Genomic DNA, 115,343 nt, shown 5'->3' with positions numbered 1-115,343 from the left:
CATTGGAAGTTGTCCAAAGGGTGCTATAACAATTGTGCAGAGAGAGGCAAAGCCTTTTGATGAAGAGGCAACCAAAAAGCATCTTGAATTGCTAAGGAAAGTTGAAGCACCTGTTTGCGAGTGCTTGACATTTGCTAAAAATCATAAATTGAACAACTGGCCCATTCAATTGAAGCTTGTCTCTGTGAATGCTCCTTTTTTAAAGGGAGCTGATCTTGTCATTGCTGCAGACTGCACGGCTTTTTCATACAGTGGATTTCACGAAAATTTATTGAAAAACAGAAAGTTGCTTATTGCATGTCCCAAGCTTGATGATGCCAGTTTATATATTGAAAAACTTGCAGAGGTTTTCAGGCTCAATGATATTAAATCCTTAACTGTTTTAAGAATGATAGTTCCATGTTGTGGAGGATTAAGCTGGATTGTAAAGGAGGCAATGAAAAGGGCTCAGGTAGAAGTTCCAATGGAAGAGAAAATAGTGGACATAGATGGGGTTTTAAGGATTTCCAAATAACTGTTTTTTATTGTAAAATTTAGTCTATGCTTTCTTACATACTCAAGCGATTTTTTCTGATGATTCCAATTCTTTTTGGTATCACTCTTATATGTTTTATTGTGATAAATCTTGCACCGGGTTCACCTGCAAGCTTTACTGAAGAGCTCTCACCAAAGGCATCTCCTGAAGCAATGGAGTCTTTAAAAAAGCTTTACGGACTTGACAAACCCCTTCACGAAAGATATTTAAACTGGCTGAGGATGGTTATTACACTGGATTTGGGAAAGAGTTTTGTTGATGGAAGGCCTGTTAAAGAAAAAATAAAAGAGAGACTTCCAATCACTGTGACTCTTAATCTGCTTTCCCTTCTTCTTATTCTTGTTGTCTCTATTCCAATTGGAGTTTTTTCAGCTTTGAAACCAGGAAGTGTCTTTGACAGAGTTCTTACAGTTTTTGTTTTTACAGGCTTTTCTGTTCCAACTTTCTGGATTGCTTTGCTTGCCATGATTGTTTTTGGCGTAAATCTTGGATGGCTTCCCATTTCCGGAATTCAGAGTATTGGAGCTGAAACAATGCCTTTTCATGAAAGAGTAGTTGACTGGATAAAACATCTTATTTTGCCAGTTACAATTATGTCCTTTGCAGGACTTGCTGGAATGTCCAGATATACCCGTTCAAGTATGCTTGAGGTTCTGAGACAGGATTTTATAAGGACAGCAAGAGCAAAGGGATTGCCTGAAAGAGTTGTTATTGTCAGACATGCCTTAAGGAATGCTTTGCTGCCAGTTGTAACGCTTTTAGGACTTGCAATTCCAGGACTTATCGGTGGAAGCGTGATATTTGAAAGTATTTTTTCCATTCCAGGAATGGGACAGCTTTTTTATTCTTCTGCCATGGCAAGGGATTATCCAACAATAATGGGAATATTGCTGTTCGGTGCATTATTGACATTGATTGGCAATCTTCTCGCAGACATTGCATATTTTGTTGTTGACCCAAGAATAAGGGTAAAACGGGATGTTTAAGCTTATACTGAAAAGAGTTTTAAGAAATAAACTGGCAGTTGTAGGTTTGGTATTTATTCTTTTTGTATTTTTTATTGCAATTTTTGCTTCTTATTTTGCTCCATATGATCCATACAAAATTAATGTTTATCATGTTCTTGAACCACCATCAAAGCAGCATCCCTTTGGCACTGATGAGCTTGGACGGGATGTTTTCTCAAGAATAATTTACGGTGCAAGGGTGTCTCTTAGAGTAGGATTTCTTGCAATGGGAATTGCTGTTTTTACTGGAACAATACTCGGTGCAATTGCAGGATATTACGGAGGATGGATTGATTCGTTGATAATGAGAGTTGTTGATGTGATGCTTGCTTTTCCAACATTGTTTTTAATTCTGGCTGTTGTTGCTGTGCTTGAGCCAAGCATTTACATAATTATGTTAGTAATAGGGCTTACAGGATGGATGGATGTGGCAAGACTTGTGAGAGCAGAGGTTTTATCATTGAAGGAAAGAGAGTTTGTTCTTGCTGCAAGAGCAATTGGTGCAAGTTCTGGTAGAATCATTTTTAAGCATATTCTTCCTAATGCAATTTATCCTGTTATAGTTGCCGCAACGTTTTCTGTTGGCGGAGCTATATTAATTGAGAGTGGATTAAGCTTTCTTGGACTTGGAATCCAGCCGCCTGAGCCAAGCTGGGGAGGAATTTTAAGCGTTGGTAAAGACTACATTACTGTTGCATGGTGGATGAGTCTATTTCCTGGTTTAGCCATATTTTTAACAGTGTTGTCCTTTAATCTTCTTGGTGAAGCATTAAGAGATGCTCTTGATCCGAAGCACTGGACTGAGGATTAAACAGCCTGTGCTGATAGTTGAAAATTAAAGTAAGGTTCTTCTTCTAATTCGTAACAGCCTGATTCAATAAGATGTTTTAAGAAGTTTATATGAGCAGTATGCCCGCCCTTTTCAATTATAAAGTGTCCCTGCAGAGGGAAACCCAATAAAGATAAATCACCGATTGCATCAAGGATTTTATGTCTTACAAATTCATCTTTGAATCTGAGTTTTCCTCCTACAACTCCTTTTTCGTCAAGAACAAGAGCATTTTCCAATGAACCTCCACGAGCAAAACCGTTTTGAAGAAGATACTGTATGTCCTTTAAAAATCCGAAAGTCCTCGCAGGTGCGATTTCTTTAAGAAAGTTTTGTTCATTGATTTCAATTGATAGAGATTGTTCTAAAATTAAGGGATGTTCATAAAAAATTTTATAGGTTATCCTAAAGCCTTTGTGTGGTTTGGCAACAATTCGTGAACGTGATTCTTCGTAAATACATGGCTTTGTTATTTTTAATATAGGTATTGTTTTACCCTGTTTTGAAGTTCCTGTTTTCATAATAATTTTTGCAAAATCAATAGCACTTCCATCCATCACAGGGATTTCTGAACCGTCTATTTCAATAATGACATTTGTTATTCCAAAAACATGCAAAGTAGCAAGAAGATGTTCAACTGTTCTAACTTTTATTCCATCAATCCCTATTGTTGTTGCAAGAGATGTATCAATAACAAAAGGAAGTTTTGCCTTAATTGACAATCCTTTATCTGTTCTATAAAAGATTATACCCGTATCCCTCTGGGCAGGAATAAGTCTTATATTAATTCTTTTACCTGTGTGTATTCCCACACCGGACAGTGCAATTTCTGATCTTATAGTTTTCTGAAAAGGCATCAAGAAGTGATATACAAAAAGAATGCCAGAACAGAATTGCTGAAATTATTAGTTCATCCAGGATATTAATGTGGTAAAAATGATACATTCATGGAAAAAATAAAACATTTAGTTTGCTTGTCCTCCAACAACTATCTCAGGAATTCTTACCGTTGGCATTCCATCTGTAACAGGAACTCCCTGAGAGTTTTTTCCACATGTGCCGATGGAAAATCCCAGATCATTGCCAACCATATCAATGTTTCTTAAAATTTCCTGTCCTGTGCCAATCAGCAACGCGCCCCTTACAGGCTCTCCAATCATACCTTTTTCTATAAGATAACCCTCTTGAACTTCAAAAACAAACTCTCCAGTAACAGTGTTAACTTGCCCACCACCCATTTTTTTAACAAAGAGTCCTTTATCAACTGAGCGAACTATTTCTTCTGGAGAGTGTTCTCCAGGTGCAATAAAAGTATTACTCATTCTTGGAATTGGATAATGCTCATAAGACTGCCTTCTTCCATTTCCTGTTGATTTTTTCCCTTCTTTTATTGCTGTGTATTTATCATAAAGATAATTAACGAGAATCCCTTTTTCAACTAAAACTGTCCTCTGTGAAGGCGTCCCTTCGTCATCAAAAACGTAGGATCCTCTCATATTAGGGAGAGTTGGATCGTCAATTACAGTGATTAATTCTGAAGCTATTTTTTGTCCAATTTTTCCACTGTAAACTGAAAGTCCTTCCTGAACGAGGTCTGCTTCAAGTCCGTGTCCCACTGCTTCATGTATCATTGTTCCACCGGCTTCAGAGGAAATCACAACAGGCATTCTTCCTCCCTGAATCCGTCTTGCCTTGAGCATCATTAAAGCTCTCTTTGTCGTTTTAAGTGAAATCTCTTCAGGCAGAAATTCCTCAAAAAGCTCAATTCCTTTAAATCCTCCTACTGCTTCATATCCTGTTTGAATAACTCCATCTTCATGGGCTACAACATGAATCAGAAAAAGCGTGTGAATTCTTTTTTCTTCCGTAAAATTTCCTTGTGAATTAGCTATTTTAACTTTCTGAACAGAATCAGCGTATAGAACTTTTACTTGTTTGATTTTTGGACTTTCTTTCCATGCCACTTCATTGGCTCTTTTTATAAAATTTATTTTATGTGATATTTCAACATCTTCTGGATTGTTTTTTATAAAAAATTGCTTTGCAGGCTCGATCTTTTTCAGATTGAGATGCTTACCATTGTCCTTGCTTTTTAAAGAGGAGATTAACTCTTCAATCCCTTTTTTTGTTAAATCATTTGTGTAGGCATAAAAGGTTTTTCCTTCTTTGATTACTCTTACTCCCAGTCCTTTATCAAAAACTGAAGAGCATTTTTGAACTTTATTTTCTTCTATCTGAAGCTGATTTGTTATTTTTTCCTCAAGGAAAATATCAACATACTCTCCTTTTAATTTCCTTAATATGTCACTTACTAAATCCATCAATGCCTCCATAGAGTTTGTTTATTTTTTATAATATCACATGAAGGTTTGAATTTTCATAAAATATTGTGGTATTCTTTAATTTATGTCGCAGGATTACAAAAACACTCTTAATTTACCGCAGACAGGATTCCCTATGAAGGCGAATCTTGCTGAAAGAGAGCCTGAAATTTTAAAATTCTGGAAAGAAAATAGGATATACGAGAAACTTCAGGACAAAAACAGAGCTTCTGGAGTAAGATGTTTCATTCTTCATGATGGTCCTCCTTATGCCAACGGTCATATTCACATCGGGCATGCTTTGAACAAAATTCTTAAAGACATAATTGTTAAATATCATTCCATGCTTGGACAATACTGTCCCTTTGTTCCAGGATGGGATTGTCATGGACTGCCAATTGAGCTACAGGTAGATAAATCACTGGGAAAAGCAAAGGAAAATATTGATATTTTTAAAAAACGTCAGCTCTGTAGAGAATATGCTGAGAAATTTATAAACATTCAAAGGGATGAGTTTATTCGTCTTGGAGTTTTTGGTTACTGGGAAACACCTTACATAACTATGTCAAATGACTATGAAGCTACAATTGTAAGAGAGTTTCTCACTTTTGTTAAAAATGGCTATGTTTACAGGGGTAAAAAGCCTGTTTACTGGTGTCCTTCCTGTATCACTGCACTGGCTGATGCAGAAGTTGAGTATGCTGAGAAAGAGTCTCCTTCAGTGTTTGTAATCTTTGAAGTGATTGATAAAGAGAAATTACCAGTTAAAGATTTGCCAATATACATTGTTATATGGACAACAACTCCTTGGACCCTTCCTGCAAATTTTGCTCTGGCAGTTCATCCAGATTTTGATTATGTGGGAGTAAAAAGCTCAAAAGGTGTGCTTATAATTGTTAAAGAAGCAATCAGGAATTTAAAAGACAAAATTGAAATAGATGAAACACCTCTGTTTGAGATTAAGGGTAAAGAGCTTGAAGGAATAAAAGCAAAACATCCCTTTATAGATAGAGTCTCAAAGGTTGTGGTTGCTGATTTTGTTGAAACAGCAGAAGGCACAGGAGTGGTTCACATTGCACCAGGACATGGTGAAGAGGACTATGAAGTTGGCTTAAAATATGGGCTTGAAATTTATGCTCCTGTTGATGATAGAGGAAGATTCACAGAGGATGTGCCTTACTTTGCTGGGGAGAATGTTTTTAAAGCGAATAAAGCAATAATAGAACACATGAAGGAAACTGGCTCATTACTCTGGCATGGTAGTATAAAGCATTCTTATCCCCATTGCTGGAGATGTAAAAAACCAATTATTTTCAGGGCAACAACTCAGTGGTTTATTTCAATGAGTCATGGAGAGCTTCGTAAGCGGGCTCTTGCTGAGGTAGACAAAGTAAGATGGATTCCTTCATGGGGAAGAGATAGAATATTTTCAATGATTGAGAGAAGACCAGACTGGTGTCTTTCTCGCCAGAGAACATGGGGTGTTCCGATTACATTATTTGTCTGTAAAAAATGCGGATATATAGTAAATGATGAAAATTTATTTAATAAAATCTGTAGTCTTGTTGAAGCAGAAGGCTCTGATGTGTGGTTTAAGCTCAATCTTGAAGATTTAATTCCCGGGTATAGCTGTCCAGAATGTGGCTCAAAGGATTTTCAAAAAGAAAAAGACATTCTTGATGTATGGTTTGACTCCGGAGTAAGTCATGCAGCAGTGCTTGAGAGAGACCCGAGGCTAAGCTGGCCTGCTGACATGTATCTTGAAGGAAGTGATCAACACAGGGGATGGTTTCAGAGCTCGTTAATTGCTTCACTGGGCAACAAAGGAAGAGCGCCGTATAAGATTGTTCTTACTCATGGATTTACAGTTGATGGACAGGGAAGAAAGATGTCCAAATCTCTGGGAAATGTAATAGCTCCACAGGAAATTATAAAGAGTAACGGAGCTGATATTGTAAGATTATGGGTTTCAGCAGAAGATTATAGAGATGACATAAAGCTTTCTCAGGAAATTCTTTCAAGACTTACAGAGGCTTACAGAAAAATAAGAAACACATTGAGATATCTTTTAGGAAATATCTATGACTACGATGGTAAAGACTATTCAGACTGTCTTCTTGAGATAGACAGATGGGCAATGATGAGGCTTCAAAAACTGATTACAAAGGTAAAGGCTGCTTATGAAAATTTTGAGTTTCATCAGGTTTTCCATGCAGTTTATAACTTCTGCGTTACTGACATGAGCGCCTTTTATCTTGACATTTTAAAGGACAGGCTCTATACATTTAAATCTGACTCACAGGAAAGAAGAGCTGCACAATGGGTCTTATACAACATTGCTGACTCTTTAATTAAATTAATTGCTCCAATTCTTTCATTTACAGCAGAAGAGGCATGGCAACATCTTCCTTACAGGAAAACAGAAAGTGTATTTTTAGAAAAAATGCCTGATGTTCAGGAAAATTTCATAGATGAAGAGCTTCAATTTAAGTGGGAAAAACTGATTGAGATAAGGGATGAGGTTAATAGAGCACTGGAGATAAAAAGACAGGAAAAATTAATAGGAAACTCTCTTGAGGCAAAGGTAGTGCTATCTGTTAATGAAAAATTAAAGAGTTTTTTAGAACCTTACTATGAGTTTTTACCAGCTTTATTTATTGTCTCCCAGGTACAACTCGTAGAGTCTCAGGACACTGAATTTACCGTTACGATAGAGAAAGCTGAAGGAGCTAAATGTCAGCGTTGCTGGAATTATTCTGCTATGGTTGGAAAACTTGAAATTCCTGATGTATGTCCAAGATGTTATCATGTCCTTAAAATTTCATAAATCATTGATTTTGATTTTTCTTGTTGTTTTCTTTGATCAGCTTACAAAGTATCTTGCTATTGAGTTTTTAGCTCCCCATGGAGTAATCAAGCTTTTACCTTTTTTTAATCTTGTTTATGTTGAAAACACAGGCACAGCCTTTGGAATGTTCAAATTTTTAGGTGCAGGATTTTTTATCGTAATTGCTTTATTTGCTACATTATTTCTTATTTATATGTATTTCAAGGATCCTCAGAACTGGTTGATTTATTCACTTATAATTGCAGGCGCCTTAGGAAATATTATTGACAGGCTTATTTATGGTTATGTTATAGACTTCATAGATCTTCATCTGAAAAATCTTCACTGGCCAGCTTTTAATGTGGCGGATTCAGCTATAAGCATAGGAATTGTGCTTTTTGTCTACAAGAGCCTGAAAAAATGAGGATTTTTACATACTCAGAGGAAGAAACAAAAATCCTGGGTAAAATGCTCGGAAGTTTTGCGCAGAAACAGGGAATAAAAGTCATAGCTCTTTATGGAGAGATGGGAGCAGGTAAAACTATTTTGACAAAAGGGATTGCTTCATCATTTGGAATAGAGGAAAAAGATATAGCAAGCTCAAGTTTTGTAATAGTGTCACACTATCCTGAAGCAGACTTCTGTCATATTGACCTTTACAGGCTTGACAATGTCAAAAATGAAGATATTGATTTATGGGAGTATTTTGAAGTTTGCACCTGTGTGATAGAGTGGGCTCAGAGACTCAGTGATTTGCCTGAAAATGCTTTAAAGATTAAAATAGATTTAGTTGATGAGACAACAAGAGTTTTTGAGATGGAGATTTAAATGTTTAAAAAGCTTTCAATTCTTTACAAAGAAAATGATAATTCAGCCATTGAAACAGCTATTAAAGTTCAGGATTGGCTGAAAAATAGAAGTGCTGAATGTATAGTTTTCCATTCTATTGGATTTTTTTCCAGTTTTAATCATTCCGAGATAATGGCAATTCAAAGCTCTGATGCAGTTGTTGTTCTTGGTGGAGATGGAACAATGCTCAGTGCTTCCAGACTTATTGGAGGGAAAAAAATTCCAATAATTGGAATAAACATGGGAAAGCTTGGATTTATAACAGAGATTCCAAGAGCTGATTTATTTAATTGCCTGGAGCAGATATTTTCAGGAGATTATGAGATAGAAGAAAGAAGCATGATAAATGCTCAGGTTCTGAGAGATGAAAAGATAGTTAATGAGTATCTTGGACTTAATGACATTGTCATTGGTAAAGGTATAATGGCAAAGATTTCAGACTTTGATTTAATTATAAACAATGTATATGTTTCCACAATAAAGGCTGATGGAATAATAATTTCTACACCAACAGGTTCAACAGCCTATAATCTCTCAGCAGGAGGTCCTATTCTGTATCCCACATTAAAAGGTTTAGTATTCACCACAATATGTCCCCATACACTGACTGTTAGACCTATTGTTCTGCCAGATGATTTTGTAATTGATGTGGTGATTTCTTCGCACGCGAGAGACATATTTTTAACAGTGGATGGACAGATTGGTTTTCCTTTGCAGAAAAATGATAAAGTTAGATGCAGGATAGCTGATGAAAAAACCTATCTTATTGCACCTTCTGGTAGAGATTACTTCAGAGTTTTAAGAGAGAAGCTGAGATGGGGCGAAAGATAGACAATATAGTTGATATCCTGAATTTTTGTAAAAGTCTTGGTTTTAAAGATCTGCCAGGGCAGTTTGTTCAATCGTTGCTGGAGCAGTTTTCTGAAGGAGCATTTCCCGCAAACTATGATGAATCTTCAGAATATGCGCAGTTATCCATCGAGAAATTGAATGAAGAAATAAGACAATGTAAAAAATGTCCTTTGAGCAATTCAAGAAAAAATCCTGTATGTGGGGAAGGTAGTATTAATGCAAAACTAATGTTTGTTGGTGAAGCACCAGGTGTGGAGGAGGATTTGCAGGGCAGTCCTTTTGTTGGTGAGGCAGGTAAAGTTTTAACAAGCCTTATAGAAAAAATGGGATTTAACAGAAAAGATGTTTATATAACCAATACTGTAAAATGTCATCCTCCAATGAATAGAGATCCTTTAGAAAGTGAAGTTTTCGAGTGTTTTGATTATTTAAGAAGAGAGATAGAGATAGTTTCTCCTCAAGTAATTATGTGTCTTGGCAGAGTAGCAACCTATACATTAATGGGGATGCATGGGAAACTAAAGGATTTGCATATATCCAGAATAAGAGGGAGAGTTTTCTTTTATAATCAAATTCCTGTTATACCTACATTTCATCCAGCTTATTTACTTAGAAACAGAAAAGATAAATGGCTAACATGGCAGGATGCACAGGAAGCTCTAAGGAGGATTAGATGAAAGTTTTATGGGCACCATGGAGAATTGAATACATACTTGGACAGAAAGAAAAGGGATGCATATTCTGTGACAAACCAAAAGAAGACAGAGACAGAGATAACCTGATTCTTTACAGAGGCAAGCTTTCTTTTATTATTATGAATAAATACCCCTACAGCTCAGGACATCTTATGGTTGTTCCGTACAGACATGTGCACAGTCTTGAAGAACTGAACACAGAGGAACTCACAGAGTGCATGATTCTTACAGTTAAGTGTTTGAAATGTCTTAAAAAGGTAATGCATCCTGATGGATTTAATATAGGACTCAATATAGGAGTTGTTGCCTCTGCAAGCATTGATGAGCATCTTCACTGGCACATCGTTCCCAGATGGGCAGGAGATGTGGGATTTATGACTATACTTGAGGATGTGCGGGTCGTTCCAGAGCATATCCTCGTAACCTATGACAAACTCTATCCATGTTTTAAGGAGGAAGAATAAATGCAGATAGAAGACAAAATCAGAAAAGCCTATGAAGATTCAATCAGGGTTAAGGAGCAGTTTTTCAGAGAAAATATAAATCTGATTAAAGAAGTTGCTGAAATTATCGCAAAAACTCTTAATGAAGGCAGTAAAATTTTAATCTTTGGCAATGGTGGAAGTGCTACAGATGCCTCCCACATTGCTGCAGAGTTTGTTAACAGATTTAAAAGAGAAAGGCCAGGACTTCCAGCAATTGCTTTAAACACAGACATGGCTGTAATTACAGCAATAGCTAATGATTATGATTACTCTGAGATTTTTGCAAAGCAGATTAAAGCATTGGGAAACTCCGGGGATATAGCAATCGGAATAAGCACATCTGGCTCATCAAGGAATGTTATTAAAGCAGTTGAGATAGCTAAAAAAAGAGGGCTTAAGACGATTGCCTTTACAAGCATAAGAGGTGAAAAACTGATTTCAAAAGTTGATTACGCTTTTGCTGTTCCGTCAGAGGATACTCCAAGAATTCAGGAAACCCATATCACACTTGGTCACATTCTGTGCGAACTTGTAGAAGATATACTATTTGAGCTTCCAGCAACTAAAAAAAAGATGAAATAATGGTAGTTATAGGTATTGACCCTGGTAGCAGACATTTTGGCTATGGAATAGTGGATACTTCAACCACCTTCGGTGATTCAAAGTTCAAAGTTCAAAGTTCAAAGTTTAGTCAGATAAGATTAATTCATGCTGACACCATAAATATTTCTCACAATTTAAGCCTACCAGACAGGCTTAAGTTTATCTATGAATCCTTATTACAGGTGATTGAAAAATACAGTCCCTATGAGATGGCTGTAGAGAAAATATTTGCAGGGAAAAAAATTCCTTCTTCCTTTATTCTCGGATATACAAGGGCAATAGCTTTTTTAGTGGCAGCGCAAAAAAATATATCTGTTTATGAATACGGCTCTACAGAAATAAAAAAAGCTCTTACCGGATATGGAAGGGCTCATAAAATCCAGGTTAAAAGCATGGTTTATAATTTATTAAATATTGATAAAAAAATTTCCTATGACTGTGCTGATGCTCTGGCTGTAGCAATATGCCATATTCACTCAAGAAAGCTTTTAAAAGTGTTAAAATAAATAAATGCTTGACTTTATAAAAGGTAAAGCCGTTACTGTTAAACCTGACAGAGTTGTTATTCAAACAGGCGGTCTTGGTTATTCAGTAAAAATACCGGTTAGAATTGCCAGATACATCAACACAGGCGAGGAAATTCAGATTTACACTTCTTTGATTTTAAAGGAAGAGCTTATAGAGGTTTACGGATTTTTAGATAGCTCTGAAAGGGATCTCTTTGAAGAATTGATAAAAATTTCTGGTATTGGTCCAAAAATGGCAATAAACATTCTTTCAACTTATGATAAAGAAACTCTCTATAAAACCATTGAGCAGGAAGACATAAAATCACTGAGCAAGATTCCAGGAGTTGGTAAAAAAACCGCTCAGCGAATTTTTCTTGAATTGAAAGGAGTCTTGCCTTCTTTAAAATATGAAAAAGATCAGAAATATGAAGATGTTTTATCAGCTCTGGTAAATCTTGGATACAGGAGGCTACAGGCAAAGGAAGTTCTTGATAAAATTTATGATAGTGAAAAAGACGAAGCAACAATAATCAGAGAGTCCTTGAGCATCTTAGCAGGAAAAGATGGAAAATAATGAAATTTTAGATATAACACTCAGACCAAGAACATTAAAAGAATTCATAGGTCAGAAAAAAATCAAAGACAATATTGAAGTTTTTATTAAAGCAGCTCTTATAAGGCAGGAACCTCTTGATCATGTTCTTTTCTGCGGTCCTCCAGGACTTGGAAAAACAACTCTTGCAACAGTGATAGCAAATGAACTGGGTGTTAACATTAAAAGCACATCCGGTCCTGTTCTTGAAAGAGCAGGGGATGTTGCGGCAATTCTTACAAATCTCTCTGACAGAGACATTTTATTTATTGACGAGATTCACAGACTTCCAAGAGTTGTTGAGGAAATACTGTATCCTGCAATGGAAGACTTCACCCTTGATATAATTGTTGGTCAGGGGCCTTCTGCTCGTTCAATAAAGATAAATCTTCCAAGATTCACACTTATTGGAGCTACGACAAGGACAGGCTTGATTACATCTCCTTTGAGAGACAGATTTGGTGTTGTATTCAGACTTGAGTTTTATACTCCTGAGGAGCTTAAAGAGATTGTAAAAAGATCAGCAAGAATTCTGGGAATTTCCATAAATGAAGATGCTGCAATGGAGATTGCAAGAAGGTCTCGTGGAACTCCGAGAGTGGCGAACAGACTACTTAAAAGAATAAGAGATTTTGCACAGGTTCAGGATAAAGAAATAATAGATTTAAATATAGCAAAAGAGGCTCTTACGGCAATGGATGTTGATAATTACGGACTTGACGAGATGGATAGAAAGATTCTGTTAACAATAATTGAAAAATTCAATGGTGGTCCTGCTGGTATTGAATCAATCGCAGCTTCCCTCAGAGAAGACAAGGATACAATTGAAGATGTTTATGAGCCCTATTTAATGCAGGAAGGCTTTATTGAGAGAACAGCAAGAGGTAGAGTGGCTACTCGCCTTGCCTATGAGGTTTTGCAAAAAAACCCTCCTGAGAGGTTGTTTTAATGAAAATATTACTTCATACATGCTGTAGCAATTGTGCTATTTATCCAGTAGAAGTTCTTACAAACAAGGGATTTGATATAACTCTATTCTGGTATAATCCCAATATTCATCCATACACTGAATACAGAGCAAGAATGGATTCTTTAAAAAAACTTGAACAACTCTGGAATCTTAAAGTAATTTATGATGACAGTTACAAAGAATTTTACAAGTTCTTAAGGGCTGTGGTAGGAAAAGAAAAAGAAAGATGCGAAATATGTTACAGAATGAGGCTTGAAAGAGCTGCTCAAAAAGCCAGGGAGACAGGAATTGATAAATTTACAACCACTTTGCTGGTAAGTCCTTATCAAAAATTTGATAAAATAATAAAAGTTGGAGATGAAATAGGTAAGAAACTCGGCGTTAATTTTATTTCTGAGGACTTTAGAGAAGGATTTAAAAAGGCAATGAAAACTGCAGTAGCTCTTGAACTTTACAGGCAAAAATATTGTGGATGCATATATTCCGAGGCTGAAAGATATTTAAAAAGGATAGATTATGAATGAAATTGGAAAGTTTTTAATTCTTGTTGGAATAATAACAGCTGTAATAGGTTTAATTCTGATGCTGGCTGGGAAAATTCCTTTTATTGGTAGACTTCCTGGTGATATTGTAATTGAGAAAAGAAACTTTGTATTTTATTTTCCTTTAGGTACATCAATACTTTTAAGCATCATCCTAAGTCTGATATTTTACCTTTTAAGTAAAAGATGAGCATGAGGAGAGTAATTTTATCAATTCTGATTACTTTGCTTATTAGTGTGCAGGTCTATGGAATGGACAAAAATGACAATTCCTTTATAAGAGTGCTTATAGGAGATAGAAGACCTACTTCGAATGATTTAAAAAAAATAAAAAAGGTTGCCGCAAAAACAATTATAGATGGTTCAACTTATTCTGGAGAAATTGAGATATGGAAGGGCTCGGAAGGATATTTTCTGATAAATGTTGTTCAGCTTGAAGATTATGTAAAGGGAGTTGTTTCATCAGAAGTGGGGATTGACTGGCCAGAGGAGGCTCTTAAAGCTCAGGCTGTTCTGGCAAGAACCTATGCTGTGGCACACATTATTAGAAACAGAACGAGAAATTTTTACGATGTTACATCTTCAGTGTTTCATCAGGTTTACAGAGAAGATGAAAGAAAAGAAAAAGTGGAAAAAGCTGTTAATGAGACAAGGGGACAGATACTTACCTATCAGGGCGAACCTATAATGGCATTTTATCATGCCTGTAGTGTAGGACGCACTGAAGAGCCAGAAGAAGTTTTTGGGAAAAAATATCCATATTTAGCCTCTGTAGAAGTTCCATCAACACCATCACCCTATACTATATGGGAAAAAGAGATTTCTTTTGATGTTCTAAAAAAAGCCTTATCAATGGAGAAAATATCAGACGTTAAAATATTGAGTTACACTATTACTGGAAGGGTAAAGGAACTTGAGTTCAGTGATGGAAAAAATAAAAAAACAATAAAAGCAACTGAGTTAAGACGACTTCTTCACTGGACAGCACTTCCGAGCACAATGATTAAATCTATAAGAGTTCAGGAGGACGGGGTGATTTTTGAAGGAAGCGGATACGGTCATGGAGTTGGGATGTGTCAGTGGTGTGCTTTTCAGATGGCACAGGAAGGAAAAAATTATAAAGAAATACTTCAGTATTTCTATCCTGGAACAGAGATAACCAAAATTAATGAAAATAACTGAGCTTGACTATCCATTGCCCCAAGATTTAATTGCTCAGAAACCTCTATCAGAAAGAGACAGAGCTCGCATGCTTGTCCTCAATAAACAAACAGGACAGATAGAGCATAAAATTTTTTCTGAAATCGTAGATTATTTTTATGAAGGTGATATGCTGATTGTTAACAATACAAAGGTTATTCCAGCAAGACTTATCGGTAAAAAAACAACAGGAGGAAAGATTGAAATCCTTCTCATCAGACAAAAGGAAGCCTCATCTAAGAATGTTGTATGGGAAGTAATGACAAAGGGAAGATATGAAGGAGAAGTTTTCATTGATGAAATTAAAGCCGAAATCAGAACTAATTGTGATGGAAAACAGATTATTTTCAGGATGACTCCTCAGGAGGTAAAAAAACTTATAGATGAAAAAGGTTTTATGCCTTTACCACCATACATTAAAAGAAAACCTGAGGAGTCTGACAGAAAACATTATCAAACAGTCTATGCAAAGGCGAATGGTTCTATAGCTGCACCTACTGCAGGGCTTCACTTTACAGAGGAACTTCTTGAAAATATAGCAAAAAAAGGAGTTAAATTAAGGGAGATAACTCTTCATGTGGGTGTGGGAACTTTTAAACCGATTAAAGTGGAAAATTTAAAGGAACATACGATGGAGTCTGAATATTTTGAAATAGAAAGAGCTTTATTAGAAGAAATATATGAAGTTAAAAAAAAAGGGAAAAAAATCTTTTCCGTTGGCACCACAACAACGAGAGCACTGGAAGGTTATGCTTCAGAGAGGTATGAAGATATGGGTTCTGATGAGCAAAAAGTAAGAGGCAGGACTGATATTTTTATTTATCCGGGATATAGTTTTAAGATTGTGGATGCACTAATTACAAACTTTCATTTACCAAAGTCAACTCCTCTTGCATTGGTTTGTGCTTTTTGCGGTCTTGAGATGGTTAAAAAAGCATACATGGAAGCCATAGAAAAAGGGTATAGATTTTTTTCATATGGTGATGCTATGTTAATCATATGAAACAAAAAGGTGAGGAGCTTTTAGTGATAAACAAAAAAATCTTTTTCTTGATATTATTCGGAATTGCTCTGGCAGGAATTGCAGTGGGTTATACCATTGGATATATTACAACTCCTGTAAAGGAGGTATATGTTAGCAGAACTGAAGATTCTGAAAAAACTGTGTTATCAACAACTGTAGGAACAGCTTTTGCAAAAAAACAAGAATCTTCTACCCCAAAACCTGAAATTAAGCAAGAACAAGCTCAGCAAAGTGATGAAAAAAATAAAGTTGAACCAGAGATTGAAATAGCACAAAATACAGTGAAGAATAAAGTGCAAAATACAGTGCAGACTAAACAGGCTGAGACAAAGACTCAAACGCAAGCTTCAGAACAAAAGCTTAAAAAGCAGGATTTTGAAAAACCTGTAAAGCCAATTAAATATAAAACTCATAAACAGATTTTTTATACAATTCAGCTTGGCGCTTTCTCAGATATGGTAAATGTTCAAACTTTACAGAAAAGACTTAAAGAAGCAGGTTATGATAGCTTTCTTGTAAAAGAGGATTTGTATAAATTGAGAATAGGTAAATACAAAAAATTTTCTCAGGCTAAAAAGGTTTCACAGGAATTGCATTCCAAAGGATTTGAAAATTTTATACTTAAAATAGGTTATAAAGGAGGCAAACCATAGCACGCATATTAGAGCTTGATGAAGAAAGAGAATATCCCTTCATTCATGGAGGTCTGGATAAAATATTCACACTTATAGAAGAGGCATTGAACGTTACTTTAAGCATCAGAGGAAATAAACTTATTATTCAGGGTGAGAATGAAGGGGATATTGAAAGAGCTGAAAAAATAATAGACGATATAAGAGCTGTTAATAGAGAAGGTTATATAATTAAACCAGAAGACATCATGCATTCTCTTCAGGGGCTTAAAGAAGGTAAGCCTGTCTCTATAGTAAGTCTTTTCAAAGGCGGAATTCCTGTTCCCTCCAAAAAAAGAGTTATTATTCCAAAAACACCAACTCAAAAAGAATATATGGAAGCAATGCTAAAGTATGATATTGTCTTTGGAATAGGACCTGCTGGAACAGGAAAAACCTATCTTGCCATGGCAATGGCAATTCATTTTTTGCTTACAAGGCAAGTATCAAGAATAGTGCTTGTAAGACCAGCTGTTGAAGCAGGAGAAAAACTGGGATTTCTACCAGGAGCAATTGAGGAAAAGGTAAGCCCTTATCTAAGACCCTTGTATGATGCTCTTTATGACATGCTTGATCTTGACAGAGCATCAAAACTCATTGAAAAAGGTGCTATTGAAATAGCACCTCTTGCTTTTATGAGAGGAAGAACTCTTAATGATTCTTTTATTATTCTTGACGAAGCTCAGAATACAACAACAGAGCAGATGAAGATGTATCTTACAAGACTTGGCTTTGGTTCAAAAACCGTGATAACAGGAGATATTACCCAGATAGACCTTCCACCTCAGAAAGTATCAGGATTGGTAGAAGCATTAAAGATTCTGAAAGACATAGAAGGAATTAAGATTATATATTTCACTGAAAAAGATGTGGTAAGACATAAACTTGTTCAGGAAATCATAAAAGCCTATGAAAAACATGAAAGACACTCCTCAGCTTAAGCCTGTTACTCCAGATAGGTCTTACTTGAGAAAATTTATTGAAAAATTTAAAACTTCCCAGAATGGGAAAGAGAGAAAAAAATTTATTGAAAAAGATTTATTGCCTTTCCTTATTGTTCTGTCAGCTTTAAATGCCTTTTTACTTCATGATTTTCAATCAGGAACTACTCTTTTTGGAAGTTTTATTGTTATTTTCCTTCTCATTGTTTTTTTCTATAGAGACCTTCTCAGGTACAAACCTGCTTATCTTAAGAAAAAGAAGATGAAAGCTTTGCTTGTAAGTCTTATGATTTTTACATTAATTTCTGCAAGAATATTTGACCATATATTTTCAGTATTTTCCAGAGGGCTGGGAGTTGATGGTATGGTTATTCACACCTTCGGGATACCCTTTGCAATAGGACCTGCACTGGTAGTTTTAATATTTGACTTTCATACTGCTATAACTTTTTCTTTGATTCTTAGCCTTATGTCTGGAATATGGTTGAAAACTTCTTTAATACCTCTTTATGTTTTTATTGGTTGTCTTATTGGAGCATTCAGCCTTCTTAGATGTAAAAAAAGAACTGACATAATAAATGCAGGAATATACATAGCAATGGCTAATATAGTTAGTTCAATTGCTGTTCTTCTTATAATGGGAGATTTTAGTTTTCCTTCAGTTTATTTTTCCTCAGTTTTTTCAGTTATTAATGGATTAACTGTATCAGCGCTGTGTTTTCTCTGCCTGCCTGTTATAGAAAGATTTTTTAATGTAACCACTCCTTTAAGTCTTATTGAGTTGCTTGATATTGACCATCCATTGATGAAACAACTTTCAGTTGAAGCACCTGGAACTTATCATCACAGTATGATAGTTGGTTCTCTTGCAGAGGCTGCAAGTGAAGTTGTGGGAGTTAATCCTCTGCTGGCAAAAGTTGCTTCTTATTACCATGATATAGGCAAAATAAGAATGCCAGAGTATTTTGTGGAGAATCAGACAGGATGTATAAGCAAACATGAAAAACTCAATCCTCATTTAAGTAGCATGATCATAATTTCCCATGTAAAGGACGGAGTTGAGCTTGCAGAAGAGTATAATCTACCTGAAATTATAAAAGATGTAATCCAGCAACATCATGGAACTGCTCTTGTTACTTATTTTTATCAAAAAGCTTTAAAAGAGATGGAAAATCCTCCCCAAGAACAGGATTATAGATATCCAGGACCAAAACCACAAACAAAACTGGCAGCTTTAGTAATGCTTGCAGATGCAGTTGAGGCAGCTTCAAGAACTCTTGATGATCCAACTCCGGCGAGAATTTCAGGACTTGTAGATAAAATCATAAAAAACATATTTCTTGATGGGCAGCTTGATGAATGTGAAATCACTTTAAAAGACTTAAGTGAGATAAAAAAGAAGTTTGAATACATCCTTACAGGAATATTCCACAGAAGAATTTCCTATCCAGAACCTCTGAGAGCAAAGAATGTATGAGAGTTATTGTTGAAGTTATTAACAGGCAAAGAAAATTTAGAGTTTCAACGAAAAAGCTGAAGCAGAGCACTCAAAAAGTTCTTAAATTTCTATATGAAAATAAAAATAAAAACCTGCTAAAAATAGTAGGAAAAAATTCAGCTTCTCTTACAGTTTCAATAGTAGTTGTTGGAAACAGAAAAATGAAGGAGCTTAATTTTAAATACAGGGGTAAAAATTCTACCACTGATGTTCTTTCTTTCCCTTATTTAGTCAAAGAGCCTTCAGACAGTCTATTCCTCGGAGAAATCATAGTTGATCCTGAAAAAGTTTCATCTCAGGCAAAACAATACAGTGTTAAATTTTCACAGGAACTTGAGAGAATTTTGGTTCATGGCATCCTTCATCTCATAGGCTATGACCATGAACGCTCAGCCTATGAAGCAAGAAGAATGCGTAAACTTGAAGAAAAAATTTTAATATATCTACAATCCTAACTCTTCTGGTGTTCCAATTCTTCCAAGCACACCACTTGCCGCAGCCACTGCTGGAGAGCTTAAATAAACCTCACTTTCTGGATGTCCCATTCTTCCCACAAAGTTTCTGTTCGTGGTAGCTATTGCTCTTTCTCCCTTTGCAAGAATTCCCATGTGCCCTCCAAGACAGGGTCCACATGTGGGAGGAGAAACAACAGCCTGAGCTTCTATGAATATTTCTATTAATCCCTCCTTCAGGGCTTCCATATAGATCCTTTGAGTTGCTGGTATTATTATCATTCTTACTTCAGGATGCAGTTTTCTTCCTCTGAGTACAGTTGCAGCTTCCCTTAAGTCTTCAAGCCGTCCATTGGTGCAGGAGCCAATTACAACCTGATCAATTTTTATGTGGGTTAGTTCCTGTGCTGGTTTTACATTTGATGGAAGATGAGGGCAGGCAACCATTGGTGGAATCTTTGAGCAATCATACTCTTTTATGTCTGCATACATAGCATCTGGGTCTGAAGTGTAAAATTTATAAGATCTTTTTGCTCTCTCTTTTACATATTCTTCTGTAATTCTATCAGGCACGATAATTCCAGCCTTTGCACCTGCTTCAATTGCCATATTGCACATTGTAAATCTTCCAGCCATTGGCAGTCTATCAATTACTTCTCCAGTGAATTCCATTGCCATGTAAGATGCTCCATCAACTCCAATGTCTCCAATTGTATAAAGAATTAAATCTTTTCCACCTACCCATCTTTGTAGATTTCCATAGTATATGAATTTTATTGTTTCTGGCACTTTAAACCAGCATTCACCTGTTGCCATAGCTATGGCTGCATCTGTGGAGCCAACACCTGTTGCAAAAGCACCCAGAGCTCCATATGTGCAGGTGTGGCTGTCTGCTCCAATTACAAGGTCTCCAGGAAGCACGATTCCTTCTTCAGGTAAAAGGGCGTGCTCAATTCCAACTCTTCCAATTTCAAAGTAATGTTTTATTCTGTATTTATATGCAAAATCTCTTAACATTTTGCACTGCTCTGCAGCCTTTATGTCTTTCTGCGGAGTAAAATGATCTGGCACCAGAGCAATTTTTTCTCTATCAAATACATCTTTTACACCAAGTTTTTCAAACTCTTTTATGGCAATTGGCGCTGTGATATCATTGGCAAGGACAAGGTCAACCTTTGCATTAATTATCTCACCTGCAGAGACCTCTTTTTTTCCTGCATGCTCAGCAAGAATTTTTTCTGAAATTGTCATTCCCATGGAAAACCTCCTTATCAAATAAGGTTAAGTTAAAATTTATTATTGCATAAAGGCTTCAAAATAATCAAAAATATGAAATGGACAAAATAAGAGATACTCTTGAACGATTATACCACACCTTTAATTTTGAAACTGCTATACAGAAAGACCCTATAAGATTCCCAAAAAGATACAGAGAACCATTAGACATAGAAACAGCAGGGATTATTTCATCTTCCTTTGCCTACGGAAGCATAAAATGTTTTTGCAGTTTTCTTGAAGGACTCTTTAATATTATGGGATCACATCCCTCAGAATTCATACTTAATTTTAAACCATCTTATCTCCTTAAAAAACTGTCAATTAAGTATAGATTCAGTAATGTGGATGATATAGTTGCTTATCTATTTATTATTCAAAAGTTAATCCAGCAGTCTCCGTCAAACTCTTTGGAATACTATTTTCATGGAGAAAACACCATTCTAAAAATTTCAAATTTTGTTCAATGGGCATTCAAAGTTAATTTAACTTCTGTTTATGGAAAAAATACTAAAACTAAGGGTTTAATTCATCTTTTACCAGATCCTCTCAAAGGCAGTCCCTGTAAAAGAATCAATCTTTTTCTCCGATGGATGATTAGAAACCATGACATTGATTTTGGATTGTGGAAAACCATAAAACCTTCAGAACTAATTATTCCTCTTGATGTTCATGTATTGAGAGTTTCAAAAAGAATAGGATTAACTAAAAAAAGCTCTCAGAGTATGAAAACTGCTCTGGAAATTACAGAAAAATTAAGAAAAATCAATCCATCAGACCCGTTGAAATACGATTTTGTCCTCTGCCATGGAGATATTAATAGGTTGATTTAATTAAAGCCTTTAAAAGAGAGATTGACCACGAAATCTGCTCAATTAGTTCTTCCTCTTTTGGCATTCTTTTGTCTTCTTTATAACAATGATTGGCAATTTTTATCGCCGAGTTTGCAATTCTTGAGATTTCATTTTTTAAATCCTCAGTATTTGTGATATTTATTGTCTTTAATGCCTTATTGATCTTTTCTTCTGTTTCAGGTTTTCCTATGTATGAATCAAAGGCTTCGTCAAACTTTATGTGAAATTCCCTGTTAAAGTTTCCTTCGTCAATATATATTTTTCCATCGCTTGCAACAGATTCTCCGTAAGGAAAGTTATGCAAAGGTTGAGAGAGGTCTCCTATGTAATGGGCAGTTGTAACAAGATAGTATTCGTAGGCAAGGAGATTGTCAGGCTTGGTTTTATCAAGAGATTTCATCTTTTCGTAAAGATTCACAATTTTCCAGTAAAGCACTCCTGACTGATGGGGTAGTAAAATTTTAACAGCTCTTCCATCGGCATTCACTATCACTTCTTTGACAGAGTATTTATCAATGTATTCTGGTGTAACCACTGTGTCAGGAGCAGCGTTATGATAATGCATAGGAGCAAGGAGTTCATAGTTTTCATCACGGATTATATCAGGCATACATGCAGCTTCTGGAATTTTTATCCCCGCTTTTTTAGCAATGTATGCATGGGTTTTGCAGTCCCATGCATAGGAGTGTGAAAAGAAAATGAGGATGAGAAGCATTGAAAATATTTTGAATTTTATTACTCTCATCCTCATTTCTCCTTCTAACTATAGTTTATACTGAAGTTGCCACCTTATGAATGTGGCATTTCTTGCATTTTTGTAAAAGTCTCCAGGCTCAAAATACTCAATCTGAAGCATTCCATCAAGATTTTTGTTAAATTTGTAGTTTCCAATAATCGCCCAGAGATCACCTCTATTTTTACCATCATTGGAAAACATGTTCTTGTAAGTGCCAGAGGTTATATTTGTTTTTTCATCTGCCCAGAAATGTTGATAAGAAAGGGTTATTGCAAGGTCCTTTATGGGATTTAATTTAAGTTTTGTGACCAGGGCTTTTATATTTGTCCAGTAACCGGGAATTGGTCCGCCTTTAGTTGCTGTTTCAGGGATTAAAGTGTAAATTAAAAGCTCATTCCACTGGGGAGCTCTTGAAAACAAAGGATCAAAGCCTTCATCTTTTGAAGTATCTTTTTTGTCTCCAGACAGATAAACATATCCAGCTTCTAAATATGGTTTTACTGGACAGTTTTTAAACTCATATCCTGCAAAGGCATATCCACCAAGACCACTTCTTTTTGTTCCATCCTGATATTTTCCATACTGCTTTGCAAGCTCACCTCTTAATGAGAAATCACTTATTTTAAAAACTGCTCTCATTCCAAAGGTATTGATATGACTTTCTTTTATAACATCATAGGAGTCTTCTTTTTTGTAAACATAGTATGGCTCTATATTTAGCCAATCAACTATTTTGTGTCTACCATAAATCCAGAATCCCTGTTCATTTGAACCATTAAGTCTTTTTTTGTGATCAATATATGCACCACCAGAAGCTCTGTCATAGTAAGCAGGATGCAGGCTCGGAAGATATTGATCTGTTTTGGGGTCTGATACATAAACTAAATCCACTGAATGTCCCTGGTCAATTTCTATTTTTGCTTTGATTGCATTAAAGTAAAATGTTCTTGAACCATCCCCTGGAGTTCCGTCAAGAATTAAAAATCCTTCTCCATACATATCAGGTCCTAAGAAATCCTGTCTGCCTATGCGGAAGCTTAAAGGTAAGTCAAAGGGTTTTTTAATGTCAATGTAGAGATTGTCAACTACAACCTCATCCTGATCAAATCTTTTTCTGTTTGTTTGATTGTCAAGGGTTAGTCTGTAAGGACCTGAGTAGTATTTTGGCTCTGTTGCAATTCTTATGTATCCACTCAGATTTTCATTAAAATTAACCTTATCCCAGAGCTGAATTCTTAGCCTAAAAAAGTTTCTATCAGGCTGTGCTGCAGGTGTTGTTCCAAGGTCAACAACATTGTCCCAGATTTCCTGTCTTAATCTCACAGATGCACCAGGCTCATTTTCAATGGCAAAAGACAGAGAAAAGAAATTAAGGAGAAAAGCAAAACATAATAAAAACCTCAAAAGCTGCTTCATATCCACCTCCAAGATTTTAAAAAATGAAAAAAATTATAACATATTTTTTATTATTTGTTGTAAAATTTAAAAAAACATTCCTTAGGAGGTGTTCCATGAGAGAAGAAGAGATCATTGAAGTTCTCAAAAGAGAAAACGAAGAGTTTCGCAAACTCTATGAGGAACACAGACACCTTGATAGCATTCTTGATGAGATGAACAAAAAACCTTATTTAACTCCTGAAGAAGAGGTTGAGAAAAAAAGGATGCAGAAGGAAAAACTTTACAAGAAAGATAAAATGGCTGAGATGATAAGGCAATACAAAGCCAGAGTAGCAAAGGAGGCAACTCAGTGAGAAGTGACAGCATTAAAAAAGGTCTTGAAAGAACTCCTCACAGAGCGCTTCTTTATGCAACCGGGATTCCAAAGTCTGAGATGAATAAACCATTTATTGGCGTTGCAACAAGCTTTACCGACATAATACCCGGACATATATCAATGAATGAATTGGAAAGATTTATAGAAAAAGGTATTCATACTGCAGGGGGCTATCCATTTTTCTTTGGCATTCCTGGTATATGTGATGGAATAGCAATGGGACATAAAGGAATGAAGTATTCTTTACCGTCCAGAGAGTTAATCGCAGACATAATTGAATGCATAGTTGAAGCGCATCAGTTTGATGGAATAGTGCTTCTTACAAACTGTGATAAAATTACACCGGGAATGCTTATGGCAGCTGCAAGGCTTGATATTCCAGCAATACTGCTTACAGCAGGACCAATGCTTGCAGGATATTACAAAGGTCAGAGGAGAAATCTTACCTCTGATACCTTTGAAGCTGTTGGAAAGTTTAAAAAAGGAATTTTAACAGAGGAAGACCTTCAAGCTTTAGAACTCTGTGCATGTCCCACTGCAGGTTCCTGTCAGGGAATGTATACAGCAAATACTATGGCTTGTGTGACAGAGGCACTTGGAATGAGTCTCCCGGGAGTTGCAGCAACTCCTGCTGTCATGTCTGAAAAGCGAAGACTTGCCTTTGAAACAGGTGTAAAAATTGTAGAGCTTGTTAGAAAGAAGGTTAACGCAAGAAAAATACTCACAAAAGAGGCATTTTACAATGCCATCACAGTTGATATGGCACTTGGAGGTTCTACAAATACAGTATTACATATAAAAGCCATTGCTAATGAAGCAGGAGTTGAACTTCCTCTTGAAGTCTTTGATGAGATAAGTAGAAAAACTCCACACATTGTAAATATAATTCCTTCAGGGGAGCATTACATGGAAGACCTTTACAGAGCTGGAGGGATTCCCGCTGTTCTTCAGAGACTTAAAGATAAAATCTTTCCAAATCCTACGGTTTCAGGTTCTAACATAAAAGAGATTGCAGAGAAAGCTCAGATTTATGATGAGGAAGTAATTCGTCCAATTAAAAAAGCCTATCATAAAGAAGGAGGAGTTGCGATTCTTAAAGGAAATCTTGCACCTGATGGTGCGGTGATTAAGCAAACTGCTGTTTCTCCAAAGATGCTTAAATTTGAAGGCACTGCTCGTTGTTTTGATTCTGAAGAAGAGGCAATGAGAGCAATTCTTGATGGAAAAATCAAAGAAGGAGATGTAATTGTAATAAGATATGAAGGACCATCTGGTGGTCCTGGAATGAGGGAGATGCTTTCTCCAACAAGTGCAATCACTGGAATGGGGCTTAATGAGTCTGTTGCATTGATTACCGATGGAAGATTCTCAGGTGGCACTCGTGGACCATGCATTGGACATGTATCTCCTGAAGCAGCTCAGGGAGGACCCATTGCCTTAGTTAGAGATGGTGATAGAATTTTGATTGATATTCCGAAGAGAAAGCTTGAAGTTAAGGTTTCAGAAAGAGAACTTAAAAAGAGGCTTAAAGAGTGGAAGCCTCCGAAGCCAAAAATACAAAAAGGATATCTTTCAAGATATGCCCGTATGGTAAGTTCAGCTGATAAGGGTGCCATAATGGGATAAGACACTTGAATAAAGTTTAAATTTTTTTGTATTTTAAATATAGCCGGAGTGGCGGAACTGGTAGACGCAAGGGACTTAAAATCCCTCGGAGGGCGACCTCCGTACGAGTTCGAGTCTCGTCTCCGGCATTATTTTTATTTTGGAGGACATAATGGTTAAAAAAGCTGTCCTTCCTGTAGCAGGACTGGGAACGAGATTTCTTCCAGCGACAAAGGCTTCACCAAAAGAAATGCTCCCCATAATAGATAAACCTCTTATTCAATATGCTGTGGAAGAAGCAATAAAAGCAGGAATTGAAGAATTTTTATTCATCACCGGGAAGCACAAAAGAGCTATTGAAGACCACTTTGATAAAGCTTATGAGTTAGAAGAAAGGCTTAAGTCTGCAGGTAAATATGAGCTTCTTGAAAAAATCAACTGTTTTGAAAATCATAATTTTGTCTTTATAAGACAGAAAGAACCCAAGGGTCTTGGAGATGCAATTTTGTGTGCCAAATCATTTGTGAAAGATGAGCCATTTGTTGTAATTCTCAGCGATGATCTGATTGATCCTGAATATCCTGTTTTAAAGGAAATGCTTCAGATTTACGAAGAAAAAAAAGCTCCGGTAATAGCTCTTGAAGAAGTTCCTGTGAGCGAGATTTCAAGATATGGTATAGTTTCAGGTAAAGAAATTGACGGATTTTATGTTATTGATGATCTGGTTGAAAAACCTGAGCCAGAGGATGCTCCTTCCAATCTTGCAATAATTGGCAGATATATTCTTACTCCTAAAATATTCAAACATCTTGAGAGTGTAAAGCCCGGTAAAAGCGGAGAAATCCAGTTAACTGATGCTTTAAAAACACTTTTAGAAGAAACGGAAATATATGGTTTTATAATTAAAGGCAAAAGATATGATGCAGGAGAAAAACTTGGATATTTAAAAACAATAGTGGAGTTTGCTTTAAAAGATCCTGAAATTTCTTCTCAATTTATAGCGTTTCTAAAAGAAAAACTTTCAACTTTTTAGGTTATTGAAAAAATTTTTTTAAAAAATATCAAAAATCTCTCAAAAACTGTTAAAATTAAAATAAAGACTTTAAAATTTTTTTCTCAGGAGGCAAAAAATGGATGAAATAAAGAAAGAAAACAAAGAGCAAAACAGTGAAAAGCAGGAAAATAAAGAGATAGAAATTCCTGAACAACTTCCGATTCTGGCTGTAAGAGATATAGTAATTTTCCCATATATGATAATTCCCCTTTTTGTTGGAAGAGATATTTCTGTAAAAGCTGTAGAGCATGCGTTGAATACCAACAGACTTATTCTTTTACTCACTCAGAAAGACTTCAATGTTGAAATCCCGGAACCTTCAGACCTTTATGATATTGGAACAGTGTGCATGATTATGAGAATGCTGAGATTGCCAGATGGAAGACTTAAGATTCTTGTTCAGGGACTTTCAAAGGCAAAGGCAATAGAGTTTTCACAGTTTGAAGGTTTTTATCTTGCAAAAATAGAAAAGATTGAGGATATCCAGCTAAGAGAGTTTACACTGGAACATGAAGCACTGGTAAGAACAGTAAAAGAACAGCTTGAAAAAGCTATCTCACTTGGTAAAAACATACCACCTGATGCAATGGTAATAATTGAAAACATTGATGAACCCGGAAGGCTTGCTGACCTTATTGCTTCAAATTTAGGATTAAAAAGCTCTGAAGCGCAGCAAATACTTGAAATTACCGATCCTTTTGAAAGATTGAATAAGATAAGAGAAATCCTTAACAGAGAGATTCAGTTGCTTACAATTCAGCAAAAAATCAAAAAAGAAGCAAGGGATGAAATAGACAAAACTCAGAGAGAGTATTTTTTAAGAGAACAACTAAAGGCAATTCAGAAAGAGCTTGGAGATATTGATGACAAGGCAGAGGAGATAAATGAATTTAGAAAAAAGATTGAAGAAGCAAAAATGCCTGAAAAAGTTAAAGAAGAGGCTGAAAAACAGCTTAAAAGACTTGAAAGAATGCATCCTGAAGCTGCTGAATCAGCAGTGGTGCGCACATATCTTGAATGGCTTACAGAATTGCCATGGTCTCGTTCAACAGAAGACAGGCTTGATATAAAAGCTGCAAAGGAAGTTCTTGATAAAGACCACTATGATCTTGAAAAGGTCAAAGAAAGAATTCTTGAATATTTAAGCGTAAGAAAACTAAAAGAAAAAATGAAGGGACCAATCCTCTGCTTCATTGGTCCTCCTGGAGTTGGCAAAACTTCTTTAGGCCGTTCCATTGCAAGAGCTCTTGGCAGAGAGTTTGTAAGAATTTCTCTTGGTGGAGTAAGAGATGAGGCGGAAATAAGAGGACATAGAAGAACCTATGTAGGTGCACTTCCTGGTAGAATAATCCAGGGTATAAGGCAGGCAGGAACAAATAATCCTGTTTTTATGCTTGATGAGATAGACAAACTGGGAATGGACTTCAGAGGAGATCCTTCCTCAGCACTTCTGGAAGTCCTTGATCCTGAACAAAATAACAGCTTTGTTGACCACTATCTTGCTGTTCCCTTTGATTTAAGCAATGTTATGTTTATCTGCACAGGCAATATAGCTGATACTATTCCCTCTGCATTAAGAGACAGAATGGAGATAATATATCTTTCAGGATACACTGAGGAAGAAAAACTTCAGATTGCTAAAAAATATCTCATTCCAAAACAGCTTGAAGAACATGGACTTAACTCTTCAATTTTTAAAATCAGCGATAAAGCTGTAAGATACATTATTACTCACTATACAAGAGAAGCCGGAGTAAGAAATCTTGAAAGAGAAATAGCAAATCTTTGTAGAAAAGTGGCTAAATTTATTGCAGAAGGTAAAAAGAAGAAGTTTTACATAACACCTCAGAAGGTATCAAAGTTTCTTGGTGCACCCAAGTATCTTCCTGAGGAGGAACTCAAAAAAGAAGAAGTTGGAGTTGCAACAGGTCTTGCATGGACAGAAGCAGGTGGAGATGTCATTTATGTTGAGGCAACAATTATGAAAGGAAAGGGTAATCTTATTCTTACAGGACAGCTTGGAGATGTGATGAAAGAGTCTGCACAGGCTGCATTGAGCTATGTTAAATCAAAGGCAAAGGAATTAAATATAGATGAAAAGCTTTTCAGCACAATGGATTTACATATACATGTTCCAGCAGGTGCTATCCCAAAGGATGGTCCTTCAGCAGGAATTACAATGGCTTCAGCAATTGCCTCAGTTTTTACCGGAAAACCTTTAAGGAAGGATGTTGCAATGACAGGTGAAATTACCTTAAGGGGTAGGGTTCTTCCAATTGGTGGACTTAAGGAAAAGGTGCTTGCAGCAAAGAGAATGGGTATAAAAACAGTTATCATACCAAAGAGAAACAAAAAAGACCTTGAAGAACTGCCAAAATATGTGAAAGAAGGCATGAAGTTCATTCTTGCTGAATCAATGGATGAAGTTTTAAAACATGTTTTTTCAAAGGTTAGACCAAAGGCTAAAACTCAGAAATTAGCAGCTAAAGCTAAATGAAAAAAGATGAACTTACACTCGTAAGACAGATAAGGGATAGGTTTTCATTTTCTGAAGGAGTTGGAATTGGTGATGATGCTGCGGTTTTGAATTTTAAACAGCCTGTATTGCTTACAACGGATTTAATGATTGAGGATGTTCATTTTGACCTGAGTTATACTTCCTTTTATCATCTTGGATTTAAAATAGTCTCTGTTAATGTGAGTGACATTTATGCGATGGGTGGAGATTTTAAGGCTTTTTTATTTTCTGCAGGAATTCCAGAAACTGTATCTGAAGAGGATTTTAAAGAGCTATTTGATGGAATAGAGAATGCATTAAAGCATTACAGGGGTTTTTTAATCGGTGGTGATCTCTCAAAGAGTGAAAAGGTTGTTCTTTCAGGCTTTGCAGTGGGAGAGGCTTCAGAGCCTGTCTTAAGAAAAGGTGCTGAGCCAGGGGATCTGATTTTAATCACATCCTTTCTTGGGCTTTCATCGGCAGGTTTAAATCTTTTAAAAAGCCTTCCTGATGATAAAAGGAAAGTTATAAAATCAATTAAAGACTTCAAAAAATATCCTCCCATTATTGAAATTGATGGCATAAATGAGCTTTTACAGAGACATTTAATGCCTGTTGCAAGAAATCCTGAAAGATTCAAACATATTGCAAAGGCAATGATGGACATAAGTGATGGCTTGCTCATTGACTTACACAGACTCTGCGAAGAAAACAATGTAGGAGCTGAGATATATCTTGAAGACATTCCAAAGCATCCAGCTGTAATAGAGGTTGCAGAGTATTTAAATATAGATGCAATGAAGTTCATTTTATCTGGTGGTGAGGACTATGAACTTTTGGTTATCTCTGAGAGAAATGCTCAGGAGTTTGGTTTAACTGCAGTAGGAAGAATAGTTGAAGAAAAAGGCATTTATCTCGTACACCCTGATAAAGGTAAAATCCCCGTAAAACCAGAAGGCTGGCAGCATTTCTGAAATGAAAAATTTTACAGTAATTACACTGGGATGCCCAAAAAACACTGTTGATTCAAGGCATTTGATAAATGAACTCACAGCAGAGGGATTTTTATATGTGGAGGAGTTCAAAAAAGCAGATTTTGTCTTTATCAACACGTGCTGTTTTATAAATGATGCAAAGGAAGAATCCATTGATGAGATTCTTACAGCAGCAAAGTTTAAAACTGACAGATTGCTCATTGTTTTTGGCTGTCTTTCGAAAAGATATGGAGATGAATTGAAAAAAGAGATACCTGAAATTGATGCCCTTTTTGGTGTTGATGAAACAGGTAAAATATTAAATTACATGAAACAGTTCAAAGAATACTCAGGCAAAAAACTTCAAGAGTTTCAATATACAGCAGAGCCACCAACTTACAGATATATAAAAATAGCTGAAGGATGTAGCAGAAGATGCAGTTTCTGCATAATTCCAGAGGTAAGAGGTCCTTTTAGAAGCATAGAGCCTGAAAAAATACTTAAAGAAGCTGAAAAATTTATTTCCTCAGGAATAAAGGAATTAATTCTCGTTGCTCAGGATATCACCCAGTATGGAAAAGATTTAAAGGGATATGGACTGCCAGAGCTTCTTAAAGATTTATGCTCCATAAGTGGTGATTTCTGGGTGAGACTTCTTTATCTTTATCCAACTGAGATTGATGAGGCTATTATTCAAACAGTGGCAGAAAATGATAAAATTGTTAAATATCTTGACATACCAATGCAACACAGTGAAGAAAGGATACTGAGGCTCATGGGAAGAAGGGGAACACGGAAGGATTATCTTAAAAAGATAAGGCAAATCAGAGAAGCAATACCGGGAGTAACATTGAGAAGCACCTTTATTGTTGGCTTTCCTACTGAAACAGAAGATGAGTTTCAGAGACTCGTTGATTTTATTGAAGAGCTTCAGTTTGACAGACTTGGAGTTTTTAAATACTCAAGAGAAGAAGGCACAAAAGCTTACAGTCTAAAAGGGCAGATTCCTGAAAGTGTTAAAAATAGAAGATTTGATGAGATAATGAAAAGACAGGCTTTAATATCCCTTGAAAAAAATAGAGCACTCGTTGGCAAAAATTTTGATGCCCTAATAGATTATGTTGATGCTGATATGGCAATGGCAAGACTTTACTGTCATGCACCAGAGATTGATGGCGTGGTAATACTGGAAAATGTATCAAACTTAAAAGCAGGAGAAAAACTAAAACTGCTCATAACTGAAGCCTATGAATATGATCTTAAAGGAGTTATTGTTTCGTGAAAAGGAATCTCATACCTTTAATTCTTTTTATTGCCACAGTTTTTACAACTCTTTTTGCAGGAGCAGTTCAACAGGGGATAAATTTATTTAAAGAACCACTGAGGCTATGGGAAGGATATCCTTTTTCATTAAGCATAATGACAATCTTACTTGGACATGAGATGGGACATTACTTTGCATCAAAGGCTCACAGAACAAAGGCAACACTGCCATATTTCATTCCTGCACCTTCAATAATCGGCACATTCGGAGCTTTTATAAAGATGAAATCCTCCATTCTTACAAGAAGGGCACTCATAGACATAGGCGCAACAGGTCCGCTGGTTGGCTTTGTTTTATCCCTTGTTGCTTGCATAGTTGGGCTAAAAATGTCAAAGATTGTTACTTTAACGGCAGGAGAAGATTTTTTTATGCTTGGAGACTCAATTCTTTTTTCACTGCTCGTGAAGCTTACACTGGGAAGTGTTCCTCAGGGTCATGATGTTCTTTTACACTCTGTTGCCTTTGCTGGATGGATAGGACTTTTTGTAACTTCCATGAATCTTTTGCCTGTTGGACAGCTTGATGGAGGCCATATTGCCTATGCATTGTTTGGAAGATGGCATTTTTATATCTCACGAATTATGCTATTTATAGTTGCCGTGTTAGGAATTTTTTACTGGTATGGATGGCTTGTATGGGCAATGCTTCTTCTCTTTTTAGGTTTAGATCACCCTCCTATACTGGTCTGGGAAACCGAACTACCATTAACCAGAAGAATAACAGGAGCATTATCTTTTGTAATTTTTATTTTGACATTTACCCCAGCGCCTTTTAAGTTTTAGGTTTAAAAAGTTTGTAAAAATCTCTCATAGAAAGAAGGGATTGTCCAAAAAAATATTTGAATTAAGGAGCGACTTTTTTTAAAATTTTGATAAATTCTAAACAAAACAAAAGGAGAGTTGCGATGGGAAACAAAGTTAAAACGAAAGCCTTTTTTTTGTTGCCAGTTTTTCTGTTTCAAGTTTTTTTCTCTGCATCTGTTTACTCCGCAGAGGTCAAAGGGCTGGTAATTGACTCATCTGAAACATCTGTAACAGTTAACAACAACATTAATGTATCTGACAATGCTGGCGGACCTGTCTATGGGATTTATCTCAACAACTCGTCTACTTTATTGGACAATCTGACAATAAACGCAGATGTAAATGTTAGTGTTAATAATGTTAACGATAGTGGATCTGCTTTTTTAATATATTTTAAAGATAGGGACATAAATAACTTAGAAATAAAACCGTCTAAAAATTTAATTTTAAACGCAACAACAGACCAGAATAATTATTACTCTATTTATGGATTTTATGGTGATATAAAAACCTCTTTTGTCAATTATGGAAATATATTAATTAACACGCAGGGGATAGATAGTACTTATGGCTTTTATATTAGTAATAAACTTGAAAGTTTTGAAAATAGGGGCGTTTTTAATATAAATGCAGAAGGCGCAATTGTTAGCGCTTATGGTTTTTCAGGCATACATTCAAGTTTTGGCACATTAAGAAATTATGGAAACTTTTTGATAAATGCAAAGGGTATAACAGATGCAAAGGCTGCAGGATTTGAAAGAGGAGACCATGGTTTAAGTAATTTCTATAACTACGGAAAGTTTATCATAAATGCAGAATCTGGTGATAATTCAGTTGTTTATGGAATTGATAATTTATTTAGAGAACCTCCTTCGGAAAATATAAACTATGGTGAGATTACAGTCAAAGCAATAGCAACTAACCCTGACAGTAATGCAGAAGCTTATGGTATAAATACATGGATAGTAGGCTTGTATGAATCTCCTGCAAATATCAATTTTATCAACAATGGAGATATTAATGTTACAGCAATATCAGGAGGCAATACAACTGCTTACGGTTTAAATTATTTAGTGCTTGAAGATACAAATTTAGACTTTACAAACAATAAAAACATATTGATTAAAGCACAATCAAGTTCTAAAAATTCTTCCCACGAGATTTACGGTTTAGCATTAACTAAAGAAGATGGCTTTTTTAATGCAAATATTGTAAACAATGGGAATATAAAACTTTCTGTTAATCTGCCAGATGGTGCAGACACATCAAACTTAAAGGGTTATGTATTTTATGTAAACAACTCAAATGTGGTCTTGTCTAACTATGGCAATGCTTGGGTAGAAAGCAATATTAGTGGTGGAGATTTAAGAACTCTTTATATGGAAAACAACGCAGATGTAAAACTACAAGATAAATTTGCAATTACCTTTGGCACACCTGGAGTTACACCTGATAAAAGACCTATATATGTAGCAAGTGGATCAACCTTAGACTTAAATGGAACAGTATTGATAGCAAGAGCAGACATTAGAAACTTAAAACTTAACACTCCATATTTTCTTATAGAAAATGATGGTGGAACAGTTACAGGGCAGTGGGGAGGTCTTGAAAGAGGTTATGTCAATCCTAATATTGAGGTAAGCTGGGTAGATCCTCTGACGCTTGGAGAGAATTCAGCGGTAATTTTTAAATACAATCCTGCCGGAGATAAAAACAGCGCAATTATGCCATCCGTAAACGGATTTTTTTCTGGATTACTTTTAACAGGGCAGTTTCATCAGGTCCTTGCACAACAGATGCCATATACATCACCTTACATACTGCTAACAAATAAAACTAATGATATGCCTGTTATGCTTGCTTCACTGGCAACTGATGTTGATTATGGCTTAAAAAACTCAAAAAATACGCCCAATTATGGTATATGGTTAATGCCAGTTTATACAAGAGTTGAAGATGGTGGAATAGGCTTTAATGCTGATCTGTATGGAACTGCATTGGGTATTGGTGGATATATTACAGATAAATTAAGCGTAGATGCCTATGCAGGATATGTAAAAAGCAATCTTTATTATAAAGTTGATGGAGCTGACAGTGGAGAAATAAAAACACTCATAGGCGGGTTTGCTTTAATGTATCGTTTACCTGATAAATACCATCTTAGGCTTAATGGAGAAGTTCATAAATCAAGCAACAGATACAATGGCTGGACAGGGTTAAACTATGATTTAAAAGAAACTGCTGATTATGACAGCTGGGGAGTATATGGTGAAATACTTGCAGGAAAAGTCTTTGTGAAGGATAACATCAGACTTATTCCTGAAATAGGTTTCAGTTATAGTCACTACGAAAGCGATAGTTTTTGGACAGAAGTCAAAGATAACCCATCATTTGAAAGGTATTATGATCCTGATAGCTTAGATATATGGAAAGCTATTGTTTCAATGGGAGCTTTTGCTAAATTAAGCAAGGCGGTAGAGGCTTATGGTTTAATAAGGCTTGAACAAGCAATAACAGACAACGATATAAGCGTTGCAAACTGGATAAAAGGAGATACGACAAGTTACAAACTTCAAAAAGATATTGCAGATACAACACTATCTTTTGATACAGGGACAAAAATAACTATTTCTGATAGTCTGGATTTAAATCTTGGAATAAAGGCAGATTTTAACTCTGATTACAAAGCTTACAGTGGTAGAGCTCAGTTAAAGTATAAATTTTAATAAATGAGTTTTGTTTGCGTGATGCAGAAAGCAGATTTGATACCAATAGAGATTTAAACAGAGAAAGTGGAGAATTAAGACAAACTAACTCTTAATCCAAAACATAAGAAAGGTTAAGAATGGAATATTGTGCTACTTTCTGGGGTTTTTATCGCTTTTAGGAGGAAGTGTTCTTGAAGAAAAATCATCTGAGATTGGAGGGTTGCTGCGGGCTTTCACCTTTGCTACTTTTTTGCATACTTTTTGATTGGAAGAAAGCATCAGTTTTTATTTTTACATTCGGCATACTTTTGAATAATGCCTATTCTGTTCCTCTTCCATCAGTTGATAAATATGATATAACAGGGACAATCTCTGAAATAGAATGGTATCCGAAAAAGTTTATAAAAGGAATTTCAGGGATGTCTGGTTCAGCAGGAAAAGACCGGATTATGCCTCCACACTATATCTTAAAATTAACAGATTACGAAGGTATCAGTTCTGAAGATGCTTTGAAAATAACAAGATACATAAAATGGGATACTTTGAATAATAATGAAAAAAGAGAGCCTCCATTTATACTTGTAAAAGTCAATCACAAAAACAGGTATTTCTTAAAAAAAGGAATGCGGATAAAAATTAAAGGTTATACAGTCCGCGGAGATGAAAGCGGAACATATACTTATTATGAAAAAATTGAAGTTTTGGGATATAGTAAAAACACCCCAAATTAATCTTAAAGCTTCTTTTAATTATACCAGTTGACACTTATCTTTCAAAAATATATAATTTACCTAAAAATATCTATGGAGGTAAATTATGTTCCGAAGAGTAATTTCACCAGCATTATATGGTCTTATTGTTATATGTTTTTTTCTTCCCTGGGTAAATGTATCATGTCAGAACTACAAAATTGCAAGTATAAGTGGAATTCAATTTGTCACAGGAAAAACTCTTGAAGAACCCCAGATGTTTAAAAGCCAGTTTGGAATGGGGCAATATGGAATGCAAAATGTTCCTTCTAAATCACCAAAGGAGGGAAAAATTGACCCTCAACTATATGTTATCCTTGCACTTGTTTGTGTTATTACGGGTCTTGTTTTAAGTTTTGTAAAAGGCAGAATAGGCTCACTTACTACAAGCATATCAGCAGTAGCAGGTTTTATATTTGTAATACTTCAAAAATTTAAACTTGAAAATGAGTTGGTGCAGAAATCACAGGGACTTATTCAGCTTGATTTTTTACTTGGTTTTTATCTTACCTTGCTTCTTTTGCTTGCTGCAGTTGCTGTAAATGTTTACTCTCTTACACAGAGTGAAGCTTCTGTAACTACCTCTGTTAAGAAACCACCGGAATCAGCATTTAAATTCTGCCCTGAGTGTGGAGCAAAAAATGAAGCAGGCAATGTCTTTTGTAAAGAATGCGGGACAAAATTTCCTGAATAAGGAGATTAAGCATGGTAGAGTTTTTTGACAAACTCAAGGAAGGCATAGATAAGGTAAGCATCAAAGCAAAAGAAACACTTGAAATAACAAAAATAAAAGGACAGATAAGTAAAATTCAGGAACAAAAAAGAAAAGCCTTTGAAGAATTGGGTAGTATTGTTTATGAAATGATTAATTCTGAGACTATTGATATAGATAAGCTTAAAGAAAAAGCAGAAGCAATTAAAGAATTTGAGAGGCAGATTAAAGAAAAAGAACAGGAAATCCTTGAGATTCAAGCAAAAACGCAGCAGGAAATTGAAGGATTGAAGGCAGAATCAAAAGCTACAAATTTATGTGAATGTGGAGCTATAATTCCTGAAGGTTCTAAATTTTGTGTTAAGTGTGGGAAGAAAGTTGAGATAAAAGAAGAGGAAGCTCAAACAGAAAAAAAGCCTTCAACAGCCCAACATTGTGAGTGCGGAGCTGTCATTCCCCCGGGAGCAAAGTTTTGCGTAAAATGCGGGAGGCAAGTTATGCCTCAATAAATCCTTCAAAGAAAGAAGTTATTCTAAAATGTAGAGGCTGCTGATAGTTTAGATTACATGAAAGAAGCCTCATAGGCAATTGCCTATGAGGCTTATATTTTTTAATTCCCTACATTAACGACCACTTCATGCCATCTGAATGGTCCATAATGTCCGTTAATATGATAGGCAGGCCAGAACCTCCATACACCAGGACGGTCAACAATTTTTGTTGCTTCAAAATTAATAAATTTTTGATTCAGTGACCATGAGTAGTTTCTGTATTGATGCCCAAAATCTCTGTTATTGGCGTCGTTGGTTGAATTCAATCTTGCCCCTACAAACACTCCATTTGAGTCAAACTTAATAACTTTGTTTGAATTGTGCATTAAATTAAATCTCACACATATCACATCTCCTACTTTTACATTTTTTGCGCGACCATATACACCTCCCATTCCAAGAATAAAACCATCAGGAGATTGAGCCTCAGGAAATCCGCCAAGCAATACATTGCCACAGCGTAGAGGAACAAGAGCCTGAGTTTGTGATGCAAACAAGACAAGAAAAGCAATTGCTAAAAATACTAATAATACTTTCTTATCCATTCTGCTTCCTCCTGTTTTATATTTTATTCTTATTCCAACTGTATAATTTTTAAATTCAAACTGCAAGATTAACGATTATAAAAATTTTTTATAAATTCATAAACACTATTGAAACAAAAACTATTAAATGGTATTTTTTATTGTTGCTGGAAATTTAAAGCAGGAGGGTATTTTTATGAAAAATTTTAAAATTTACTTGATAATAATCGCTGTAGTTTTAGTAATAGTCTTTATGGGTATTTTCTTGCTGAAAGAGAAAGGCACCATCAGCAAACAAGAGACAATTAAAGAAACCTATGCACCTACTGAAGCTAAAGAAAAATCTGTTGAGCAACCATTCCAGAAAATAGATTATCAATCTGTATTTAAGGGGTCTTTAAATCCATGCGAGATATTCCCGAAGGAAAAGATAGAAGATATTTCAGGTAAAAAATTTATTAAAGCTGAATTTAAAAGAGTCCCTGCTTCAACTTTTACTCAATATATTTGTTATTATTACCAGGAACCAACAAAGTACGACAAATACGGAGTTAATATTACCAAAAATGTCAGCATAAGTCTCTTTAAAGGAGACTTTAGAAGGTTTAAAAATTATGACTTAATAAACTTCAAAGTTAAACAGGACAAGGAAATTCCTTTTAATCATAAATTAGTTTATGACCAGAATGGAAAGTTTCATCATCTTGATATTGACTTAGAAAATGATCTTCAGCTAAGCGTTGATACATGGTGGTCTATATTAACAGAGGAAGAAGCATTAAAATTTGTTAAGGATTTCGTTTCCTATTTTAAAACTCTTGTTAGAACTTGAGAATAAATTTATGGATTAGTGCTTAGAACCATCTTTGCCTGAAACTAAATATTTTGAAACAAGTTCAGGCAAATCTGAATAGTTGAAAAATTGTTTTTTTAATGATAGAATTCTATCAAAGGATTAATTATGTTGAAAAAAATTTTTTTAACTTTTATCCTTCTATTTCTCTTTTCAAGTTCAAGCCTGGGTATACGATTTTGGTAAGGATCTGGCAGCAGGCATAAAGTGCGAGTTTACAGTAAAGCCTGAACTTAAAACTCTTTCTGGTAAACCAATAACAGGCAGTCAAAAGTTTTTCTTTTCAACAGGAGGACCTGCAATAACTGCGTCTTTGGCACTTGTCAAGAGTTTTGTGTCTGGCCATAGAATTTTCTGTTAAAAATCTGTCTGAGTTCATAGGCATTAGCCTTGAGTATAGGGACGGGTTTTTTCCATCTGCCCTGTAATAATCGCTCCCTCTGCAAAAACAGATTCATCTCAAGTATTTCAACTGATTGAAAGTATCCTCCAAGCCTGAGCCTTATCTCCTCTATCCTCCGGTTAAAGTTCTCTACTGCATTGGTTGTGTATATGTGTCTTCTTATATTTTCAGGATATCTAAGGAAATTAAAATACTTCTCTGCCTTCTCCTTAAGTTCTTTCATAAAATAAGGATAACTTCTCTGGTATCTATCGCAGAGGGCTTTAAACCTCTCTACAGCCTCCTCAAGACCTGCACTGAATTGTTTTATCTGATGAAGCTTTTTGAGAAACTCCTTGGATGCCTCCTTTCCCATATTCCTCCTTATGTTTCTCTTTAAATGCACAAAACACAACTGATGCTCTCAGCCTTCCTTACTCTCTGAGCCAAAAAACTCATAAAATCCATAGATATCCTTCTGCCCCTGAAGGTCTATCCCCATTCATTATGGTTGAGATTTACCTTGGTCTTAGCCCCTTACTTCAGGGATTCCTGTTTGGACCTTAGGGTTGTCATTCCGAGGGTGGCATCCCACCCGAGGAATCTCTGAGTCTTTCAATGCCAAAAAAAACAAAGGAGATTCCTCGCTTCGCTCGGAATGACAAATTATGGGCAGGCTCGGAATGACAAAGTATGGGCAGGCTCGGAATGACAAATTATGGGCAGGCTCGGAATGACAAACAAAGAGCCCCTGACGTCAGGGATTCCTGTTTGGACTTAAGGTCAAGGCAGAAGGAGCCTTCAGAGAGCTGACGAGGGTAATAGCCATTGGCCTTGTTCCCAGGGTTATTTTTTAGAAATATCTGCCTTTCGGATTTCATTATCTGGTTAATCGTTTCCTCAAGAAGCCTTTTTATACCTGGATGCTTACCCATTAAAGTATCTCCAAACACCTTCTCAACTGCCTGCCTGAATATTTCTTCCTTTGCTGCTTCATAGAGTTCCTTGTGGTTTTCCATGTCCCTTTTCCTCATTCAGGTTATTTTATTTTCAAAACCATATATTTTATACACAGACACAAGATTATTTTAACTTCCTTGTCCCTGAACAAAGAATAAAAAGATACAGGCAAGTTATGAAGGAAGAATCAGCTTTTATTGTTTCCAGTATAATTTCAGACAGAGAGGCAAGAAGTGAAACTTTCGGGCTTGAAAACCCTCTTTCAACGAGATTCTGGACAGCAGTCAAAACAGGCACGAGTAAAGATATGAGAGATAACTGGTGTGTGGGCAAAAGTTATATTTAAAGACAGAATTGAACCTGACAGAACAGAGTGGTTTGTTAAAGGGACAGAGATGGACTCTTCCATAGTTGTAGAAGATTTTTCAGAAAAACCTCGCATAGTCTATCCTGTGGATGGAGCAGTAATTGCCATTGACCCTGATATCCCTGAAGATAATCAAATTGTAACATTTCAGTTTAAGCCTAAAAGCAATAAATATGAAAGGGTTTTAAATGATGAAAAAACAGGCATAAAAAATTCGTTTTTTTTGTGGAAACCTGAAAAGGGTGTTCATAAAATTGCAATTATAAATAGTGAAAACACAATAGTTGATTCTGTTGAGTTTGTAGTAAAATAAAAGGTGTTCAAAATCAAAATAAAGCAAGTCAGTAAATTTTTTATTTATGCAAAACTATATCGATTATCGTAAGACTCAGAAACCTCTTGAGTTTGAAAATCTTGTAGTTGAAATTGGTTTTGGTTCAGGAGATTTTTTAATTAAGCTTGCAAAGGAAAACAGAAATGAGATATTTTTTGGCATTGAAAAATCATGGATTCCAGTAAATAAGCTTTTGAAAAAGTGTGGGCTCAAGAAAATCAATAATATCTATTGTATTCGTCTTGATGCATACTGGGCATTCCAGCTTTTATTCAGGGACAATAGCGTTAAAAAAATAATAATGAACTATCCTGACCCATGGTTTAAAAAGTCCCATGCTGAACGAAGACTTACAAGAAGGGAAAATCTTTATGTTTATGCAAAAAAATTAATTAATGATGGTGAAGTTAAAATAAGAACTGATGATTACTCCTTTGTTGAGTTCACACTGCAAGAAGCCAGTTTTTTAAACTGTTTTTCCATAAATGTTTCAAATCCCACAATAAATGAGCCTTTAACAAAATATGAAAAAAGATGGCTATCAATGGGCAAAAATATATGGGATATTGTTCTTAAAAAAGAAAAAGAGCCCATTACATTGAAAATCAATGAAATAAAGGAGGTGTCTGAGTTGTATCCTGTAAGAATTTCAGCAGACAGAGTAGATGTAGAACTCGTAGCCTACAAGGAATTTAAAATTGAAGAGGCTCTTTATATAAAATGTTTTTCTATATGGAAAAAGGGACAGGATTATGCTGTGGAAGTTTTACTCAGCGAGAATGGTTTTTTACAGAGTTTTATGGTAACTGTGAAGAAAAAGAATGATTATTTTATAATAGATGTGTCTAAGTTTAGTGAAGTCTTGAAAACTGAAGGCATCCAGAAGGCTTTAAATTTTTTAGCTAAAATAATTGGAAAGGAGAGATCATGAAAAAGAAGATTCTTGTATGTGTTCAAAAGGATATTAAAAACACTATTAACTGGGCTTTGAAGGATCTTTCAGAAGTCTCACTGCAATATTTTGATCATGTTTATCAAATTGAAAAGCTTTTTGAATCAGACGTAAATTTTTGTGGAATGATAATTGACTCTCAGATTGATGGTGAAAGCACAATTCCTTTTTTACAGAAAATTAGGGATAAATCAAAGATTAAAATTCTTTTGATAATCTCAGCTGATACTGCCAAACAGGAAATAGTAAAGCTTATTCAGGATAAAATGGTTGACAATATTATTGTAAGACCTTTTAATGCTAATCAAATAGTTGATGCAGTGGCAAAATTATGTGGCATTCATAGAGCTACGGAAAAACCATGGTATATGTATACAAAACCTCAGTAGATTTGATATAATTTTTCTTATGGAAAAGCAGGATTTTGAAACAAGATTTGAAGAAGCAAACTTAATGCTCAGATATAAAGAGTTTGATGAAGCTTGCAAAATTTATAGAGAGCTAATTCAGGAAAACTCTAATTTAGCGGAACTTCATAACAATTACGGGCTTGCTCTTTTTTATCTCAGTAAATTTGAAGAAGCAATAGAAGAGTTTAAAAAAGCCATTGAAATTAAAGAAGATTTTGCCTTGCCATATGCAAATATAGGGCTTGTCTATCTAAATAAAGAAGAGTATGAAAAAGCTGTGGGATTTTTTCTAAAAGCCCTTGAACTTGACCCTGAAAATCCTGAAACAAATTACAATCTTGCGGTAACTTACTATAGAATGAATAAAAAGTCTGATGCTTTAAAACATTATGAAGCTTTTATAAAGTATTCTGGAGAGAATTATCCAAATTTAAAAAACAGCGTGACAAAAATTATTGAAGAGATTAAAGAGACTCTTCAAATAGTGTAAGATTTTCAATAATAAATTTTTGAACAATCAAAGATTTCTCTGCCACTTCCTTTAAACTTAAAAGTTCTGCTCTGTCAGTAACCATATTACTGATACTTCTTATTTCAATACATGGAATATTATAAATTTTAGATACTCTTCCAACTGCTGCACCTTCCATGTTTTCACACAGAGCATTGAACTTTTTTTCAAGGAGTCTGGCTCTTTCAAGATTTCCTGTGCAGGATGAAACAGTGAGAAATGTTCCTTTAGGAAGATTTTTCAAAAAATCTGGTACATAAAGAGATATTTGTTCAAGATTGAAAAAAATAAAAGAATCTGAAGCATCATGACAGTTTCTTAACAGTCCTTCGTCAGCAAAGATTTCCTTTTCCGCTACTGCAATACTTCCTATCTCAAGCCCAGAGGAAGGATAGGCACCTCCTATGCCTGATACAATAGCCCCTTTTATAGAGAAATTTTCAAAACAGATTACAGAGGATAAGGTTGCTGAAGTTTTTCCAATACCTGAGATACATAAAACTAAATCAACATCTTTTATTTTGCCTTTTATAAATGATACAGTTTTTATGGAAAAAAACTGCTTATTGTTTAAGCTTTTAATGATTAATTCACATTCTTTTTTAGTAGCAAAAAATAGAGCTATCAATTTATGCTACTTCAAGAGCTTTTAGCCTGCTTTCAAAGTCTTTCATTCTCTGCGATAAAGCTTTTCTTTCTTCAAGTAAATCCTTTAAAACTCCTGCAAGATGATCATTTTGTTTAAGCAAAAAGTCAAAGTCATACATTTTTAACTTAACCTTTATGTCTTCTAAATCACTATGAACTTCTAACATGGAAAACCTGAGTGCTTCTCTTAGTTTTTCAAGTGAGGCAGTGAATCTTTGCTCCATACTCATTAATTCAGCTTTTGTAGCCATCTCTTTCTTGATTTCTTCCACATCATTTTTCAGCATAGCCACATCATTTTTCAGCATAGCCACATCATTAACGAGTCCTTTGATTTCCTCTTTAACGATTGCTTTAACTTCTTCTCTAATAATTTCGGTTAGTTCTTCTTTAACAATGGCTCTGACTTCTTCTCTGATGATTGTTCTTATTAATTCTGCTAATTTTTTTTCTTCCACTTGATTCCTCCAGGCTAAAAACTTTGCTGTCTATAATATCAGATTAAAGTTGTTCACATCAAGTTTTAATTTTTGTAATTCCTCTCTTGAATATCCAGCAAAAATCTCTGAAAAAATTGAATTATTTGTCAAAAGAGGATCTAAATCTTCGGAAATAACGCCGGTCCTTACAAGCCTTTGCCAGTAATAGGTTCCTTTAATTGGTGAAAACTCTGTTAAATGAATGCGAACTCTTAATTTTCTAAGAAACTCTACGCTAGCTCTCACTTCATCAAGAGTTTGTTCAGGGAGCCCATACATTACATAAACTCCTATTTCCTGACAAGAAAATCCTGCTTCTTTAAGATAAAAAACTGCTCTTTCAACTTCATCAGAGGTAACTTTTCCTCCTGTTTCTATCTGCCTTTTTATGTCCACTGTTTCAAGGCTCAGTCTCAGAGTTTTAAATCCTGTAAGCTTCATTAACTGAGCAAGCTCTCTATCAATATAGCGGGCATGAAGTCCATTGGGAGTGTGAAATCTTGCCTGTAAATTCTTTTTAAGTAGTTTTTCAAGCAAAGGCTTTATATGAGTATCAGCTTTATATAATAAAGCGTCATCATAAAAGGCAAAGTCTCTTACTCCAAGCCTGTATAATCCTTCAATTTCATCAACTACTTCATCTATATTTCTTTGTTCAAAGGATTTATATAACAGGGAAGAAGCACAGTAGGAACATCTAAAAGGACATCCTGTGGAAGTTAAAATCGGAGCATAAGGCATTTCTTTATAAAAACTCATCTGCCACCAGTATTTTGGCTTGTCGTTTATTCTTTTAAGCTTTAATCCAAAGTTTTCAATTGTTTTAATTAATCTATTATCTATCTGTCCTTCATAAATAAAATCAGCATTGGTATTTTTTTCTGCATGTTCTTTATAAAGAGTAGCATAAATTCCTCCAAGAATAATTGGAATGTCTTTGAATTTTTCTCTTAAAATTTTTATAACTTCCTTTACTCCGTACCACCAGTAAGCCATAATAGAAGTAACCAGGATAAGGTCAACAGAATCAGCAAGGCTTAATTTTTCAATGAATTCTTCCTTACTGCATCCGTATCTTTTATATTTTCTATGTATATTTTTTAAAATTTCAGGTTTTTCAACAACTTCTGCCCTGTATTTTCCTGTTCCATATTTTTTCACTCTAAAGGAATCACAGCAGTCTATTAAGAATAGTTCAAAGTTAAATTGACTTAAAAATTCAGCCACTTTCAACAATCCGAGAGGTCTTGCCCAGAAATTATAGGCAGCAAAGTCATAAATCCAGGGATTTACAAGAAGACACCTGACAGTCATGAAAGTTTTCTAAAGACAACAATAAATCCTGTATGAGCCACCATTCTTAAGGCTGGCCTGAGGCTTAGACCCTGTTTTTCCCATTTTCTTTCAAGAATTTCAAATATGCCGATTTTATGAAGTTTTTGAGAGAAGTTTTTTTCAAATTCTTCCATCAAACTATATATCTGTAAAACTGTTGTCAGGTAACATCCTATAATTCCACCAGATTTTAAAGCATTTACCACCTTATCAAGAAAAAGCCATGGTTCTGTAAGGTCAAGAATTGCTCTATCAAAGTCTGACTCTTCTATCCCTTCAGCAATGTCTTTATTTAAAAGAATTAATTGTCCTGCAGCTTCATTTTCAATAAATTTTTCAATATTTATCCTCGCATTTTCATAAAAATCCTGCCTTTTTTCGTATGAGACAACCTTGCCTTTTTCTCCAACAGCTCGTAAAAGATACAGAGTTAAGGCTCCAGAGCCTGTTCCAGCTTCAAATACTTTTGCTCCAGGGAAGACATCAAGAAGGGTGATAATTCTTGAAATATCTTTTGGATATATTATCTGAGCTCCTCTTTTCATTTTAAGAATGTATTCTTCAAGGGTAGGGCGAAAAGCAGTTAAAGTCTCCCCGTGAGATGATTTAATCTTAGTTCCATCGGGCTTGCCTATTATTTCATTGAAGTAAACATTACCCTTATGGAATGAAAAAGAAGCGTCTTTTTTTAAAGTAACAAGATATTTTCTTTCCTTTGAATCTATCAAAAGAGCTAAATCACCTTCTTTGAATACTGACAAGCTGACCTCCAATAAAAAAGCGGGCGACGGGATTTGAACCCGCGACCTTCAGCTTGGGAAGCTGACACTCTCCCGCTGAGTTACGCCCGCAAAGGTATATAGTTTTTTATATCATCATAGATTAAAATATGTCAACTTTTGGAGAATTTTTGGTAAAATATAAAAAATGGAAGCTGAATCGTTAAAAAAATCAGTTTTTATCAGTCCTACATTTGGATGTTTGTCATTTCAACAGGTTTTTGAAAAAATAATAGATTTTGTAAGAGAACAACCTGACAGACAATACAATTTAATAGTAGGGAGTGATTCTTTTCCTGGAGAAGAGACTGTCTTTGTAACTGCAATAATAATTCATAGAAAAGGTTCTGGTGGAAGATATTTTTACAGAAAAATAAAACATGAAAAAGTGGATAGTTTAAAGTTGAGAATTTTTACTGAAGCCTCACTCAGCCTTGAAGTGGCAGAGGCTTTAAGGAGTAAATTATCTGAAAATGGAGTTTCCCGATTACCCGTTGAAATTCATCTTGATATAGGTAAAAATGGAGCAACAAGAAGTCTTGTTAAGGAAGTTATTAAGATGATTGTTGGCTCAGGATATATTGCTGTAACAAAACCTGATTCCTTCGGTGCTACAAAAGTAGCAGACAGGCATACAAATTAAAGCCGGGAATGGGATTTGAACCCACGACCAGTCGATTACGAATCGACTGCTCTACCGCTGAGCTATCCCGGCATTAATTATATTTTATCAAACTCCTCTTTAAAGTAGCGAAAGCTTTCTTCATCAAAAAGACAGAACTCAATGAGTTCAAGAGTTGTATTGTAGTTTTTTAAATATTCAGCTGCAGTGTTAATTAAAACTTTTGCAACCATATTCTTTGGACAGCCATATATTCCTGAACTTATCGCAGGGAATGATATGGTTTTAAGTTTATAATCATTGGCAAGCCTGAGACTGCTTAATACCGCATTTTTAAGCTTTTCTTCTTCCTGGCTCTCACCCCACTTAGGTCCAACAGCATGAATTATATATTTTGCTTTTAAAGAACCAGCAGTGGTGATTGCTGCAGAACCTGTTGGCACAAAGCCAATTCTATCACTTTCTTCCTGTATGATCTGTCCACCCTTTCGCACAATTGCACCAGCCACTCCTCCACCGTGTTTGAGATAATTATTTGCTGCATTAACAATGGCATCTGTATCCCTTTCTGTGATATCTCCGATCATTATCCGTAATGTTTTTCCATTAATTTTTTTCTCTTGCATTTTTAAGCTTCACCTCTAAAGAACAAAATTAGCAAAATGGAGAGTTTTAACATTCAATGCGAGAGGAGGGATTTGAACCCTCACGGATCTCTCCACTGGATTCTAAGTCCAGCGCGTCTGCCATTCCGCCACTCTCGCTTATTTTTTATTTTAAAAATTTTTTAAATATTTAATCCAATGTCTTTTCTGTACTGCATTCCTTCAAAATGAATTAACTTAACAGCGTTATAAACCTTATGCCTTGCCTCTTTTATATCTTTTCCTAAGGCAGTAACTCCAAGAACTCTTCCTCCATTTGTTACAATCCTGCCGTCTTCATCAAATTTAGTGCCTGCATGAAAGACAATTACATCTTTTAATCCTTTTACCATTTCAAGACCTTTAATAGGCAGACCTTTTTTATATTTTCCCGGATATCCTTCTGATGCAAGAATAACACATAAAGATGAAGCATCTTTCCATTTTACATCTACTTTATTTAATTTCTGCTCTGTTATTGCCATAAAAATGTCAACTAAGTCAGTTTCAAGTCTTGGCAAAATTACCTGTGTTTCAGGATCACCAAATCGGCAATTAAACTCAAGCACATACGGTTTGTTATTGACAATCATAAGTCCTGCATAAAGAATCCCTTTATAAACTATTCCTTCAGATTTTAATCCTCTTATTGTTGGCTTAATTATTGTATCAAGGATTTCTTTTTCAAGTTCTGCAGTAATTACTGGATTAGGACTGAATGTTCCCATACCTCCTGTATTTGGTCCCTCATCGTTGTCAAGAAGTCTTTTATGGTCCTTTGATGTAACCATTGGGACTATGTTTTTACCATCTGTAAAAACAAGATAGGAAGCTTCTTTACCCTGAAGACATTCTTCAATGACAACTTTTTCTCCAGCGGAACCAAAAATTTTTTCTTTCATAATAAGTTTTAATGCCTCAACTGCTTCTTCATAACTCTGGCATACAAAAACTCCTTTGCCTGCAGCAAGTCCATCTGCTTTTACAACAATTGGAGCGCCTTTCAATCTAATATATTCTTCAGCGTGTGTGTAGGATGTAAAAACTTTGTATTCCGCTGTTGGAATTTTATGCCTTTTCATAAATTCCTTTGCAAAAACTTTACTACTTTCCAGTTGAGCAGCTGCTTTTGTTGGACCGATAATTTTTCGTCCCTCTTTCTGAAACACATCAACAATTCCCTTTGCAAGAGGGTCTTCAGGTCCAACTACTGTAAGGTCAATCCACTCATATTTAACAAAGTCAACAAGAGTAGAAAACTCCTTACTCTCAATTTCTACACACTCTGCCAGATCGGAAATCCCCGCATTTCCAGGCATACAGTAAATTTTATCAATTACTCTTGACTGCGCAAGTCTCCATACTATGGCATGTTCTCTTCCTCCTGAACCTATAACAAGAACTTTCATCTTCTGTCCTCCTCTGTCTTTTTAACTAACCAGTAAATTAAACCAATTACGAGAATAGCAGCTATTAATGAAATTATGAATTCAATTGTTTCATGTTTTAGGGTTGCAATCATTGTCTCTCTTATTACAGTAACAAGAGCAACTCCAACAAAAACACTTATTCTGAATTTTCCTCCTTTAAGATGCGTGATTTCAGTATTTAAAAGTTCAAGCATAACCCATAGAATAAGAACTGAACCAAGTGCTGTTACAATTGTCTGTTCTAATTTACCTGATAATATTTCATATATGTCTTTTCCACAAAGATAAATAACAGCAAAAGTAAGAATGCTCAATCCAAGTATTAAAACGATACTTACAAGTTGAGAGAATATTTCACCATACCTTACAAGTTGTAGTTTTATTCTATAGGCTGGGGAATAACCTTTGATTTCTTCCTCAAGGTAAGCAGAGGTGATAATATCAAGATTTATGTCAAGTATCTTATTGATTGAGATTAAATATTTTTCTCTGTTTTGTTCCATTTCCTCACAAAGTATATCAACGCAGGCATTTCTTATGATATTTATTGCTCTTGTCATAAAATGAGGATCTACGCCAACTTTTTCATGTTTTTGTCCAACTCTTATCAGAGAATCATAAAAGTAGTTATCATATCTGCCAGAAAAAAGACTTATAAACCATGTTCTTACGAGTCTCATTACATGTTTTATTAATGATTCATTTTTAAAAATTCTTTTTGCTGAATCTGTCTGGATGATCCATTGATAAAGAGCTCCTACAACTTTTTCAGCTCTTTTTTCCATAAGAGGCTTAAGCTCTAAAAGCCTATTCTCATCCTCTTTTGTAAAATAATAGTTCGCTTTGATTTCTTTAAAAGGTCTCATCTTAGTGCCTGAAATGTCTTATTCCTGTAAATACCATTGCCATACCATACTGGTCTGCTGCGTCAATTACTTCCTGGTCTCGGACAGATCCACCTGGCTGAATTATAGCAGTTACTCCATTTTGTGCAAGGACATCAATGTTATCTCTGAATGGGAAGAATCCATCAGATGCGACCACAGTTCCTTTTAATGGACTTAAGGCATGCATTGCACCTATCTTTGCTGAAAATACTCTGCTTGTCTGACCAATTCCAAGTCCCACTGTTTTGTCCTCTCTTGCATAAACAATGGCATTTGATTTTACATGTTTGCAAACCTTCCATGCAAACTTTAAAGCTCTCCATTCATCCTCTGTGGGCTTTCTCTTTGTTACAATCTTTGCCTGAGAAAATTCATCCTCAAGAGTATCCCACTGCTGCACTATAAATCCACCGATAATTCTCTTTAAATCAAAACCTGATGGTTTAATTTTATCAGAAAGAGCTGGAAATTTCAGTAATCTCAGATTTTTCTTTTTTGAAAAAATTTTCAATGATTCTTCATCAAATCCTGGCGCAATAACAACCTCATAAAAAGTTTGAATAACTTCTTCTGCCGTGGTTTTATCCACAACTCTGTTAAAAGCAATTATTCCACCAAAAGCACTTACAGGATCACATTCAAAGGCTTTTTTATAAGCATCCAGAGGATCCTCAGCAATTGCTACTCCACAGGGATTGTTGTGTTTTACAATTACACAGACTGGTTGTTCAAATTCTGAAGCTAAAAGAACTGCTGAATGAGTGTCAAGATAGTTATTAAAGGACATCTCTTTGCCCTGCAGTACTTCTGCATCTATCAATGATGGAGTTTCATTCAATGCATATAGTGCTGCTTTCTGATGAGGATTTTCTCCGTATCTTAATGTTTGCACCATTTTTAATGGCAATGTCCAGTCCTCTTTAAAGGCTGAAGAACTGATTTTATCAAAATAATCTGCAATTAAGGCATCATATCTTGCTGTATGAGAAAAGACCTTCTTTGCAAGTTCAAATCTTTTTTCTGTAGAAACTTCCCCTTTTTTAAGAGCCTCAATTATGGAAGGATAATCATCAGGGTCAACAATAACTATCACATCTTTGTAGTTTTTAGCTGCAGCTCTCAGCAGTGTAGGTCCGCCAATATCAATGTTTTCAATGGCTTCTTCAATAGTGACATCTTCTTTTTTTATTGTTGCTTCAAAGGGATAGAGATTAACAACCACCACGTCAATGGGTTTAATTCCCAGCCTTTGCATTGCATCTATGTCATTTCTGTTGCTCCTTCGTGCCAGTATTCCACCGTGAATAAGTGGATGAAGGGTTTTTACCCTGCCATCCATAATTTCAGGAAAGCCTGTATACTCTGAAACATCTATCACATTTATTCCAGCTTCCCTTAAAATTTTTGCTGTTCCACCTGTAGAGATAATCTCCACTCCCAGCTGAAAAAGTTCCTTTGCAAACTCTATTAATCCCCTTTTTTCAGATACACTTATTAATGCCCTTTTTATCACCCGAGCACCTCCCTGTGGTATTCCTGTATTGATTTTACTTTAATTTTGCTTTCTTTAAGCCTTTTTATGGCTTTAACAATTGCATTAGCTCCAGAGATGGTTGTAGTATACGGAATTTTGTATTGCAAAGCTCCTCTCCTTATGTACATTGAGTCCTTTTGTGACTGCTTACCGAAAACCGTGTTTATTATAAAGTGAATCTGTCTGTTTTTTATTAAATCAAGGACATGGGGACGACCTTCCTGGAGTTTATTTATAGTTTCCACATTTAATCCCCTTTCTTTCAAAAATCTGGCAGTTCCCCGAGTGGCAATCACTGTAAAACCAAGCTCTATAAACTCCTTTGCAATAGGTAAAACAAGAGCTTTATCCCTATCCTTTACACTTATAAATACTTTTCCACTTAAAGGAATTTTACCCATTGCGCTCATCTGAGCCTTGGCATAGGCAAGTCCAAAGTCTTCATCTATTCCCATTACTTCCCCAGTTGATTTCATCTCAGGACCGAGAATAACATCCACTTCAGGGAATTTATCAAATGGGAAAATAGCTTCTTTCACTGTCACATAGGGCATTTTTATGTGATTTGTAAGTCCCAGCTCCTTTAATGTTTTACCAACCATAATCTTTGCTGCCATTGCTGCAAGAGGGACTCCTATGCTTTTACTCACATAGGGAATTGTTCTTGACGCACGGGGATTTACCTCCAAAACATAGACCTCTCCATCTTTTACAGCATACTGAACATTCATAAGTCCTTTGACTTCAAGTTCCTTTGCAATGGCAATGGTTTCTTCCTTAATTTTTTGAATTATCTCTTCTGGAAGACTGTAAGGTGGAAGTGAGCAGGCAGAGTCTCCAGAATGAATTCCTGCTTCTTCAATGTGCTGCATTATACCAGCAACAATCACATCAACTCCATCGGAGATTGCATCAACATCCACCTCAATGGCATCTTCAAGATATCTATCAATTAGCACTGGATGGTCTTCTGAGGCTTTTACTGCCTCTCTCATATATCTACGCAAAGACTCTTCATCATAAACAATCTCCATAGCTCTTCCTCCAAGCACATAGGATGGTCTTACAAGAATGGGATATCCAAGTTCATTTGCTATTTTCAGGGCTTCTTCAAGAGATGTGGCTGTTCCACTTGGAGGCTGTTTTAAATTTAATTTATCTACCAGTTCTTTAAATCTTTTCCTGTCCTCAGCTCTGTCAATTGCATCTGCCTTTGTTCCGAGAATATTTACACCATGAGCTTCAAGAGCCTTTGCAAGCTTCAGAGGTGTCTGTCCTCCAAACTGAAGTATAACTCCAAGTGGTTTTTCTCTTTCAATAATGTGTAAGACATCTTCAAGAGTTAAGGGTTCAAAATAAAGTCTGTCTGAAGTGTCATAATCTGTGCTCACTGTCTCTGGATTACAATTTATCATTATTGTTTCATATCCAAGCTCTCTTAAACCAAAGACTGAATGAACACAGCAGTAGTCAAACTCAATTCCCTGTCCTATTCTATTAGGTCCTGAACCAAGAATTATGACTTTATTTTTATTTTCAGAAGGTGGAGCATCAGCATCTACTATGGTTTGGTGTTTAAAGGCAGTGGCTTCAGGTTGAAGACGATAAAATCCTTTTTCATAGCAGGAATACATATATGGAGTATAGGCTACAAACTCTGCTGCACAGGTATCAACAAGTTTATAGACAGGCTTTATGTTGAATTTTTCTCTCATCTGCCTTATTTCTTCTTCTTTTTTACCAGTAAGCATTGCTATTCTTTTGTCAGAAATACCATTTTGTTTGGATTCAAAGACAAGATCATGATTTAATTCTTCAGTTTTCAGTTTGTTTTCAATCTCCAGGATCTCTTTTATGTTGTTTAAAAACCACGGATCAATTCTACTCAATTCATATATCTCCTGTATGCTGAATCCTCTACGAATGGCTTCTGCTAAGTACCAAATCCTTTCAGCATTGGGATTTTTAATTCTCCATCTTATTTCATCATCGGAACTATTGATTTCCTCAAATCCGTATGAGCCAATCTCAAGGGAGCGAATTGCCTTTCCAAGTGCTTCCTTAAATGTTCTTCCAATAGCCATTACCTCTCCCACTGACTTCATCTGGGTTGTGAGCACAGGATTTGCCTCTGGGAATTTTTCAAATGTAAATCTTGGTATTTTAACAACTACATAATCAAGGACTGGCTCAAAGCTTGCCGGTGTTATTTTTGTTATGTCATTGGGAATCTCATCCAGTGTGTATCCCACGGCAAGGCGGGCAGCTATTTTTGCTATTGGAAATCCTGTTGCCTTACTGGCTAAAGCAGAACTCCGTGATACTCTTGGATTCATCTCTATTATGCACATTCTTCCATTTTCAGGATTTACTGCAAACTGAATATTGCTTCCACCTGTGTCAACACCTATCTCTCTTATTGCTTTGATGGCACTGTCACGCATAATTTGATATTCTCTGTCAGTAAGAGTCTGTGCTGGTGCAACAGTGATGGAGTCTCCTGTATGAACTCCCATTGGATCAAAATTTTCAATGGAACATATGATTACAACATTGTCTGCTTTATCTCTCATTACTTCAAGCTCAAACTCCTTCCATCCAAGAAGACTCTCTTCAATAAGAACCTGACTTATGGGACTCAGCTTAAGCGCTCTTTCAAGAAGTTCTTTAAACTCCTCAATATTGTATGCGATTCCCCCTCCTGTTCCACCCAGAGTAAAGGCAGGTCTTAAAATTGCAGGAAAACCTATCCATTCAATTACTTCAACTCCTTCTTTTAAACTATGCACTGTTGCTGAACGGGGGACATCAAGCCCTATTTTTGTCATTGCCTGTTTAAAGAGTTCTCTGTCCTCTGCTTTTTTTATAGCATTTAAATTTGCACCAATTAGCTCCACAGAGTATCTCTCAAGGACTCCTGCTTCTCCAAGCTCTACGGCAAGATTTAGAGCAGTCTGTCCACCAAGTGTTGGAAGCAAAGCATCAGGTCTTTCCTTTTTTATAATTAACTCAAGGATCTCTGCAGTCAAAGGTTCAATGTAAGTAGCATCAGCCATTGAAGGGTCTGTCATAATTGTTGCAGGATTTGAGTTAACAAGCACTACCTGATAGCCTTCCTGTTTTAAAGCTTTGCATGCCTGTGCACCAGAGTAATCAAACTCACAGGCTTGACCAATTATTATCGGACCAGAGCCGATAATCATTATTTTTTTAATATCTGTTCTCTTTGGCATACTATTTCAGAAGCTCCTCCAATCTTTTCAATCTTTCTTTTTCCCTTTGAAGGGCAAGGTTTTTTTCATAAAGTTTTTTTATTTTTTTGTCCTTTAACATCTCCTGAGTTATTTGAGAAGAGCTGATACCGAGTTTTTTCTCAAGTTTTTTAATCTCCTTTTCATAGGCATTTATGTAATCTTTGCAGATATTTATCTCACGCATGGTAGAAATAAAGATTTCATCATATTTTACAGGCATAACCTTACGAGCCTTTTACGATTTCCATAAATCTTTCAAATACATCAATGGCATCATTTGGTCCTGGTCCTGCTTCAGGATGGTGTTGCACTGAAAAAATTGGATACTCCACATGTTCCATTCCTTCTTCTGTTCCATCATAAAGATTTTTATGAGTCAGCCTCACCTGACCTTTAAGACTTGCAATATCAACACAGTAGTTATGATTCTGAGCTGTTATAGAAATTCTTCCTGTTTTTAGATCCTTAACTGGATGATTTCCTCCGTGATGACCGAATTTAAGTTTGTATGTCCTTCCTCCTAAGGCAAGTCCTAAAATCTGATGACCAAGGCAGATTCCGAATACAGGCTTTTTACCTATAATTTTTTTAACATTTTCCACTGCATAAGAGAGAATCTGCGGGTCTCCAGGACCATTACTTAACATCACGCATGAAGGATTCATCTCAAGAACATACTCAGCAGATGTTTTACCAGGTACAACATAGACTGAAAATCCAACTCTCTTTAAATTTCTAAGTATGCTCAGTTTTACTCCGTAGTCATAAACAACACAGAGAGGTGCACCCTCTTTATTTAAGTACATATAAGGCTCTTTACACATCATGGCACTAACATGGTCAATCTCTGATATATCAGGATGGGCAAGAACTTTTTTATGTAAGCTTACAGGATCAAGCTCTTCTGTTGATATAATTCCCATCTGAGCACCTTTGTCCCTTAAATGTTTTGTCAATGCTCTGGTATCAATTCCCTGAATTCCCACGATGCCATACTTTTTAAGGTACTCTCCAAGACTTCTCTCTGCTCTCCAGTTACTTGGATAGTCTTTATATTCTCTCACCACAAATCCCTCAACTTTTGGTCCTCCAAGAGATTCCACATCTTCATCATTTACTCCGTAGTTTCCAATCTGGGTATAGGTCATAACAACAATCTGTCCTTTATATGAAGGGTCTGTAAGAATTTCCTGATAACCGGTCATTGATGTATTAAAAACAACTTCTCCAATTGATTCTCCCTCTGCTCCAAAGGAGTATCCTTCAAACACTGTTCCATCCTTTAGAACAAGCATTGCTTTTTTCATTTATCCTCCTGCCACATATTAAAAAATTTTCTACCTTTTACAGTCATAAGAACCTTCCCCTTAAGTTGCCAACCATCAAAGGGAGTATTTTTCCCCATTGAGACGAATTCTTCTTTTTTGACTGTCCATTGTCTGTTTATGTCAACAACTATGAGATCAGCCTCTGCTTTTTCTTTGATGCCAGATTTATTTATCTTTAATATATTTGCGGGATTTACAGTAAATTTTTCAATTAGTTGTCTTAAAGTTAAAACTTTATCATGCACCAGTTTAAGGCTCAAAGCTAAAGCTGTTTCAAGACCGGAAATTCCATTTGCTGCCTCCTGAAAAGGAGTGTTTTTATCATCAAGGCTATGGGGTGCATGATCTGTGGCTATTACATCAACTACTGCTTCCTTGAGTGCCTCTTTTATTGCTTCTCTGTCTTGTTCTGTGCGTAATGGAGGATTTACTTTAGCATTGGTATTATAATCTCTTACAGCCTCCTCAGTAAGACTAAAGTAATGGGGACAGGTCTCAGCTGTTACAGGCACTCCTTCCTCTTTAGCTTTTTTTATCAAATCAACAGAGCCTTTAGTTGATACATGAGCAATGTGTAAAGGTGCATGAAAGTGTTTGCATAAAATTATATCCCTTGCAACCATAACTTCCTCTGCTGCCCTGGGGATTCCTTTAAGTCCCATATAAAAGGAGAGTTTGCCTTCATTCATTGCTCCATTTTCACTTAAAAAGAGGTCTTCGCAGTGGGATATAATTGGAGCACCCACTGCTTTAGAATACTCAAGAGCTCTTCTCATTATCATTGCATTCATTACAGGCATGCCATCATCTGAGAAGGCAACACAGCCTGCCTGCCTCAGCATTGCCATTTCAGAAAGTTCCTCACCTTTAAGTCCCTTTGTAATAGCTCCTATTGGATATACATCGCAATTACCCTCCTCGTTTGCCTTTGCAAGAATGTAGTATGTAACCTCTGGATTGTCATTTACAGGATTAGTATTTGCCATGCAACACACAGAGGTAAAGCCACCTTTTACAGCAGCAAGAGTTCCTGTGCGAATGGTTTCCTTGTATTCATATCCTGGTTCTCTTAAGTGGGCATGCATATCAATGAGACCGGGGAAAACATAAAGCCCTCGGGCATCTATTTCTATAAGGTCAGGCTTAATGTTTAAGGCTGAGGGCTTTGTGTCAGGCTTAAGGCTTAAGGCTTGAGACTTAAAGATTAATCTGGAAATAATTCCGTTTTCAACCACTATATCAGCAACTGCCTCTTTGTCAGTAAAGGGGTCAATTATGTAAGCATTGTAAATTTTAATAATCAACTATGCCTCCCTTGGAGTTAAAAGATATATAACAGCCATTCTTGTAGCAATTCCGTTTGTTACCTGTCTGAGAATTATTGAACGAGAACTGTCTGCCACTTCCGTGGAAATCTCAACTCCTCTGTTCATTGGACCCGGATGCATAATAATTGCATCGTCTTTAATGTATGAAAAAACATCCTTTTTTACTCCCCAAACATGAAAATACTCTTTTAGAGATGGTATAAATGCTGCATTCTGTCTTTCAAGCTGAATCCTGAGAAGCATTATCACATCTGAATCTTTTATACCTTCTTTAAGGTCATAAAAAATTTTCACATTATCAGGTGCATACCCAGGGACAACAGTAGGAGGTCCAACAAACCTTATCTCAGTGTCAAACTTGCTTAAAAGATAAAGATTTGAACGCGCAACCCTGCTGTGAATTATATCCCCCACAATAGCAATTTTGAGTCCATCAAGTCTACCTTTAATCTCAAGAATGCTAAAAGCATCAAGCAATGCCTGAGTGGGATGCTCATTTGTTCCATCTCCTGCATTTATAACACAGGCTGGAGTATGATTTGCTACAAACTTTGCTGCTCCTGAACAGGGATGTCTTATAACAATATAGTCAACATTGTATGCCTCAATGGTTTTTAATGTATCATAAAGGGTTTCTCCCTTTACAACGCTGCTTGTGCTTACTGAAAAGTTAAGCACATCAAGGCTAAGACGCTTCTCCGCCAGTTCAAAGGATGTTCTTGTTCTTGTTGATGGTTCAAAGAAAAGATTGATTGCCGTCTTACCTCTTAGGGTTGGAACTTTTTTAATGTCTCTTTGAAGAACCTCTTTAAAAGCCTTAGCGGTATTGAGGATTTCCTCAATATCCTGCCTTGAAAGCTCTTTTATTCCTATAAGGTCTTTCATTGTTTAATTAATAACACAGAGTCTCTACCCGCAACTTCTTTAAAATTTACCTTTATTTTTTCGTCCCTTGAAGTGGGAATGTATTTACCTGTATAGTTAGCCATAATTGGAAGCTCCCTGTGTCCTCTATCAATTAATACGGCAAGCTGTATCTGAGCAGGTCTGCCAAAGTCCATCAATGCATCCATTGCTGCCCTTGTTGATCTTCCTGTGAAAAGCACATCGTCAACGAGGATAACATTTTTGCCCTCTATGCTAAATGGGATATTGGTAGGTTTTATTGGTTTTCGCTTTTTTGAAATATTTATATCATCCCTGTAAAAGGATATATCCAGAATACCTAAGGGCACATCAACACCTTCAGTCTCTTTTATCTTATTTTTTATTCTTTCAGCAAGATAAACTCCTCCTGTAACAATCCCTATCAGACAGATATTTTCAGCACCTTTATTTTTTTCCAATATCTCGTGGGTTATCCTTGTCAGGATTCTTTCTATTTCTTTTTCATTGAGAAGTTCTTTTTCCATGCTTTTGTCCTGATTTTCTTTCTTACCATTTCTGAAAAAATTCTGACAGTCTCCTTAATCAGATTAAACCCAAAATCAATACATTATACACAATTTTAAAAAATTTTTCTATTAACCTGAGATTGCGAACAGAGTATGTTATCCCGGTATGTTTTACAATCTCAGGTAGCAGTATCCGATTTTTATTGGATATAGCTGTTTTGCTATAATAAAAATTTATGAAATCAATTCTGAGGAGGAGAAATGTTTCGCGATAAATATTGTGCTGAAGTTAAAGAAGAAGAAGTTGGCAGTGAATTGAGACTATGTGGATGGGTTTTTCGCAGAAGAGATCATGGTGGTTTAATTTTTGTTGATCTCCGTGACAGAACAGGAATTATTCAGATTGTTTTTAGTCCTGAAATCTCTGAAGAAACCCATAAAAAAGCTCATAACTTAAGAACAGAATGTGTTATTTCTGTAAAAGGTATTCTCAGAAGAAGACCCGAAGGGACTGAAAATCCAGAGCTTATTACAGGTAATGTAGAACTCTGGGTTTCAGAACTTGAAATTTTGTCTACATCAAAGTCTCTGCCCTTTCAGCTTGATGAAGCATCAGAGACAGGTGAGCTTCTGAGATTAAAATATCGTTATCTTGATCTTCGCAGAGCAGAGATGCAGAGAAATTTTTTTATAAGACATAAAGTAACGATCTCGGTAAGAAATTTTCTTGATACTAAGGGGTTTCTTGAAATAGAAACTCCAATGCTTACAAAATCCACACCAGAGGGTGCGAGAGATTTTCTTGTTCCAAGCAGGCTCAATCCTGGAACATTTTATGCTCTTCCTCAATCTCCCCAGCTTTTTAAGCAGATTCTTATGATCTCAGGATTTGATAGATATTTTCAGATTGTCCGCTGCTTCAGAGATGAAGACCTGAGAGCAGACAGGCAACCAGAATTCACACAGATTGACCTTGAGATGTCCTTTGTTGATATTCAGGATATTTTGCAAATTGTTGAAGAGTTGCTTTTTAAGTGTTTCAAAGAGGTGCTTTCTATTGAGATTGAACTGCCTTTTAAGAGCCTTACTTATGAAGAGGCAATGAATAAATATGGCTCAGATAAACCTGATTTAAGATTTGGGTTTGAGATTCATGATGTAACTGAGATTGTAAAAAACTGTCAATTTAAAGTTTTTCTTGATACTATTGAAAAAGGCGGAGTTGTAAAAGCAATATGTGGAAAAGGTTTTTCAACATTAACACGCAGTGAAATAGACAAATTTGTAGCCTTAGCCCAATCTTTTGGTGCAAAAGGACTTGCATGGATTAAAGTTAAAAATGGATTTGAATCACCTATTGTAAAATTCTTCTCTGATGGAGTTCTTAAAGAAGTTACTGAAAGAGTAGGGGTGGAAAATGGAGACATGCTACTTTTTGTTGCTGATAAAGCCTCTGTTGTCAATGAGGTATTAGGAAAACTGAGGCTTGAAATTGCTGAGAGGGCAGGGGTAAAAAGAGAAGGTTTTAGTTTTGTATGGATAGTTGATTTTCCTCTCTTTGAATGGAGCGAGGATGAAAAAAGATTTGTAAGTATGCATCATCCTTTTACATCTCCCAAGGAAGAGGACATAGAAAAGCTTTTAAGGATTCCGGAAGAAGCTTTCAGAGATCCTCAAAGTCCTGTAAAAGATTTAAAAGCAAAGGCTTATGACATTGTTCTCAATGGTTATGAGCTTGGTGGTGGAAGCATCAGGATTCATAAAGCAGAGCTTCAGGAGCAGATATTTAGAATACTTGGTATTTCAGAAGAGGAAGTTAAAAAAAGATTTGGATTTTTTGTGGAAGCTTTACGTTATGGAGCACCTCCCCATGGAGGAATAGCCTTAGGGCTTGATAGACTTGTTATGCTTATGACTGGAGCAGGTTCTCTGAGAGATGTTATTGCTTTCCCGAAGACTCAGAAAGCTTACTGTCCACTCAGCGAGGCTCCTACAGAGGTTGATTTAAAGCAGTTAAAAGAATTACACATAAAGCTTGATATTTAGTTATAATTAAACAACGATGATAAAAATTCCAATCAATAAAGCAAAGCCAGGAATGAAAATTCTTAGAGACATAACTAATGAAGCAGGCATGGTCGTTGTTCCTGCTGGTAGAGAGTTGACAGATTCTCTTATAGACAGGCTTTTGATGATGAATGTAGATTTTTTATATGTGGAAGGACAAAAAGATATGCCCCCAAAGGAAGAGGTTCTGAATGAGATTGAAAGAAGGTTTAAAAAAGCTAATGATACACATACTCTTTTGATAAAGACCATTCTGAAAAGTCACATTGAGGAACTTTATAAATGAATGCTCAGGAAGTTGTTGCAAAAATTGAAAAAATAGAGAGCCTTCCTACAATACCTCCAATTTTGAAAAAAATTTTATCAGTTATAGAAGACCCAAAGGTCTCATTGCAAAAGATAACTGATTTTGTTTCATCTGATCCAACTCTTACTGCAAGGATTCTTAAGATGGTTAACTCTCCCGTTTATGGTTTTCCTGGAAGAATTTCATCCGTAAGCCATGCAATGGTTATTCTTGGTTTGAATGCTGTAAAGGGACTGCTTCTGGGTGTGTCAGTTTTTGAGATAATGCAAAAAAGTATGATAGGGCTATGGGAACATTCTCTCTCAGCAGCCATATTTGCAAGGATTATTGCAATGAAAAAAGAGTTGCAGTCTCCTGAGGAAATATCAATAGGAGGACTTTTACATGATATTGGAAAGGTTATATACATAATGGCATTCAAAGACGAATATATGAAATTGATTGAATCTGTTGAGTCAGAAGAAAATTTCTTATATGAAATTGAGAAACAGTATTTTGGCATAACCCATGCTGAAGTGGGAGGAATTATTGCAAAAAAATGGAATTTTCCTTTAAAGTTGGTGGAACCAATAATGTATCATCACAGGCCTCAGCTGGCTGAAAAGTTCCAGAAAGAAACAGCTGTTGTTCACTTATCAAATATACTTGCACTGGCAAGAGGAGTAGGATATTCAGGAGAAATTTTTGTTCCCTCAGTTAATCCCTTTGCATGGGAGATTTTAAATTTTAAAGCAGAGGAAATATCAGAAATATTTAAAGAGGCAGAGGAGCCTATAACTACTTCAGGAGAAATCTTCCTTTCTGATGAGTAAGAAAATTATCGTTATTGTGCGAGATTATGAGATAAAAAAAGTTATAAAAAAAGCTCTTTTTAATTTTCCTGATGAAATCTACTATTTTGATGAGATTAAAGAAGCTCTTGATGTCATATATGATGAAGTTCCTGATTTAGTTCTTGTAGAAGCAATAAATAATCCTGTCATAGAGATTTCAATTATAAATAGTTTAAAAAGTGATCCTATTTTTGTCTCAATGAATGTTATAGCAATGGTGTCAAATGATTTTTATACTGAAGACTGGCAGAATTTTCTTGTAGATGATTACATAAGAGTTAATAATCTGGAGATAGATTTGCCAATGAGAATAAATCTTTCTTTTCAAAGGCTTGAAAGAGTTATAGCAACAAATCCTCTAACAAAGCTTCCCGGGAATCTCGTTATTCAGAGAGAGATTCAGAGAAGACTTCAGATAGGAGACGTTTTTGCTCTGGCATATGCAGATCTGGATAACTTCAAGCCTTTCAATGATAAATATGGATTTTCAAGGGGTGATGAGGTCATAAAGATAGTTGGAAGGCTTATACTCAATATTGTAAGGACAGAGCAGCCAAATGGAAGTTTTGTTGGACATATAGGGGGTGATGACTTTGTTTATATAATGAGTCCTGAGAAAATTGAAGAGACTACAAAAAAAATAATAGATATTTTTAATCAGCTTGTTAAAAATTTCTACGATGAAGAAGATTTAAAAAAAGGTTACATTGAATCAGTTGACAGACAAGGTAATATTCAGATTTATCCTATTATGACAATTTCTGTAGGAATAACTTCCAATCAATTCAGAGTTTTCAATCATTTCAGTGAGATGGCTGAGGTTGCTTCTGCCATGAAGTCTGTTGCAAAGAAGCAAAAAGAAAAAAGATACGCTGTTGACAGAAGGAGAAATAATATTTAGTCAAGAAGCAGAAGCAACTCATTGGTTTTTTCTTCAAGTTTTTTTAACTGTTGTTTTGTTTCTTCACAGGCTTTTTTCGTTTCATGCAGTTCATCAGCAATGTAAAGGCAGGCAAGGATGGCTGCTCTCAGAGGAGGCATTGCAGAGTTTTGCTCGTAAACCTGCCTCAACTTTTCATCCACATACTGAGCCAGCTTCTGGATGTATTCGGGAGATTTTTCTCCTTTTATTGAATATTTCTGTCCAAGTATATAAACTTCAGTTTTATACATTTGCTTCTAAATCAAGCTCTCTGAGGAGTTCTTCTATCTGTTTTTTTATTGCTTCCCTTTCAGAGAGTAAATTTTCAATTTCCTGATTCTTTGTTCTTAAAACTTCTTCCAGTGTGTTTACTTTCTTCTGTAACTCTTCCTTTTCCAGTTTGAGAGCTTTGATTCTTTCCAGTGCTGATGCAATTTTTTCTTCAATCATGAATTCCCTCCTTTAATTTTTATGGTTTTTAAAATATTTTCCTGGGTCAAAGCTTTATTAATTCTGAGATATTCAAAATAGGAAGCAAAAACTCTTTGAACATAAACTTTTGTCTCAGCATATGGAATATCTTCCATAAATTCATCAATATCTTTATAAGAATTTTCTTTAAGCCATGCCTGAACAGCCTTTTCACCTGCATTATATGCAGCTACAGCCATTACAGGGTTTCCAAATTCTTCAATTAGATTTTTTAGATAAAAACTTCCAATCAGTATATTTTTACCAGGGTCAAATATTTCAGAATCTTTTTTAATTACAATGCCCATTTTTTTCCCTTCTTTTTTTGCAGTCTCAGGCATCAGTTGCATTAATCCTATTGCTCCTGCAGGCGATTGGGCAAAACTGTCAAATCGGGATTCTTCCCTCATAATGGCAAAGAGAAGGTAAGGATTAATATTGATTTTCCTTGAGGCATTTAAAACAGTGTCTCTGTAAACCTGTGGATATAGAAGTTCAGGAAAGTTAAATTTATCAGGAATCTTTGATATTAGCCTTACTGAGGTGGAATAATCTCCCAGTTCATAGAGAATTTTACTTATTAAAGGAATGTTTTTGAGGCTACTGTTTTCTTTTAATAGTGCTTTTAATTCTCCTATTGCTTCCTTCTTAAACCCTGCTCTGACAAGTATGTCAACTCTTCTTGGAAGAATAATTTGATAATTGACTGAGGCTGGTTCAGGAATATTAGATATTTTCCCCTTCATATAAAGTAAATATGAATAGATATCTCCCTGTTGAAAGGAAACTTTGTATTGTTTTACCGGAATAACTCCTTTTATTTCATTTACCTTTTCAAGCCAGTAAAGGTATTTAAGCTTACCATAGGAGGAGCAAAGATTCTCAAGTATTTTTTTTGCCTCATCATAATCTTCCATAAGATAATAATTCCATGCTAAAGTCCACATTGCATTTTCTTTCTGAGAGGGATATTTATTAATAATCATCTTAAGAGTCTTTATTGCTTCCTCATATTTACCGGCTCTTCTTTTGATATTTGCATAATTTACAAAAACTTCTGAAATTCTTTGATCTGCAGATTTCATGTAATCCGCCATTTCCTTTTCAAAGGTTTCATAATCTTTTGCCCTTAACAGTGCTCTTGCTCTCCAGTAATAATCTCCTGTGTGTTTGAAAATCTCTGCTGCTTCAGAGTACCTCTTCTGCATAAAAAGTGAATATCCAAGCAAAGGGAGAATATCTGATTTTTGAGAGTTTTTCATAGACAGGGCTTCTTTAAGATATCTTTCTGCCTTTTTGAACTGATAAGCATTATTTAAAGCCTTAGCCTTTTTAATTAAATCATTTATTGTTATATCTTCTACAGAAAGTTCTTTTTCTGCCTGTTCAGCAAAGGGTGAAGAAGTTATAAAAATTTCTTTAAATATTTTCTTTGCCTTTTCAATCTTTCCAAGTTTTTTAAGATAAACTCCGTATTCAAACTTTATTTTTAATTCCTCAGGATATTCATTGACAAAGGATTGATAGAGTTGCTCAACTTCAGGTAAGTTAAGTAATTTTGCCAGTTCAATCTCTTCTGTCCTTGCTTCTTTGACAACAGGCGATTTCGGATAATGTTTTATTATTTCACTTAAATCACTTAAGGCTTCCTCATATTTCTTTGTATTTTTATAAGCCTTTGCTCGCCAAAGCAGTATATAATCGCCAATTTCTTTAAATTCAGGTAGAGATTTTGTTAGGTACTCCTCTGCTTTTTGAAATTTTCCTGAATCAAGAGAGTTTTTACCTTCAATAAGATACTCTAAGGAAGAAAACTGCGATAATGTATCAGAGGGAAGAAAAAGAAATAAAATAAAAACTATTATTAAGCCTGTAAGTTTCATCATTTATCTTCCATTATCTGTTTTTGATAGGAATAAAAACTGTTTTTAACTTCATTCAGGCTGTCTCCTCCAAATTTTTCCAGAAAAGCTTCTGCTATATGCCATGAGACGACAGCTTCTCCGATAACCGCTGCAGCAGGCACGGCGCATATATCACTTCTTTCATAGGAAGCTAAAGAGGATTCTCGGGTAAAAACATCAACTGATTTTAAAGGTTTTCTTAAAGTAGGTATTGGCTTCATAGTAGCTCTGACAATCACAGGCATTCCATTTGAAACTCCTCCTTCAATTCCACCCATGTGATTTGTTTTTCTGTAAAAAGTTTTATTGTAAAAAATCTCATCCATAACTTCAGAGCCAAATTTTCCGCCCAATATAACTCCGTCACCAATTTCAACTGCTTTTATAGCCTGAATACTCATTATTCCCATAGCTATTCTTGAATCAAGTTTTCTGTCCCAGTGAACATAGCTTCCAAGCCCTGCTGGAACACCTGTGGCAAAAACGACAAAACAGCCGCCTATACTGTCTCCATTTTTTATTGCCTGATTAATAGTATCTATAAACTCTGCTTCTGTTTCTTTCCATGGACATCTAACCGGAGAGTTTTCTGCTATTGTGGCAAGCTCCAGTAACTGTTTTTCCGTTAAATAAGCTGTTTCAATTTTTTTTTCAGCAGAACCAATTTTTATTACAAAACTTCCTATTTTTATATCAAAAATTTTTAAAAACTGCTTTGTCACTGCACCAACTGCTACTCTCATTGCAGTTTCTCTTGCAGAGGAGCGTTCAAGGACATTACGAATGTCATTGTGTTGATACTTAAGAAATCCTGCAAGATCAGCATGTCCAGGTCTTGGTCTTGTTACAGGAGGGTAAGAATTTTCAAAAGATTCATAGGGATTCATTGCTTCTTTCCAGTTTTCCCAGTCACGATTTTTAATGAACAGCGTAATTGGACTGCCGAGAGTTTTTCCCCATCTTATACCAGAGAGTATCTCAACCTCATCGGACTCTATCTTCATTCTTCCACCCCTACCATAACCCTGCTGTCTTCGTTTAAGTTCCATATCAATTTCTTCTTTTGAAATAGGAATTCCGGCAGGCATTCCTTCTATTATGCCTGTAAGTCCTTTTCCGTGTGATTCTCCTGCTGTAAGAAATCTGATCATAGGCATATTTTAAAAAATCTGAGCCTATTTTTTCATCTTCAGATTTATGTTTATCCCAACTTTTTACTTTTATACTTATTTTAAGTTAAAATTAATTTATGAATGGACAGGCAAAGGGTTCATTAAAAACATTGTTGATCTGGTTAATCATAGGAATTTCCATAATTGCCCTTTTTAATTTTTTCAATGTGCCTCAGAAAAATGAAAAAGAGATAATATTTTCAGAATTTCTTATAAAGGTGCAAAATTCTGAAGTGGATGAAGTTTTAATCAAGGACAATACTATAACCGGAAAGCTTAAAGATGGCTCTCTGTTCAAAACTTACTACATAAATTATCCAGACCTTATAAAAGAACTTTCCTCTCATGGAGTAAAAATTTCAGTCAAGCCTCCAGAGCAGACACCATGGTATATTAATTTTTTGATTTCATGGGGGCCTGTGATCTTTCTCGTATTTTTATGGATTATGTTTATGAAACAGATGCAGGCTGGAAGCTCCCGTGCTATGTCTTTTGGAAAGGCAAGGGCAAAGATGATTTCCAATAAATCAGTTAAAGTAACTTTTTCAGATGTGGCAGGAATTGAGGAAGTAAAGGAAGAAGTAAAAGAAATTGTTGATTTTCTTACCAATCCTCAAAAGTATATAAAACTTGGAGCAAAGATTCCAAAGGGTATTCTTCTCGTAGGTCCTCCGGGAACAGGAAAGACTCTTTTAGCAAAAGCAATTGCAGGAGAAGCAGGTGTTCCCTTTTTCTCAATCTCTGGTTCAGATTTTGTTGAGATGTTTGTTGGAGTTGGAGCAAGCAGAGTTAGAGATTTGTTTGATCAGGCAAAGAAAAACTCGCCATGCATTGTTTTTATTGATGAGATAGACGCAGTTGGAAGACAGCGTGGAGCAGGTCTTGGTGGAGGACATGATGAAAGGGAGCAGACCCTGAATCAACTTCTCGTTGAAATGGACGGATTTGAAAGCAATGAAGGAATAATTGTGCTTGCAGCTACAAACAGACCTGATGTTTTAGATCCTGCACTTTTAAGACCTGGAAGATTTGATCGTCAGATTGTTGTTCCTCTTCCTGATGTAAAAGGAAGACTTGAGATACTGAAAGTTCATACAAAAAACATTCCTCTTGCTTCAGATGTTGATCTTGAAAAAATTGCAAGAGGAACTCCTGGATTTTCAGGAGCAGACCTTGCAAATTTGGTAAATGAAGCTGCTTTAACTGCAGCAAGAAAAAATAGTGATACTGTTCATATGAATGACTTTGAGTCAGCCAAGGATAAAGTTTTGATGGGTATTGAAAGAAAAAGCATGGTTCTGTCTGAGGAAGAAAGGAGAATCACGGCCTATCATGAGGCAGGGCATGCTCTTGTAGCAAAACTAACGCCTGCAACTGATCCGATACACAAAGTTAGTATAATTCCAAGAGGAAGAGCTCTTGGAGTAACCCAGCAACTTCCCCTTGATGACCGGTATACTTATTCAAAAGAATATCTTTACGGCACTCTTAAGGTTCTTCTTGGAGGAAGAGTTGCAGAGGAAATAGCTCTTCAGACAATGACCACAGGAGCTGGAAATGACCTTGAGAGAGCTACTGAACTTGCCCGAAAGATGGTTACAGAATGGGGAATGAGTGACAGAATGGGACCTCTTACATTTGGTAAAAGAGAAGAGCATGTATTTCTTGGAAGGGAAATTGCAAAACACAGAGACTATTCTGACAAAACTGCAGAAGAAATAGATGAGGAAACAAAAAGAATTGTAACAGAGGCTTATAGCCAGACCAGACAGTTAATTGAAGAAAACAGAAAGCTTCTTGATGCAATTGCTCAGGCTTTGCTTGAAAGAGAGACTCTTGAAGCTGCAGAAATAGATGAGATAATCTCAAAAGCTAAATGAAGCTTAAATTCCATAACTTTGAGCTCAATTTTCTTCAAAAAACTTACATAATGGGAATTCTAAATGTCACTCCCGATTCTTTTTATGACGGTGGTAGATTTTTTAATTATCAAAAAGCTATTGAACATGCTCTCAGGATGATTGATGAAGGTGCTGACATAATTGATGTTGGTGGAGAATCAACCCGTCCTGGTGCACAACCAGTAAGCACTGATGAAGAGTTAAAAAGGGTTATTCCTGTAATAGAGGCTCTTTCAAACAGGATCTCTGTTCCTATTTCTATTGATACATATAAAGCTTCTGTTGCAGAGGAAGCAATCAAAGCAGGAGCAACGATTGTAAATGATGTAAGTGGATTAAGATTTGATCCTCAAATGGCAGAGGTAGTCAGTAAATACAAAGTGCCTGTAGTTATAATGCACATAAAAGGAACACCCCAAGATATGCAAAAAAATCCTCATTATGAGGCTCTTATACCTGAAATTATTGAATACCTGAGAACCTCCATTGTTATTGCAAAACAGGCAGGAGTTAATGAAGATATGATAATTATTGATCCGGGCATAGGATTTGGTAAACTACCTGAGCATAATCTTCAAATAATAAAAAATCTTAGAGAATTCTCTCAGTTGGGCAAACCAATACTTATTGGAGTATCAAGAAAAAGCTTTATTGGAAAAGTTCTGAATGATGCCCTTCCAGAGTCTCGGCTTGAAGGAACTGCTGCAGCAGTTGCTGCTTCAATTTTAAATGGAGCTAATATTGTAAGAGTTCACGATGTTGGATTCATCTGTAAGGTTGTAAAAGTATTGGATGCTATTCGTTTCAGCTGATTTACATCTTTTCAGGAGCTTTTACTCCAAGCATTCTCAATCCATGTTTTAAAACAATCATTATAGCTTTACAAAGACCGAGCCTTGTTTCTGTTAATCTATCATCTTCAGAGATAACTCTGTATTTATGATAATAACTGTGAAACAGTCCAGCAAGTTCCTGTAAATAAAAGGTTATTCTGTGAGGTTCTCTCATTTGAACGGAGAGCTCAAAAATCATTGGATAAAGAAGCAATTTTTTTATAATTCTAAGCTCATCTTCATTAAACAGTTGTGGGCAAAACCCACGAGGTGAAACCCCAGCTTTGTCAAAAATACTATTAATTCTTGCATGGGCATACTGAACATAATAAACCGGATTTTCCTGTGATTGCCTTTTTGCCATCTCAATGTCAAACTCTAAGTGACTATCAGATTTTCGTGTAAGAAATATGAATTTTGTGGTATCAGAACCAATCTCATCCATAACTTCTCTTAAAGTAACAAATGTTCCTGCTCTTTTTGACATCTGCACGGGCTTTCCTTCCCTAAGCAAGTTTACCATCTGAACGAGAAGTATCTTTATTTGAGAAGCATTCATTCCCAATGCCTGCACAGCAGCCTTTACTCTCGGAATATATCCGTGATGGTCAGCACCCCAGATGTTTATAAGCTCATCAAATCCTCTTTCAATCTTATTTTTATGGTAAGCAATGTCAGATGCAAAATATGTATAAGTTCCATCACTTTTTACAACAACTCTGTCTTTGTCATCACCAAATTCAGTGGAGCGAAACCACAATGCTCCATCTTTTTCATAAATAAATCCGAGCTCTTTAAGCTTCAGGATTGCTCTTTGAACCTCACCTGTATGATAAAGTTTTCTTTCACTTAGGTAGCTGTCAAAAGTTACTCCAAAGTCTTCAAGGTCTCTTTTGATTTCATTGAGTATTTTTTTATAAGAGAAATCAATTAAAAAATCACCAATTTCATCAAAGCTTTTATCTTTTAAGCTGTCACCGTAAAGTTCGTAGAGATCTTTTGCAATTTCATGTATATATTCGCCTTTATAGCAATCCTCAGGCATTGGTAATTCTTTTCCAAAAAATTTTTGTAATGCCACATAAACACTCAAACCAAGAAGTTCCACCTGTTTACCAGCATCATTAATGTAGTATTCTGTCCAGACATTGTATCCAGCTTCTTTCAGTATGTTTGATAAAGCTGCGCCCAGAGCTGCTCCTCTTCCATGACCAAGATGAAGCGGACCTGTTGGATTTGCACTTACAAACTCTATCTGAATTTTTTTCCCTTTTCCTATATTCTGGGTTAAAAATCTTTCACCGTCATTCAAGAGAGTTTCAAGTTCAGAAAAAATAAAATCCTTTTTAAATCTGAAATTTATAAATCCAGCTCCTGCAATTTCAATGTTTTCAAATAAAGTTTTATCTATTAAAGAGACTAATTTTTCAGCAATTTTTCTTGGTGGTTTTTTCAACTGTTTTGCAAGCTCCATTGCTACAGGACTGCTTAAATCCCCAAAGGATTCATTTTTTGGAATCTCTACCTCAGGCTCAATATCTGAGAAGCCAAGCTTTTTGATTGCTTCAGCAATTTTGTTTTTCAACAGTTTATGCATTGCCATCACACCACCTTCTTGCATTCTGGAAAATTTTTAACCATGGAGAGGCTTTTAGGGATTTTTTCCACTCTTCAGGCATCCAGGGCCATTGCCAGAGTAAAAAGGCTCTTTCAGGATGCGGCATCATTGCAAGATGTCTGCCATCTTCAGAGCATAAGGCGGTTATCCCAAAGGGTGAACCATTTGGGTTAAAGGGATAGGTTTCTGTAATATTTCCATCATCATCAACATAACGAAGAGGTGCAAGATTTTTCTCAATTACTTTATTCAGAATTTTTTCATCAGGAAAATAGGCTCTTCCTTCTCCATGAGCTATCCATACTCCAAGCACTGAACCTTCCATACCACTGAGCATAATTGATGGAGAGGGAAGGATTTTAATGCTCACCCAGCGGGATTCAAATCTTCCAGATTTATTCCATATAAAACGGGGTTGTTGAGTCTGTTCAATTCCATACCATGGAATCCATCCAAGAAGTGCCATAAGCTGACATCCATTACAAACTCCCAGGCTGAAGCTATCATGACGCATATAAAACTCTTCAAACTCTTTCCTAAGATGGGAAAACTTGATACAGCCTGCCCATCCTTTAGCAGAGTCAAGAACATCGGCAAAGCTAAATCCTCCAACAAAGGCAATGCCTTTAAACTCTCTGAGAGAAATTTTTTTATTTATAAGATCCTGCATGCATACATCCCATGGTTCAAATCCTGCCATGTAGAAAGCTGCTGCCATTTCTCTGTCTCCATTGCTTCCTTCTTCACGAATTATTGCAACACGGGGTTTTACCTTTTTTCTTAGCAGCACTGCTGGAGTGTTTTCTGGCTTGAAGCTTAACATATACTTTGGTGAGGTTCTTGAATAGATTACTCTCTTTTCTTCTTTTACGCATTCAGGATTTGCCTGAAGCATATCAATTCTGGAACTTGTTTCCTCCCACAGGTCTCTGAGTTTTGTCATTGGTTCGTCAAAGATAACTCTGTTTTCCTGTTCAATAATGATTCTGTCCTCTTTTAAGGTTTTCGCAATATCACAATACGGAAGGTTATATTCAGTTAGTATTTCTTTTACCTTATGAGCCTTTTTTCTGTCAACTTCTATTGCAATTCCGGGTTCCTCATTGAAAAGTTCTGAAATAATTGGGAGAGAATTTTCTAATTTTATCCATAAACCTGAGCTACCTGAAAAAACCATTTCAAGCAGTGTTACAATTAATCCTCCATCTGAGCGGTCATGTCCTGAAAGTATTAAATTTTTATCAATTAATTCCTGTACTGCCTTAAAAGCTCTTTTTAAAAGTTCAGGATCTTCAAGATCTGGAGTTTCATCTCCAAGCTGACCAAAACATTGAGCAAGAGCAGTTCCACCAAGTCTTTTTTTCCCTGGGCTCAGGTCAATAAAAAGAATTACGCTTTCCCCTGGATGCTTTATATCAGGAGTGATTACTTTATTTATATCAGGACATGGAGCATAGGCTGAGATGACAAGTGTTCCAGGAGATTTAACAATTTCCATTCCTTCTGGTGTCTTTACTTTTGCAGCCATTGAAAGAGAATCTTTACCTCCATCAATTGCTATACCGAGATTTATCATAAGATCTGCCATTGCCTGAGCAGCTCTGTAAAGCCTGACACCTTCACCTGGAAGTTTTGCAGCCCACATCCAGTTGGCAGAGCATTTTATGTCTTCAAGAGTTGTAATCTTTGCCCATACAATGTTTGTAAGAGCCTCAGTTACTGAAAGCCTTGCCATTGCCTCTGGATTTATGATTCCTTTTATAGGTTGTTCACCAATTGCATGGGCTATTCCTGTTTTATCAAAATAGCTCTGGGCAACAACGCATACATCAGAAACAGTAAGTTGAACAGGACCAGCGCACTGCTGTCTCACAATAAGCCCTGTAACTGAGCGGTCCACTTTATTTGTTAAGAATCTCTTAGAACCGACTGAAAGAAGTCTTAAGAGTCTCTGCAATGCTTCGTGAATTGTTAAATTTTCAGGGAGTCTTAGAGGTTCAACTTTCCTTTCACCAGTGGTAAGTTTGAATTCCTTTTTTGGAATTTCTCCAAGAACATCCTTAAGGTCAAAATTCACCGCGACTTTACCGTCTTTACTGTCATAAACAATCAGTTTTCCATCTCCTGTTACTTCTCCAATAATTGACCATGGAAGTCTTTCCCTTTCACAAAGAGTTTTAAAAAGGTTAGCGCTTTCTTTTTTTATTAAAATTGCATCATTTTCCTGATACTCAGCTCCCCATATTTCAAGGACTGAGAGAGTTTCATCGCCAAGTATTACTTTTCTTATGTCAATCTTTGCTCCTTCAGGATATACAAGCTCCTTTACAACATTACAGTTTCCACCAGCACCCTGATCATGAATGCTTACAATAGGATTTTTGACTCCCAGTTCAACACAGGCACGGACAACTCTGTTGAGTTTGTTTTCCATCTCAGCGTCTCCCCGCTGAACAGCATTAAAGTCAAGAGCTTCACTTAGCTCTCCTGATACAACGCTTGAGGCAGCACCACCGCCCATCCCAATTCTGTATGCAGGACCTCCAATCTTTACAACGAACATTCCTTTTTGAGGAGGTTGTTTTTCTTTATGAATATCCATTATCTGTCCAATCCCACCTGTGAACATTATTGGTTTTACCCATTCAATTCTTTCTCCCTGAGGAAGTCTTATCCCAAAAGAACGAGTAAATCCTGCAATCACAGGTTCACCAAATTTGTTTCCATAATCAGAAGCACCATTACTTGCCTCTATTTCAATCTGAAGTGGTTTTGCAAGATTGTCCGGATACTTAAATGTTTTATCCTCCCAAGGAAGCTCATATCCTGGAATCTGAAGATTTCCAACACAGTAAGCAGCAGTTCCTGCTATTGGTAAAGCACCTCTACCTGTAGCGTGAACATCTCTGATTCTTCCTCCAGTTCCTGTTTCAGCGCCTGGAAATGGAGCTACTCCTGTCGGGAAATTATGGGTTTCTGCAGTAAAAATTAAGTGATAAAGATTTTTTTCTATTTTGAATTTTGAAGGTTTCATAGGTTTTTCAGGTTTTAGATAACTTATTTTTGCACCATAAATTGCGCTTGAGTTGTCTTTAAAGGCTATTACAGAATTTTTTGGATTTCTCTGTAATGGCTCCTTTACTATATCAAAAAGAGATCGCTTTAAGGGTTTTCCATCAATGATTAAACTACCTCTAAAAAACCAGTGTCTGCTGTGTTCACTGTTTGACTGGGCAAGGTCAAAGCATTCCACATCAGTAGGATTCCTTTTTAATCTGTCCCTAAAAAGCCTGAGATAAAAATCAATGTCCCATTCATCCCATCCAAGTCCGAGTTCTTTATTTATTTTTTCAAGTGCTGTTTTACCTTCTTCTATAACAGGCACAATCTTAACTGGTTTTGCTGTTATTCCATGAGAAAAATCCTTTAAAGGTTCTGGATAGGGGCATTCAACCATTCTATCATGAATCATGTTTAAGAATTTTTCTTCTGGAAAGTTTATTATTTTAGGGCTCAGTTTATATCTTCTGGAACGCTCTATTCTCTGAACTTTTTGTATTCCAATGCTGTGACACACAGAAACAGCACATGTTGACCAGGCAGTGGAAAAATTAAGGCGAGGACCTACTTCAAATATCATTCCATTGTCTGGACTGAGGAAGCTTTTTTCTGAAAAATTCTCTGGCTCAAAGGTCTCAGATAAAAGCCATTTGAGAATATTCATTTCATCAAAGGAGAGTTCTTCGGTTAATAGGATGTTATAACAGAACTCGGTTTCAAGATTTTCAATCTCCTTTGAAATCTCTGATTTTATGCGGTTGAGAAGTTCTCTGGTCTTGTAATCTGATAAAGCTGTTTTTCTGTAAAATCTTATAATCACTCTATTTTTTCCTTTATTATTAATTTTCCTTCTGCTTCTGCTACAATTTTATTTTGTTTATCTTTTACCCATGCTTTTGCTTCAATTAGTTTTGATTTTAAGTGATTTGCCTTTGCTTCCACCACTATTTTTTCTTCCGGTGCTACAGGATTTTTAAATCTTATTTTTAGCTCAGCTGTGACTGTATTAAATCCAAGAGAATTTGCAGCATAGACACAGGCTTCATCAAGCAAAGCTGCAATAATACCACCATGAATTATTCCGCTGTAACCCTGATACTCAGGCTCAAGAATAATTTCTGTGTAAGACTTTCCATTACCTTGACTGAAAACCGCTTTCAAGCCTTTCGGATTTTGCTTTCCACAGACAAAACAGTAGTTCTCTGTTTTCATCATTTGTTCATCATCTCAAGAAACTCTTTATTGGATTTTGTTCCTTTAAGTTTACTGAGTAAAAACTCCATTGCTTCAATAGGACTTAGTGTGCTTAATACCTTTCTTAAAATCCAGACTTTATTTAAAACATCAGGAGCAACAAGCAATTCTTCTTTTCTCGTGCCAGAAGCACCAATATCAATGCTTGGGAAAATTCTTTTATCAGCAAGTTTTCTATCCAGATGAACTTCCATGTTACCGGTTCCTTTAAACTCTTCAAAAATAACATCATCCATTCTACTTCCTGTTTCAACGAGTGCAGTTGCAATTACTGTTAAAGAGCCACCTTCTTCAATATTTCTTGCTGTTCCAAAGAATCTTTTAGGTTTCTGCAGTGCTGTTGCTTCCAGTCCACCGGAGAGAACCTTGCCAGAAGCAGGTGTAATAGCATTGTATGCCCTTGCAAGTCTTGTCAAACTGTCAAGTAATATTACAACGTCCTGCCCTTCCTCTACAAGTCTTTTTGCCCTTTCTATAACCATTTCTGAAACCTGACAGTGTCTCTGAGCAGGCTCATCAAAAGTAGAGCTGATTATTTCTGCACTGGTAACCTGTCTCCGCCAGTCAGTAACTTCTTCAGGTCTTTCATCAATAAGCAAGATAATTAAATATATCTCCGGATGATTTTTTCTTATTGCCTTTGCAATTGACTGAAGTAGCATTGTTTTACCTGTTCTTGGAGCAGCAACAATTAAACCTCGCTGACCCTTTCCAACAGGGGTGAGTAAATCCATAACTCTTGTAGAATAATCCGCTGGATCATATTCAAGATTGATTTTTTCAGTGGGATAATAAGGAGTTAAATTGTCAAAAAGAGGTCTGGTAATGATTTCTTCAATCTGCTTACCATTAATTGTTTCAACTTTAAGAAGGGCAAAATATCTTTCGTTCTCTTTGGGAGGTCTTATTTGTCCTGTAATGAGGTCTCCTGTTCTTAAACTAAATTTTCTAATCTGCGATGGAGATACATAAATATCATCAGGACTCGGCAGATAACTGTAATCAGGGCTTCTTAAAAAACCAAATCCTTCAGGAAGAATTTCAAGCACACCTGAACCGTAAACAGTTCCAATTTTTTCAATCTGGCTCTGAAGTATTGCAAAGATCAGATCCTGTTTTTTCATAGAGGTGGCATTTTCAATGTTCAATGAATTTGCCATCTCCATGAGTTCAGGAATTTTTTTCTGCTTTAGCTCAGAAATAGAAATCGGAATATTATTGTTTTCCATTACATTACCTCAATTATGGATTTTTTAAGGATTTTTTCACTTTTATAAAATACTCAACCCTTCAGGAGGGTAACTATTGATAAATTAAGCATACAAAATCTGAAAAAATTTGTCAATACTTATTTTACTTTCTGCTCAGCTTTTTAGCTCCTTTTCTTTCTCCGCAACAAGAAGTTTTGTTTTAAGAACCGTATCCGGGATAAGACTTATGGAGTCTATTCCGCATTCCACCAGAAACTCTGCAAACTCAGGAAAATCACTGGGAGCTTGACCGCATATTCCAATTTTTCTTCCAAATTTTTTAGCAGTTTCAATTACCTGTTTTACAAGCCTTTTTACAGCCTCATTTCTTTCGTCATAAATGTGAGACACCAGTGCGCTGTCTCTGTCAAGTCCAAGAGTAAGCTGCGTTAAATCATTTGAACCAATTGAGAACCCATCAAAAATTCTGGCAAATTCTTCAGCTAAAATTACATTGCTTGGGATCTCACACATGACATACACTTCAAGTTCATTTTCACCCTGCTTGAGTCCATATTTTTTCATTACTTCAATTACCCTGATACCTTCCTCAACAGTTCTACAGAAAGGAATCATAACTTTGATATTCTTAAGTCCCATCTCATCTCTGACTTTTTTAATTGCGAGACATTCAAGAGCAAAGGCTGATTCAAACTTTGGATCATAGTATCTACTTGCTCCACGCCATCCAATCATGGGATTTGATTCAACTGGTTCATAAAGCTCACCACCAATAAGACCTGCATATTCGTTTGTCTTAAAATCTGAAAATCTCACAATAACATCCTTTGGATAAAAGGCTGCACCAATCATTGCAACTCCCTGCGCAAGTTTGTCCACATAAAAATCAGGTTTATTTCCATACATTGGGGTTCTTTTTTCTATTTCTTTAACTATTTTTGCTATTTTTGGATTATTCTGGGCTTGCTGTTTTAATTCTGGATATTCAATCAATGCCAGAGGATGAACTCCAATGTGAGAGCTTATTATAAATTCAATTCTTGCAAGTCCCACACCATCAGAAGGAATCTGCCCCTGAATAAAAGCCTGTTCAGGAATTCCGACATTCATCATGATTTTTGTTTTTGTATTTGGTAAAGTCGTAAGGTCAATTCGTTTTACTTCATAGGGAATGATTCCCTGAAGAACCTTTCCTTCTTCACCCTTGGAACAGTCAATGGTTATTGGTTCATCATTCTTTATAACTTCTGTAGCATTTCCTGCACCTACAACACATGGAATACCAAGCTCACGGGATACTATGGCAGCATGACATGTTCTTCCTCCACGATTTGTAACAATTGCTCCAGCAACCTTCATTATTGGTTCCCAGTCCGGATCTGTCATGTCTGTAACAAGAACCTGACCTGGTTTAAAGAGATGAATCTCAGAAGGCTCTTTTATTATGCAGGCTTTACCCTGACCTATCTTGCTTCCTACAGCAAGTCCTTTGCAAAGCACAGCTCCATCTCCTTTAAGTTCATAAACTTCGTAAAAGTTTTCTCTCTTTAAAGAGTGAACTGTTTCTGGTCTTGCCTGAACAATGAAGAGTTTTCCAGTTCCTGCTGTTTTTCCATCTCCATCTTTTGCCCATTCAATGTCCATTGGTTTTCCATAATGCTCTTCTATGGCTACAGCCCATTTAGCAAGGGTTAAAATTTCATCATCATTCAAAACAAACTGTTGTCTTTCCTGTAAGGTTGTTTTTACTCCTTTGGTTGGCTTTGTAGAATTTCCATATATTAGTTTCTGCTGCTTTGCTCCAAGTTTTTTTGAGATTATTGGTCTGTATCCTTCTTTTAATGTGGGCTTAAAAACATAAAACTCATCAGGGTTTACTATTCCCTGAACAACATACTCACCCAATCCCCATGAGCCTGTAATGTAAACTACATCTCTGAATCCTGTTTCTGTATCAAGTGTAAACATTACTCCAGATGAGGCTTTATCGGAACGAACCATTTTCTGCACAGCTGCTGAAAGGTATACTGAAAAATGATCAAAACCCTTGTCAATTCTGTATGAAATTGCTCTGTCTGTAAAAAGAGATGCGAAACATCTTTGTACTGCTTCTACCACATTTTGAGCACCTCTAATGTTTAAATATGTCTCTTGCTGTCCTGCAAAGGAGGCATCAGGAAGGTCTTCAGCTGTTGCGCTTGAACGCACAGCCACATCTGTTTGTTTTCCGTATTTTTCCTCCATTTCCTTATAGGCTTTAATAATTGCCTGCTTTAAATCTTCAGGCATTTTACCCTGGAGAATAAGTTTTCTTATTTTTTTACCTTTATTTTTTAGGTCTTCAACATTTGACTTGTCAATGGTGGAAAGAATTTTCCTTAGAGGTTCGTCAAGATTGTTTGTTTTTATAAAATATTTATAGGCTTCTGCAGTCACTGCAAATCCATCTGGAATATTAATGCCTTTTGGTGTAAGATTTCTCAACATCTCACCGAGGGATGCATTTTTGCCTCCTACAATGGGAATATCCTTTATTCCTATCTGGTTGAACCATAAAACTAAAGACATTTTTTACCTCCTTTTTTGGAATTTTTTATAAGTATATCAAAAAAATTTATTTATGACAATACAGTTTGACATTTTTCATAATAAATTTGTAGTATTTACAATATGATTAAAATTGCTGTGATTGATGGACAGGGTGGGGGAATTGGAAGTTTTATTATTAAGTCTTTAAGGGAAGCCTTTGGAGATAAAATAGAAATTTTAGCACTTGGAACAAATGCTGCAGCTACAGCTAACATGATGAAGTGTAAAGCTAACAAAGGAGCTTCAGGTGAAAATGCCATTTTATGGAATGTTAAGAAAGTTGATGTTATAATAGGTCCCTTGAGTATTCTTGTGGCAAATGCAATGATGGGAGAGTTAACTCCAAAAATGGCAGAGGCAGTAGGAAGCAGCCCAGCAATAAAAATTTTATTACCAATTAATCAGGAAGGAATTGAAATTATAGGAGTTGTGAAAGAACCCCTTCCACATCTTGTGGAAAAATTAATCCTTCATATAAAGGAGGAGTTCAATGTGTGAAGCAAATGCATATGTTATCAAAGATGGACAAGAGGAGATTTACTTAGAGAGTGTTGATATATTAAGGCCTGAAGGCAATCAGATATATCTTCGGAACATATTTGGAGAGCAAAAAGTTTTTAAAGGCAAAATCAAGGAGATGTCCTTACTGAATCACAAGATTATTCTTGAAGAAGAGAGATAATCTCAGATCCTTTAGAATGCTCATTCGCTTTATTGAATATGAGGAGCATGATCCCTATTTTAACATGGCAGTTGATGAAGCAATCAGTTTTTTTGTCAGAACAGGCAAAGTTTTACCCACTTTCAGATTGTATGGATGGAATAAAAAAGCAGTAACCATAGGTGAGTTTCAGAAAATTGAGGAAATCAATAGAGATTTTTGTATTGCTAATCAGATACCCGTTGTAAGAAGACCAACAGGAGGGAAAGGAATTCTTCATAATGATGATGTTACATACAGTTTCTCCTGCAAAAAAGAAGGAAGATTTAAAGGAAATCTCTTTCAGGCTTATGAAATTTTGAGTCATGTGTTTTTAAAGGCTTTTAACTTAACTGGAATTTTTGCTGAAGTAAAAAAAGAAAAAAGGGTTATAAATAAAAGCTCTTTATGTTTTGCTCGTTCTTCCTTTGGAGAAATATGCTTTAAAAATGTAAAAATTATAGGCTCTGCTCAGAAAAGATGGATTGATGGATTTTTACAGCAGGGAACAATTCCTGTTACAGTGGATAGGGAGTTACTAAAAAAAGTTTTTTTGTGTAACCCTGAAGAAGCTGAACACATCTTTGGGATAAGAGAACTGATTGAAGAATTTGACAGAATAATTTTTCAGGAAAATCTTAAGAAAGCTCTTCAGGAGGAAGGCTTTGCTCTTGTTGTTGAACCTCTTGAGAAGAAGGAGCTTTTTCTGGCTCAGAGTCTTTATGATAAACAAGTTTTGTATAATAAGATAGAAATGCAGCAAAAACAATCATGCTAATATAAATATGAGCAAACTGAATAATAAATTGATAAGCTGCTACCAGTACAGCTCCTATGTGAGGAATTATTGCCAATAAAGAGCTGAAAGAAAGAATAACGCCTCCGGCTAAAATGTATATTACAAATAAAAGTGCTGCCCTTCCGATTGATTGAGGATAAAGAGTTATTAATTTTCTGGTTTCCTTTATTGTTTCTTTTATTGTGAAATTTTTTATGAAAATTCCAAAAAATCCAAAAAGTGTAAATGTTATCCATAAAAGGAAAGCAATAATTCCAGCAAGAAGTATGCTTAAATAAATAAAAATGTTAAAAAATATTGAGACAGCATGATTCCAGTAGCTTAAGAAATTTACTATTTTAGAGCTTACTTCGCTAACAAATCCTAAAAGTAATGTTAAACAGAAAAAGATAAAAGCAGAAAACATAGCAAAAAAAGCAACTTTCCAGAAAAATCTTTTACCATACTGATGAAAGTCCTTTAAATTAAAACTAATTTTTTCTTTTAAATATTGATACATGATGCCAATTGTGCCCGAAAAGATATAAATCCATAGGCTGGCGATTAATATAACATAGAGGAATAAAGTAATTATGAAAATAATGGCAAAAATCAGAAACTTTTTCATAATGTTTATAGAAGATAGAAATATTTCAATAAAACTGCCTTTCAATATGTCTGTAAGATCAATTCCAAAGATTACAAAAAGAATTCCAAGAGGTATGCTGAGAATGAAAAATAGCCCGAAAAAGCTGATAAACAAAAATGCGAAGTGTATCAATAGTAATTGATAGTTTTTATGAACTGTTTTTAAAGCATCATTTATACAGTTAAAAAAGTTCAATGTTGTATAACACCTACCACTGTTATATTAAATTCATCGGCTTTTTCAATAACTTTATCTCGTTGTACTATCAAGGTTTTTCCGGCTTCAAGGGCTAAAACTCTGGCTTTAGCTTTTTCCATAGTTATTATTGTATCCATTCCAGCAGCAGGAGGGTCAAGTTTTAAGTCCTGTTGAGGTTTACTCACTTTTATTACAACAGAGTCTTTTACAAACTCTCCTGCTCTTAAAATTGTCTCGTCAGTTCCTTCTATGGCTTCTACTGCAATTACTGACCTTTCTTTTACTACCACTGTCTGTCCTACATCAAGTTCGCCAATTTTTTTTGCCATTTTAAAACCATATTCAATGTCTTTCCATTCCTCCTTTGAAGGTTTTCTTCTTGTAAGAACCCCTTGAGGAGTGAGTAATTCTGGACAGAATTCTGATAAACCCACAATTTTTATTCCTTCTTTAGAAAGTTCTTTTTCAACTATTTTAAGAAGTTCGTTGTCTCCTCTGAGCTTAGCTGAAAAAAGCATTTTTATTGCTCTGAGGTCAGGCTTAATTTTTTCTCTCTCAAAAATAATTTTTTTAGGCACTTTACCTGTTAAAATCACTTCTTTAACGTTATTTTTTTTTAAAAAATCTATAATTTCTCCAGCCTTACCTATGTTTATCCATTCAAATAAATCGCTGTATTTGCTCAATTCAGTATTGGCAAGTCCCTGTAAAGCAACTGTAATAACTCTGTAACCTTTTTTTTGGAGTTCCATTACTGCTACAATGGGAAGAAAGCCTTTTCCAGCAATGACTCCTATCTGCATATTCCTCTTTTGTTTGCTTCTATGAATTCTATTAGATGTTTAATTTCAGGAATCTGAGGAAGTTCGTTTTTAACCTTTTCAATCGCTTCTTTTAATTGAAGTTTGTCTCTGAATAAAATTTTATAAGCTTTTTTTAAGATATTGATGGTTTCATCACTGAATCCCCTTCTTTTAAGACCTACCGAATTCAACCCATAAAGTTTTGCTCTCGGTCCAGAAGCCATTGTAAAGGGAGGAACATCCTGTCCAACTCCACTAAATCCTCCTATCATGGCATAAGCACCTATTCTTGTAAACTGATGCACTGCCACTAAACCGCCAATGAATGCAAAATCTTCCACCTGAACATGACCTGCCAGTGTTGCAAGATTTGCCATGATTACTGAGTTTCCGATTTTGCAGTCATGGGCAATGTGCACATAAGCCATGATAAAGTTATTATCTCCAATTACTGTCCATCCATCTCCTGAAACACTTGCTTTGTGAATTGTTACATACTCCCTGATGATATTGTTATTACCAATTTTAACGCCAGTTTTTTCTCCCTTGTATTTTATGTCCTGAGGCGGAAAACCGATTGTTGTAAACGGAAATATTGTACAGTTCTCGCCTATCTCAGTGATTCCTTCAATCTGAACATGATTTATAAGGCGTGTGCCTTTTCCTATTTTGACATTATCTCCAATTATACAGTAAGGACCTATAACCACATCTACGTCTATTTCTGCTTTAGAGCTAACAATAGCTGTTTTGTGTATCTGGCTCATAAAATGTTTACCTCACTTTGTAACCATTGCTGTAAACTCTGCTTCTGTTGTAATTTTTTCATTAACTCTGGCAGTACCTGCAAACTTCCATACTCCTCCGCGCCTGTGAACCACATTGACTTCAAAGACAATCTGGTCTCCAGGAACAATTGGCTTGCGGAACTTGACTTTTTCAATGCTCAAAAAGAGAACTCCTGTACCTTCTATTCCTGATTTAAAGGCAAGAACACCTGCTACCTGAGCCATTGCCTCAACTATAAGAACACCAGGCATTACAGGATTTCCTGGAAAGTGTCCCTGGAAAAACGGCTCATTCATTGTAACATTTTTTATTCCAATAACTTTTTCATTTGGGACAAGTTCCAGGACCCTGTCAACAAGAAGAAATGGATATCTGTGTGGAAGAATGTTCATAATTTCTTTAATGTCAATCATTCTGAGCCTCCTTGTGTCGTTGTTGTTCAAGTTGTTTAATTTTTTCTTCCAGTTCTTTTATTTTTTTGTAAAGTTCTGGAAGTTTTTGAAAAATCGCATTTGCCTTTAACCACTCTCTATGAGGCATGATAGGTGAACCAGAAAATACACCTTTTTGAACTTTCCCGGGCATAACTCCTGCCTGGGCTGTAATTACTGTTTCAGGCTCTATTTCTACATGGTCTGAAATACCAACCTGTCCTGCAAGTATGCATCCATCGCCAATTTTAGAACTTCCAGCAATTCCAACCTGTGCTACAATTATGCAATTTTTACCAACTTTTACATTATGAGCAATCTGAACCAGATTGTCAATCTTTGTACCCTGTCCAATTATAGTATTTCCTGTCGTAGCTCTGTCTATGGTAACACAGGCACCAATTTCTACATCATCTTCAATAACAACTCCGCCAACTTGAGGAATTTTATGATGTTTCCCTTCATGAAAGATGTATCCAAATCCATCAGAACCAATAACGCTTCCAGAATGGATTACTACTCTTGAGCCAATCTTAACCTTTTGTCTTATTGTTACATTGGGATAAATAACGCAGTTAGAGCCTATGGATGTTTCTTGTCCAATAAATGTGAAAGGAAAAACAACAGTATTGTCTCCTATAGTGACATTTTCATCAATCCAGACATAGGGATAAACTGTTACATTTTTACCCAGTTTAGCTGTCTCAGCTACAAATGCTTTTTCACTTACTCCTTTCAGAGGATGAGGTTTTACATAAAAGAGTTCAAGAAGTTTGGCAAAAACAAGTTGAGGATTGGAGACAATAAGCTGAGGCTTATTTAAGCCTTCAACTTTTTCCTTTACAATAAATGCAGAAGCCTTGCTGATTTTAGCAGACTCAATGTATTTTGAGCCTGCTATATAAGTAATATCGCCTTCTTCACAGTCTTCAACTCCTTTTACTCCTGATATTTCAATATCTTCATCTCCTTCAACTTTTGCATTAAAAATTTTTGCTATCTCAGAAAGCTTCATTTTTTCCCTTTTTGCTGAGTTTTTTGATTATAAAGTGAAATTATTTTATCCGTAATATCAACTTCAGGTGTGGTAAATAGGATTATCTGGTCAGCCTTTTCAAGGATTATACTGTAGCCTTCCTTTTGAGCATACTCATTAATTAGTTGTCTTATTTCTTTAAACATGCTCTGGGTGATTTCATTTTGTTTTTTCTGAAGCTCTACCTGATAATCTGCTGCTGTTCTTTGAAGCTCTCTCTGTAGACGATCAATTTCATCTTCTTTAGATTTTCTTGCATCTTCACTTAAAACAGAGCGTTTTTTCTCAAACTCTTCCTTTAAGCTCTGAATTTTTTTCTGTTTTTCTTCAAGAATTTTCTGCCTCTCTTCAAGCATATTCTGAAGTTGTCCTACAGCTTTTTTCCCTTCCTCTGATTCATTCAATACCCTGATAACATCAACCACTCCGATCTTAAGTTCTGCACGGGCAACTGAGACAAAGGAAAGTGTTAAAACAAAGGCAAGAAAAACAAACAAAATTCTTTTCATTTTCTTTTTCCTCCTGAAATTGTTTGTATAATATACACAATTTTTTCAATTAGAAGAATGAACCAAAACCAAATTCAATCTTTGACTTTGACTCTCCTTCCTTTCGATTAAGATTTATTCCATAGTCTATTTTTACAGGACCAAGCGGCGAAAACCATCTGAATCCAAATCCTGATGTATATTTTATATCAGAGCCGAATTTTTCACCTTCATTATATCCCTTACCAATATCCACAAATATTAATCCTTTAAGTTTCATTTCACTCACTATTGGAAAAAGATATTCAATATTGAATATCAATGCTCTTTTTGCTCCAATTGGTTCGTTTTTACTGTCCTTTGGACCAGCTTCACCATATCCCACTCCTCTTATTGTATCAAGGCCACCAACATAAAATCTTTCATAAAGTGGATACTTCTTCCCAAAAAGAGTATCAGACATACCAATCCTTCCCCTTAAATGTAGAGTTGATTCCTCAAATATTGGTAAATACCAGCCAAGATCAAGTAAACTTTTCCAGAAACCTGTATCTCCGCCAAGACCTGCTGTAGTGACGCTTAAAGAGTATCTTCTTCCTGTGCTTGGATCAATATAACTGTCACGAGTATCATTTATTATTTGAAATGTCACGGCACTTGTAAGAAGATTACCTTCCATATCTTTTATTACTGTATCAGCATCTGTGGCAACATCTGTAACCCGGGATTTTTCTATATCATAGGTTACTGATGCAGACCAGTCCTCTCCATATCTTTTCCCGAAGGTAAAAGATAGTCCTGTGGCATCTCTTGTATAGTTAACATACTCCCTTTTTTGCCTGTAAACATTAAATCCAAAAAGAAGAGGTTTGTCCATAAACCAGGGGTCTCTAAAAGCTATGGTATAATAAGAACTTCTTCCACCAAGCTCTCCTCTAAGAGTTAGAGAATAGCCTCTACCAAATAGATTGTTTTGAGTAACATCAACCATACCAATGAGATTGTCAATGGAGCTGTATCCACCACCAATTGTTAAAAATCCTGTTGGTTTTTCTTTAACATTAACATCAAGGTCCACAGTTTTTTTGTCGGGGTCAGGTTTTTGATTTATGTCAACAGTTTCAAAGTATTGAAGATCTTCCAGTCGTTTTTTACTTTTCTGGATTTTTGATGCAGAATACTCGTCTCCCTCGTCAACTCTTATTTCTCTTCTTATTACTTTATCAACTGTTTTTACATTTCCTGAAATATTTACCCTTCCGATGGTAAATTTATCCCCTGGTTTAACATTGTATGTTACATCAACTGTTAATTTTTCTTCATTTGGAAGAACATCAGGAGAAACGCTTGCAAGGGCATATCCACGATCAGAATAAAATGAAGTTATAGCTTCCACATCTTTACGCATCTTTGCTTTACTGAAGATTTCACCAGGTTTTAGTTTTATAAGTTTTTTAAGTTCTTGCTCTTCTTTGTTGTCTTTGTATCCTGCAAGTTTAACTGAAGATATTTTAAACTGCGGACCTTCAGAAATAGGGATTGTTATTGTCATCCATTTTTTATCCTGAGAAAACTCAAGCTTAGGCTCTCCAACAGAGACTTTAAGATATCCGTTGTCATAGTAAAGGTCTTTTATTTTTTCAAGGTCCTGCATCATTTCATACTTTTTATAAAATCCGCTTCCAGTGATAAAGGAGTAAAATTTTCTCTCAGAGGTTGCCATAACCTTTTTAATCTTTCTTGATGATATGGCTTTATTGCCTTCAAATTTTATTTCCTTTATCTTTACCTTGTTGCCTTCATCTATGACATAGGTAAGTTCCACTTCCTGTTCTGTTTTTTTCTTAATAACAGGAACAATCTTAGCAAAATAATAACCTTCAGATTCATAAAAGGCTTTGAGTTTTAAAGCATTATCATTTATAAGGGTTACATCTGCAATAGCTCCTGCAGTGATGGCAACAACTTCTTTTAATCTATCTTCATCATACTCTTTATTTCCTTCAAAACTTACTTTTACAATTGTAGGTTTTTCCTTAACAGTGTAGATTACCTTTACTCCACCTTCAAAGGGTTCAATATCAACTTTTACATCCTCAAAATATCCCATTTTGTAAATTGATTTAATGTCTTCAGAGATTTTTTCCTGAGAGATAACTTCTCCAAGTTTAAGAGATATTTTATTTTTTACAGCAGCTTCCTCAATTCTTTTAAGCCCTTTTATCTCAATAGCTGTAACTACGGGAAGTTCCTGAGCAAAAGAGTTTAATGCAAACATAAAAATAAAAAAAACTGTAATTACTACCGCTCGTTTCATAAACAAACCTCACTCTTAAAAAGTTTTTAAGTATATCATAATATTCTGAAAAATTGAAACACTTCAAAAAGCTTTTGATGAACAATGTTTTTTATATCATCAATATCCTCTTCTGTCTCAGCTTCAAATCTTAATACCAAGGAGGCTTCAGTATTTGAAGCCCTTATTAAAGCCCAACCCTTTGGAAAATTTACTCTTACTCCATCAGTAAAGTTGCATTCAAATTCTTTAAAGTATTCCTTAATCTTTTCCACGATCATAAATTTTTTTTCATCAGGACAATCAATCCTTATTTCTGGAGTGCTTTGCATTGTTTTTACTTCACTTAAAAGTTTTTTTACTCCATAGGGTTTACCTGATTTTTTTATTATTTCTATTAATCTCAGCGCTGCATATATGGCATCATCATATCCGAAATATCTGTCATTGAAGAATATATGTCCACTCATCTCACCTGCAAGCACTGCTCCTTCTTCTCTCATTTTTTTCTTTATAAGAGAATGTCCTGTCTTCCACATAATTGGAACTCCACCAGACTTGGCAATCTCTTCATACATTATCCGTGAACACTTGACCTCTCCAATTATTTTTGCATGAGGAAGCTTTTTTAAGATATCTTTTGAAAATATAATCATCAATCTGTCTCCCCACACAATATCACCAGCTTCATCAACAACTCCTATTCGGTCTGCATCACCATCAAAGCCAATACCAATATGAGCTCTTTCATTTGCTACAGTCTTTATTAAATCTTGAAGATTTTCAATCACCACAGGATCAGGATGATGATTGGGAAATCTGCCATCAGGTTCACTGTAAAGCTCTATTACCTGAGCGCCGAGTTTTTTTAGAATCACTGGAGCAACCAGTCCTGCTGTTCCATTTCCAGAATCCACCACCACTTTTATTCCTTCAAAAGAAGAAAACTGAGCTGTCATGTAGTTAACATAATCGTCAATTATCCTGTATTTTTCAATTCTTCCTTCTTTGTTAGAGTTGATAAAATCTCTTTTATCAATAATTTTTTTCAATTCTTTAATTTTTTCTCCATAAATCGTTTCCCTGCCAATACTCAGCTTAAAACCGTTAAATTCAGGCGGATTATGACTTCCCGTTATCATTACTCCGCCATCTACTGGGAGCATAAAAAGTGAAAAATACTGAAGTGGAGTTGGACATAAACCTATGTCAATGACATCTATACCACACTCGGTAATTCCCTTTACCAGAGCATTTTTTAAAGCCTCTGATGAAGCTCTTGCATCCATTCCAACAGAGAGCTTTTCAGTTTTTTTCCCAAGTTCTTTAAAGGATAGAGAAACAAAGGCTTTTCCAATTAAATAGGCAACCTCTTCTGTAAGATCCTCCCCATAAATACCTCTTATGTCATATTCTCTAAATATCCTGTCTTCCATAGGCATCCTCAAATCGTTTTATGTCGTCTTCTTCAACATACTCTCCCACTTGAACTTCTATTATTTCAAGCGGGATTTTACCAGGATTCTCAAGTCTGTGAAGTGTGCTTTTGGGCACATAAACTGATTCATTTTCATGAACAAACTGTTCTTTATCCCCAATCTTTACCTTAGCAGTTCCTTTTACAACAACCCAGTGTTCTGATCTGTGATGATGCATCTGAAGTGAGAGACTAGCTCCAGGATTTACCGTTATTCTCTTTATTTTATATCTGTGTCCTTTCTCAAGAAGAGTGAAACTTCCCCATGGTCTGTAAACAGTTGTATGTTCTTCAACCTGTGGAGAAGCCTTTTCAGAGAGAATTTTTACAATCTCTTTAACCTTCTGACATTCACCTTTCTTTGCAATTAACAATGCATCTTCTGTTTCAACGACCACGGTATCTTTAAGTCCTAAGGTTGCTATAAATCTTTTATTCCCAACAATCAGACTTCTCTCTGTCTGTATGTTTAAGGAATCTCCTATTACCGCATTATCTGCAGAGTCTTTTTCAAGTATTTCATAAAGACTTTCCCATGAACCTATATCTGACCAGAATATGTTTAGAGGAAGAAGTGCTGCTCTGTCTGTTTTTTCCATAATTGCATAATCAATTGATATGTCCGGAAGAGTCTCAAAATTATTTAGTACTTCGTCATAAGGTTTTTCAAAAATCTTGCCAAGCTCTGGTGAATGTTTTTTAAATTCTTCAACTATGGTATCAACTCTAAAGGCAAACATACCTGAGTTCCAGAAATAGTTCCCATCTTCAATGTATTTCTTTGCTGTATCAATGTCAGGTTTTTCAACAAATTTTTCCACTCTGTAAAAAGTTTCAGTTTCTGGCATCTTTACTTTTATGTATCCATAACCTGTTTCAGCACGGGCTGGTTTTATTCCAAATGTTACAATATATCCTCTTTTAGCTATCTCCTCTGAATCTTTTATATACCCTACAAATTCTTCATCAGGCTTAACTATGTGATCAGATGGAGATACAAAAAATACTTCCTCTGGAGATATTCCCTTTTGTATTGCGTATTTTAAAGTTAAAGCAATTGCAGGAGCTGTATTTTTTGAGGCAGGCTCAAGAATTATTTCAAAGGCTGGTTTGTTTTTTAATTTTTTTGAGATTTCTTCAATTTGATTAACTACATAAAATTTATGTTTTTCATTTGTTATGATAAAGATTTCTGCATCTTTATAAAGAGAGAGTCTTTTTAATGTTTTCTGGAAAAAGCTTTCACAGCCATTGTTCTCAGTGGGAAGTTTTAAAAACTGTTTAGGAAAGTTTTTTCTTGACAATGGCCACAGCCTTGTTCCAGAGCCTCCTGCAAGAACCAAAAATTTCATCTAAACTCCTCTCTTAAAGGTAACCATAATCTTTAAGTTTTTCAATAAGCTTCTTTTCTTTAATATCCTTAGATTGATTCACAAATTTTTCTACATACTTTGCAATTATATCAGATTCAAGGTTAACAGAACTTCCAATTTTTTTAAATCCCAGTGTGGTCATCCTTGCAGTGTGAGGGATGAGCACAACCGTAAAGGAGTTTGAATACAGATCAACGATTGTAAGACTTACTCCATCAACAGCAATAGAGCCCTTTTTTATGCAATATCTGAGAATCTCCTCAGGAGCATCAATCTCTATCTTTAAATCATTCCCTATCTTTTCAATCTTTTTTATTTTCCCTATTCCTTCAACATGTCCGCTTACAAGGTGTCCACCAAGAGCAGTATTAAGAGTAAGAGCTGGCTCCAAGTTGACAGGCTCATCTTTTTTTAGTTCACCAAGAGCTGTCTTTTGAAGCGTTTCATGAGAGACATCAAAAGAAATTACACTTTTTGATTTATCTATTTCACAAACTGTAAGGCAGACTCCATTAACAGATATGCTATCGCCAATTTTGGAACTGTTTATTAAATTTTGTGAATATATTTTTAATCTTGCTCCCTGAGCAAGCCTTTGAATCTCATAGACTTTTCCGAGTTCAACAATTATTCCAGTAAACATTACTTTATAATTTTACCAATTCTTTCAAGTCTTGGTTTATGATTTTCATTGTCCCATGACCAGTATATGATAAGTGCCTTACCTTTTACATCCTTCATGTCAACAAATCCCCAGAAACGGCTATCATAGCTCTGATCTCGGTTATCTCCCATTACAAAAAGTTTTCCTTTTGGAACTTTTAGAGGTCCAAAATTGTCTCTTGGATCAAGCTCTCTTGGATGAATATATGAATCAGTGTATCTTGCATATGGTTCTTTAAGTTCAACTCCATTAACAAAAACTTTTTTATTTTTTATTTCCACTACATCTCCTTCAATGCCTATAACTCTTTTTATGAAATCTCTGCTTGGGTCTTCAGGATACTTAAAAACTATAATGTCGCCTCTTTTTGGTTTCTCAAAAATAAGAACTCTTTTATCTGAAAAAGGTAGATGAATTCCGTAAATAAACTTGTTTACCAGAAGATGATCTCCTATCAAAAGTGTTGGAATCATTGAACCAGAAGGTATTTTAAAAGCCTGAACAATGTATGCTCTTATAAAAAGAGCAATTAATATGGCAATACCTATACTTTTTATATATTCAAGAATCTTTTTACCTGTCATCTTTCCTCCTATTCAACTTTTAAAACTGAAAGAAATGCTTCCTGTGGTATCTCAACTCGTCCAATCTGTTTCATTCTTTTTTTACCCTCTTTCTGTTTTTCAAGAAGTTTTTTCTTTCTCGTCACATCACCTCCATAACATTTTGCCAAAACATTTTTTCTGAGGGGAGCAATGCTTTCCCTTGCTATAATCTTTCCTCCAATGGCAGCCTGAATTACAACTTCAAAAAGTTGTCTTGGAATAACGCTTCTTAATTTTTGTGCTATTGCACGTCCTTTATAGTAAGCTTTATCTTTGTGAACAATCACTGACAAAGCATCTACCTGTTCTCCATTTATGAGTATGTCAAGTTTTACAAGTTCAGAGGCTCTGTATCCAATGAATTCGTAATCCATTGACGCATACCCTTTTGAAAGAGATTTAAGTTTATCATAAAAGTCCCATAAGATTTCATTCAATGGCATTTCATAAACAAGAAGGATTCTATCTTTTGTGATATAGGAAAACTCTTTTTGAATTCCTCTTCTTTCCTGACATAGCTTTAAAATCTCTCCTACAAATTCTTCAGGAACAATTATAGAGACTTTCATAAAGGGTTCTTCAATTCTTTCATAAATTTTTGGCATCTTGCTTGGATTATCAATTAGATACTCACCCTTTTTATCAACGATTTTATATCTTACTGTAGGTGCTGTACTTATAAGTGAAAGATTAAACTCTCTTTCAAGGCGTTCTTTTATTATCTCCATATGAAGCAAGCCTAAAAATCCGCATCTGAAGCCAAATCCAAGGGCTGCTGATGTTTCAGGTTCAAAGAAAAATGAAGAGTCATTGAGTCTCAATTTTTCAAGTGCTGATTTCAATTCTTCATATTGATTTGTTTCTACTGGATAAAGGCCGCAAAATACCATTGGTTTTACTTCTCTAAAACCCGGTAAAGGTTCACTGGCAGGATTATCAGCAAGAGTAACCGTATCTCCAATTTTTGTATCAGAGATGTTTTTAATTCCAGCAATTATAAATCCCACTTCACCTGTTGAAAGCTGTTGGATGTCTTTTGGAAAAGGAGTAAGGATGCCAAGTCTTTGAACTTCGTATTGCTTTCCAGTTGCCATTAATTTTATCGTCATCCCGGGTTTTATTGTTCCATCAAAAACTCTAACGAGAATGATAACTCCTAAGTAGTTGTCAAACCAGGAGTCAAATATCATTGCTCTTAGAGGTGCTTGTGGATCACCCTTTGGAGAAGGAATCTTTTTCACAACTGATTCAAGAATTTCTTTAGTTCCAACTCCTTCTTTGGCAGAAGCCAGTATTGCCTCTGAACTGTCTATTCCAAGTATGTCTTCTATCTGTTTTTTTACTCTCTCTGGGTCTGCCTGAGGAAGGTCAATTTTATTTATTACAGGAATTATTTCATGATTGTGATCTATTGCAAGATAGGCATTTGCAACAGTTTGAGCTTCCACTCCCTGTGTTGCATCAACCACGAGAAGGCTTCCTTCGCAACATGCTAATGAACGGGATACTTCATAGGAAAAATCTACATGTCCTGGAGTATCAATAAGATTCAAAATATAAATTTCTCCATCTTCGGCTTTATAATTCAATCTTACTGCATGGGCTTTGATAGTGATACCTCTCTCCCTTTCAAGATCCATTGAATCAAGGATTTGTCCCATTTTTCCGCCAAGATTGACAGCTCCTGTAAACTCAAGAAGTCTGTCGGCAAGAGTTGATTTACCGTGATCTATATGGGCAATTATTGAAAAGTTTCTTATCTTTTTCATTGATTTCTCAGAACTAAAACAGCTCCTAAAACTCCACCCCTGTCTACTAATGTAGATGAAGTTATTTTAACTGATTGGGCAAGTCCTTTCATTGCTCTTTTTTGAGCTTCCTGAATGGCTGTCTCAATATAAATATTTACTGCGTGAGAAAGTCCTCCAGTTAGTATTATTTTTTCTGGAGCAAAGATATTTATTAAGTTTGCCATTCCAGCACCAAGAGCTTTACCTGCTTCTTTGAGAACATTTCTACAAACAGCATCACCTTCCATTGCTGCTTTGTATATATCTGATGAAGTTGCTTTATAAAAATTTCCTTCATAGATTTCTTTAATGTAGCTTTCTTCACCATTTTCAAGTTTTTCTATAAAATTGTCTTTTATTGCCCTGGCTGAAGCATAAATTTCAAGACATCCTGAACCACCGCAACTACAGGATCTTCCTTTATAATCAATGCTCATATGCCCAACTTCCATTGGAAACTGAGCAATCTTGCCGTTTAACCATAAACCACCGCCGATTCCTGTCCCAAGTGTAAGAAGAATAAAATTTTGAAGACCTCTACCTTCTCCAAACATGGCTTCTGCAACTGTTGCTACATTTGCATCATTGTCTATTTTTACTTCCACATTATATCTGTTTTTTAATTCTCTGCTCAGGGGATAATTATTGAAAAATGGGATATTGGATGCTTTAATTACATTGCCTTCAGCATCTACCAGACCTGCAACACCCACTCCTATGCCAAGCACATTAAATTCCTTAAAAATGCTGTCCAGTTCATCAATAATTATTTCCATTGGATTGCTACTAGTTGGGAATTTACATATTTTTATAATCTCCCAATCTTTTGAAATTATTCCAATTTTAATGTTTGTGCCACCTATGTCAATTCCAATGTAATGCATAAAAAAATATTATAGCACAAAAAAGGTATTTCAAAAAGCTCAAGTTATGGTAATATATTTTATTATCCGAAACTATTTCCATAAAGGGAGGAAGAGATGATTTTGAAAAAATATCTGCTTGCACCGGGACCAACTCCAGTCCCTCCAGAAGTTCTTCTAAGTATGGCAATGCCAGTAATTCATCATCGGAGTCCAGATTTTTTACCGATTCTTGATTCAGCCAAAAAAAGGCTTCAGTGGATTTATCAGACTAAAAATGATGTTTTAATACTTTGCTCTACCGGCACAGGTGGAATGGTTGCTTCAGTAAATAACTTTTTTTCACCCGGTGAAAAAGTTCTTGTAATAAATGGTGGTAAATTTGGCGAAAGATGGGTAAAAATAGCACAGGCTTACGGATTAAATGTATTAGAAATCCCAGTTGAGTGGGGATATTCAGTTGATGTTAATAGAGTTGATGAAGAATTAAAGAAACATACTGATATTAAAGGCGTTTTCATTCAGGCAAGCGAGACTTCTACTGGTGTATATCACGATGTTGAATCAATCGGGAAAATAGTAAGAAATTACGAAGATACATTATTTATTGTTGATTCCATTTCTGCTCTTGTTGCCCACGATATAAAAACTGATGAATGGGGAATTGATGTAATGGTGAGTGGTTCACAGAAAGGATTTATGCTTCCTCCAGGGCTTGCTTTTGTGAGTGTTAGTGAGAAGGCTTGGAAAAGAAATGAAAAATCAAAGATGCCAAGATTTTATTTTAACCTTAAAAAAGAGAGGGAAAATCTTGCTAAAAATCAAACAAATTTTACATCTGCTGTATCTCTTATTATCGGGCTCAATGAGGCATTGAAACTTATGCAAAAAGAAGGACTTGAAAACATATTCCGCAGGCATGCAGTTTTAGCCCGTGCAACAAGAGAAGCTGTGAAAGAAATAGGACTTAACTTATTCCCGAAAGGCACACCAAGCAATGCTGTTACAGCAATTGAAGCACCACAGGGTATTGATGGGCAGGTTATTTATAAAACTTTAAGGGAAAAACACGGAGTGACAGCAGCTGGTGGACAGGATAAACTGAAAGGTAAAATATTCAGAATTGCCCATCTTGGATATGCTGATAAATTTGATGTAATTGTGGGCATTTCAGCACTTGAAATGACACTTAAAGAGCTCGGATATCCGATTACTTTTGGTAAAGGAGTAGCAAAAGCTGAAGAAATCTTTTCAAAGGAGGAAGTAAGGTGAAAGTCCTTGTCAGTGATAGCATTTCTTCAAAAGGGGTTGAAATTTTAAAAAAAGCAGGATTTGAGGTAGATGTTAAGACAGGATTAAAACCTGAAGAGCTTAAAGCAATCATAGGTGAATATGATGCTTTAATTATAAGAAGTGCTACAAAGGTGACTGCTGACATAATTGAATCTGCAGATAAACTTAAAGTTATAGGTAGGGCAGGAACAGGAGTGGACAACGTAGATAAAGTTGCTGCAACAAAAAAGGGAATTGTAGTAATGAATACACCCGGCGGTAACACTATTACAACAGCAGAACATGCAATTGCAATGCTTTTTTCTCTTGCCAGAAAAATACCTCAAGCTACAGCTTCTATGAAGGCAGGAAAATGGGAAAAGAAAAAATTCATGGGTGTTGAAATTTACAATAAAACTCTTGGAATAATCGGACTGGGTAGAATTGGTTCTGAGGTTGCAAAAAGAATGCAGTGCATGGGAATGAATGTTTTAGCCTATGACCCTTTCTTAAGTGATGAAAGAGCAGAAGAACTTGGAATTACAAAGACTGACCTTGACAGACTTTTTTCTGAGTCAGACTTTATTACCATTCATACTCCTTTGACTGCTGAGACTAAGTATTTGATAAATAAAGATACAATTGCGAAAATGAAGAATGGAGTTTATATAATTAATTGTGCTCGTGGTGGCATAATAAATGAGAAGGATCTTTATGAAGCAATTCAATCAGGAAAAATTGCCGGCGCTGCTCTTGATGTTTTTGAAAAAGAACCTCCTGAAGAAGGCTATCCACTTATAGCGGATGAAAGAGTTATATGCACTCCTCATCTTGGTGCTTCTACAGTGGAGGCTCAGGAAAATGTGGCTATTGCAATAGCAGAACAGGTTGTAGATTATCTGATCAATGGAACTATCCGTAATGCTGTTAACTTTCCATCAATTCCCTTTGACCAGGTACCGCTTATCAGACCATATCTTGTATTACTTGAAAGAATGGGAAGTTTTGCTTCTCAGATTTTTACAAAGAGCATTAAACAGGTTCAGATTGAGTATCTTGGAGAGATTTCCTCTCTTAACACACAGGCATTAACAGCAGCGGCCCTAAAGGGAATTTTAGATCCCGTACTTGGAGAACCTGTAAATTATGTTAATGCCTCATTCATTGCAAAAGAAAGAGGTATAGAAGTTAAAGAAATAAGAGGAAAAGAAGCAGGAGATTACCAGAGTCTTGTTAAAATAATTCTTATTGGTAAAGATGACAGAGCAGTTGTAGCAGGGACACTTTTAAGTAGAAGAGATCCAAGAATAGTTCAGATAAATGATATTTCCATGGAGATTATTCCTGAAGGCAATATGATTTTCATGAGAAACTGGGACCGTCCTGGTGTTATTGGCAATATCGGAACTCTGCTTGGACAGAACAATATCAATATTGGGCACATGCACTTTGGAAGAAAGGAAGCTGGAGGCATAGCTTTTTCTGTTATAAGTATTGATGCTCCATTGACAGAGGAAATAATCGACAGAATAAAGAAACTTCCAAATATTCTGGAAGTAAAACCAGTTTATATTTCTGCTAATTAGAGCAACAAAGGAGAAAGAAAATGCCAACAGTTGTTATCATAGGAGCACAATGGGGAGATGAGGGTAAAGGTAAAATAGTTGATTTTTTAACAGAAAAATGTGATTATGTTGTAAGATTTCAGGGAGGATGTAATGCCGGACATACAGTGGTTGTAGGAGATGAAAAGTATATACTTCATTTGATTCCCTCTGGTATTCTTCACAAAAACAAGAAATGCATTATTGGAAATGGTGTAGTTCTTGATCCGAAAAGTTTATTAAAAGAAATGGAGACACTGGTAAGTAAAGGAGTAGAAGTTGACAACAATCTATACATTGCAAAACACTGTCATCTTATTATGCCCTATCATATTGCCATAGAAGAACAGGCAGAGAAAATAAAAAAAATCGGAACAACAAAAAAAGGAATAGGACCCTGTTATACTGATAAGATTGCCCGTAATGGTGTTAGAATGATTGATTTGCTTTATCCTGAGGTGCTCAAAAACAAAATTCAGGCAAATCTTGAAGTTATCAATTTTTTACTGAAAAATTTATACAATGCTGAGCCATTGAATAGGGAAGAGATATTCAATCAATACATAAACTATGGAGATAAACTGAAAAAATACATTGCTGACACAGATATCTTGATAAATCAAGCAATTGACAGTGGTAAAAATGTCCTGTTTGAAGGAGCTCAGGGAACTTTGCTTGACATTGACCACGGAACCTATCCCTATGTTACATCTTCAAACACAGTGGCTGGAGGTGCTTGCACAGGAGCTGGAGTAAGTCCTATAAAAATTAACAGCATTATAGGAGTTGTAAAGGCTTATACTACCAGAGTAGGTGGAGGACCCTTTCCTACAGAGATAAAAGATGAACTTGGTGAACACATCAGACAAAAGGGCGGAGAATATGGAGCAACTACTGGAAGACCTCGCAGATGCGGATGGCTTGACCTTGTGGGATTAAAACATTCTGTAAGGGTAAATGCATTTACAGGCATAGCAATTACAAAGCTTGACATTCTTGATGGAATTGATAAAATAAAAGTTTGTGTTGGATACAGATATGGAAACACAATTTTAGAAGAGTTTCCAAAAGAGATTGAAATTCTTGAAAATTGCACTCCTGTATATGAAGAACTTCCAGGCTGGCGGGAAAGCACGCAGGGCATAAAGGATTATGAAGCTTTACCTGACAATGCTAAGAAGTATCTCCAGTTTATTGAAGACTCATTAAAAGTAAAAATTCAGATTATTTCTACTGGACAGAAAAGAGATGAGATTATCATTAAGGAGTCTCTTTTATGATTTAGTTTTTTACGAGCATTGTCCTGTGTGTAACAAAAAATCATACTGGAGGTATTCTCCTTTTTGTAAGCCATGCTGGGATAAAATAGAGAGATTCAGTTACCACAAAATTACTGCAGGAAAGTTTCACAGTGATTTCTGGAAATATATTGACTCTCTTAGTTGTTTTGGAGCATATGAAGGAATTCTAAAAGAAGCTATACATTACTTTAAATACAACGGGATAAAGAGAATTGGTAAAGAACTTGGCAGGCTTCTTAGTTCCATTAAGCCTCCAGAGGTTGATGTATTGATTCCTGTGCCATTACACATAAATAAGCTTCGTCATAGAGAGTTCAATCAATCAGCAATTCTTGCAAAGGAATGCGCAAAGACATGGAGAATTCCTTTATTATTAACAATTCTCGTTAAAGTTAAACATACTCCTGATCAGGCTTCACTTGAAGCCAAAGATAGATGTAATAATGTAAAAAATGTTTATGCAGCAACACAGCTCATTAGAGGCTTAAAAATAGGACTTATTGATGATGTTGTTACAACTGGAGCCACTTTAATGGAATGTGCAAAGGTGCTTAAAAAAGCAGGAGCAAAAGAAGTTCACGCCATAACCCTGACAAGAGCTTAGTAGAAAAACTGAATAATGTATCTTAAGGCAATATAAACTACCAAAATACTCAGAATAAGCTTTATGTATTTCTGAGGAACATGTTTTTGCATTCTTGCTCCGAAATATATACCAAAGGCACCACCAATACCAAAAAGCAAACCAAGTAACCAGTCAGGACTTGTCTGAAGTCCTGAAGGTGAAGGTAGAATTGCATAATAAAGAACGCCAAAAACAGAAGCTGTAGCAGTTCCCATAAGACAGGCACCTGCTATGCTGTGAACAGGAAGTTTAAAAAATGTTACTAAAAATGGTGACATGATTGCTCCTCCACCAATACCATATGCACCACCTATTACTCCAATAACAAATGCGAGAATAAACACCCATACTGTGCTGAATGAAAATTTCTCACCCCAGAACTCGTAAACAGTTTTTTTCAATGAAAAAGATATTGTTTTAACTGTGGCTTCCTTGGTAAGCTTCTGCTCAAACTTTTTCTGTGCTGCTGCTTTTTTCTTTTTAGAGGCATCAAGAAAAAGTCTTACGCCAATATAAAGTAGCACAAGCCCTACAAAAAATTTGAAAGACTTAGGGTCTGGAAGAATTTTTATTCTTATGTAGTAACCAATGATTATGCCAGGAACAGTTCCTATCATAATAACCCATGCAAGGGGCCAGGGAATTCTTTTTTCTTTATGATACCTATAAACACCTGAAGGAATGGCAACCACATTAAAAATAAAGTTAGTTCCACTTACTCCTGGAGATGTGTAATTAAGAAAGCTTACCTGAAAGGGTAGAAGTAAGAATGCACCTGATACCCCTCCCATTGAGGTAAAAAAAGAGACGATGAAAGCAACAAGCGGCGGAATAAGAATATTAGTTGTAACCCCTGATATCGGAAATGTATATGTGAGGAAATCTAACACTGTCTTAATTCTATCTGATTTCCTCACACTTTACAAATTAAAATTTCTAATTAATACATAAAATTATTTTGAACTGAGCTCTTCAATCAAGATATTTCTTATTTTATCCTCTGATGGAAGGGGAAAACCTGCGTGTTTAAGTTTTCCATTAACAAGCAAGCCAGGAGTGACCTGTGTGTATTTAAAAATCTCCTTCATATCTTTGATGTGACTTATTTCTGCCTGAATACCGAGCTGGGATACAACTTTTTTCACGATTTCTTCAACCTTGTAGCAATTAGCACAACCAGGACCAAGAATTTTTATATCCATAACTACCTCCTATAAAATTTTTTTTATTTATAATATCACAACTTCAAAAATTTTGCCAAATCCTCTGGCTCATAGATTTGATCAAAATACTTTGAACCAACTGAAGGAATTATGTAGTTGCCGTCCTTTTGTCTGTGAGCAATAACTGTAAAGGGTGTTATCTGATGAATCGTTGCTTTTCCAATATTAGACTCTACAGAGGTATAAAAATTCAATGTAAGTAAATCAAAATAACTAAGCAATGCTTTAACATAGTAAGGTGAAAGATATGGGGAAGCTAAATTTGAAAAGGCTTTTAAAGACAGGTTTGCCATGTCAAAATATTTTTTATTTTCAGTAATGGCATGTAACTTTAAAAGATTAATTATCATTATTGAATTTGCTGAAGGGTAGGGCGTGTCATGAATACTCTTATGTCTGATGGAAAGAGCTGACTGTTCAGCATCATAGAATCCCCCATACTCTTCATCCCAGAGCTTATTTATCGCCATCTCTGTTATAACAACTGCTTTATTTAAATATTCATTGTTTGATGTAACTTCATATGCTGAAATCAGAGCTGAAATCACATATGCGTAGTCATCAAGCAAAGCATGTATCTTTTTTGTTCTGTAAAGAGTATTTTCATTAAATAAAACTTCCAGAGTCTTATCAATAGCTGATAAAGCAATATTAAGCAATGTTTTATCTTTCATAACTCTCCATGCTTTAATAAATGCTTCAGCACAAATTCCATTTACAAAACAATAAATTGATTTATCTGTTTCAGGAGACTGCCTCTGTTTTCTTTTTAAAATAAAACTTTCCTTTAACATTTTAATCAGTTCCCTATCTCTGCCAATGAGAACAAATCTCTCACCAATCATTGTCTTTCCATCTACAAGTGTAATTGTCATTTCAGAGATCTCTTTAAGTTCATCCTCCAGCCATGTATAATAAAAAACATCCGCAAACTGGCTTGAATAAAAATAGCCTTCCTGAGAAAAAAGATTATTTTTCATATAATCAACTGTTTCAGAAGCTATATCCAGGTAAAAGGATTCTTTAAAAATATTGTATGCGTCAAGGTAGTTTATTATATGCCATGCATTATCTATAGCTAATTTTTCAAAATGGGGCATTAACCATGCTTTGTCAGTGGCATATCTGTGAAAACCTCCTTCTATATTATCGTAAATTCCTCCAGAAACCATACCCTTGAGAGTTGTCTCAATTGCGGTTTTAACCCATGGTTTAGGTCTTATCCAGTATCTCCATAAAAGCAGATCAATATGAGCATAAATCGGGAATTTAGGAGTCTTTTTTAACCCGCCAAATTCAAAATCAATCTCTTTCACTATGTCTTCCTCAGGATTTTGAAGGAGTTCTTCTCTAATTTCAGAGGGGACAAATGAGGTTGGTTTTATCGCATCAATCACTGTCTGGGAACGAGACAAGATTTTCTCCCTGTTTGTTTTATAAAGATCAAGAGCTTTCTCTATCATTGTTTTGAAATAGTCTTTTCCGTTATCAATCTTGTAATTAACTCCAGAAAAAGGCTTACCATCAGGAGTTAAAAAAAGACTAAGGGGCCAGCCACTTCCCTGTCCAATAATGTATGAAGCTTTTTGATAAAATAGATCCAGATCCGGTCTTTCATCTCTGTCAATATGAACAGGAATAAAGTTTTTGTTTATAAATTCTGCGATTTCATGATCATCAAAGCATTCTTCCTTCATTTTTTTACAGTAATTACACCATTTTGCAGTAATATGAAGAAAAATTGGTTTGTCCTCCACTTCAGCCTTTTTAAATGAACTTTCTTCAAAAGGTAACCATTCAATCATTTTTTTCTCCTTTAATTTTTTTAAATTTTGCTTTTTCAATAAATTTTTTTACAAGTTCAGGGTCTTTTTTACCTTTGTAAAGCTCCACCCCACTGCTTACATCAACTCCGTATGGAGATAGTTTTTTTATTGCCTCTTCTACATTGAAAATATTCAATCCACCTGAAACTATAATCCTGCCAAACTTTTTCGCTACTTTTACACATTCCCAATTAAAGGTTTTTCCTGTACCACCATATTCATCTTTACTGAAACTGTCAAGGAGAAAGGCAGACACATTGTAATCAGGCAATACTTCTTTTAAAGATTTACCATCTGGTAGATTACCAGTTTCATTAATTCTAAATGCCTTAATAACTCTCTGGAAATGATTACAAACCTCAGCAGGCTCATCTCCATGAAGCTGAACTGTATCAATTCCAGTAAAAGCCATGATTTCTTTAATTTTTTCAACTTTTTCGTTTACGAAAACACCAACAAAGTTTACAAAAGGAGGAAGAGACTTTATTATTTCTTTTACTTTCTGAGGCTCTATATATCGTGGACTTTTTTTATAAAAAATAAATCCTATGGCATCAGCTCCACATTCTGCTGCCCATAGGGCATCTTCAAGATTTGTTATGCCACAAATTTTAACTCTGATCATTTAAATTTCAAGAACGACCATCTTTGATCTTTCATCCAACTGCCTTTTGGCTGTAATATCTGCAATTTCCATCACAATAGCTTCAAGAATAAGAAACACTCTGGCTTCCTCTCTGAGACAGCCCATTTTAATAGTATCCTCTCTTCCGTAAACTCCGTGAATATGTAATCTGGGTTCTTCATTATACCAGAATAATGTTCCTATGCCCAGTATTTCATTGTTCCCTGAAATTTCTTTCCAGATAGGTTCAGGAGGAAATTCATCACCCTTGGGACCACAGACAAATCTTCCTTCTTTAAGCCCTCCTATGAGCCAGAATACTGCGGATTTAATGTTTTCCTTTACTGCAAGCTCCTTTAGTTCTTCTAATGGCTTTTCTCCCTCCATGAATTTTACAACAAAAATTCTACCTGTGTTTCCGCTTTGATATTTCATACTCCCTCCAGTTTATAATTCTATTGTATACCATTTGTGGTGTTATCTCTTTCATACATTTAAATTCACTACAGGTTTTCCTAAAACATGGACTGCATTGAACTGGAGATTTTATTATAAGATGTCCTTCTCCGAAAGGACCTGTTCTCTCAGGAGATGTTGGTCCAAAAATGGCTACAACTTTTTTCCCACAGGCAACTGCAAGATGCATGGTTCCAGTATCAGGGGTTATAACAAAGAGAGATTTTTTAAATATGGCAATTAACTCTTTAAGAGTTGTTTTGCCTGCAATAGATTTTGCCTTACCCTGAGAGTATCCTTCAATTTTTAAAGCATCTGATTCATCAGACTTTGAGCCAACAATTAAAAAATCGTAAGGCAACATCTTTATAAGCTCCACAAAATAGGGTAGACACCAGTTTTTTGACTGCCATCTTGTTGATGGAATTATTACAACAAAATCATCAAACTCACTGAGCCAGTCTGGTTCTTTTGCCTGAGGAACAGGAAACTTTACGGAATTGATTTTGCACCCAAGTGCTTTTGCAACTTCAAGATATCGCAAAACAGCATGTATATCCAGTGAAACAGAGATTTTTTTGTTGTAAAAACAGGAGCTAAACTCCCTTGCTTCCTTGAATCCTACTCTTATAGAGGCACCACTCAACCATGTAATAACTCCACTTCTGAGAAGTCCCTGAAGATCCACAGCAATATCATAGTTTTCATTTTTCAAAAGCCTTCTCAAACTTTGAAACTCTCTGGCAGTCAGGGCAATGTTTTTTAAGTTCTTCCATCTGTTTTTATCCACTGTAATAACTTTGTCAATCAGGGGATGTTCAGTCAAAAGCTCTTCAAATTCCTTTGATACAATCCAGTGAATTTTAACATCTGGAAAGTTTTCTTTTACTGCATTTAAAAAAGCTAAACTGTGAACAATATCTCCAAGAGAGCTTGGTTTAACAAGAAGAAGTTTTTTTACTCTTTCAAGCATTCATATCCCTTTTTATAATCTCCACTACTTCTTTCAAATTTTTCGCATCTTTTCCGATAATAATACCTTTTGCACCTATCATTCTGGCAAGTTCAAAGTCTGTCTGCTTGTCTCCCACAACATAGGATTTTTTAAAATCAATATTGTATTTATACCTTGCTATTAAAGGCATTCCGGGATTTGGTTTTCTGCAAAAACATCCCTCATCGGGATGATGAGGACAGTATAGGAAATCATCAAATCCGTATTTATCAATAAACAATCTGTTCACTTCCCTTACAAACTCCTCTTCAATAATGCTCCTTCTGATACCTGACTGATTTGTTACGCCGATAAGAAGAAATCCTGAATCCTTTAGTTCCTTGAGGCTTTCAATCTCTGGGAAAATCTCAAAATCTTCCCATCTTCTTAAGTAGTTTGCATCTTTACAGAGTGTTCCGTCTCTGTCAAAAAAAACTGCACGCTGTGAAGGAAAAAGTTCTAACAGAGCATTCCATACTTCTTCAACATCAATGGATTTCATACATTTTATGTAATCGCATCTGTTTTTAAAACAAGGGCTACAGCTTATATTACTTCTTATAACTTTTCCTGCAAATCTTGGTGGTCCTGTAAGCTCTGGCGAGGTTGAACCAAATATGGCAATGAGAGGAACTCCAGTTGCATAACCAAGATGCATTATTCCAGAGTCATTACAAAGCAAGAGGTCACACTCTGAAAGAAGACATACTAACTCACTTAGAGATGTTTTTCCAGTAAAGTCATAAACGCTGGAATTTTCAATTTGTAAGCCTTCTGCAGAGTTTCCAAAAACAACAACAGAGCCCTTTTCAGTAAATCTTTCAACTATCTCAATAAACTTGTGAGTTTCCCATTTTTTAGTATCTCCGTATTTTGCACCGGGAGCAACTGCCAGAATCGGTCTCTGAAGCCCCTTTAATTTTTCTCTTGCCCTTAATCTTTCCTCAACTGGAGGATTTATCCAAGGATAATCAGGAGAAAGGGAAGGGTTAAATCTTTTTGGAATCTCAAAAAAATAATCAATGTGGTGGATTTTTCTGTCCTCTCCATGATATGGAACAGGATGGGTAAGAAGCAGTCCTCTCATGTCTCTACTCCATCCAACCCTTTCAGGAATTCCAGCAAGAAAGCTTATTAAAGCAGCGTCAAAGGCATTCTGAAGAAGATAGGCTCTCTTGAACTTCTTTTTTCTCAATTCCTTGATTGTTTTTATTTTACCTGCAATTCTGGGTTTATAAATAATTACTTCATTAATGGAGCTCTCCCATTTAAATAGGTCATAAAGTTTTTCCTTTACGAGGAGTGAGATATTCGAATCTGAATGGAGCTTTCTAATTCCTCTTATAGCAGGCAGGCTCATTACAGCATCACCGAGCCAGTTAACAGCACGGATTAAAACATTGTCCATGCATGTATTTTAAAGCTATTTGCACCTGCATTGCAAATGGTATAATTAAAAAATGCGTGCACGAACTTATTTAAAAATAGGCGATAAAGTAAGGCATCTCAATTATGCCTGCTGGGGTATAGGAGAGGTCATTGAAGAGAAAAACTCACATCTGCCTGGTGGACTATGCCTTGTGAGAATTATCTTTGAAGATGGCATTGAGAGATGCTTTATTAACAACCTTGACCATGAAATGTGCTGCTATTATACTGGAATTAGATTAATTGAAGAGTTCAGCATATGGGAGACATAATTGGCAGTTTTAAAAACAATTGACTTAAATAAAACTTTCAAAATTAAAACCTTAAAAATCAGAGCAGTGGAAAAACTAAACATTGAAATTGATAGAGAGCAAATTTTTGCTCTCGTTGGAGAGAGTGGTTCTGGAAAATCTACGGTGGCAAGACTTTTAATTAAGTTGATAAAACCAGATAGTGGACATATCCTTTTCAAAGGACAGAATATATGGCAGATGAAAAGGGATGATTCAATGCTTTTCAGAAAATCCGTAAGTATAGTATTTCAGGACCCTTATGCATCTTTGAATCCACGAATGAAAATCCAGAGTATTGTGGAAGAACCTTTAAAGATACACGGTAAACTTTCTGCGGAGGAGGCAAAATCAAAAATTATTGAAATTATCAAAGAAATGGGATTTGATGAGACAATACTTGGCAGATATCCTCATCAACTAAGTGGAGGACAAAGACAGAGAGTTGCCATTGCAAGGGCTTTAATGCTGAATCCAGAAATTTTGATAGCCGATGAACCACTTTCTGCTCTTGATATTTCTCTGCAGGCCTCTCTTTTACAGTTATTGACAAAGATAAAAGAAAACAGGAAAATGGGGATTTTATTCATTACTCATGATTTAAACATTGTGAGAACCATAAGTAACCGAGTAGCAGTAATGCATCTTGGAAGAATAGTAGAGGAGGGTCATACAGGGGAAATATTTAAAGAACCTCTTCATCCCTATACACGGATTCTCATGAACAGTATTCCTGGTTTTCATAGAAGAAATAGAAAAAAAACACCAAGAATATCCACTGAAGAGAGAATATCTTGGAATTTAAAGGGTTGTAGATTTTTCAATAGATGCGACTATAAAATGGCTATCTGTGAAACTAATATTCCTGAACTGAAAACAGTCAAAGGCAGAAAAGTTAGATGTTTTCTTTATTAACAGGATTTTAATATTGCTCTCACTAAAAGTCTGATTTTAAAATCTTCATTCAAAAGAATGTAAAACTGTTTTCATAATCAATACTATTTCTTCATATCCCTTACGAGGTTTAATAATTCTATTTCGGCTTGCAAATGACAGATCAGGGTTGTCATTCCGAGGGGCTCAATGCCCCGAGGAATCTCTGAGTTCTTCCAATGCTGAAAGAAACTGAGGAGATTCCTCGCCTGCTTTGCAGGCTCGGAATGACAAAAAAGAGTGACACCAGGGATTCCTGTTTGGACTTATCTATACATCTAATTCTTCAGGATATGGTTCAAGATACTTCTGAATAAGTATGTATTCATTGTCAAATCTGTAAGACAAACTCTTAATCAGTTCCAGTATGAGTTTTAAAGGTATTTTGCCCTCACCGTATTTATTGATTAAACTGAGTAGATGATTTCTCTCTCTGGAAGTTATTTTTCTTGAAACATAGCCCATTAGATGCATGAGTGTATTTACATGTCTTTTTTTTGATGGTTTTTTTGAGAAAGCTTCATAAAATTTTATTCTGTATCTGTTGAGTTTCTCCTCAAATGTAATACTTGCATCAGCCACTAATTGACTGAGCTGTTTCAGAGATTGTTGACTGTAGGTCATAAGGAGATATTTATATTGAGAATGAAATTCTACCAATTTTTTCGGTTCTGGGTTTATGGAAAGATTTCTAACTTCAGAAAAGGAAAATATTCTTGTAAGAAAATGTGTTCTGATTCCTTCATCTTTTAGCCTTCCTTCATCTTCAATGGGTAAGTAGGGGAAGTGTTTTTTTATTGCTTCAGCAAAAAAACCATCGGTTCTCCCAGCAACTGCACCATTTCTATAAAGTTTTGTTGAACCCACTCCGCAGGAGGGGGATTTTGCTTTAAGAATAAATCCGTCAATGTTCGTTATTGAAGAGACTGTTTTTTCAACATATTCAAGCATCTTTTCAGTAAAGTCTTTTCCAGTTTCAGGTTGAATTAATCTCTTTGATGATTCTTCGCCAACAATTATTAATCTCTGCCGGGGAACTCCTAATCCGATGTCAGATTCTGGACAAAAGTCTATATATTCAATGTAGGGCTTGAGTTTTTCAACAAATTCATCCACAACCACTCCACCATTATACCTCACGGGCTTAAGAAAACATCTGCTGAGCACTATTTTTGGCTTTGTCATGATTTATATTATAATTTAAAAATGATTGAAACTTACATGAAGTCCATATCTCATCCTGTTCAGGCTCTGATTGCTGGAGTTTTTACATGGGGATTGACTGCTGTTGGAGCATCACTTGTTTTATTCATTAGAAATGTTAACAAAAAACTTCTTGATGCTGCTCTCGGGTTTGCTGCAGGAGTTATGATTGCTGCAAGCTTCTGGTCTTTGCTTGAGCCTGCTATTGAGATGTCTCAGAAGCTAAATATACCTCCATGGATACCTCCAGCTATTGGTTTTTTAATCGGTGCATTATTTCTTAGATTGATTGATTTTATTCTTCCTCATCTTCATCTTCAATCGCCCATGAATGAAGCAGAGGGAATAAAAACTTCCTTCAGAAGAACCACTCTTCTGGTTCTTGCTGTTACACTTCATAATATTCCAGAAGGGCTTGCAATTGGAGTTTCTTTTGGTGCTCATGGAGCTGATCCTCAAGCTGTGAGTATTTTATCCTCGTTAATGCTTGCATTCGGAATAGGAATTCAGAATATTCCAGAGGGATTTGCAATCTCTATGCCCTTGAGAAGTGAAGGTTTTTCAAGGGAAAAGAGTTTTTTTATTGGACAGCTTTCTGGAATGGTTGAGCCTGTTTTTGCATTTATAGGTGTTTTAATGATTGAGATAATGCATAGTCTTTTACCCTATGCACTGGGCTTTGCTGCAGGTGCAATGATTTTTGTTACAGTGGAAGAGTTAATTCCAGAGTCTCAAAGAAGTGGAAATTCAGATATAGCTACTGCAGGATTAATTATTGGATTTACATTAATGATGATTCTTGATATAGCTTTTAAATAATTCAAAGCATATCGGGAACGGGAAAAATTTGACTGTTTATGTTGATTTTTGTTAATGTAAAAAAATTAAATTATGAAGAAAAAAACAAGACAGGAAAGAATTCAGGAGATAAAAAAGAAACTTCTTGAACAGAAGAGACAGATTCTCGTTGATGCTGGAGTAATGCTTTCAAATCTTCCATCTGAAAGCAACTTATCTGAAATAGGAGATATGGCATCTCAGGAGATTGACAGAAGCTTTCTTTTGAGACTTAGAGACAGAGAGAGAAAACTGCTTAAAAAGATTGAAAAAACACTTGAAAAAATTGAAAATGGCACTTACGGAATATGTGAGTCCTGTGGTGCAGAGATTCCTATTGAAAGGCTTGAGGCAAGACCTGTCACTGATTTATGCATTGAATGCAAAACAGAGCAGGAAGAAGTTGAAAAGCTTAAAGAGAGTTAATTTTTAAAAGCCTTTCAGGATTTTTTTCTCCAGCCAGTTTTAGCTTATCTTCATCAATATTAAGATTTTTAAGCCTTTCTACCACATCCCTAAGACTCATTGAACCACCCTGAAGTTCCTGACTTTCTTTCTTTTGTTTCACCATATCAGAAATCAAGATAATTTTTTCAGGATTTTTAACATTAAAGAGCCATTTTAAAAGTTCATCGCTTAAATGTCTTCCATCTCCGATCAACTCAACATAAACTTCCTGATTGATAACTCCAAATCCTGCTATTCCAGGTTCTCTATGATGAAATCCTCGCATTGCGTTAAAAAGATGTGTTATAAGGCAGGCACCTGCTTTAAAGCCTTCTTGAGCTTCTTTATATGTGGCATTGGAATGTCCCATGCTTACGATAATTCCCATTTCAGTGCATTTTTCTATTATTTTAATTGCATGAGGAAGCTCTGGTGCCACAGTGATTACTTTGACGATATCTTCAAATCCATCAATTAATTTGTATAAAACTTCAATGTGAGGCTTCAAAAAATAACCACTTTCCAATGCTCCAGCTTTCTCTGGATTTAAAAAAGGACCTTCAAGATAGACACCGAGTAATCTTGCTTCCTCCTTTTGATGTTCCATTGCTTTTTTTATGTTTAAAAGAGTTTTTCTCATGGAGTTAATCTCATCAGGATAAAGGGTAAGTAACAATCTGTCAACTCCCATTGAACAGTATTCCTGAGCAATTAAAAGAACCTGTTCTGGACTGCTAATATCTCTCACATCTACTTTGTTTGTTCCATGAAAGTGGATATCAATCAGAGACATGTTTTATCATAACATATGCTTTTTAAAACAGGTAAAATTTATATAAATAGCCTACTGAACAGTGTTAAAGAACTTCCCACTGAGCTAAGAATCTCTGAAATCTCCCGATATTTTCTCAGCATACCCTATAAAAAAAATTCACTAATCGGTAGTCTCACTGAGCAGGAAAAACTGGTAGTTGATCTTGAGGGAGTTGATTGCATGACTTTTATTGAGTACGTTGAGGCATTGAGGCTTTCTAATGATTTAAACTCGTTCATTGAGAATTTGAAAAAAGTTAGATATTTTGATGGAGCTGTGGATTTTAAAAAGAGAAGACACTATTTTACTGACTGGAATGAGTTAAAAACAGTAAAAAATGTTACTGCAGAAATTACTGAAGAGTTTGTAACAGTTGTCAAAAAGCTTAATTTTATTGAGGGATTAGAGCCAAAACAAAGAATTGTTAATTACATTCCAGCAACTATATTAGAGAAAATTGCATTTAAACTGAAGACAGGCGATTACTGCGGTTTTTATACGTCAAGACACAGCCTTGATGTTACCCATACAGGAATAATTATTTTAGATGAAGGCATTGTGAAGCTCAGGCATGCTTCAAGCCATAAAGGTCATGTAGTTGATGAAGACTTTTTAAGATATTCAAAGCAAAAAGAGGGTATAATAATCTTCAGACCAGAGGAATAATAAAATGTTACATCTTCATGACAGGAAAAAACAAATTAGAAAAGTTCTTCTGATTACGCTTTTATTGAATCTATCTGTCTCTTCAGCAAAGATAGTTTACGGATGGTTAACAAACTCTGTAGCTATTTATTCAGACGGATTTCATTCTCTTTTTGATGGGATTTCAAACATAGGAGGATTAATTGCTCTCTCTATAGCAAGCCATCCACCTGATAAAGAGCATCCCTATGGACACAGAAAGTTTGAAACAGTTTTTGCAATTTTTATAGGGGTTTTGATGTCTATTACAGCAATAGAAATAGTGAGAAATGCCTATGAATCACTTATTGAAGCAAAAAAGCCTCTGACAGATGAAAAAGCTTTTATCATACTGCTTGGCACTCTTATGGTTAATATTTTTGTCTCAATCTATGAAAGAAAAAGAGGAAAGGAGCTTAAGAGCGAATTTTTAATAGCTGATTCAGCACATACAAAGGTTGATATTTATATAACCATTGGAGTAATAGTAAGTGTAGTCATTACCACATTAACAGAGTTTAATTTCGTTGATCCGGTAGCTGGTTTAGTTGTTGGAGTTTTTGTTGCAAGAGAAGCAATTCTGATAATTAAAGAATCTGCTAATATTCTCGCTGATAGAACAGTTCTTGATGGTGAAAAGATTGCCAGTATTGTTGAAACCTGCAGAGATGTTGAAGCCTGCAGAGATGTAAGGACAAGGGGAACAGCAGGCCAGATTTTTGTTGACTTGAAGATTTTAGTAAATCCCTCAATCTCTGTATCAGAAGCCCATGACATAGCAGAAAGAGTTGAAGAATTGATTAAAAAAGAGTTTCCAGATGTTGTTGATGTTGTGGTTCATGTAGAGCCATTTAAGAGAAATTAAAGAAAATTTTCAGAGTCAAAAGAATTCAGGCTTTGTAAATATTGCTCCCATTCTAAGGGAAGCATATACTTTTTTTTATTGTTGCATTCTTTGCAGGCAGGAACTAAATTGCTTTTTACTGATTTACCTCCTCTGATAAGAGGCACCACATGATCCATTGTAAGCTCTTTTTCTGGGACTTCTTTACCACAGTAGAAACATCTTTTTCTGGAAATTTTTTTACGCCACCAGGCGCTGTTTTTAAGAAGTCTCGCTTTCTCTTTTTCTTTTTTAATCTCTTCAGGGGTAACAGAAGGTATAAATCTATCCATTAACGGCCGAATCTCTTTTTTTCTTCTTCTTCAAAGAATTTATTGTAAAGGACATTCCATTCAGGACTTCCCTCGATGATTTTCTTTGAAAAAGATTGAAGTTTCCTTCTTACAATCTCATCAATTGCTTCACCGATTTTTAAAGCCTGAATAAAACTTCTTTTAATCTCTCTTCTTACTTCCTGTTCTTCAACCTTAAGCTTGATTAATCCTTTATTAATCAAGCCATTGAATAAAACATGTGAAGTATGAGTTATTTTTTCCTCTGAAAGCATCATAGAACTAAATTTCTCTGCTTTACCAGTTTTTGTTTCGTCATCTCAAAAAGTTTTCTGTAATCAAGTTTATCTCTTTCAATTTCAGCTTCATATTTCTTGAGAAGCTCTCTTACTTCTTCATTAAGTCTGTCTTCCACCATCAATTCGTCTAAAATAAGCTTTTCAGCTTCCTCAAGAAGCTGTTCCTTTGGAACAGTCATTTCAATCATATCTTTCTTTAGGAGATTTTCTATTATTTTGTTTGCTATGTATGGTACCCAGCTCTTAGGTATCCTCATTCTAAATCTCTATGTATGGTAGTAGTGCAATAGATCTTGCTCTTTTAATTGCTTTTGTTAATTGTCTTTGATGTTTTGAGCATGTTCCTGTCATTTTTCTTGACAGAATCTTACCTCTTTCAGTCATAAAACCTCTCAACATTTTAACATTTTTGTAATCAATAAAATCAATTTTTTCTGCACAGAATCGGCAGTATTTTTTTCTGAAAAATCTTCTTTGTGTTGCCTGTTGCACATTAACCTCCTTTAAAATGGTTCTAAATCTGTGTATTCTTCCGGTGGAGTTTCTGTTAATTCATGTTGCTCCACAGATTCTCTCTTTGGGAAAAATCTTATATTGTTTGCGATAACTTCAAATTTACTCCTTCTCTGTCCTTCATACTCCCATCTTCTTTCCCTTAATCGTCCTTCAACCAGTACAGTTCTTCCTTTGTTCAAATACTGGCTACAGGTTTCAGCTTGCTTACCAAAAACTATAGCATCAATAAAAAGAGTTTCTTCTTTAAGCTCTTCACCCTGCTTATATCTTGAATTAACAGCTATTGGAACTGTAGCAACTGCTACTCCTGAAGGCGTATATCTTATTTCAGGGTCTCTGGTAAGATTTCCTATAAGTATTATTCTATTAAACATCCTACACCTTGGGAGTAACTTCAGATGGCTCTACTGGTATGCCTTTTATGTCAGGTGGCAGTGCAGCAATCTGTTGTTTTGTGAGTTTAATTATCATGAATTTGAAAACAGGGTCATAAACTCTGTAAAATTGTTCCATTTTTTTTATTGCTGAAGATGGAGCTTTGAAAAGAAATAGCACATAGTATCCCATATTTTGTTTGTTAAGTTTATAGGCAAGTTTTCTTTTGCCCCAGTTGTCAATCTTTAAAATTTCTCCACCATTCTCAGTAATAACAGAAGAAATCTTGTTAACTGCTTCCTGCACTTCTTCTTCAGAAAGTGTTGGCAGAAGAAGCACCATTTTTTCATAAAAATTATTCATACAATACCTCCATATAGATTTTAAGCCCTTCTCCTTAAGGTAAGGGCATGGAGTAACCAAAGTTTCAACTTATTTTATAACATATTTGTGAATTTTAAATCAAATTATAATGTTTCAATTTTTTATTCAGGGTGTTTCTATTTATTCCCAGAATCTTTGCAGCTTTTACCTGATTACCTCCTGTTTCATTAATGGCAAGAATAAAGAGTGCCTTTTCCACTTCCTGTATAACAGTTTCATACAGGTTTGAATTCTCAATATTTGCAAAGTCTTTTAAAAGATTGCCAATTTTTAATTCAAGAAAATTTTTTATTGACAGTTGATCATCGTACTGCCCGAATAAATCTTTAGATGTAAGTCTCTGATGTCTTGACAGAATACAGGCTTTAGCAAGACATTGCTTGAGTTGATAAGCATTTTCCGTCCATGAATGCTCTAATATTGCCTCCTGAGCATCTTTTGATAATTCTTTTTTAGGAAGATTTAAACATTCTGAAATTTCCTGTAGAAAAAAGTTGGCAAGGGGAATTATATCCTGCTTTCTTTCTCTTAGAGGTGGTATGTAAAACTTTCTGGAGTTTAATAAATTTTCGTATAATTCAAACGTTATTAAACCATTTTTATATAGCTGCACATAATCACAGTCAGATAAAAAAATTGCGCATTTAAAACTTTTTTCAGGATTAAAAACAAAGGATGTATCAATGTTTTCAGGATTCTTAATTAAATAAACAATATTTTCATGCTTAATGAGACTCTTTTTACTCATATCCTCGGGAATTTTTATAATATCTGGCTCATGTATGTTTGCGAGTATTAATTTCAATATGTAGTCTTTTTCAGTCCCTTTTTCTCCATATATAAAAAATACAGTGCTATCAAAAGAGAGTTTTTTTATGCTTTCCAAAAGCTCTCGCATTATCGGGCTTTTGTATAATCTCTGAAATTGCATCAGCTCCATAAATCTACTCCCTGTAAAGTTTGTTTTTTTCAATATACTCTCGCACTTCTTCTGGTACAAGGTAACGAATAGTTTTTCCATTCTGAATCATCTTTCTTATTTGAGTTGATGATATCCAGAATGGAAAAACTGAAATAAAAAAAGCTTTTTTATCTGAATTTTTTATTTTAAAACAGTTTTCTGCCTCTTCATCTTCAATCAATTCATAATTCTGTAAACTATCAAAGCCGGGTCTTGACATTACTATAAAATCAACCATCCTTAATAGTTCTTCATACCTGTGCCAAGATTTTAATTCAAGAAAAGCGTCAATACCCATTATAAAAAAAAGAGTATCATTTTGGTAAAGTTTTTTTAAATGCGTAAGAGTATTGATGGTATAAGAAGGTTTTTTCTGTTTTGCTTCAAAATCAGAAACCTCAAAAAAGGGATTATCCTTTACTGCCAGCTCGGTCATTTTCAATCTGTGCATAGGCTGCAGAATATCGTATTTTTTTAACGGTGGAATCCCTGCTGGAATAAATAAAATTTTGTCCAGCAAAAAAGCCTCCCTTACCTCTTCTGCAACTCTTAAATGCCCATAATGAATGGGATTAAAGGTTCCACCAAAGAGCCCTATTTTCATTGCCTTAACTGTCCTGATCCGAAAACTATGAATTTTGTGCATGTAAGCTCCTCAAGTCCCATTGGTCCACGAGCATGAATTTTGTCCGTTGAAATTCCTATTTCAGCACCAAGGCCAAATTGATATCCATCATTAAGTCTTGTTGAAGCATTAACAAAAACAGCAGATGAGTCAACCTCTCTTAAAAACTTCATTGCCTTATTATAATCTCTCGTAACAATTGCATCAGAATGGGCTGAACCGTATTTTGTTATGTGCTCAATAGCTTCGTCCATATCCTTTACAACTCTCACATTGAGAATTAGATCAAGGTATTCTTTATAAAAGTCTTCTTCTGCTACCTCCATTACATCTGGATATATCTTCTTTGTTTTTGGACAACCTTTAAGCTGAACACCTGCTTCTTCAAATCTCTTTAACATCTTGGGTAAAAATACCTCAGCTATAGCCTCATCAACGAGCATTGTTTCCATTGCATTGCATGTGGCAGGTCTTTGAACCTTTGCATTAAAACAGATCTCCTGAGCCATTTCTAAATCAGCATCTCTGTCAACAAAAACGTGGCATACACCTTTGTAATGTTTTAGCACAGGAATTCTTGAGTTTTCAGTAACAGTTCTTATGAGGGACTCTCCGCCACGAGGAATTATTAAGTCTATCAAGCCCTCAAGTTTGATCATCTCAAGTACTGCCTCTCTTTGAGGAGTATCAATGAAACTTACAACACCCTCATGCATTCCTTCATCTTTTAAAGCCTTTTTTAAAATTCTTACCAGAGCTGCATTAGAATTTATGGCTTCAGATCCTCCTCTTAAAACAACTGAATTCCCTGCCTTAAGGCATAACCCTGTTACATCTACCGTAACATTCGGTCTTGCCTCATAAATCACTCCGATTACTCCAATGGGAACTCTCATTCTACCAACAAGCATTCCATTTGGTCTGAGCCACATTTTTGTTATTTCTCCCACAGGGTCTGCAAGAGCAATTACCTCTTCAAGTCCTTTTATCATTTCATCAATTCTTTTTTCTGTTAAAGTAAGTCTGTCAATTAGAGCTTTTGACAGTCCTTTTTCTTGAGCCCTTTGCACATCAATACTGTTTGCCTTAATCAGTTCATCCTTTCCATGTTTAAGATATTCAGCCATCCTCGTAAGAATTTTGTTTTTCCTTTCTGTTGAGGCTTTTCCAATAAGTCTTGAAGCCTCTTTAGCTTCCTTTGCTTTGCTTAAAACCAGTTGTTTAATATCCATCTTGTCACCTCCTAAAAAATTTAATTGCATATTTTAACTTTTTTTGGTATATTTTATAAAAATATAATTTTAAAAAAGGAGGAGGGTATTATGCCAACACCAGTAGTTGATTATGACCTTTGTGTGGGTTGCGGAAGCTGTGTGGAGATATGTCCTGA

The 115,343-nt window shown here is 35.6% G+C and carries 121 protein-coding genes and 4 tRNA genes (2 of these 125 cut by a window edge); 61 read left to right on the top strand and 64 right to left on the bottom strand.

Annotation, left to right across the window (positions count from 1 at the left end; translation table 11 throughout):
* The 3 genes in view from V4D30_RS04110 to opp4C are tightly spaced (at most 26 nt apart) and all read left to right on the top strand, a layout consistent with a single transcriptional unit that may run on beyond the window.
* Positions 1-514 carry the 3' portion of a 4Fe-4S binding protein gene (locus V4D30_RS04110; RefSeq protein ID WP_353684980.1) on the top strand. It extends 149 nt beyond the left edge of the window, so the window shows 514 of its 663 coding nt (coding positions 150-663); its start codon lies off the left edge, out of view; its stop codon occupies positions 512-514.
* A gap of 26 nt (positions 515-540) precedes the next feature.
* Complete coding sequence (locus V4D30_RS04105) at positions 541-1,521, top strand: ABC transporter permease (protein WP_353684979.1); 981 nt, start codon at positions 541-543, stop codon at positions 1,519-1,521.
* Positions 1,514-2,353: an oligopeptide ABC transporter permease gene (gene opp4C, locus V4D30_RS04100; RefSeq protein WP_353684978.1), complete on the top strand. Its 840-nt coding sequence runs from the start codon at positions 1,514-1,516 to the stop codon at positions 2,351-2,353. The genes V4D30_RS04105 and opp4C overlap by 8 nt, the downstream gene beginning before the upstream one ends.
* On the opposite strand, the gene lpxC is transcribed toward opp4C, so the two are convergent.
* Both lpxC and V4D30_RS04090 read right to left on the bottom strand, forming a co-directional pair.
* On the bottom strand, positions 2,350-3,228 hold the full coding sequence (gene lpxC, locus V4D30_RS04095; protein ID WP_353684977.1) for a UDP-3-O-acyl-N-acetylglucosamine deacetylase: 879 nt from the start codon (positions 3,226-3,228) through the stop codon (positions 2,350-2,352). The two genes, opp4C and lpxC, sit on opposite strands and share 4 nt — an antisense overlap.
* Before the next feature lie 108 nt (positions 3,229-3,336).
* On the bottom strand, positions 3,337-4,692 hold the full coding sequence (locus tag V4D30_RS04090; RefSeq protein ID WP_353684976.1) for a TldD/PmbA family protein: 1,356 nt from the start codon (positions 4,690-4,692) through the stop codon (positions 3,337-3,339).
* A gap of 136 nt (positions 4,693-4,828) precedes the next feature.
* Here V4D30_RS04090 and ileS point away from each other — a divergent pair, with 136 nt between their 5' ends.
* From ileS to ybeY, 18 genes are all read left to right on the top strand, one after another.
* Complete coding sequence (gene ileS, locus V4D30_RS04085) at positions 4,829-7,519, top strand: isoleucine--tRNA ligase (protein WP_353684975.1); 2,691 nt, start codon at positions 4,829-4,831, stop codon at positions 7,517-7,519.
* Complete coding sequence (gene lspA, locus V4D30_RS04080) at positions 7,500-7,943, top strand: signal peptidase II (protein WP_353684974.1); 444 nt, start codon at positions 7,500-7,502, stop codon at positions 7,941-7,943. The genes ileS and lspA overlap by 20 nt, the downstream gene beginning before the upstream one ends.
* The gene (gene tsaE / locus V4D30_RS04075; protein WP_353684973.1) at positions 7,940-8,347 is read left to right on the top strand and encodes a tRNA (adenosine(37)-N6)-threonylcarbamoyltransferase complex ATPase subunit type 1 TsaE; all 408 of its coding nucleotides are present in this window, start codon (positions 7,940-7,942) and stop codon (positions 8,345-8,347) included. The genes lspA and tsaE overlap by 4 nt, the downstream gene beginning before the upstream one ends.
* Positions 8,348-9,199 (top strand): NAD(+)/NADH kinase, encoded by an 852-nt coding sequence (locus V4D30_RS04070; RefSeq protein ID WP_353684972.1) that lies wholly within the window; start codon positions 8,348-8,350, stop codon positions 9,197-9,199. It abuts the gene before it with no gap.
* Positions 9,184-9,897: a uracil-DNA glycosylase gene (locus V4D30_RS04065; RefSeq protein WP_353684971.1), complete on the top strand. Its 714-nt coding sequence runs from the start codon at positions 9,184-9,186 to the stop codon at positions 9,895-9,897. Before V4D30_RS04070 ends, V4D30_RS04065 begins: the two co-directional genes overlap by 16 nt.
* The gene (locus tag V4D30_RS04060; RefSeq protein WP_353684970.1) at positions 9,894-10,379 is read left to right on the top strand and encodes an HIT domain-containing protein; all 486 of its coding nucleotides are present in this window, start codon (positions 9,894-9,896) and stop codon (positions 10,377-10,379) included. Before V4D30_RS04065 ends, V4D30_RS04060 begins: the two co-directional genes overlap by 4 nt.
* A complete protein-coding gene (locus V4D30_RS04055) occupies positions 10,380-10,982 on the top strand; it encodes a D-sedoheptulose 7-phosphate isomerase (protein ID WP_353684969.1) in 603 nt (200 codons plus the stop codon).
* On the top strand, positions 10,982-11,509 hold the full coding sequence (gene ruvC / locus V4D30_RS04050) for a crossover junction endodeoxyribonuclease RuvC (RefSeq protein WP_353684968.1): 528 nt from the start codon (positions 10,982-10,984) through the stop codon (positions 11,507-11,509). The genes V4D30_RS04055 and ruvC overlap by 1 nt, the downstream gene beginning before the upstream one ends.
* 4 nt (positions 11,510-11,513) lie before the next feature.
* A complete protein-coding gene (gene ruvA, locus V4D30_RS04045; protein ID WP_353684967.1) occupies positions 11,514-12,086 on the top strand; it encodes a Holliday junction branch migration protein RuvA in 573 nt (190 codons plus the stop codon).
* Positions 12,076-13,053, top strand: coding sequence for a Holliday junction branch migration DNA helicase RuvB (gene ruvB, locus V4D30_RS04040; RefSeq protein ID WP_353684966.1), 978 nt, complete (start codon positions 12,076-12,078; stop codon positions 13,051-13,053). The genes ruvA and ruvB overlap by 11 nt, the downstream gene beginning before the upstream one ends.
* A complete protein-coding gene (locus V4D30_RS04035) occupies positions 13,053-13,598 on the top strand; it encodes an epoxyqueuosine reductase QueH (RefSeq protein ID WP_353684965.1) in 546 nt (181 codons plus the stop codon). The genes ruvB and V4D30_RS04035 overlap by 1 nt, the downstream gene beginning before the upstream one ends.
* A complete protein-coding gene (locus V4D30_RS04030; protein WP_353684964.1) occupies positions 13,591-13,806 on the top strand; it encodes a DUF2905 domain-containing protein in 216 nt (71 codons plus the stop codon). Before V4D30_RS04035 ends, V4D30_RS04030 begins: the two co-directional genes overlap by 8 nt.
* Before the next feature lie 2 nt (positions 13,807-13,808).
* Positions 13,809-14,798 carry a SpoIID/LytB domain-containing protein gene (locus tag V4D30_RS04025; protein ID WP_353684963.1) on the top strand — a complete coding sequence of 330 codons (990 nt, stop codon included), beginning with the start codon at positions 13,809-13,811 and terminating at the stop codon, positions 14,796-14,798.
* Positions 14,785-15,819 (top strand): tRNA preQ1(34) S-adenosylmethionine ribosyltransferase-isomerase QueA, encoded by a 1,035-nt coding sequence (gene queA / locus V4D30_RS04020; RefSeq protein ID WP_353684962.1) that lies wholly within the window; start codon positions 14,785-14,787, stop codon positions 15,817-15,819. Before V4D30_RS04025 ends, queA begins: the two co-directional genes overlap by 14 nt.
* On the top strand, positions 15,816-16,493 hold the full coding sequence (locus V4D30_RS04015; RefSeq protein WP_353684961.1) for an SPOR domain-containing protein: 678 nt from the start codon (positions 15,816-15,818) through the stop codon (positions 16,491-16,493). Before queA ends, V4D30_RS04015 begins: the two co-directional genes overlap by 4 nt.
* Positions 16,494-16,579: 86 nt before the next feature.
* Entirely contained in the window at positions 16,580-17,452 is an 873-nt protein-coding gene (locus V4D30_RS04010; protein WP_353684960.1) for a PhoH family protein, read from the top strand.
* Positions 17,421-18,929, top strand: a complete 1,509-nt coding sequence (locus tag V4D30_RS04005) for an HDIG domain-containing metalloprotein (protein WP_353684959.1) — start codon at positions 17,421-17,423, stop codon at positions 18,927-18,929. Before V4D30_RS04010 ends, V4D30_RS04005 begins: the two co-directional genes overlap by 32 nt.
* A complete protein-coding gene (gene ybeY, locus V4D30_RS04000) occupies positions 18,926-19,405 on the top strand; it encodes an rRNA maturation RNase YbeY (RefSeq protein ID WP_353684958.1) in 480 nt (159 codons plus the stop codon). The genes V4D30_RS04005 and ybeY overlap by 4 nt, the downstream gene beginning before the upstream one ends.
* Here ybeY and leuC read toward each other — a convergent pair.
* Entirely contained in the window at positions 19,394-20,659 is a 1,266-nt protein-coding gene (gene leuC, locus V4D30_RS03995) for a 3-isopropylmalate dehydratase large subunit (RefSeq protein WP_353684957.1), read from the bottom strand. The two genes, ybeY and leuC, sit on opposite strands and share 12 nt — an antisense overlap.
* Before the next feature lie 77 nt (positions 20,660-20,736).
* Between leuC and V4D30_RS03990 the strand changes: the two genes are divergently transcribed.
* On the top strand, positions 20,737-21,510 hold the full coding sequence (locus V4D30_RS03990; protein WP_353684956.1) for a TIGR02757 family protein: 774 nt from the start codon (positions 20,737-20,739) through the stop codon (positions 21,508-21,510).
* Here the strand turns inward: V4D30_RS03990 and V4D30_RS03985 are convergent.
* Positions 21,494-22,276, bottom strand: a complete 783-nt coding sequence (locus tag V4D30_RS03985) for a S1/P1 nuclease (protein ID WP_353684955.1) — start codon at positions 22,274-22,276, stop codon at positions 21,494-21,496. The genes V4D30_RS03990 and V4D30_RS03985 overlap by 17 nt on opposite strands.
* An 18-nt stretch (positions 22,277-22,294) precedes the next feature.
* Positions 22,295-23,683 carry an alginate export family protein gene (locus V4D30_RS03980; RefSeq protein ID WP_353684954.1) on the bottom strand — a complete coding sequence of 463 codons (1,389 nt, stop codon included), beginning with the start codon at positions 23,681-23,683 and terminating at the stop codon, positions 22,295-22,297.
* Positions 23,684-23,778: 95 nt separating this feature from the next.
* Here V4D30_RS03980 and V4D30_RS03975 point away from each other — a divergent pair, with 95 nt between their 5' ends.
* The 12 genes from V4D30_RS03975 (at position 23,779) to V4D30_RS03920 (ending at position 36,976) form a co-directional block, all read left to right on the top strand.
* Positions 23,779-24,018, top strand: coding sequence for a DUF465 domain-containing protein (locus V4D30_RS03975; RefSeq protein ID WP_353684953.1), 240 nt, complete (start codon positions 23,779-23,781; stop codon positions 24,016-24,018).
* Positions 24,015-25,667, top strand: coding sequence for a dihydroxy-acid dehydratase (gene ilvD / locus V4D30_RS03970; RefSeq protein WP_353684952.1), 1,653 nt, complete (start codon positions 24,015-24,017; stop codon positions 25,665-25,667). Before V4D30_RS03975 ends, ilvD begins: the two co-directional genes overlap by 4 nt.
* A gap of 42 nt (positions 25,668-25,709) precedes the next feature.
* A tRNA-Leu gene (locus V4D30_RS03965) sits at positions 25,710-25,795 on the top strand.
* A gap of 23 nt (positions 25,796-25,818) precedes the next feature.
* Positions 25,819-26,679 (top strand): UTP--glucose-1-phosphate uridylyltransferase GalU, encoded by an 861-nt coding sequence (galU, locus tag V4D30_RS03960; protein WP_353684951.1) that lies wholly within the window; start codon positions 25,819-25,821, stop codon positions 26,677-26,679.
* Between the two features lie 97 nt (positions 26,680-26,776).
* Positions 26,777-29,197 (top strand): endopeptidase La, encoded by a 2,421-nt coding sequence (gene lon / locus V4D30_RS03955; RefSeq protein WP_353684950.1) that lies wholly within the window; start codon positions 26,777-26,779, stop codon positions 29,195-29,197.
* Positions 29,194-30,171, top strand: a complete 978-nt coding sequence (gene thiL, locus V4D30_RS03950; RefSeq protein ID WP_353684949.1) for a thiamine-phosphate kinase — start codon at positions 29,194-29,196, stop codon at positions 30,169-30,171. The genes lon and thiL overlap by 4 nt, the downstream gene beginning before the upstream one ends.
* Before the next feature lies 1 nt (position 30,172).
* A complete protein-coding gene (gene rimO / locus V4D30_RS03945) occupies positions 30,173-31,453 on the top strand; it encodes a 30S ribosomal protein S12 methylthiotransferase RimO (protein ID WP_353684948.1) in 1,281 nt (426 codons plus the stop codon).
* Complete coding sequence (locus V4D30_RS03940) at positions 31,450-32,277, top strand: site-2 protease family protein (protein ID WP_353684947.1); 828 nt, start codon at positions 31,450-31,452, stop codon at positions 32,275-32,277. The genes rimO and V4D30_RS03940 overlap by 4 nt, the downstream gene beginning before the upstream one ends.
* Positions 32,278-32,399: 122 nt before the next feature.
* Complete coding sequence (locus V4D30_RS03935; RefSeq protein ID WP_353684946.1) at positions 32,400-35,024, top strand: autotransporter outer membrane beta-barrel domain-containing protein; 2,625 nt, start codon at positions 32,400-32,402, stop codon at positions 35,022-35,024.
* A gap of 173 nt (positions 35,025-35,197) precedes the next feature.
* Positions 35,198-35,737 (top strand): hypothetical protein, encoded by a 540-nt coding sequence (locus tag V4D30_RS03930; protein ID WP_353684945.1) that lies wholly within the window; start codon positions 35,198-35,200, stop codon positions 35,735-35,737.
* A gap of 85 nt (positions 35,738-35,822) precedes the next feature.
* Positions 35,823-36,449, top strand: coding sequence for a zinc ribbon domain-containing protein (locus V4D30_RS03925; protein ID WP_353684944.1), 627 nt, complete (start codon positions 35,823-35,825; stop codon positions 36,447-36,449).
* An 11-nt stretch (positions 36,450-36,460) separates the two neighbouring features.
* Positions 36,461-36,976: a zinc ribbon domain-containing protein gene (locus V4D30_RS03920; protein ID WP_353684943.1), complete on the top strand. Its 516-nt coding sequence runs from the start codon at positions 36,461-36,463 to the stop codon at positions 36,974-36,976.
* Positions 36,977-37,077: 101 nt separating this feature from the next.
* Here the strand turns inward: V4D30_RS03920 and V4D30_RS03915 are convergent, their stop codons facing one another.
* Positions 37,078-37,563: a hypothetical protein gene (locus tag V4D30_RS03915; protein WP_353684942.1), complete on the bottom strand. Its 486-nt coding sequence runs from the start codon at positions 37,561-37,563 to the stop codon at positions 37,078-37,080.
* 175 nt (positions 37,564-37,738) lie between these two features.
* On the opposite strand from V4D30_RS03915, the gene V4D30_RS03910 reads away from it, so the two are divergent.
* Positions 37,739-38,374, top strand: coding sequence for a hypothetical protein (locus V4D30_RS03910; RefSeq protein ID WP_353684941.1), 636 nt, complete (start codon positions 37,739-37,741; stop codon positions 38,372-38,374).
* A 344-nt stretch (positions 38,375-38,718) separates the two neighbouring features.
* On the opposite strand, the gene V4D30_RS03905 is transcribed toward V4D30_RS03910, so the two are convergent.
* Positions 38,719-39,192 carry a transposase gene (locus V4D30_RS03905; RefSeq protein ID WP_353684940.1) on the bottom strand — a complete coding sequence of 158 codons (474 nt, stop codon included), beginning with the start codon at positions 39,190-39,192 and terminating at the stop codon, positions 38,719-38,721.
* A gap of 301 nt (positions 39,193-39,493) precedes the next feature.
* Complete coding sequence (locus V4D30_RS03900; RefSeq protein WP_353684939.1) at positions 39,494-39,796, bottom strand: hypothetical protein; 303 nt, start codon at positions 39,794-39,796, stop codon at positions 39,494-39,496.
* A gap of 116 nt (positions 39,797-39,912) precedes the next feature.
* Here V4D30_RS03900 and V4D30_RS03895 point away from each other — a divergent pair, with 116 nt between their 5' ends.
* Genes V4D30_RS03895 through V4D30_RS03875 form a run of 5 tightly spaced genes read left to right on the top strand, consistent with a single transcriptional unit; the run spans position 39,913 to position 42,290 of the window.
* Positions 39,913-40,083 carry a hypothetical protein gene (locus tag V4D30_RS03895; RefSeq protein ID WP_353684938.1) on the top strand — a complete coding sequence of 57 codons (171 nt, stop codon included), beginning with the start codon at positions 39,913-39,915 and terminating at the stop codon, positions 40,081-40,083.
* A complete protein-coding gene (locus tag V4D30_RS03890; protein ID WP_353684937.1) occupies positions 40,061-40,417 on the top strand; it encodes a hypothetical protein in 357 nt (118 codons plus the stop codon). Before V4D30_RS03895 ends, V4D30_RS03890 begins: the two co-directional genes overlap by 23 nt.
* Before the next feature lie 46 nt (positions 40,418-40,463).
* On the top strand, positions 40,464-41,369 hold the full coding sequence (gene trmB / locus V4D30_RS03885) for a tRNA (guanosine(46)-N7)-methyltransferase TrmB (protein ID WP_353684936.1): 906 nt from the start codon (positions 40,464-40,466) through the stop codon (positions 41,367-41,369).
* On the top strand, positions 41,366-41,779 hold the full coding sequence (locus V4D30_RS03880) for a hypothetical protein (RefSeq protein ID WP_353684935.1): 414 nt from the start codon (positions 41,366-41,368) through the stop codon (positions 41,777-41,779). Before trmB ends, V4D30_RS03880 begins: the two co-directional genes overlap by 4 nt.
* Before the next feature lie 19 nt (positions 41,780-41,798).
* Positions 41,799-42,290 carry a tetratricopeptide repeat protein gene (locus V4D30_RS03875; protein ID WP_353684934.1) on the top strand — a complete coding sequence of 164 codons (492 nt, stop codon included), beginning with the start codon at positions 41,799-41,801 and terminating at the stop codon, positions 42,288-42,290.
* Here V4D30_RS03875 and V4D30_RS03870 read toward each other — a convergent pair.
* The 5 genes from V4D30_RS03870 to V4D30_RS03850 all read right to left on the bottom strand — a co-directional run bounded on the left by V4D30_RS03870 (position 42,265) and on the right by V4D30_RS03850 (position 45,624).
* The gene (locus tag V4D30_RS03870; RefSeq protein ID WP_353684933.1) at positions 42,265-42,939 is read right to left on the bottom strand and encodes a hypothetical protein; all 675 of its coding nucleotides are present in this window, start codon (positions 42,937-42,939) and stop codon (positions 42,265-42,267) included. The genes V4D30_RS03875 and V4D30_RS03870 overlap by 26 nt on opposite strands.
* A gap of 1 nt (position 42,940) precedes the next feature.
* Positions 42,941-43,417 carry a hypothetical protein gene (locus V4D30_RS03865; protein ID WP_353684932.1) on the bottom strand — a complete coding sequence of 159 codons (477 nt, stop codon included), beginning with the start codon at positions 43,415-43,417 and terminating at the stop codon, positions 42,941-42,943.
* A 30-nt stretch (positions 43,418-43,447) separates the two neighbouring features.
* A complete protein-coding gene (locus tag V4D30_RS03860) occupies positions 43,448-44,752 on the bottom strand; it encodes a radical SAM protein (protein ID WP_353684931.1) in 1,305 nt (434 codons plus the stop codon).
* Positions 44,749-45,534, bottom strand: a complete 786-nt coding sequence (locus tag V4D30_RS03855) for a tRNA (adenine-N1)-methyltransferase (RefSeq protein WP_353684930.1) — start codon at positions 45,532-45,534, stop codon at positions 44,749-44,751. Before V4D30_RS03855 ends, V4D30_RS03860 begins: the two co-directional genes overlap by 4 nt.
* 18 nt (positions 45,535-45,552) lie before the next feature.
* Positions 45,553-45,624, bottom strand: a tRNA-Gly gene (locus V4D30_RS03850).
* 130 nt (positions 45,625-45,754) lie between these two features.
* Here V4D30_RS03850 and V4D30_RS03845 point away from each other — a divergent pair.
* Positions 45,755-46,195: a ribonuclease H-like YkuK family protein gene (locus V4D30_RS03845; RefSeq protein ID WP_353684929.1), complete on the top strand. Its 441-nt coding sequence runs from the start codon at positions 45,755-45,757 to the stop codon at positions 46,193-46,195.
* Here the strand turns inward: V4D30_RS03845 and V4D30_RS03840 are convergent.
* From V4D30_RS03840 to pyrR, 12 genes are all read right to left on the bottom strand, one after another.
* A tRNA-Thr gene (locus V4D30_RS03840) sits at positions 46,196-46,267 on the bottom strand. It lies immediately after the preceding gene.
* A gap of 5 nt (positions 46,268-46,272) precedes the next feature.
* Positions 46,273-46,800: a macro domain-containing protein gene (locus tag V4D30_RS03835; RefSeq protein ID WP_353684928.1), complete on the bottom strand. Its 528-nt coding sequence runs from the start codon at positions 46,798-46,800 to the stop codon at positions 46,273-46,275.
* A 57-nt stretch (positions 46,801-46,857) separates the two neighbouring features.
* A tRNA-Leu gene (locus V4D30_RS03830) sits at positions 46,858-46,938 on the bottom strand.
* Between the two features lie 23 nt (positions 46,939-46,961).
* Positions 46,962-48,227, bottom strand: a complete 1,266-nt coding sequence (purD, locus tag V4D30_RS03825; protein ID WP_353684927.1) for a phosphoribosylamine--glycine ligase — start codon at positions 48,225-48,227, stop codon at positions 46,962-46,964.
* Positions 48,224-49,114 carry a protoglobin domain-containing protein gene (locus V4D30_RS03820; protein WP_353684926.1) on the bottom strand — a complete coding sequence of 297 codons (891 nt, stop codon included), beginning with the start codon at positions 49,112-49,114 and terminating at the stop codon, positions 48,224-48,226. Before V4D30_RS03820 ends, purD begins: the two co-directional genes overlap by 4 nt.
* A 1-nt stretch (position 49,115) precedes the next feature.
* A complete protein-coding gene (gene purH / locus V4D30_RS03815) occupies positions 49,116-50,648 on the bottom strand; it encodes a bifunctional phosphoribosylaminoimidazolecarboxamide formyltransferase/IMP cyclohydrolase (RefSeq protein WP_353684925.1) in 1,533 nt (510 codons plus the stop codon).
* Positions 50,645-53,902: a carbamoyl-phosphate synthase large subunit gene (gene carB / locus V4D30_RS03810; RefSeq protein WP_353684924.1), complete on the bottom strand. Its 3,258-nt coding sequence runs from the start codon at positions 53,900-53,902 to the stop codon at positions 50,645-50,647. Before carB ends, purH begins: the two co-directional genes overlap by 4 nt.
* Position 53,903: 1 nt before the next feature.
* Complete coding sequence (locus tag V4D30_RS03805; protein WP_353684923.1) at positions 53,904-54,143, bottom strand: hypothetical protein; 240 nt, start codon at positions 54,141-54,143, stop codon at positions 53,904-53,906.
* 4 nt (positions 54,144-54,147) lie between these two features.
* Positions 54,148-55,230, bottom strand: a complete 1,083-nt coding sequence (gene carA, locus V4D30_RS03800) for a glutamine-hydrolyzing carbamoyl-phosphate synthase small subunit (protein WP_353684922.1) — start codon at positions 55,228-55,230, stop codon at positions 54,148-54,150.
* A complete protein-coding gene (locus V4D30_RS03795) occupies positions 55,227-56,555 on the bottom strand; it encodes a dihydroorotase (protein ID WP_353684921.1) in 1,329 nt (442 codons plus the stop codon). Before V4D30_RS03795 ends, carA begins: the two co-directional genes overlap by 4 nt.
* Positions 56,556-57,464 (bottom strand): aspartate carbamoyltransferase catalytic subunit, encoded by a 909-nt coding sequence (locus V4D30_RS03790; protein ID WP_353684920.1) that lies wholly within the window; start codon positions 57,462-57,464, stop codon positions 56,556-56,558. It lies immediately after the preceding gene.
* The gene (pyrR, locus tag V4D30_RS03785) at positions 57,461-57,991 is read right to left on the bottom strand and encodes a bifunctional pyr operon transcriptional regulator/uracil phosphoribosyltransferase PyrR (protein ID WP_353684919.1); all 531 of its coding nucleotides are present in this window, start codon (positions 57,989-57,991) and stop codon (positions 57,461-57,463) included. The genes V4D30_RS03790 and pyrR overlap by 4 nt, the downstream gene beginning before the upstream one ends.
* A 243-nt stretch (positions 57,992-58,234) precedes the next feature.
* Here pyrR and aspS point away from each other — a divergent pair, with 243 nt between their 5' ends.
* The 4 genes from aspS to V4D30_RS03765 are packed head-to-tail and all read left to right on the top strand — an operon-like array spanning position 58,235 to position 62,081.
* A complete protein-coding gene (gene aspS, locus V4D30_RS03780; RefSeq protein ID WP_353684918.1) occupies positions 58,235-60,019 on the top strand; it encodes an aspartate--tRNA ligase in 1,785 nt (594 codons plus the stop codon).
* A 16-nt stretch (positions 60,020-60,035) separates the two neighbouring features.
* Positions 60,036-60,326 carry a hypothetical protein gene (locus V4D30_RS03775; RefSeq protein ID WP_353684917.1) on the top strand — a complete coding sequence of 97 codons (291 nt, stop codon included), beginning with the start codon at positions 60,036-60,038 and terminating at the stop codon, positions 60,324-60,326.
* The gene (locus V4D30_RS03770; RefSeq protein ID WP_353684916.1) at positions 60,323-61,159 is read left to right on the top strand and encodes an HDOD domain-containing protein; all 837 of its coding nucleotides are present in this window, start codon (positions 60,323-60,325) and stop codon (positions 61,157-61,159) included. The genes V4D30_RS03775 and V4D30_RS03770 overlap by 4 nt, the downstream gene beginning before the upstream one ends.
* A complete protein-coding gene (locus V4D30_RS03765; protein WP_353684915.1) occupies positions 61,152-62,081 on the top strand; it encodes a GGDEF domain-containing protein in 930 nt (309 codons plus the stop codon). The genes V4D30_RS03770 and V4D30_RS03765 overlap by 8 nt, the downstream gene beginning before the upstream one ends.
* On the opposite strand, the gene V4D30_RS03760 is transcribed toward V4D30_RS03765, so the two are convergent.
* From V4D30_RS03760 to aroC, 4 genes are read right to left on the bottom strand one after another with little or no spacing between them, the layout of a single operon-like run.
* Entirely contained in the window at positions 62,078-62,353 is a 276-nt protein-coding gene (locus V4D30_RS03760; protein ID WP_353684914.1) for a cell division protein ZapA, read from the bottom strand. The two genes, V4D30_RS03765 and V4D30_RS03760, sit on opposite strands and share 4 nt — an antisense overlap.
* Positions 62,346-62,552, bottom strand: coding sequence for a cell division protein ZapB (gene zapB, locus V4D30_RS03755; RefSeq protein ID WP_353684913.1), 207 nt, complete (start codon positions 62,550-62,552; stop codon positions 62,346-62,348). The genes V4D30_RS03760 and zapB overlap by 8 nt, the downstream gene beginning before the upstream one ends.
* Positions 62,549-64,459, bottom strand: a complete 1,911-nt coding sequence (locus V4D30_RS03750) for a transglycosylase SLT domain-containing protein (RefSeq protein ID WP_353684912.1) — start codon at positions 64,457-64,459, stop codon at positions 62,549-62,551. The genes zapB and V4D30_RS03750 overlap by 4 nt, the downstream gene beginning before the upstream one ends.
* Complete coding sequence (aroC, locus tag V4D30_RS03745) at positions 64,456-65,628, bottom strand: chorismate synthase (RefSeq protein WP_353684911.1); 1,173 nt, start codon at positions 65,626-65,628, stop codon at positions 64,456-64,458. The genes V4D30_RS03750 and aroC overlap by 4 nt, the downstream gene beginning before the upstream one ends.
* 98 nt (positions 65,629-65,726) lie before the next feature.
* Here aroC and ftsH point away from each other — a divergent pair, with 98 nt between their 5' ends.
* Both ftsH and folP read left to right on the top strand, forming a co-directional pair.
* Positions 65,727-67,529: an ATP-dependent zinc metalloprotease FtsH gene (gene ftsH, locus V4D30_RS03740; protein ID WP_353684910.1), complete on the top strand. Its 1,803-nt coding sequence runs from the start codon at positions 65,727-65,729 to the stop codon at positions 67,527-67,529.
* Positions 67,526-68,362, top strand: a complete 837-nt coding sequence (folP, locus tag V4D30_RS03735; protein ID WP_353684909.1) for a dihydropteroate synthase — start codon at positions 67,526-67,528, stop codon at positions 68,360-68,362. Before ftsH ends, folP begins: the two co-directional genes overlap by 4 nt.
* Position 68,363: 1 nt before the next feature.
* On the opposite strand, the gene argS is transcribed toward folP, so the two are convergent.
* The 5 genes from argS to ppsA all read right to left on the bottom strand — a co-directional run bounded on the left by argS (position 68,364) and on the right by ppsA (position 78,094).
* Complete coding sequence (argS, locus tag V4D30_RS03730) at positions 68,364-69,980, bottom strand: arginine--tRNA ligase (RefSeq protein WP_353684908.1); 1,617 nt, start codon at positions 69,978-69,980, stop codon at positions 68,364-68,366.
* The gene (gene purL / locus V4D30_RS03725; RefSeq protein WP_353684907.1) at positions 69,973-73,881 is read right to left on the bottom strand and encodes a phosphoribosylformylglycinamidine synthase; all 3,909 of its coding nucleotides are present in this window, start codon (positions 73,879-73,881) and stop codon (positions 69,973-69,975) included. Before purL ends, argS begins: the two co-directional genes overlap by 8 nt.
* Complete coding sequence (locus tag V4D30_RS03720; RefSeq protein ID WP_353684906.1) at positions 73,878-74,276, bottom strand: PaaI family thioesterase; 399 nt, start codon at positions 74,274-74,276, stop codon at positions 73,878-73,880. Before V4D30_RS03720 ends, purL begins: the two co-directional genes overlap by 4 nt.
* A complete protein-coding gene (rho, locus tag V4D30_RS03715; protein ID WP_353685151.1) occupies positions 74,273-75,523 on the bottom strand; it encodes a transcription termination factor Rho in 1,251 nt (416 codons plus the stop codon). Before rho ends, V4D30_RS03720 begins: the two co-directional genes overlap by 4 nt.
* A gap of 156 nt (positions 75,524-75,679) precedes the next feature.
* A complete protein-coding gene (ppsA, locus tag V4D30_RS03710; protein ID WP_353684905.1) occupies positions 75,680-78,094 on the bottom strand; it encodes a phosphoenolpyruvate synthase in 2,415 nt (804 codons plus the stop codon).
* Between the two features lie 102 nt (positions 78,095-78,196).
* Here ppsA and V4D30_RS03705 point away from each other — a divergent pair, with 102 nt between their 5' ends.
* The 3 genes from V4D30_RS03705 to V4D30_RS03695 are packed head-to-tail and all read left to right on the top strand — an operon-like array spanning position 78,197 to position 79,593.
* On the top strand, positions 78,197-78,613 hold the full coding sequence (locus V4D30_RS03705; RefSeq protein WP_353684904.1) for a DUF3842 family protein: 417 nt from the start codon (positions 78,197-78,199) through the stop codon (positions 78,611-78,613).
* Positions 78,606-78,797: a CooT family nickel-binding protein gene (locus V4D30_RS03700; RefSeq protein ID WP_353684903.1), complete on the top strand. Its 192-nt coding sequence runs from the start codon at positions 78,606-78,608 to the stop codon at positions 78,795-78,797. Before V4D30_RS03705 ends, V4D30_RS03700 begins: the two co-directional genes overlap by 8 nt.
* On the top strand, positions 78,781-79,593 hold the full coding sequence (locus V4D30_RS03695; RefSeq protein WP_353684902.1) for a lipoate--protein ligase family protein: 813 nt from the start codon (positions 78,781-78,783) through the stop codon (positions 79,591-79,593). Before V4D30_RS03700 ends, V4D30_RS03695 begins: the two co-directional genes overlap by 17 nt.
* Before the next feature lie 840 nt (positions 79,594-80,433).
* Here the strand turns inward: V4D30_RS03695 and lpxI are convergent.
* The 12 genes from lpxI to V4D30_RS03635 are packed head-to-tail and all read right to left on the bottom strand — an operon-like array spanning position 80,434 to position 93,076.
* Positions 80,434-81,243 carry a UDP-2,3-diacylglucosamine diphosphatase LpxI gene (lpxI, locus tag V4D30_RS03690; RefSeq protein ID WP_353684901.1) on the bottom strand — a complete coding sequence of 270 codons (810 nt, stop codon included), beginning with the start codon at positions 81,241-81,243 and terminating at the stop codon, positions 80,434-80,436.
* Positions 81,234-82,010, bottom strand: coding sequence for an acyl-ACP--UDP-N-acetylglucosamine O-acyltransferase (gene lpxA / locus V4D30_RS03685; protein WP_353684900.1), 777 nt, complete (start codon positions 82,008-82,010; stop codon positions 81,234-81,236). Before lpxA ends, lpxI begins: the two co-directional genes overlap by 10 nt.
* Before the next feature lie 12 nt (positions 82,011-82,022).
* Positions 82,023-82,445 (bottom strand): 3-hydroxyacyl-ACP dehydratase FabZ, encoded by a 423-nt coding sequence (gene fabZ, locus V4D30_RS03680; RefSeq protein WP_353684899.1) that lies wholly within the window; start codon positions 82,443-82,445, stop codon positions 82,023-82,025.
* Positions 82,438-83,478: a UDP-3-O-(3-hydroxymyristoyl)glucosamine N-acyltransferase gene (gene lpxD / locus V4D30_RS03675; protein ID WP_353684898.1), complete on the bottom strand. Its 1,041-nt coding sequence runs from the start codon at positions 83,476-83,478 to the stop codon at positions 82,438-82,440. Before lpxD ends, fabZ begins: the two co-directional genes overlap by 8 nt.
* Positions 83,475-84,008: an OmpH family outer membrane protein gene (locus V4D30_RS03670; protein ID WP_353684897.1), complete on the bottom strand. Its 534-nt coding sequence runs from the start codon at positions 84,006-84,008 to the stop codon at positions 83,475-83,477. The genes lpxD and V4D30_RS03670 overlap by 4 nt, the downstream gene beginning before the upstream one ends.
* 49 nt (positions 84,009-84,057) lie before the next feature.
* Entirely contained in the window at positions 84,058-86,304 is a 2,247-nt protein-coding gene (gene bamA / locus V4D30_RS03665) for an outer membrane protein assembly factor BamA (protein ID WP_353684896.1), read from the bottom strand.
* A gap of 35 nt (positions 86,305-86,339) precedes the next feature.
* Positions 86,340-87,719: a phosphomannomutase/phosphoglucomutase gene (locus V4D30_RS03660; RefSeq protein ID WP_353684895.1), complete on the bottom strand. Its 1,380-nt coding sequence runs from the start codon at positions 87,717-87,719 to the stop codon at positions 86,340-86,342.
* Complete coding sequence (locus V4D30_RS03655; RefSeq protein ID WP_353684894.1) at positions 87,700-89,112, bottom strand: mannose-1-phosphate guanylyltransferase/mannose-6-phosphate isomerase; 1,413 nt, start codon at positions 89,110-89,112, stop codon at positions 87,700-87,702. The genes V4D30_RS03660 and V4D30_RS03655 overlap by 20 nt, the downstream gene beginning before the upstream one ends.
* Positions 89,113-89,125: 13 nt before the next feature.
* Entirely contained in the window at positions 89,126-89,776 is a 651-nt protein-coding gene (locus tag V4D30_RS03650) for a riboflavin synthase (RefSeq protein ID WP_353684893.1), read from the bottom strand.
* The gene (lepB, locus tag V4D30_RS03645) at positions 89,776-90,381 is read right to left on the bottom strand and encodes a signal peptidase I (RefSeq protein WP_353684892.1); all 606 of its coding nucleotides are present in this window, start codon (positions 90,379-90,381) and stop codon (positions 89,776-89,778) included. Before lepB ends, V4D30_RS03650 begins: the two co-directional genes overlap by 1 nt.
* 8 nt (positions 90,382-90,389) lie before the next feature.
* Positions 90,390-92,171 (bottom strand): translation elongation factor 4, encoded by a 1,782-nt coding sequence (gene lepA, locus V4D30_RS03640; RefSeq protein ID WP_353684891.1) that lies wholly within the window; start codon positions 92,169-92,171, stop codon positions 90,390-90,392.
* Positions 92,168-93,076 carry an ROK family protein gene (locus tag V4D30_RS03635; protein WP_353684890.1) on the bottom strand — a complete coding sequence of 303 codons (909 nt, stop codon included), beginning with the start codon at positions 93,074-93,076 and terminating at the stop codon, positions 92,168-92,170. Before V4D30_RS03635 ends, lepA begins: the two co-directional genes overlap by 4 nt.
* A gap of 96 nt (positions 93,077-93,172) precedes the next feature.
* Between V4D30_RS03635 and V4D30_RS03630 the strand changes: the two genes are divergently transcribed.
* From V4D30_RS03630 to V4D30_RS03615, 4 genes are read left to right on the top strand one after another with little or no spacing between them, the layout of a single operon-like run.
* Positions 93,173-94,327: an alanine--glyoxylate aminotransferase family protein gene (locus V4D30_RS03630; protein ID WP_353684889.1), complete on the top strand. Its 1,155-nt coding sequence runs from the start codon at positions 93,173-93,175 to the stop codon at positions 94,325-94,327.
* Positions 94,324-95,913, top strand: a complete 1,590-nt coding sequence (gene serA, locus V4D30_RS03625) for a phosphoglycerate dehydrogenase (RefSeq protein WP_353684888.1) — start codon at positions 94,324-94,326, stop codon at positions 95,911-95,913. The genes V4D30_RS03630 and serA overlap by 4 nt, the downstream gene beginning before the upstream one ends.
* Positions 95,914-95,933: 20 nt before the next feature.
* On the top strand, positions 95,934-97,211 hold the full coding sequence (locus tag V4D30_RS03620) for an adenylosuccinate synthase (RefSeq protein ID WP_353684887.1): 1,278 nt from the start codon (positions 95,934-95,936) through the stop codon (positions 97,209-97,211).
* Positions 97,180-97,836, top strand: coding sequence for a ComF family protein (locus V4D30_RS03615; protein WP_353684886.1), 657 nt, complete (start codon positions 97,180-97,182; stop codon positions 97,834-97,836). The genes V4D30_RS03620 and V4D30_RS03615 overlap by 32 nt, the downstream gene beginning before the upstream one ends.
* On the opposite strand, the gene V4D30_RS03610 is transcribed toward V4D30_RS03615, so the two are convergent.
* The 7 genes from V4D30_RS03610 to waaF form a co-directional block, all read right to left on the bottom strand.
* Positions 97,833-98,747: a sulfite exporter TauE/SafE family protein gene (locus V4D30_RS03610; protein WP_353684885.1), complete on the bottom strand. Its 915-nt coding sequence runs from the start codon at positions 98,745-98,747 to the stop codon at positions 97,833-97,835. The two genes, V4D30_RS03615 and V4D30_RS03610, sit on opposite strands and share 4 nt — an antisense overlap.
* A gap of 63 nt (positions 98,748-98,810) precedes the next feature.
* On the bottom strand, positions 98,811-99,059 hold the full coding sequence (locus tag V4D30_RS03605) for a thioredoxin family protein (RefSeq protein WP_353684884.1): 249 nt from the start codon (positions 99,057-99,059) through the stop codon (positions 98,811-98,813).
* Between the two features lie 35 nt (positions 99,060-99,094).
* Positions 99,095-100,885 (bottom strand): DUF255 domain-containing protein, encoded by a 1,791-nt coding sequence (locus V4D30_RS03600; RefSeq protein ID WP_353684883.1) that lies wholly within the window; start codon positions 100,883-100,885, stop codon positions 99,095-99,097.
* A complete protein-coding gene (locus V4D30_RS03595; RefSeq protein ID WP_353684882.1) occupies positions 100,878-101,531 on the bottom strand; it encodes a phosphoribosylanthranilate isomerase in 654 nt (217 codons plus the stop codon). The genes V4D30_RS03600 and V4D30_RS03595 overlap by 8 nt, the downstream gene beginning before the upstream one ends.
* Positions 101,532-101,966 carry a DUF296 domain-containing protein gene (locus V4D30_RS03590; protein ID WP_353684881.1) on the bottom strand — a complete coding sequence of 145 codons (435 nt, stop codon included), beginning with the start codon at positions 101,964-101,966 and terminating at the stop codon, positions 101,532-101,534.
* A complete protein-coding gene (gene waaC / locus V4D30_RS03585; RefSeq protein WP_353684880.1) occupies positions 101,938-102,960 on the bottom strand; it encodes a lipopolysaccharide heptosyltransferase I in 1,023 nt (340 codons plus the stop codon). The genes V4D30_RS03590 and waaC overlap by 29 nt, the downstream gene beginning before the upstream one ends.
* Positions 102,953-104,389 (bottom strand): lipopolysaccharide heptosyltransferase II, encoded by a 1,437-nt coding sequence (waaF, locus tag V4D30_RS03580; protein ID WP_353684879.1) that lies wholly within the window; start codon positions 104,387-104,389, stop codon positions 102,953-102,955. Before waaF ends, waaC begins: the two co-directional genes overlap by 8 nt.
* A 52-nt stretch (positions 104,390-104,441) precedes the next feature.
* Here waaF and V4D30_RS03575 point away from each other — a divergent pair, with 52 nt between their 5' ends.
* Both V4D30_RS03575 and V4D30_RS03570 read left to right on the top strand, forming a co-directional pair.
* Positions 104,442-104,681, top strand: a complete 240-nt coding sequence (locus V4D30_RS03575) for a DUF3553 domain-containing protein (protein WP_353684878.1) — start codon at positions 104,442-104,444, stop codon at positions 104,679-104,681.
* Entirely contained in the window at positions 104,682-105,614 is a 933-nt protein-coding gene (locus V4D30_RS03570; protein WP_353684877.1) for an ABC transporter ATP-binding protein, read from the top strand.
* 288 nt (positions 105,615-105,902) lie between these two features.
* Here V4D30_RS03570 and V4D30_RS03565 read toward each other — a convergent pair whose 3' ends face one another.
* On the bottom strand, positions 105,903-106,817 hold the full coding sequence (locus V4D30_RS03565; protein ID WP_353684876.1) for a DUF1722 domain-containing protein: 915 nt from the start codon (positions 106,815-106,817) through the stop codon (positions 105,903-105,905).
* A 21-nt stretch (positions 106,818-106,838) separates the two neighbouring features.
* Between V4D30_RS03565 and V4D30_RS03560 the strand changes: the two genes are divergently transcribed.
* Both V4D30_RS03560 and dksA read left to right on the top strand, forming a co-directional pair.
* A complete protein-coding gene (locus V4D30_RS03560) occupies positions 106,839-107,654 on the top strand; it encodes a ZIP family metal transporter (protein ID WP_353684875.1) in 816 nt (271 codons plus the stop codon).
* 72 nt (positions 107,655-107,726) lie between these two features.
* Positions 107,727-108,098 carry an RNA polymerase-binding protein DksA gene (dksA, locus tag V4D30_RS03555; RefSeq protein ID WP_353684874.1) on the top strand — a complete coding sequence of 124 codons (372 nt, stop codon included), beginning with the start codon at positions 107,727-107,729 and terminating at the stop codon, positions 108,096-108,098.
* On the opposite strand, the gene V4D30_RS03550 is transcribed toward dksA, so the two are convergent.
* Positions 108,085-108,912, bottom strand: coding sequence for an amidohydrolase family protein (locus tag V4D30_RS03550; RefSeq protein ID WP_353684873.1), 828 nt, complete (start codon positions 108,910-108,912; stop codon positions 108,085-108,087). The genes dksA and V4D30_RS03550 overlap by 14 nt on opposite strands.
* 15 nt (positions 108,913-108,927) lie before the next feature.
* Here V4D30_RS03550 and V4D30_RS03545 point away from each other — a divergent pair, with 15 nt between their 5' ends.
* Both V4D30_RS03545 and V4D30_RS03540 read left to right on the top strand, forming a co-directional pair.
* Positions 108,928-109,599, top strand: coding sequence for an N-acetylmuramoyl-L-alanine amidase-like domain-containing protein (locus V4D30_RS03545; RefSeq protein ID WP_353684872.1), 672 nt, complete (start codon positions 108,928-108,930; stop codon positions 109,597-109,599).
* A gap of 4 nt (positions 109,600-109,603) precedes the next feature.
* Positions 109,604-110,482, top strand: a complete 879-nt coding sequence (locus tag V4D30_RS03540; protein WP_353684871.1) for a cation diffusion facilitator family transporter — start codon at positions 109,604-109,606, stop codon at positions 110,480-110,482.
* On the opposite strand, the gene V4D30_RS03535 is transcribed toward V4D30_RS03540, so the two are convergent.
* From V4D30_RS03535 to V4D30_RS03495, 9 genes are all read right to left on the bottom strand, one after another.
* Positions 110,479-110,793, bottom strand: coding sequence for an HNH endonuclease (locus tag V4D30_RS03535; RefSeq protein WP_353684870.1), 315 nt, complete (start codon positions 110,791-110,793; stop codon positions 110,479-110,481). The two genes, V4D30_RS03540 and V4D30_RS03535, sit on opposite strands and share 4 nt — an antisense overlap.
* Positions 110,793-111,071 (bottom strand): DUF507 family protein, encoded by a 279-nt coding sequence (locus V4D30_RS03530; protein ID WP_353684869.1) that lies wholly within the window; start codon positions 111,069-111,071, stop codon positions 110,793-110,795. Before V4D30_RS03530 ends, V4D30_RS03535 begins: the two co-directional genes overlap by 1 nt.
* The gene (locus tag V4D30_RS03525) at positions 111,068-111,349 is read right to left on the bottom strand and encodes a DUF507 family protein (RefSeq protein WP_353684868.1); all 282 of its coding nucleotides are present in this window, start codon (positions 111,347-111,349) and stop codon (positions 111,068-111,070) included. Before V4D30_RS03525 ends, V4D30_RS03530 begins: the two co-directional genes overlap by 4 nt.
* 1 nt (position 111,350) lies before the next feature.
* Positions 111,351-111,584 carry a 30S ribosomal protein S18 gene (gene rpsR, locus V4D30_RS03520; protein ID WP_353684867.1) on the bottom strand — a complete coding sequence of 78 codons (234 nt, stop codon included), beginning with the start codon at positions 111,582-111,584 and terminating at the stop codon, positions 111,351-111,353.
* 11 nt (positions 111,585-111,595) lie between these two features.
* Positions 111,596-111,982 (bottom strand): single-stranded DNA-binding protein, encoded by a 387-nt coding sequence (gene ssb, locus V4D30_RS03515; protein ID WP_353684866.1) that lies wholly within the window; start codon positions 111,980-111,982, stop codon positions 111,596-111,598.
* A 1-nt stretch (position 111,983) separates the two neighbouring features.
* Complete coding sequence (rpsF, locus tag V4D30_RS03510) at positions 111,984-112,346, bottom strand: 30S ribosomal protein S6 (RefSeq protein WP_353684865.1); 363 nt, start codon at positions 112,344-112,346, stop codon at positions 111,984-111,986.
* Between the two features lie 94 nt (positions 112,347-112,440).
* Entirely contained in the window at positions 112,441-113,307 is an 867-nt protein-coding gene (locus V4D30_RS03505) for a helix-turn-helix domain-containing protein (RefSeq protein ID WP_353684864.1), read from the bottom strand.
* 4 nt (positions 113,308-113,311) lie between these two features.
* Positions 113,312-113,932, bottom strand: a complete 621-nt coding sequence (gene nadD, locus V4D30_RS03500; RefSeq protein ID WP_353684863.1) for a nicotinate-nucleotide adenylyltransferase — start codon at positions 113,930-113,932, stop codon at positions 113,312-113,314.
* A complete protein-coding gene (locus V4D30_RS03495) occupies positions 113,929-115,185 on the bottom strand; it encodes a glutamate-5-semialdehyde dehydrogenase (protein ID WP_353684862.1) in 1,257 nt (418 codons plus the stop codon). The genes nadD and V4D30_RS03495 overlap by 4 nt, the downstream gene beginning before the upstream one ends.
* A gap of 90 nt (positions 115,186-115,275) precedes the next feature.
* Between V4D30_RS03495 and V4D30_RS03490 the strand changes: the two genes are divergently transcribed.
* Positions 115,276-115,343 carry the 5' portion of a ferredoxin gene (locus V4D30_RS03490; RefSeq protein ID WP_353684861.1) on the top strand. Its footprint extends 115 nt past the window's final position, so only the first 68 of its 183 coding nucleotides appear in the window; its start codon is at positions 115,276-115,278; its stop codon lies off the right edge, out of view.

The sequence above is a fragment of the Thermodesulfovibrio sp. 3907-1M genome (genome assembly GCF_040450955.1).
GTDB classification, from domain to species: Bacteria; Nitrospirota; Thermodesulfovibrionia; order Thermodesulfovibrionales; family Thermodesulfovibrionaceae; genus Thermodesulfovibrio; species Thermodesulfovibrio autotrophicus.
Note: the sequence above shows the minus strand (reverse complement) of the source record. Positions and strands in the feature narration are given on the sequence as shown.

Bases quoted from the DNA above. Each gene is read 5' to 3' on its own strand.
- V4D30_RS04105 (WP_353684979.1), top strand. From the start codon at position 541: ATGCTTTCTTACATACTCAAGCGATTTTTTCTGATGATTCCAATTCTT.
- opp4C (WP_353684978.1), top strand. From the start codon at position 1,514: ATGTTTAAGCTTATACTGAAAAGAGTTTTAAGAAATAAACTGGCAGTT.
- lpxC (WP_353684977.1), bottom strand. From the start codon at position 3,228: ATGCCTTTTCAGAAAACTATAAGATCAGAAATTGCACTGTCCGGTGTG.
- V4D30_RS04090 (WP_353684976.1), bottom strand. From the start codon at position 4,692: ATGGATTTAGTAAGTGACATATTAAGGAAATTAAAAGGAGAGTATGTT.
- ileS (WP_353684975.1), top strand. From the start codon at position 4,829: ATGAAGGCGAATCTTGCTGAAAGAGAGCCTGAAATTTTAAAATTCTGG.
- lspA (WP_353684974.1), top strand. From the start codon at position 7,500: ATGTCCTTAAAATTTCATAAATCATTGATTTTGATTTTTCTTGTTGTT.
- tsaE (WP_353684973.1), top strand. From the start codon at position 7,940: ATGAGGATTTTTACATACTCAGAGGAAGAAACAAAAATCCTGGGTAAA.
- V4D30_RS04070 (WP_353684972.1), top strand. From the start codon at position 8,348: ATGTTTAAAAAGCTTTCAATTCTTTACAAAGAAAATGATAATTCAGCC.
- V4D30_RS04065 (WP_353684971.1), top strand. From the start codon at position 9,184: ATGGGGCGAAAGATAGACAATATAGTTGATATCCTGAATTTTTGTAAA.
- V4D30_RS04060 (WP_353684970.1), top strand. From the start codon at position 9,894: ATGAAAGTTTTATGGGCACCATGGAGAATTGAATACATACTTGGACAG.
- V4D30_RS04055 (WP_353684969.1), top strand. From the start codon at position 10,380: ATGCAGATAGAAGACAAAATCAGAAAAGCCTATGAAGATTCAATCAGG.
- ruvC (WP_353684968.1), top strand. From the start codon at position 10,982: ATGGTAGTTATAGGTATTGACCCTGGTAGCAGACATTTTGGCTATGGA.
- ruvA (WP_353684967.1), top strand. From the start codon at position 11,514: ATGCTTGACTTTATAAAAGGTAAAGCCGTTACTGTTAAACCTGACAGA.
- ruvB (WP_353684966.1), top strand. From the start codon at position 12,076: ATGGAAAATAATGAAATTTTAGATATAACACTCAGACCAAGAACATTA.
- V4D30_RS04035 (WP_353684965.1), top strand. From the start codon at position 13,053: ATGAAAATATTACTTCATACATGCTGTAGCAATTGTGCTATTTATCCA.
- V4D30_RS04030 (WP_353684964.1), top strand. From the start codon at position 13,591: ATGAATGAAATTGGAAAGTTTTTAATTCTTGTTGGAATAATAACAGCT.
- V4D30_RS04025 (WP_353684963.1), top strand. From the start codon at position 13,809: ATGAGGAGAGTAATTTTATCAATTCTGATTACTTTGCTTATTAGTGTG.
- queA (WP_353684962.1), top strand. From the start codon at position 14,785: ATGAAAATAACTGAGCTTGACTATCCATTGCCCCAAGATTTAATTGCT.
- V4D30_RS04015 (WP_353684961.1), top strand. From the start codon at position 15,816: ATGAAACAAAAAGGTGAGGAGCTTTTAGTGATAAACAAAAAAATCTTT.
- V4D30_RS04005 (WP_353684959.1), top strand. From the start codon at position 17,421: ATGAAAAACATGAAAGACACTCCTCAGCTTAAGCCTGTTACTCCAGAT.
- ybeY (WP_353684958.1), top strand. From the start codon at position 18,926: ATGAGAGTTATTGTTGAAGTTATTAACAGGCAAAGAAAATTTAGAGTT.
- leuC (WP_353684957.1), bottom strand. From the start codon at position 20,659: ATGGGAATGACAATTTCAGAAAAAATTCTTGCTGAGCATGCAGGAAAA.
- V4D30_RS03990 (WP_353684956.1), top strand. From the start codon at position 20,737: ATGGACAAAATAAGAGATACTCTTGAACGATTATACCACACCTTTAAT.
- V4D30_RS03985 (WP_353684955.1), bottom strand. From the start codon at position 22,276: ATGAGAGTAATAAAATTCAAAATATTTTCAATGCTTCTCATCCTCATT.
- V4D30_RS03980 (WP_353684954.1), bottom strand. From the start codon at position 23,683: ATGAAGCAGCTTTTGAGGTTTTTATTATGTTTTGCTTTTCTCCTTAAT.
- V4D30_RS03975 (WP_353684953.1), top strand. From the start codon at position 23,779: ATGAGAGAAGAAGAGATCATTGAAGTTCTCAAAAGAGAAAACGAAGAG.
- galU (WP_353684951.1), top strand. From the start codon at position 25,819: ATGGTTAAAAAAGCTGTCCTTCCTGTAGCAGGACTGGGAACGAGATTT.
- lon (WP_353684950.1), top strand. From the start codon at position 26,777: ATGGATGAAATAAAGAAAGAAAACAAAGAGCAAAACAGTGAAAAGCAG.
- thiL (WP_353684949.1), top strand. From the start codon at position 29,194: ATGAAAAAAGATGAACTTACACTCGTAAGACAGATAAGGGATAGGTTT.
- rimO (WP_353684948.1), top strand. From the start codon at position 30,173: ATGAAAAATTTTACAGTAATTACACTGGGATGCCCAAAAAACACTGTT.
- V4D30_RS03935 (WP_353684946.1), top strand. From the start codon at position 32,400: ATGGGAAACAAAGTTAAAACGAAAGCCTTTTTTTTGTTGCCAGTTTTT.
- V4D30_RS03925 (WP_353684944.1), top strand. From the start codon at position 35,823: ATGTTCCGAAGAGTAATTTCACCAGCATTATATGGTCTTATTGTTATA.
- V4D30_RS03920 (WP_353684943.1), top strand. From the start codon at position 36,461: ATGGTAGAGTTTTTTGACAAACTCAAGGAAGGCATAGATAAGGTAAGC.
- V4D30_RS03915 (WP_353684942.1), bottom strand. From the start codon at position 37,563: ATGGATAAGAAAGTATTATTAGTATTTTTAGCAATTGCTTTTCTTGTC.
- V4D30_RS03910 (WP_353684941.1), top strand. From the start codon at position 37,739: ATGAAAAATTTTAAAATTTACTTGATAATAATCGCTGTAGTTTTAGTA.
- V4D30_RS03900 (WP_353684939.1), bottom strand. From the start codon at position 39,796: ATGGAAAACCACAAGGAACTCTATGAAGCAGCAAAGGAAGAAATATTC.
- V4D30_RS03895 (WP_353684938.1), top strand. From the start codon at position 39,913: ATGAAGGAAGAATCAGCTTTTATTGTTTCCAGTATAATTTCAGACAGA.
- trmB (WP_353684936.1), top strand. From the start codon at position 40,464: ATGCAAAACTATATCGATTATCGTAAGACTCAGAAACCTCTTGAGTTT.
- V4D30_RS03880 (WP_353684935.1), top strand. From the start codon at position 41,366: ATGAAAAAGAAGATTCTTGTATGTGTTCAAAAGGATATTAAAAACACT.
- V4D30_RS03875 (WP_353684934.1), top strand. From the start codon at position 41,799: ATGGAAAAGCAGGATTTTGAAACAAGATTTGAAGAAGCAAACTTAATG.
- V4D30_RS03860 (WP_353684931.1), bottom strand. From the start codon at position 44,752: ATGACTGTCAGGTGTCTTCTTGTAAATCCCTGGATTTATGACTTTGCT.
- V4D30_RS03835 (WP_353684928.1), bottom strand. From the start codon at position 46,800: ATGCAAGAGAAAAAAATTAATGGAAAAACATTACGGATAATGATCGGA.
- purD (WP_353684927.1), bottom strand. From the start codon at position 48,227: ATGAAAGTTCTTGTTATAGGTTCAGGAGGAAGAGAACATGCCATAGTA.
- V4D30_RS03820 (WP_353684926.1), bottom strand. From the start codon at position 49,114: ATGAGACCTTTTAAAGAAATCAAAGCGAACTATTATTTTACAAAAGAG.
- carB (WP_353684924.1), bottom strand. From the start codon at position 53,902: ATGCCAAAGAGAACAGATATTAAAAAAATAATGATTATCGGCTCTGGT.
- V4D30_RS03805 (WP_353684923.1), bottom strand. From the start codon at position 54,143: ATGCCTGTAAAATATGATGAAATCTTTATTTCTACCATGCGTGAGATA.
- carA (WP_353684922.1), bottom strand. From the start codon at position 55,230: ATGAAAAAAGCAATGCTTGTTCTAAAGGATGGAACAGTGTTTGAAGGA.
- V4D30_RS03790 (WP_353684920.1), bottom strand. From the start codon at position 57,464: ATGAAAGACCTTATAGGAATAAAAGAGCTTTCAAGGCAGGATATTGAG.
- pyrR (WP_353684919.1), bottom strand. From the start codon at position 57,991: ATGGAAAAAGAACTTCTCAATGAAAAAGAAATAGAAAGAATCCTGACA.
- aspS (WP_353684918.1), top strand. From the start codon at position 58,235: ATGTTTCGCGATAAATATTGTGCTGAAGTTAAAGAAGAAGAAGTTGGC.
- V4D30_RS03775 (WP_353684917.1), top strand. From the start codon at position 60,036: ATGATAAAAATTCCAATCAATAAAGCAAAGCCAGGAATGAAAATTCTT.
- V4D30_RS03770 (WP_353684916.1), top strand. From the start codon at position 60,323: ATGAATGCTCAGGAAGTTGTTGCAAAAATTGAAAAAATAGAGAGCCTT.
- V4D30_RS03765 (WP_353684915.1), top strand. From the start codon at position 61,152: ATGAGTAAGAAAATTATCGTTATTGTGCGAGATTATGAGATAAAAAAA.
- V4D30_RS03760 (WP_353684914.1), bottom strand. From the start codon at position 62,353: ATGTATAAAACTGAAGTTTATATACTTGGACAGAAATATTCAATAAAA.
- zapB (WP_353684913.1), bottom strand. From the start codon at position 62,552: ATGATTGAAGAAAAAATTGCATCAGCACTGGAAAGAATCAAAGCTCTC.
- V4D30_RS03750 (WP_353684912.1), bottom strand. From the start codon at position 64,459: ATGATGAAACTTACAGGCTTAATAATAGTTTTTATTTTATTTCTTTTT.
- aroC (WP_353684911.1), bottom strand. From the start codon at position 65,628: ATGATCAGATTTCTTACAGCAGGAGAATCACACGGAAAAGGACTTACA.
- ftsH (WP_353684910.1), top strand. From the start codon at position 65,727: ATGAATGGACAGGCAAAGGGTTCATTAAAAACATTGTTGATCTGGTTA.
- folP (WP_353684909.1), top strand. From the start codon at position 67,526: ATGAAGCTTAAATTCCATAACTTTGAGCTCAATTTTCTTCAAAAAACT.
- argS (WP_353684908.1), bottom strand. From the start codon at position 69,980: ATGCATAAACTGTTGAAAAACAAAATTGCTGAAGCAATCAAAAAGCTT.
- V4D30_RS03720 (WP_353684906.1), bottom strand. From the start codon at position 74,276: ATGATGAAAACAGAGAACTACTGTTTTGTCTGTGGAAAGCAAAATCCG.
- ppsA (WP_353684905.1), bottom strand. From the start codon at position 78,094: ATGTCTTTAGTTTTATGGTTCAACCAGATAGGAATAAAGGATATTCCC.
- V4D30_RS03705 (WP_353684904.1), top strand. From the start codon at position 78,197: ATGATTAAAATTGCTGTGATTGATGGACAGGGTGGGGGAATTGGAAGT.
- V4D30_RS03700 (WP_353684903.1), top strand. From the start codon at position 78,606: ATGTGTGAAGCAAATGCATATGTTATCAAAGATGGACAAGAGGAGATT.
- lpxI (WP_353684901.1), bottom strand. From the start codon at position 81,243: ATGCAGATAGGAGTCATTGCTGGAAAAGGCTTTCTTCCCATTGTAGCA.
- lpxA (WP_353684900.1), bottom strand. From the start codon at position 82,010: ATGAGCCAGATACACAAAACAGCTATTGTTAGCTCTAAAGCAGAAATA.
- fabZ (WP_353684899.1), bottom strand. From the start codon at position 82,445: ATGATTGACATTAAAGAAATTATGAACATTCTTCCACACAGATATCCA.
- lpxD (WP_353684898.1), bottom strand. From the start codon at position 83,478: ATGAAGCTTTCTGAGATAGCAAAAATTTTTAATGCAAAAGTTGAAGGA.
- V4D30_RS03670 (WP_353684897.1), bottom strand. From the start codon at position 84,008: ATGAAAAGAATTTTGTTTGTTTTTCTTGCCTTTGTTTTAACACTTTCC.
- bamA (WP_353684896.1), bottom strand. From the start codon at position 86,304: ATGAAACGAGCGGTAGTAATTACAGTTTTTTTTATTTTTATGTTTGCA.
- V4D30_RS03660 (WP_353684895.1), bottom strand. From the start codon at position 87,719: ATGGAAGACAGGATATTTAGAGAATATGACATAAGAGGTATTTATGGG.
- V4D30_RS03655 (WP_353684894.1), bottom strand. From the start codon at position 89,112: ATGAAATTTTTGGTTCTTGCAGGAGGCTCTGGAACAAGGCTGTGGCCA.
- V4D30_RS03650 (WP_353684893.1), bottom strand. From the start codon at position 89,776: ATGTTTACTGGAATAATTGTTGAACTCGGAAAAGTCTATGAGATTCAA.
- lepB (WP_353684892.1), bottom strand. From the start codon at position 90,381: ATGACAGGTAAAAAGATTCTTGAATATATAAAAAGTATAGGTATTGCC.
- lepA (WP_353684891.1), bottom strand. From the start codon at position 92,171: ATGAAAAAGATAAGAAACTTTTCAATAATTGCCCATATAGATCACGGT.
- V4D30_RS03635 (WP_353684890.1), bottom strand. From the start codon at position 93,076: ATGCATTACATTGGAATTGACATAGGTGGCACAAACATTAAAATTGGA.
- V4D30_RS03630 (WP_353684889.1), top strand. From the start codon at position 93,173: ATGATTTTGAAAAAATATCTGCTTGCACCGGGACCAACTCCAGTCCCT.
- V4D30_RS03620 (WP_353684887.1), top strand. From the start codon at position 95,934: ATGCCAACAGTTGTTATCATAGGAGCACAATGGGGAGATGAGGGTAAA.
- V4D30_RS03615 (WP_353684886.1), top strand. From the start codon at position 97,180: ATGAGATTATCATTAAGGAGTCTCTTTTATGATTTAGTTTTTTACGAG.
- V4D30_RS03605 (WP_353684884.1), bottom strand. From the start codon at position 99,059: ATGGATATAAAAATTCTTGGTCCTGGTTGTGCTAATTGCTACAAGGTT.
- V4D30_RS03600 (WP_353684883.1), bottom strand. From the start codon at position 100,885: ATGATTGAATGGTTACCTTTTGAAGAAAGTTCATTTAAAAAGGCTGAA.
- V4D30_RS03595 (WP_353684882.1), bottom strand. From the start codon at position 101,531: ATGATCAGAGTTAAAATTTGTGGCATAACAAATCTTGAAGATGCCCTA.
- V4D30_RS03590 (WP_353684881.1), bottom strand. From the start codon at position 101,966: ATGAAATATCAAAGCGGAAACACAGGTAGAATTTTTGTTGTAAAATTC.
- waaC (WP_353684880.1), bottom strand. From the start codon at position 102,960: ATGCTTGAAAGAGTAAAAAAACTTCTTCTTGTTAAACCAAGCTCTCTT.
- waaF (WP_353684879.1), bottom strand. From the start codon at position 104,389: ATGGACAATGTTTTAATCCGTGCTGTTAACTGGCTCGGTGATGCTGTA.
- V4D30_RS03575 (WP_353684878.1), top strand. From the start codon at position 104,442: ATGCGTGCACGAACTTATTTAAAAATAGGCGATAAAGTAAGGCATCTC.
- V4D30_RS03565 (WP_353684876.1), bottom strand. From the start codon at position 106,817: ATGACAAAGCCAAAAATAGTGCTCAGCAGATGTTTTCTTAAGCCCGTG.
- V4D30_RS03560 (WP_353684875.1), top strand. From the start codon at position 106,839: ATGATTGAAACTTACATGAAGTCCATATCTCATCCTGTTCAGGCTCTG.
- dksA (WP_353684874.1), top strand. From the start codon at position 107,727: ATGAAGAAAAAAACAAGACAGGAAAGAATTCAGGAGATAAAAAAGAAA.
- V4D30_RS03550 (WP_353684873.1), bottom strand. From the start codon at position 108,912: ATGTCTCTGATTGATATCCACTTTCATGGAACAAACAAAGTAGATGTG.
- V4D30_RS03545 (WP_353684872.1), top strand. From the start codon at position 108,928: ATGCTTTTTAAAACAGGTAAAATTTATATAAATAGCCTACTGAACAGT.
- V4D30_RS03540 (WP_353684871.1), top strand. From the start codon at position 109,604: ATGTTACATCTTCATGACAGGAAAAAACAAATTAGAAAAGTTCTTCTG.
- V4D30_RS03535 (WP_353684870.1), bottom strand. From the start codon at position 110,793: ATGGATAGATTTATACCTTCTGTTACCCCTGAAGAGATTAAAAAAGAA.
- V4D30_RS03530 (WP_353684869.1), bottom strand. From the start codon at position 111,071: ATGATGCTTTCAGAGGAAAAAATAACTCATACTTCACATGTTTTATTC.
- V4D30_RS03525 (WP_353684868.1), bottom strand. From the start codon at position 111,349: ATGAGGATACCTAAGAGCTGGGTACCATACATAGCAAACAAAATAATA.
- ssb (WP_353684866.1), bottom strand. From the start codon at position 111,982: ATGTTTAATAGAATAATACTTATAGGAAATCTTACCAGAGACCCTGAA.
- rpsF (WP_353684865.1), bottom strand. From the start codon at position 112,346: ATGAATAATTTTTATGAAAAAATGGTGCTTCTTCTGCCAACACTTTCT.
- V4D30_RS03505 (WP_353684864.1), bottom strand. From the start codon at position 113,307: ATGGAGCTGATGCAATTTCAGAGATTATACAAAAGCCCGATAATGCGA.
- nadD (WP_353684863.1), bottom strand. From the start codon at position 113,932: ATGAAAATAGGGCTCTTTGGTGGAACCTTTAATCCCATTCATTATGGG.
- V4D30_RS03495 (WP_353684862.1), bottom strand. From the start codon at position 115,185: ATGGATATTAAACAACTGGTTTTAAGCAAAGCAAAGGAAGCTAAAGAG.